99 protein-coding genes, 1 tRNA gene and 1 pseudogene (2 of these 101 only partly in view) are annotated in these 114740 nt (G+C 71.1%); 52 read left to right on the top strand and 49 right to left on the bottom strand.

The window, feature by feature from the left end:
- From J7W19_RS17130 to J7W19_RS17175, 10 genes are all read left to right on the top strand, one after another.
- Positions 1 to 61, top strand: the 3' portion of a protein-coding gene (locus J7W19_RS17130; RefSeq protein WP_004939551.1) for a DNA polymerase III subunit gamma and tau. Its footprint begins 2375 nt before the window's first position; only the last 61 of its 2436 coding nucleotides appear in the window; its start codon lies off the left edge, out of view; its stop codon occupies positions 59 to 61.
- Between the two features lie 370 nt (positions 62 to 431).
- Positions 432 to 770, top strand: coding sequence for a YbaB/EbfC family nucleoid-associated protein (locus J7W19_RS17135; protein WP_004939552.1), 339 nt, complete (start codon positions 432 to 434; stop codon positions 768 to 770).
- A 99-nt stretch (positions 771 to 869) separates the two neighbouring features.
- Entirely contained in the window at positions 870 to 1469 is a 600-nt protein-coding gene (gene recR / locus J7W19_RS17140) for a recombination mediator RecR (protein WP_004939553.1), read from the top strand.
- The gene (locus J7W19_RS17145; RefSeq protein ID WP_004939554.1) at positions 1462 to 2118 is read left to right on the top strand and encodes a DUF5063 domain-containing protein; all 657 of its coding nucleotides are present in this window, start codon (positions 1462 to 1464) and stop codon (positions 2116 to 2118) included. Before recR ends, J7W19_RS17145 begins: the two co-directional genes overlap by 8 nt.
- A gap of 82 nt (positions 2119 to 2200) precedes the next feature.
- The gene (locus J7W19_RS17150) at positions 2201 to 2569 is read left to right on the top strand and encodes a hypothetical protein (protein WP_004939558.1); all 369 of its coding nucleotides are present in this window, start codon (positions 2201 to 2203) and stop codon (positions 2567 to 2569) included.
- 1739 nt (positions 2570 to 4308) lie between these two features.
- Positions 4309 to 4887, top strand: a complete 579-nt coding sequence (locus tag J7W19_RS17155; RefSeq protein ID WP_004939561.1) for a Uma2 family endonuclease — start codon at positions 4309 to 4311, stop codon at positions 4885 to 4887.
- Between the two features lie 214 nt (positions 4888 to 5101).
- Positions 5102 to 6373: an aspartate kinase gene (locus J7W19_RS17160; RefSeq protein ID WP_004939564.1), complete on the top strand. Its 1272-nt coding sequence runs from the start codon at positions 5102 to 5104 to the stop codon at positions 6371 to 6373.
- A 1028-nt stretch (positions 6374 to 7401) separates the two neighbouring features.
- Positions 7402 to 7947 (top strand): SigE family RNA polymerase sigma factor, encoded by a 546-nt coding sequence (locus J7W19_RS17165; RefSeq protein ID WP_152263169.1) that lies wholly within the window; start codon positions 7402 to 7404, stop codon positions 7945 to 7947.
- Positions 7944 to 9473: a DUF4232 domain-containing protein gene (locus tag J7W19_RS17170; protein ID WP_004939569.1), complete on the top strand. Its 1530-nt coding sequence runs from the start codon at positions 7944 to 7946 to the stop codon at positions 9471 to 9473. The genes J7W19_RS17165 and J7W19_RS17170 overlap by 4 nt, the downstream gene beginning before the upstream one ends.
- A gap of 80 nt (positions 9474 to 9553) precedes the next feature.
- Positions 9554 to 10441, top strand: coding sequence for an SURF1 family protein (locus tag J7W19_RS17175; RefSeq protein ID WP_004939571.1), 888 nt, complete (start codon positions 9554 to 9556; stop codon positions 10439 to 10441).
- Between the two features lie 163 nt (positions 10442 to 10604).
- Here J7W19_RS17175 and J7W19_RS17180 read toward each other — a convergent pair whose 3' ends face one another.
- Positions 10605 to 12425: a S9 family peptidase gene (locus tag J7W19_RS17180; protein ID WP_004939575.1), complete on the bottom strand. Its 1821-nt coding sequence runs from the start codon at positions 12423 to 12425 to the stop codon at positions 10605 to 10607.
- A gap of 210 nt (positions 12426 to 12635) precedes the next feature.
- On the opposite strand from J7W19_RS17180, the gene J7W19_RS17185 reads away from it, so the two are divergent.
- Entirely contained in the window at positions 12636 to 13139 is a 504-nt protein-coding gene (locus tag J7W19_RS17185; protein WP_004939577.1) for a pyridoxamine 5'-phosphate oxidase family protein, read from the top strand.
- Positions 13140 to 13242: 103 nt separating this feature from the next.
- On the opposite strand, the gene J7W19_RS17190 is transcribed toward J7W19_RS17185, so the two are convergent.
- The gene (locus J7W19_RS17190; protein ID WP_004939580.1) at positions 13243 to 13761 is read right to left on the bottom strand and encodes a phenolic acid decarboxylase; all 519 of its coding nucleotides are present in this window, start codon (positions 13759 to 13761) and stop codon (positions 13243 to 13245) included.
- A gap of 93 nt (positions 13762 to 13854) precedes the next feature.
- Here J7W19_RS17190 and J7W19_RS17195 point away from each other — a divergent pair, with 93 nt between their 5' ends.
- On the top strand, positions 13855 to 14310 hold the full coding sequence (locus tag J7W19_RS17195; protein ID WP_004939585.1) for a MarR family winged helix-turn-helix transcriptional regulator: 456 nt from the start codon (positions 13855 to 13857) through the stop codon (positions 14308 to 14310).
- A gap of 31 nt (positions 14311 to 14341) precedes the next feature.
- Here the strand turns inward: J7W19_RS17195 and J7W19_RS17200 are convergent, their stop codons facing one another.
- From J7W19_RS17200 to J7W19_RS17220, 5 genes are all read right to left on the bottom strand, one after another.
- Complete coding sequence (locus tag J7W19_RS17200) at positions 14342 to 15127, bottom strand: response regulator transcription factor (protein ID WP_004939587.1); 786 nt, start codon at positions 15125 to 15127, stop codon at positions 14342 to 14344.
- Positions 15124 to 16284 (bottom strand): sensor histidine kinase, encoded by a 1161-nt coding sequence (locus J7W19_RS17205; RefSeq protein ID WP_004939590.1) that lies wholly within the window; start codon positions 16282 to 16284, stop codon positions 15124 to 15126. The genes J7W19_RS17200 and J7W19_RS17205 overlap by 4 nt, the downstream gene beginning before the upstream one ends.
- 161 nt (positions 16285 to 16445) lie before the next feature.
- The gene (locus J7W19_RS17210; protein WP_004939591.1) at positions 16446 to 16964 is read right to left on the bottom strand and encodes a hypothetical protein; all 519 of its coding nucleotides are present in this window, start codon (positions 16962 to 16964) and stop codon (positions 16446 to 16448) included.
- 549 nt (positions 16965 to 17513) lie between these two features.
- Positions 17514 to 18749: a DNA-binding transcriptional response regulator gene (locus tag J7W19_RS17215; RefSeq protein ID WP_004939595.1), complete on the bottom strand. Its 1236-nt coding sequence runs from the start codon at positions 18747 to 18749 to the stop codon at positions 17514 to 17516.
- Positions 18746 to 20986, bottom strand: coding sequence for a sensor histidine kinase (locus tag J7W19_RS17220; protein ID WP_004939599.1), 2241 nt, complete (start codon positions 20984 to 20986; stop codon positions 18746 to 18748). The genes J7W19_RS17215 and J7W19_RS17220 overlap by 4 nt, the downstream gene beginning before the upstream one ends.
- Before the next feature lie 421 nt (positions 20987 to 21407).
- On the opposite strand from J7W19_RS17220, the gene dcm reads away from it, so the two are divergent.
- Positions 21408 to 23375: a DNA (cytosine-5-)-methyltransferase gene (dcm, locus tag J7W19_RS17225; RefSeq protein WP_004939602.1), complete on the top strand. Its 1968-nt coding sequence runs from the start codon at positions 21408 to 21410 to the stop codon at positions 23373 to 23375.
- Here the strand turns inward: dcm and J7W19_RS17230 are convergent.
- Positions 23314 to 23868, bottom strand: coding sequence for a very short patch repair endonuclease (locus J7W19_RS17230; RefSeq protein ID WP_308437798.1), 555 nt, complete (start codon positions 23866 to 23868; stop codon positions 23314 to 23316). The two genes, dcm and J7W19_RS17230, sit on opposite strands and share 62 nt — an antisense overlap.
- On the opposite strand from J7W19_RS17230, the gene J7W19_RS17235 reads away from it, so the two are divergent.
- The gene (locus J7W19_RS17235; RefSeq protein ID WP_004939606.1) at positions 23867 to 24055 is read left to right on the top strand and encodes an AbrB/MazE/SpoVT family DNA-binding domain-containing protein; all 189 of its coding nucleotides are present in this window, start codon (positions 23867 to 23869) and stop codon (positions 24053 to 24055) included. The two genes, J7W19_RS17230 and J7W19_RS17235, sit on opposite strands and share 2 nt — an antisense overlap.
- Before the next feature lie 28 nt (positions 24056 to 24083).
- On the opposite strand, the gene J7W19_RS17240 is transcribed toward J7W19_RS17235, so the two are convergent.
- The 4 genes from J7W19_RS17240 to J7W19_RS17255 all read right to left on the bottom strand — a co-directional run bounded on the left by J7W19_RS17240 (position 24084) and on the right by J7W19_RS17255 (position 31403).
- A complete protein-coding gene (locus J7W19_RS17240) occupies positions 24084 to 26093 on the bottom strand; it encodes an AIPR family protein (RefSeq protein ID WP_004939607.1) in 2010 nt (669 codons plus the stop codon).
- Entirely contained in the window at positions 26086 to 27096 is a 1011-nt protein-coding gene (locus J7W19_RS17245; protein WP_004939610.1) for a PD-(D/E)XK motif protein, read from the bottom strand. Before J7W19_RS17245 ends, J7W19_RS17240 begins: the two co-directional genes overlap by 8 nt.
- Positions 27093 to 29864 carry a Z1 domain-containing protein gene (locus J7W19_RS17250; protein ID WP_040887765.1) on the bottom strand — a complete coding sequence of 924 codons (2772 nt, stop codon included), beginning with the start codon at positions 29862 to 29864 and terminating at the stop codon, positions 27093 to 27095. The genes J7W19_RS17245 and J7W19_RS17250 overlap by 4 nt, the downstream gene beginning before the upstream one ends.
- A 63-nt stretch (positions 29865 to 29927) precedes the next feature.
- Positions 29928 to 31403, bottom strand: a complete 1476-nt coding sequence (locus J7W19_RS17255; protein WP_004939615.1) for an ATP-binding protein — start codon at positions 31401 to 31403, stop codon at positions 29928 to 29930.
- A gap of 498 nt (positions 31404 to 31901) precedes the next feature.
- Between J7W19_RS17255 and J7W19_RS17260 the strand changes: the two genes are divergently transcribed.
- On the top strand, positions 31902 to 32552 hold the full coding sequence (locus J7W19_RS17260) for a hypothetical protein (RefSeq protein ID WP_158688727.1): 651 nt from the start codon (positions 31902 to 31904) through the stop codon (positions 32550 to 32552).
- A 10-nt stretch (positions 32553 to 32562) separates the two neighbouring features.
- Here the strand turns inward: J7W19_RS17260 and J7W19_RS17265 are convergent, their stop codons facing one another.
- Both J7W19_RS17265 and J7W19_RS17270 read right to left on the bottom strand, forming a co-directional pair.
- Positions 32563 to 33744, bottom strand: coding sequence for a serine hydrolase domain-containing protein (locus J7W19_RS17265; protein WP_040887771.1), 1182 nt, complete (start codon positions 33742 to 33744; stop codon positions 32563 to 32565).
- 72 nt (positions 33745 to 33816) lie between these two features.
- The gene (locus tag J7W19_RS17270; RefSeq protein ID WP_004939624.1) at positions 33817 to 35160 is read right to left on the bottom strand and encodes a hypothetical protein; all 1344 of its coding nucleotides are present in this window, start codon (positions 35158 to 35160) and stop codon (positions 33817 to 33819) included.
- A 253-nt stretch (positions 35161 to 35413) separates the two neighbouring features.
- Here J7W19_RS17270 and J7W19_RS33000 point away from each other — a divergent pair, with 253 nt between their 5' ends.
- The 4 genes from J7W19_RS33000 to J7W19_RS17295 all read left to right on the top strand — a co-directional run bounded on the left by J7W19_RS33000 (position 35414) and on the right by J7W19_RS17295 (position 38612).
- Entirely contained in the window at positions 35414 to 36235 is an 822-nt protein-coding gene (locus J7W19_RS33000) for an ATP-binding protein (protein ID WP_004939625.1), read from the top strand.
- Positions 36236 to 36367: 132 nt separating this feature from the next.
- Complete coding sequence (locus tag J7W19_RS17285) at positions 36368 to 36535, top strand: hypothetical protein (RefSeq protein WP_004939628.1); 168 nt, start codon at positions 36368 to 36370, stop codon at positions 36533 to 36535.
- Positions 36536 to 36624: 89 nt separating this feature from the next.
- On the top strand, positions 36625 to 37821 hold the full coding sequence (locus J7W19_RS17290; RefSeq protein WP_004939630.1) for a JmjC domain-containing protein: 1197 nt from the start codon (positions 36625 to 36627) through the stop codon (positions 37819 to 37821).
- Positions 37755 to 38612, top strand: a complete 858-nt coding sequence (locus J7W19_RS17295) for an aldo/keto reductase (RefSeq protein ID WP_004939632.1) — start codon at positions 37755 to 37757, stop codon at positions 38610 to 38612. The genes J7W19_RS17290 and J7W19_RS17295 overlap by 67 nt, the downstream gene beginning before the upstream one ends.
- On the opposite strand, the gene J7W19_RS17300 is transcribed toward J7W19_RS17295, so the two are convergent.
- Positions 38600 to 39457: a hypothetical protein gene (locus J7W19_RS17300; RefSeq protein WP_040887777.1), complete on the bottom strand. Its 858-nt coding sequence runs from the start codon at positions 39455 to 39457 to the stop codon at positions 38600 to 38602. The genes J7W19_RS17295 and J7W19_RS17300 overlap by 13 nt on opposite strands.
- Positions 39458 to 39590: 133 nt before the next feature.
- Between J7W19_RS17300 and J7W19_RS17305 the strand changes: the two are divergent.
- Both J7W19_RS17305 and istB read left to right on the top strand, forming a co-directional pair.
- A pseudogene (locus tag J7W19_RS17305) lies at positions 39591 to 40151 on the top strand (Mu transposase domain-containing protein); the annotation flags it as partial.
- Positions 40151 to 40942: an IS21-like element helper ATPase IstB gene (gene istB / locus J7W19_RS17310; RefSeq protein ID WP_004939643.1), complete on the top strand. Its 792-nt coding sequence runs from the start codon at positions 40151 to 40153 to the stop codon at positions 40940 to 40942. The pseudogene J7W19_RS17305 and the gene istB, both read left to right, overlap by 1 nt.
- A gap of 375 nt (positions 40943 to 41317) precedes the next feature.
- Here the strand turns inward: istB and J7W19_RS17315 are convergent, their stop codons facing one another.
- The 5 genes from J7W19_RS17315 to J7W19_RS17335 form a co-directional block, all read right to left on the bottom strand.
- Positions 41318 to 43054, bottom strand: coding sequence for a relaxase/mobilization nuclease domain-containing protein (locus J7W19_RS17315; RefSeq protein WP_004939645.1), 1737 nt, complete (start codon positions 43052 to 43054; stop codon positions 41318 to 41320).
- The gene (locus J7W19_RS17320) at positions 43051 to 43539 is read right to left on the bottom strand and encodes a hypothetical protein (RefSeq protein WP_004939647.1); all 489 of its coding nucleotides are present in this window, start codon (positions 43537 to 43539) and stop codon (positions 43051 to 43053) included. The genes J7W19_RS17315 and J7W19_RS17320 overlap by 4 nt, the downstream gene beginning before the upstream one ends.
- Positions 43540 to 43722: 183 nt before the next feature.
- Complete coding sequence (locus J7W19_RS17325; RefSeq protein ID WP_004939649.1) at positions 43723 to 45036, bottom strand: hypothetical protein; 1314 nt, start codon at positions 45034 to 45036, stop codon at positions 43723 to 43725.
- Between the two features lie 198 nt (positions 45037 to 45234).
- A complete protein-coding gene (locus tag J7W19_RS17330; RefSeq protein ID WP_078587687.1) occupies positions 45235 to 45936 on the bottom strand; it encodes an ATP-binding protein in 702 nt (233 codons plus the stop codon).
- Positions 45933 to 46865 (bottom strand): hypothetical protein, encoded by a 933-nt coding sequence (locus J7W19_RS17335; RefSeq protein ID WP_004939655.1) that lies wholly within the window; start codon positions 46863 to 46865, stop codon positions 45933 to 45935. Before J7W19_RS17335 ends, J7W19_RS17330 begins: the two co-directional genes overlap by 4 nt.
- A gap of 512 nt (positions 46866 to 47377) precedes the next feature.
- On the opposite strand from J7W19_RS17335, the gene J7W19_RS17340 reads away from it, so the two are divergent.
- From J7W19_RS17340 to J7W19_RS17355, 4 genes are all read left to right on the top strand, one after another.
- Complete coding sequence (locus J7W19_RS17340) at positions 47378 to 47635, top strand: helix-turn-helix domain-containing protein (RefSeq protein ID WP_040887781.1); 258 nt, start codon at positions 47378 to 47380, stop codon at positions 47633 to 47635.
- A gap of 46 nt (positions 47636 to 47681) precedes the next feature.
- Complete coding sequence (locus tag J7W19_RS17345; protein WP_004939659.1) at positions 47682 to 48062, top strand: helix-turn-helix domain-containing protein; 381 nt, start codon at positions 47682 to 47684, stop codon at positions 48060 to 48062.
- Positions 48063 to 48113: 51 nt separating this feature from the next.
- Positions 48114 to 49643, top strand: coding sequence for a LacI family DNA-binding transcriptional regulator (locus J7W19_RS17350; protein WP_004939661.1), 1530 nt, complete (start codon positions 48114 to 48116; stop codon positions 49641 to 49643).
- A gap of 156 nt (positions 49644 to 49799) precedes the next feature.
- Entirely contained in the window at positions 49800 to 50642 is an 843-nt protein-coding gene (locus J7W19_RS17355; protein ID WP_004939662.1) for a hypothetical protein, read from the top strand.
- Here J7W19_RS17355 and J7W19_RS17360 read toward each other — a convergent pair.
- The 3 genes from J7W19_RS17360 to J7W19_RS17370 form a co-directional block, all read right to left on the bottom strand.
- Positions 50572 to 52218 (bottom strand): hypothetical protein, encoded by a 1647-nt coding sequence (locus J7W19_RS17360; protein ID WP_040887784.1) that lies wholly within the window; start codon positions 52216 to 52218, stop codon positions 50572 to 50574. The two genes, J7W19_RS17355 and J7W19_RS17360, sit on opposite strands and share 71 nt — an antisense overlap.
- A 225-nt stretch (positions 52219 to 52443) precedes the next feature.
- Positions 52444 to 52517: transfer RNA gene (locus tag J7W19_RS17365), tRNA-Pro, on the bottom strand.
- 136 nt (positions 52518 to 52653) lie between these two features.
- Positions 52654 to 53583, bottom strand: a complete 930-nt coding sequence (locus tag J7W19_RS17370) for a metallophosphoesterase (RefSeq protein WP_004939673.1) — start codon at positions 53581 to 53583, stop codon at positions 52654 to 52656.
- A gap of 174 nt (positions 53584 to 53757) precedes the next feature.
- Here J7W19_RS17370 and J7W19_RS17375 point away from each other — a divergent pair, with 174 nt between their 5' ends.
- Complete coding sequence (locus J7W19_RS17375) at positions 53758 to 54219, top strand: GatB/YqeY domain-containing protein (protein ID WP_004939674.1); 462 nt, start codon at positions 53758 to 53760, stop codon at positions 54217 to 54219.
- 120 nt (positions 54220 to 54339) lie between these two features.
- On the opposite strand, the gene J7W19_RS17380 is transcribed toward J7W19_RS17375, so the two are convergent.
- A complete protein-coding gene (locus J7W19_RS17380) occupies positions 54340 to 56532 on the bottom strand; it encodes a transglycosylase domain-containing protein (protein WP_040887787.1) in 2193 nt (730 codons plus the stop codon).
- A 384-nt stretch (positions 56533 to 56916) separates the two neighbouring features.
- Between J7W19_RS17380 and J7W19_RS17385 the strand changes: the two genes are divergently transcribed.
- On the top strand, positions 56917 to 57252 hold the full coding sequence (locus J7W19_RS17385) for a WhiB family transcriptional regulator (protein WP_004939680.1): 336 nt from the start codon (positions 56917 to 56919) through the stop codon (positions 57250 to 57252).
- Positions 57253 to 57385: 133 nt separating this feature from the next.
- Here J7W19_RS17385 and J7W19_RS17390 read toward each other — a convergent pair whose 3' ends face one another.
- On the bottom strand, positions 57386 to 59119 hold the full coding sequence (locus tag J7W19_RS17390) for an ArsA family ATPase (protein ID WP_004939683.1): 1734 nt from the start codon (positions 59117 to 59119) through the stop codon (positions 57386 to 57388).
- A complete protein-coding gene (locus J7W19_RS17395) occupies positions 59116 to 60240 on the bottom strand; it encodes an ArsA family ATPase (RefSeq protein WP_004939684.1) in 1125 nt (374 codons plus the stop codon). The genes J7W19_RS17390 and J7W19_RS17395 overlap by 4 nt, the downstream gene beginning before the upstream one ends.
- A gap of 71 nt (positions 60241 to 60311) precedes the next feature.
- On the opposite strand from J7W19_RS17395, the gene J7W19_RS17400 reads away from it, so the two are divergent.
- From J7W19_RS17400 to J7W19_RS17415, 4 genes are all read left to right on the top strand, one after another.
- Positions 60312 to 60470, top strand: a complete 159-nt coding sequence (locus J7W19_RS17400; RefSeq protein ID WP_003967454.1) for a DUF4177 domain-containing protein — start codon at positions 60312 to 60314, stop codon at positions 60468 to 60470.
- Entirely contained in the window at positions 60467 to 60931 is a 465-nt protein-coding gene (locus tag J7W19_RS17405) for a RidA family protein (protein ID WP_004939706.1), read from the top strand. The genes J7W19_RS17400 and J7W19_RS17405 overlap by 4 nt, the downstream gene beginning before the upstream one ends.
- A 241-nt stretch (positions 60932 to 61172) precedes the next feature.
- Positions 61173 to 62129 carry an NUDIX hydrolase gene (locus tag J7W19_RS17410; protein WP_004939709.1) on the top strand — a complete coding sequence of 319 codons (957 nt, stop codon included), beginning with the start codon at positions 61173 to 61175 and terminating at the stop codon, positions 62127 to 62129.
- Entirely contained in the window at positions 62126 to 62965 is an 840-nt protein-coding gene (locus tag J7W19_RS17415) for an MBL fold metallo-hydrolase (RefSeq protein WP_004939711.1), read from the top strand. Before J7W19_RS17410 ends, J7W19_RS17415 begins: the two co-directional genes overlap by 4 nt.
- A 107-nt stretch (positions 62966 to 63072) precedes the next feature.
- Here the strand turns inward: J7W19_RS17415 and J7W19_RS17420 are convergent, their stop codons facing one another.
- Positions 63073 to 63747, bottom strand: a complete 675-nt coding sequence (locus tag J7W19_RS17420; RefSeq protein ID WP_004939715.1) for a Crp/Fnr family transcriptional regulator — start codon at positions 63745 to 63747, stop codon at positions 63073 to 63075.
- A 475-nt stretch (positions 63748 to 64222) separates the two neighbouring features.
- Here J7W19_RS17420 and nth point away from each other — a divergent pair, with 475 nt between their 5' ends.
- From nth to J7W19_RS17435, 3 genes are all read left to right on the top strand, one after another.
- A complete protein-coding gene (gene nth, locus J7W19_RS17425; RefSeq protein ID WP_078587697.1) occupies positions 64223 to 65206 on the top strand; it encodes an endonuclease III in 984 nt (327 codons plus the stop codon).
- A gap of 97 nt (positions 65207 to 65303) precedes the next feature.
- On the top strand, positions 65304 to 65996 hold the full coding sequence (locus tag J7W19_RS17430) for an NUDIX hydrolase (RefSeq protein WP_004939722.1): 693 nt from the start codon (positions 65304 to 65306) through the stop codon (positions 65994 to 65996).
- A gap of 109 nt (positions 65997 to 66105) precedes the next feature.
- Positions 66106 to 67305 (top strand): MarP family serine protease, encoded by a 1200-nt coding sequence (locus tag J7W19_RS17435; RefSeq protein ID WP_004939724.1) that lies wholly within the window; start codon positions 66106 to 66108, stop codon positions 67303 to 67305.
- A gap of 108 nt (positions 67306 to 67413) precedes the next feature.
- Here J7W19_RS17435 and J7W19_RS17440 read toward each other — a convergent pair whose 3' ends face one another.
- The 6 genes from J7W19_RS17440 to J7W19_RS17465 all read right to left on the bottom strand — a co-directional run bounded on the left by J7W19_RS17440 (position 67414) and on the right by J7W19_RS17465 (position 75244).
- On the bottom strand, positions 67414 to 67635 hold the full coding sequence (locus J7W19_RS17440; protein WP_004939728.1) for a hypothetical protein: 222 nt from the start codon (positions 67633 to 67635) through the stop codon (positions 67414 to 67416).
- 129 nt (positions 67636 to 67764) lie between these two features.
- On the bottom strand, positions 67765 to 68763 hold the full coding sequence (locus J7W19_RS17445) for an alpha/beta fold hydrolase (RefSeq protein ID WP_078587691.1): 999 nt from the start codon (positions 68761 to 68763) through the stop codon (positions 67765 to 67767).
- On the bottom strand, positions 68760 to 69218 hold the full coding sequence (locus tag J7W19_RS17450; RefSeq protein WP_004939734.1) for a phage holin family protein: 459 nt from the start codon (positions 69216 to 69218) through the stop codon (positions 68760 to 68762). Before J7W19_RS17450 ends, J7W19_RS17445 begins: the two co-directional genes overlap by 4 nt.
- A 108-nt stretch (positions 69219 to 69326) precedes the next feature.
- Positions 69327 to 70724 (bottom strand): Na+/H+ antiporter NhaA, encoded by a 1398-nt coding sequence (nhaA, locus tag J7W19_RS17455; protein ID WP_004939736.1) that lies wholly within the window; start codon positions 70722 to 70724, stop codon positions 69327 to 69329.
- A 189-nt stretch (positions 70725 to 70913) separates the two neighbouring features.
- The gene (gene acs / locus J7W19_RS17460) at positions 70914 to 72890 is read right to left on the bottom strand and encodes an acetate--CoA ligase (RefSeq protein WP_004939739.1); all 1977 of its coding nucleotides are present in this window, start codon (positions 72888 to 72890) and stop codon (positions 70914 to 70916) included.
- A 134-nt stretch (positions 72891 to 73024) separates the two neighbouring features.
- Complete coding sequence (locus J7W19_RS17465) at positions 73025 to 75244, bottom strand: SulP family inorganic anion transporter (RefSeq protein WP_004939741.1); 2220 nt, start codon at positions 75242 to 75244, stop codon at positions 73025 to 73027.
- A 275-nt stretch (positions 75245 to 75519) separates the two neighbouring features.
- Between J7W19_RS17465 and J7W19_RS17470 the strand changes: the two genes are divergently transcribed.
- On the top strand, positions 75520 to 76899 hold the full coding sequence (locus J7W19_RS17470) for a polysaccharide deacetylase family protein (protein ID WP_051072467.1): 1380 nt from the start codon (positions 75520 to 75522) through the stop codon (positions 76897 to 76899).
- Here J7W19_RS17470 and J7W19_RS17475 read toward each other — a convergent pair.
- Entirely contained in the window at positions 76880 to 77872 is a 993-nt protein-coding gene (locus J7W19_RS17475) for an ATP-binding protein (protein ID WP_004939749.1), read from the bottom strand. The two genes, J7W19_RS17470 and J7W19_RS17475, sit on opposite strands and share 20 nt — an antisense overlap.
- Positions 77873 to 77973: 101 nt before the next feature.
- Between J7W19_RS17475 and J7W19_RS17480 the strand changes: the two genes are divergently transcribed.
- Positions 77974 to 78795 carry a Fic family protein gene (locus J7W19_RS17480; RefSeq protein WP_004939753.1) on the top strand — a complete coding sequence of 274 codons (822 nt, stop codon included), beginning with the start codon at positions 77974 to 77976 and terminating at the stop codon, positions 78793 to 78795.
- Between the two features lie 345 nt (positions 78796 to 79140).
- Here J7W19_RS17480 and J7W19_RS17485 read toward each other — a convergent pair whose 3' ends face one another.
- Positions 79141 to 79989: an HAD family hydrolase gene (locus J7W19_RS17485; RefSeq protein WP_004939755.1), complete on the bottom strand. Its 849-nt coding sequence runs from the start codon at positions 79987 to 79989 to the stop codon at positions 79141 to 79143.
- Between the two features lie 495 nt (positions 79990 to 80484).
- On the opposite strand from J7W19_RS17485, the gene ssd reads away from it, so the two are divergent.
- From ssd to J7W19_RS17520, 7 genes are all read left to right on the top strand, one after another.
- On the top strand, positions 80485 to 81591 hold the full coding sequence (gene ssd, locus J7W19_RS17490; RefSeq protein ID WP_051072468.1) for a septum site-determining protein Ssd: 1107 nt from the start codon (positions 80485 to 80487) through the stop codon (positions 81589 to 81591).
- A complete protein-coding gene (locus J7W19_RS17495) occupies positions 81588 to 82787 on the top strand; it encodes a TadA family conjugal transfer-associated ATPase (RefSeq protein ID WP_004939763.1) in 1200 nt (399 codons plus the stop codon). The genes ssd and J7W19_RS17495 overlap by 4 nt, the downstream gene beginning before the upstream one ends.
- Positions 82784 to 83680, top strand: coding sequence for a type II secretion system F family protein (locus J7W19_RS17500; protein ID WP_004939765.1), 897 nt, complete (start codon positions 82784 to 82786; stop codon positions 83678 to 83680). Before J7W19_RS17495 ends, J7W19_RS17500 begins: the two co-directional genes overlap by 4 nt.
- Complete coding sequence (locus tag J7W19_RS17505; RefSeq protein WP_004939766.1) at positions 83677 to 84504, top strand: type II secretion system F family protein; 828 nt, start codon at positions 83677 to 83679, stop codon at positions 84502 to 84504. The genes J7W19_RS17500 and J7W19_RS17505 overlap by 4 nt, the downstream gene beginning before the upstream one ends.
- 121 nt (positions 84505 to 84625) lie before the next feature.
- The gene (locus J7W19_RS17510; RefSeq protein WP_040887860.1) at positions 84626 to 84823 is read left to right on the top strand and encodes a DUF4244 domain-containing protein; all 198 of its coding nucleotides are present in this window, start codon (positions 84626 to 84628) and stop codon (positions 84821 to 84823) included.
- Positions 84810 to 85154 carry a TadE family type IV pilus minor pilin gene (locus J7W19_RS17515; protein ID WP_004939771.1) on the top strand — a complete coding sequence of 115 codons (345 nt, stop codon included), beginning with the start codon at positions 84810 to 84812 and terminating at the stop codon, positions 85152 to 85154. Before J7W19_RS17510 ends, J7W19_RS17515 begins: the two co-directional genes overlap by 14 nt.
- Complete coding sequence (locus tag J7W19_RS17520) at positions 85132 to 85554, top strand: Rv3654c family TadE-like protein (RefSeq protein WP_004939773.1); 423 nt, start codon at positions 85132 to 85134, stop codon at positions 85552 to 85554. Before J7W19_RS17515 ends, J7W19_RS17520 begins: the two co-directional genes overlap by 23 nt.
- Positions 85555 to 85566: 12 nt before the next feature.
- On the opposite strand, the gene J7W19_RS17525 is transcribed toward J7W19_RS17520, so the two are convergent.
- Positions 85567 to 88038, bottom strand: coding sequence for a DEAD/DEAH box helicase (locus tag J7W19_RS17525; protein ID WP_078587695.1), 2472 nt, complete (start codon positions 88036 to 88038; stop codon positions 85567 to 85569).
- Between the two features lie 54 nt (positions 88039 to 88092).
- On the opposite strand from J7W19_RS17525, the gene bldG reads away from it, so the two are divergent.
- The 3 genes from bldG (at position 88093) to J7W19_RS17540 (ending at position 91819) form a co-directional block, all read left to right on the top strand.
- Positions 88093 to 88434 (top strand): anti-sigma factor antagonist BldG, encoded by a 342-nt coding sequence (gene bldG / locus J7W19_RS17530; protein WP_004939779.1) that lies wholly within the window; start codon positions 88093 to 88095, stop codon positions 88432 to 88434.
- A 113-nt stretch (positions 88435 to 88547) separates the two neighbouring features.
- Positions 88548 to 89000 (top strand): ATP-binding protein, encoded by a 453-nt coding sequence (locus J7W19_RS17535; protein WP_004939782.1) that lies wholly within the window; start codon positions 88548 to 88550, stop codon positions 88998 to 89000.
- Between the two features lie 383 nt (positions 89001 to 89383).
- The gene (locus tag J7W19_RS17540; RefSeq protein ID WP_004939785.1) at positions 89384 to 91819 is read left to right on the top strand and encodes a sodium-translocating pyrophosphatase; all 2436 of its coding nucleotides are present in this window, start codon (positions 89384 to 89386) and stop codon (positions 91817 to 91819) included.
- 58 nt (positions 91820 to 91877) lie between these two features.
- Here J7W19_RS17540 and J7W19_RS17545 read toward each other — a convergent pair whose 3' ends face one another.
- Positions 91878 to 92033 carry a hypothetical protein gene (locus tag J7W19_RS17545; RefSeq protein WP_154080460.1) on the bottom strand — a complete coding sequence of 52 codons (156 nt, stop codon included), beginning with the start codon at positions 92031 to 92033 and terminating at the stop codon, positions 91878 to 91880.
- A gap of 78 nt (positions 92034 to 92111) precedes the next feature.
- Here J7W19_RS17545 and J7W19_RS17550 point away from each other — a divergent pair, with 78 nt between their 5' ends.
- The gene (locus J7W19_RS17550; RefSeq protein WP_004939790.1) at positions 92112 to 92684 is read left to right on the top strand and encodes a hypothetical protein; all 573 of its coding nucleotides are present in this window, start codon (positions 92112 to 92114) and stop codon (positions 92682 to 92684) included.
- 73 nt (positions 92685 to 92757) lie between these two features.
- Entirely contained in the window at positions 92758 to 94290 is a 1533-nt protein-coding gene (locus J7W19_RS17555) for a DUF7059 domain-containing protein (RefSeq protein ID WP_004939794.1), read from the top strand.
- A 90-nt stretch (positions 94291 to 94380) separates the two neighbouring features.
- Here J7W19_RS17555 and J7W19_RS17560 read toward each other — a convergent pair whose 3' ends face one another.
- The 3 genes from J7W19_RS17560 to J7W19_RS17570 all read right to left on the bottom strand — a co-directional run bounded on the left by J7W19_RS17560 (position 94381) and on the right by J7W19_RS17570 (position 95743).
- Complete coding sequence (locus tag J7W19_RS17560; RefSeq protein ID WP_004939796.1) at positions 94381 to 94662, bottom strand: TM2 domain-containing protein; 282 nt, start codon at positions 94660 to 94662, stop codon at positions 94381 to 94383.
- A 249-nt stretch (positions 94663 to 94911) separates the two neighbouring features.
- The gene (locus tag J7W19_RS17565) at positions 94912 to 95340 is read right to left on the bottom strand and encodes a DUF2752 domain-containing protein (protein ID WP_152263196.1); all 429 of its coding nucleotides are present in this window, start codon (positions 95338 to 95340) and stop codon (positions 94912 to 94914) included.
- On the bottom strand, positions 95333 to 95743 hold the full coding sequence (locus J7W19_RS17570; RefSeq protein ID WP_004952684.1) for a TM2 domain-containing protein: 411 nt from the start codon (positions 95741 to 95743) through the stop codon (positions 95333 to 95335). Before J7W19_RS17570 ends, J7W19_RS17565 begins: the two co-directional genes overlap by 8 nt.
- 346 nt (positions 95744 to 96089) lie before the next feature.
- On the opposite strand from J7W19_RS17570, the gene topA reads away from it, so the two are divergent.
- From topA to J7W19_RS17585, 3 genes are all read left to right on the top strand, one after another.
- The gene (gene topA, locus J7W19_RS17575) at positions 96090 to 98939 is read left to right on the top strand and encodes a type I DNA topoisomerase (RefSeq protein ID WP_004952687.1); all 2850 of its coding nucleotides are present in this window, start codon (positions 96090 to 96092) and stop codon (positions 98937 to 98939) included.
- Between the two features lie 152 nt (positions 98940 to 99091).
- Positions 99092 to 102913, top strand: a complete 3822-nt coding sequence (gene tmk / locus J7W19_RS17580; RefSeq protein WP_233478120.1) for a dTMP kinase — start codon at positions 99092 to 99094, stop codon at positions 102911 to 102913.
- Between the two features lie 128 nt (positions 102914 to 103041).
- Positions 103042 to 104280, top strand: coding sequence for a DNA polymerase III subunit delta' (locus J7W19_RS17585; RefSeq protein ID WP_004952695.1), 1239 nt, complete (start codon positions 103042 to 103044; stop codon positions 104278 to 104280).
- 19 nt (positions 104281 to 104299) lie between these two features.
- Here the strand turns inward: J7W19_RS17585 and J7W19_RS17590 are convergent, their stop codons facing one another.
- The 7 genes from J7W19_RS17590 to J7W19_RS17620 form a co-directional block, all read right to left on the bottom strand.
- Entirely contained in the window at positions 104300 to 104728 is a 429-nt protein-coding gene (locus J7W19_RS17590; RefSeq protein WP_004952698.1) for a hypothetical protein, read from the bottom strand.
- 94 nt (positions 104729 to 104822) lie between these two features.
- Complete coding sequence (locus J7W19_RS17595; protein WP_004952700.1) at positions 104823 to 105797, bottom strand: NAD-dependent epimerase/dehydratase family protein; 975 nt, start codon at positions 105795 to 105797, stop codon at positions 104823 to 104825.
- Positions 105787 to 106797 carry a Gfo/Idh/MocA family protein gene (locus J7W19_RS17600; RefSeq protein WP_004952702.1) on the bottom strand — a complete coding sequence of 337 codons (1011 nt, stop codon included), beginning with the start codon at positions 106795 to 106797 and terminating at the stop codon, positions 105787 to 105789. Before J7W19_RS17600 ends, J7W19_RS17595 begins: the two co-directional genes overlap by 11 nt.
- A gap of 4 nt (positions 106798 to 106801) precedes the next feature.
- Positions 106802 to 108202 carry an NDP-hexose 2,3-dehydratase family protein gene (locus J7W19_RS17605; protein WP_004952705.1) on the bottom strand — a complete coding sequence of 467 codons (1401 nt, stop codon included), beginning with the start codon at positions 108200 to 108202 and terminating at the stop codon, positions 106802 to 106804.
- The gene (locus J7W19_RS17610; RefSeq protein ID WP_201768259.1) at positions 108196 to 109236 is read right to left on the bottom strand and encodes a GDP-mannose 4,6-dehydratase; all 1041 of its coding nucleotides are present in this window, start codon (positions 109234 to 109236) and stop codon (positions 108196 to 108198) included. The genes J7W19_RS17605 and J7W19_RS17610 overlap by 7 nt, the downstream gene beginning before the upstream one ends.
- Positions 109237 to 109462: 226 nt before the next feature.
- Positions 109463 to 110509: a methyltransferase gene (locus J7W19_RS17615; RefSeq protein WP_004952711.1), complete on the bottom strand. Its 1047-nt coding sequence runs from the start codon at positions 110507 to 110509 to the stop codon at positions 109463 to 109465.
- 1 nt (position 110510) lies between these two features.
- Positions 110511 to 111362 (bottom strand): phytanoyl-CoA dioxygenase family protein, encoded by an 852-nt coding sequence (locus tag J7W19_RS17620; RefSeq protein ID WP_004952714.1) that lies wholly within the window; start codon positions 111360 to 111362, stop codon positions 110511 to 110513.
- 203 nt (positions 111363 to 111565) lie between these two features.
- Here J7W19_RS17620 and J7W19_RS17625 point away from each other — a divergent pair, with 203 nt between their 5' ends.
- Positions 111566 to 113023 (top strand): NAD(P)/FAD-dependent oxidoreductase, encoded by a 1458-nt coding sequence (locus J7W19_RS17625; protein WP_040892142.1) that lies wholly within the window; start codon positions 111566 to 111568, stop codon positions 113021 to 113023.
- 176 nt (positions 113024 to 113199) lie between these two features.
- Here J7W19_RS17625 and J7W19_RS17630 read toward each other — a convergent pair whose 3' ends face one another.
- Positions 113200 to 114144, bottom strand: a complete 945-nt coding sequence (locus J7W19_RS17630; RefSeq protein WP_004940239.1) for an NAD-dependent epimerase/dehydratase family protein — start codon at positions 114142 to 114144, stop codon at positions 113200 to 113202.
- On the bottom strand, positions 114141 to 114740 hold the 3' portion of the coding sequence (locus tag J7W19_RS17635) for an HAD family hydrolase (RefSeq protein WP_233478121.1). 126 nt of this gene lie beyond the right edge of the window; 600 of the gene's 726 nt are visible here — the last part of the coding sequence; its start codon lies off the right edge, out of view — the gene reads right to left on this strand; its stop codon occupies positions 114141 to 114143. Before J7W19_RS17635 ends, J7W19_RS17630 begins: the two co-directional genes overlap by 4 nt.

Genomic DNA, 114740 nt, shown 5'->3' on the forward strand with positions numbered 1-114740 from the left:
TGACCTGATCATCCGCGAACTCGGCGCGACCGTGATCGAAGAGATCGCCAACGAGGGGTGAGCAGCGGAAGGGGGCGGTAGCGGCCGGAGCGGGCGGCAGAGGGGCGTTAGGCGGTCGTAGGCGGTCGTAGCGGGCCGTAGGGGGCGCGGCAGGACGCCCCGGCGGCAGCCGGTCCGCGCCCGCGGCCCGCCCCTGGCCCGCACGCGGCCCGCCCCAGCCCACGTGAGCCGTCCGCCCCCCGGCACGTCTCTGACCCGCCTCTGCCCCCGCGAGCCGTCCGCCCCCCGGACTTCTTCCCCTCGCATGGCGCGCCGCGCCCGGCGAGCACGTAGGCTCGGGCTACCGACCCCGCGTCGGACCGGTGCGGCGCTCAACCGCGCCGCACGGCGCGCCGTCGTACCCGTAGTCGCGAGAGCACAGGAGCGAAGCCGTGATCCCCGGTGGTGGCCAGCCCAACATGCAGCAGCTGCTTCAGCAGGCTCAGAAGATGCAGCAGGACCTCGCCGCAGCTCAGCAGGAGCTGGCGGAGACCCCGGTCGAGGGTTCGGCCGGCGGCGGCCTCGTGAAGGTCACCGTCAGCGGTGCCGGGGAGCTCCAGGGCCTGGTCATCGACCCGAAGGCCGTCGATCCCGAGGACACCGAGACCCTCGCCGACCTGATCCTCGCCGCCGTCCGCGACGCCAACAACGCCGCCCAGCAGCTGCAGCAGCAGAAGCTCGGCCCGCTCGCCCAGGGTCTCGGCGGCGGCATCCCCGGGCTGCCGTTCTGACCGCCTGACCGCCCGGTCGTCCGGCCACCTGGTCGTCCGGCCGCCCGGCCGTCCGAATCCCGGCCCGGCCGCCCGAATCCCAGAAGGAGAACCCGATCCGTGTACGAAGGCGTGGTCCAGGACCTCATCGACGAGCTGGGCAGGCTGCCCGGCATCGGTCCGAAGAGCGCGCAGCGGATCGCCTTCCACATCCTCCAGGCCGAGCCGACCGACGTCCGTCGGCTCGCCCAGGCCCTGACCGAGGTCAAGGCCAAGGTCCGGTTCTGTGCCGTCTGCGGCAACGTGGCGCAGGAGGAGCGGTGCCGGGTCTGCCAGGACCCGCGCCGCGACCCGGCCGTCATCTGCGTCGTGGAGGAGCCCAAGGACGTCGTCGCCATCGAGCGGACGCGTGAGTTCCGCGGCCGCTACCACGTCCTCGGCGGGGCCATCAGCCCCATCGAGGGCGTCGGCCCCGACGATCTGCGCATCCGCGAGCTGCTGGCCCGGCTCGCGGACGGTGCCGTCACCGAGCTGATCCTCGCCACCGACCCCAACCTCGAGGGCGAGGCCACGGCCACGTACCTGGCGCGCATGGTGAAGCCGATGGGACTCAAAGTCACCCGGCTCGCCAGCGGGCTGCCTGTGGGCGGAGACTTGGAATATGCCGACGAGGTCACGCTCGGGCGTGCCTTCGAAGGGAGACGACTTCTCGATGTCTGACGCAACGCTTCACGACGCCAAGCGCGAACCGGACGACTTCGTCGTCTCCGTCGCCGACTCGATCGAGAGCTTCATCGTCGCCGTCACCGAGGTGTCCCGCGGCGACGAACCGGACAGCGCGGTTCCGTTCCTGCTGCTGGAGATCTCCCAGCTCATCCTCACCGGCGGCCGGCTCGGCGCGCACGAGGACTTCCTGCCCGACGAGCGTTACGAGCCCGACGTGGGGCCGGAGCCGGACGTCGACGAGCTCCGCGAACGGTTCGCCAGGCTCCTCGACCCGGTCGACGTCTACTCCGAGGTCTTCGACCCGTACGTCCCGCGCAGCGCCCCCGTCGCCTGCCGGATCTCCGACGACCTCGCCGACATCATCACCGACCTCCGGCACGGCATGGCCCACTACCGGAACGGCCGCGTCAGCGAGGCGCTGTGGTGGTGGCAGTTCTCGTACCTCTCCAACTGGGGCCCCACCGCCTCCGCTTGCCTCCGCGCCCTCCAGTCGCTCGTCGCCCACGTCCGTCTCGACCAGCCCCTCGACGAACTCGACGGGCTCGACACGGACACCGTCGGCACGGAGGAGCAGCTGGAGGAGGAGGCCGGACGCGTCATGGCCGCGGAAATCGGCGGAACGGCGCGGCTGCGCTCGCTCTGACGAACGCCTGCCGATAGTGATGCGGGCGCACGGAACGGATACTCCGTGGCCGTGCGCCGTCCCAGGCGGAACGATCCTCCTCATGGACCGGACCATCGATCTCGACCAGGCGGCCGCCACGATCGCGGAGGGTCTTCCCCGCTGGCAGGCGCTGGGGCTCGTGGCGCAGCCCCTGACGTGGCGTGACGAGGCCGCGGCCTGGCCTCGGCCCCTCCTCACCGAACGGTCGTCGGTCCACGACCCCGACTCCGTCGGCATCGTGCTCACCGGCCCGAACGACACCGAATTCCACGTCGTCCTGTTCCGCGGCGGCTGGGCCGACATCGACTTCTGCGCGGACCTCGACCGGGGCGACTACGGTTCGCTCCCCACTCCGCGTCTCACCTCGGCCGCGGAATTTTCGGATCACCTGGACCGATGGGTACGCCGCGTGTGGCTGTCGACGGCGTGAACGGTGCGGGCAGTCCCGTGAGTCCAGGCGGCCTCGAAGCTCGGGACCCGGAGCTCGGAGCTCGGAGCGGGACGAGTCGGTGAAGGCCGGATTCCCCAACTCCCGCCCTGAGGCTCAAGCTTCGGGGCTTCGAGCTCCGAGACCCGAGCCCTCTTTGCATGGAATGGGTGGTGGGTTGATGTCTTCCCGCCCACCCACCCCTCGCGCGGGCAACGCGCGTATACCACAAGGGAGATGGCATTCGGTGATCGGCTTGCGACGGTCAGTGGTGAACCTCTAGCGTTCGCGACAAGAAGCGACCCCGGCCGGTGCGAGCAACACCGGGTCCGGGGCCTGGCCTACGAGATCGAGAAGAGATCGATCTGTGGTTACCAACCATGCTAGTCCTGTCATGCCCACCCCCGCTTACCCCATGGCGAAGCCAGGCTTCGGGAAGCGCGAGGCCCCGGGCCAACGCCCGCCCGGGCGTGGCGACTTCGCTCACCTGCCCGCCCGCGAGGCGTCGATCGCGGCGTTCGTCGACCACCTGCCCGAAGGCGCGGCGATGGACGCGAAGACCCTGGCCAAGCTGCTGCCGAACTACGGCCAGGCCGCATGTCGCACGGCACTGAGGAACCTCGCCGCAGCCGGGCACTTGATCAGCAAACGCATGCAGGTGATCGGGGAACACGGTTCCCGCTGGGTCACCCGCACTTTCTTCTCCCGGACACCGCGCCCGAGGGAGTGGTGGGAGAGCGTGGCGGAGGGCATGTTGCTCGACGGGGGCGCACGGGAGGCCGCGCACCACCTGGACGTACTTCGAGAGCCGGTACGGGGTCGGGGGGCCTTGCCGGATGAGGAGCCTGTGCCGGATGCCGGGCCTGTGCCGGATGCCGGGCCTGTGCCGGGTGGGGGGCCCGTAGGGGAAGCCGAGCCCGTAGGGGGCGACCCCGGCCCCGTACGGGAGGGCCCTGACCCCGGCCCCGGACGGGATGACCCTCACCCAGGCACCGTACGCGAGGACCCTGACCCCGGCCCCGTACACGAGGATCCCGGCCCCGTACGGGGCCACCCCGATCCTGTAGCCCCCGCAAACGCGCCCGCCCCTTCCCGCCCCACCCCCGCGTACCGCGCCCTCGCCCTCCTCGGGAGCCGGGACCCCCGCTTGACCCTGTCCGCCGCCGACTGCTCTGCCCTCGAACCCCTCGCCGCCGAGTGGCTGGCGCGGCAGGTGAGCCGGGAGCAACTGCTGGCGGCCCTGTCGAGCGGGCTGCCGCCGCAGGTCCACAACCCGGCCGCGTTCCTCCGGAAGCGGTTGGAGACCAAGATGCCGCCCATCCCCTTCCGGCTGTCCCTGCCTCTGCCGCCACCTCCACCCCCACAGCCGGAGCGCACGGACGAAATCGTCGTCCGGAGTCACGTCGCCTGCATCGGCTGCCACGGCACCGACGCGGCCCCCCGTAAGGGTTCGGCCTTCTGCACGACCTGCGACGCCCCGGAGGGAGCGGAGGGCGCCTCGGAGGAAGCGGAACCCGAGCCGCTGCCCGGCGACTTCGACGAGTTGATGGCCCACGTACGCCGTGGCGTGGCGCACGCGCGGGCCGAGTTCCGCTCCCGGTGGGAGTACAAACCGCGCCCCGCCCGCGCCGCCGACCACCGGCGGCCCGGGCGCCGGCCGGTCGAAACGGAGGAGGCCGCGACGAGTGACCGTCACACAGGACGCTCCCGTAGGGGCACCATGGGGGCGAGGAGGCGACACCATGACACGCAGCGCCGCCGGACGGCCCCAGATGAGCGTCGAGGAATTCGAAGAGCTCGCGCACGCGGCACCAGAGACCGTGCGCCTGGAATTCATCAACGGAAAGCTAGAGGTCAAGCCGGTGCCGGACGGGGATCACGGAGCGATCGTCATGTGGCTCCTCAAGCAGTGCATGCAACAGCGGCCGGAGCTCGCGCTCTACCCCGAACAAGGGCTGAAGGCCGAGGGGTACCGCACCGGCCGGGCCCGGCCGGACGGAGCGCTCGTACCGGAGGACCACTTCGTCGGACAAGGGGAGTGGGCGGACCCGGACGGCGTGCTGATGACGGTCGAGGTGACCTCGTACGACGACGACACCGACCGTCGGGACCGCAGGGAGAAGCGCGACGGGTACGCCGCCGCAGGCGTCCCCGTCTATCTGCTCATCGACCGTGACACGCGTGAGGTGGCCGTCTACAGCGAGCCGATGAAGGGGAAGTACCGGACCCGGAATTCGTACCCGTACGGGACGGTCGTGGAGATTCCCGATCCGGTCGGTATCACCCTGGACACGGGCCAGTTGAAAAAGTACGTCCGCTAGGGAGCCCCGCCGCAAGAACTCCCGTTTCTCCCGGAGGAAGCGCCCCGGAGTTCCCGTAAGGGGCTCGCCGGGGCTTTTCCGCGCCCCTTACGGGCGCACCCGGAAGCCCCGGGGAAACGGGCGACGACGTCTCAGCATGCGGCTACCCCGGGGCGCGTTCCCGCCGCTCGTTAGACTGAGCCGACCGCATTACACAGAGCTGCGAGGAGCGCACGTGGGCCTTGTCGTGCAGAAGTACGGAGGCTCCTCCGTTGCCGATGCCGAAGGCATCAAGCGGGTTGCCAAGCGAATCGTGGAAGCCAAGAAGAACGGCCACCAGGTCGTCGTCGTGGTTTCCGCGATGGGTGACACGACGGATGAGCTGATCGACCTCGCCGAGCAGGTATCGCCGATCCCTGCCGGGCGAGAGTTCGACATGCTGCTGACCGCCGGAGAGCGAATCTCCATGGCACTGCTGGCCATGGCGATCAAAACGCTCGGTCACGAAGCACAGTCGTTCACGGGCAGCCAGGCCGGAGTCATCACGGACTCGGTCCACAACAAGGCGCGCATCATCGATGTCACGCCCGGGCGCATCCAGCAGTCGGTCGACGCGGGCAACATCGCGATCGTGGCCGGCTTCCAGGGCGTGTCCCAGGACAAGAAGGACATCACGACGCTGGGCCGGGGCGGGTCGGACACCACCGCCGTCGCCCTCGCCGCCGCGCTGGACGCTGAGGTCTGCGAGATCTACACGGACGTCGACGGCGTCTTCACCGCCGACCCGCGCGTGGTGAAGAAGGCGCAGAAGATCGAGTGGATCTCGTTCGAGGACATGCTGGAGCTGGCGAGCTCCGGTTCCAAGGTGCTGCTGCACCGCTGCGTCGAGTACGCGCGCCGTTACAACATCCCGATCCATGTGCGGTCGTCCTTCTCGGGGCTCAAGGGCACATGGGTGAGCAACGAGCCTCCAGGAGGTCAGCCGGTGGAGCAGGCGATCATCTCGGGTGTCGCGCACGACACGTCCGAGGCGAAGGTCACGGTCGTCGGGGTGCCCGACAAGCCGGGCGAGGCCGCGACGATCTTCCGTGCCATCGCGGACGCCGAGATCAACATCGACATGGTGGTGCAGAACGTCTCGGCGGCGGCCACCGGTCTGACGGACATCTCCTTCACCCTGCCGAAGGCCGAGGGCCGCAAGGCGATCGAGGCGCTGGAGAAGACCAAGGGCCGCGTCGGCTTCGAGCACCTGCGCTACGACGACCAGATCGCCAAGATCTCCCTGGTCGGCGCGGGTATGAAGACCAACCCGGGCGTCACGGCGGCCTTCTTCGAGGCGCTGTCCAACGCGGGTGTGAACATCGAGCTGATCTCGACGTCCGAGATCCGCATCTCGGTCGTGACGCGCGCCGACGACGTGAACGAGGCCGTCCGCGCCGTCCACACCGCGTTCGGCCTGGACAGTGACACGGACGAGGCGGTCGTGTACGGCGGCACTGGTCGCTGACCCGGTCGCTGACCTGACCTCTGACCTGGTCGCTGATCCGGGTGCTGAGCCGGGCGCGGCTGTTGGCGGGCTCTGCGCTCGCTGTCCGCGGTAGTGGGACGAGCGGTGCCGTCGTCGTGACGACCTCGGCGCCGCCCGTTCGCCAAGGGGCTTTCGGGGCGGGCTGGTTGGCTTCGGCCTCCGCTGTGTCGCCGCCGTGTCCCCGTCGCGCCTCACGCCGTGCCCCTGCCGCGCCGCAGTCCGTCCGGCATCCGACCGGTGGCTCCGCGTCCGCATCCCACCGCCTCCGGATCGTCGAACTCGTGGCGGCGGGGACGGATGCTCCGCAATACTGGGGAACGTGTGAAGGTTCTGTGATCAAGCCATTGGTCCGAGCCCCTTGAACTGCGCGGACGCTCCGTCCGAGCAGGCGCTTCCCGTTTCGCGCGCTCCTCGCCGCCCCTGACCGGCGGCGGTACGGGCGCGGCAGGGCCGCGGTGCCGGAACCGGCGCCAGGGTCGGCCGCCCGGCGGGTGCCTGCTCGCCGCCTTCGCTCAAGGCGGCCGGGGATCAGGGCGTTTCGCGGTATGAGGAGGGCTGGTACGCATGGCGGCACACGGCGCGGCGGTCCGTGACACGTCGGCGGCCGGGGTGTCGAGCGCGTACAACCCTGCCGGGGGGAAGCGTGTCCAACAGGCGTGGCAGAGGTCATCAGCATCGCAACGGTCCCGAGGCGCGGAAGCGTCGCCGCGCGCTCGCGTACGCGGGCTGTGGGCGGTATGCCGGTGATCGCCCCTTGGCCCCCGCCTTCCGCTCCGGGCTCCGAGTCCGGTACGACGTCTGCCGCCGCCTCGTCCGCCTCGTCTGCCCCTTCCACCTCCCCCGCCACGTCGGAGCGGCCGGCGGCGCGCATCCCGACCCAGCCCACCCGGGGCCGGGCCGCCGACGCGCAGACCGGCGAAGCCCAGAGCGCCGTCACCCACGCTTCGGTGACCGCCCTGCCGCAGGCCGGGGCGCGTCAGGGCGCGGACGCTCGGCACGGCGCGGACGTGCGTCAGGGCGCCGACGTGGGGCCCGGAGTCGCTGACACGGCGATGGCCGTCGGCACCACGGTCGATCACCTCACCGAGACATACCGGGCGCACTACCGGTCGCTGCTCGGTCTGGCCGCGCTGCTCCTGGACGACACCGCATCGTGCGAGGACGTCGTGCAGGAAGCTTTCATCCGGGTGCACTCCGCCCGCAACCGGGTCCGCGACCCGGAGAAGACCCTGGCCTACCTGCGGCAGACTGTCGTCAACCTGTCCCGCTCCGCGCTGCGCCGCCGCATCCTGGGTCTCAAACTGCTCTCCAAGCCGATGCCCGACATGGCGAGCGCCGAGGAGGGGGCGTACGAACAGCTGGAGCGAGACCAATTGATCAAGGCGATGCGCGGCCTGCAGCGCCGACAGCGTGAGGTGCTCGTCCTGCGGTACTTCGCCGACATGACCGAGGCCCAGGTGGCCGAGGTGCTGGGACTCTCGCTCGGCTCGGTGAAGGCGTACGGCTCACGGGGCATCGCCGCGCTCCGTGTCGCCATGGAGGCTCCGGCATGAACCACCGCAATCCGGGCGACGGCCGCTTCCGCGGGCGCCACGGCGACCGATGGGCGTCCTCCCCGAGCGACCCGACGCCCGCCCACCCCGGACAGCCGCCCGCCGTACCGCCGCGCCCGGGCGAACAGCACCCGAACGAGCAGCACGTGAACGACCAGTTTCCGGACCGACGCCCGCACGACACCCGGCCGCACACCGAGCGGCCGCACGACGGGAAGCCGCACGCCGAGCGGCAGCACACCGAGCAGCCGTACGACGGGAAGCCGCTCACCGAGCAGCCGTACGACACGCAGCCGCTCACCGAGCAGCCGCTCACCGAGCGGTCGAATGACACGCAGCCGCACGCCGGGCGACCGCATGGCACCCTGCCGCACGGCGCGCAGCCCCGCGGGAACCCCCGGGGCGACCGCCCCCTGAACGGATCCCCGAACAACCGGGCCGTGAACGACCGCCCCCTCGACGAGCAGGCGCTGCGCCGCATGCTCCAGGGCGCCGTCGAGAACCTCGAACCCTCCGACGACGCGCTGGAACACCTGCGTCGCGCCGTACCCGCCCGGCGCACCCGCCGGCGCCAGGCCCTGGGCGGCGCGGTGGCCGCGGTGGTGCTGGTGGGGGCGGCGGTACCGGCCCTGATGCACGTCGCCGACACCGTCGGGGTCCTCGGTTCCGACGATCGCCCCGCCAACGCCGCGAACAGCCACCGGCACGCCGAGAAGACGGCCGACGGGGAGGAGCACGGCGACGGTCCGGCCGACACCGCACGGCCCGGCGGCGGAACGGCCGCCCGCGGCGAGCACCGCGTCGAACAGCCGGGAGGCGAGACCGGCACCCCAGAGACGAGCCGGGAACCGAGCCGCCCCCGCGGCACCGCCGACAGCACCTCCCCGAGCCCCGGCGTCACCTACACCGCCGCCGCTCCGACCTGCGACCGCGCCCAGCTCGGCAAGGGCTCGGGAACGGTCGGCGCCGCCGACGCCACGGGCCGTGTCTACGGCGCCTTCCGCATCGTCAACGTCTCGCACGCCCCCTGTGCCGTGACAGGCCCCGGAGAACTCGTCGCCCAGACCAGAGGCGGCGCGCAGAAGTCGCACGTCTCCGTCGTGGACCACACCGCCGGCGACCCGGCGGCCGGCCTCCCCGACCCGGAGCGGGCGCCCCGCACGGTGGTCCTCCGGCCGGGGCAGGCGTACGAGGTGAAGTTCGCCTGGGTCCCGGCCGCGGACAGCGGAGCGACGGCCTGTACCAAGGCCGGCGGCACCGCCACCCCGCCCCCTGCCGCGGGTGCCCCCACCAAATCGGTCGGCCGAGGCGCCGAAGCCCCCGCCACCTCACCCACGCCCTCCTCCCCTCCCGCCGTCGTGCCGCCCGAGACGACGCCCGCCCCGCCGGCGCCGACGGGCAGCGTCACCCTCACCAACACCCCGGTGGCCGGTGAACCGGCCGCAGCCGAGGCCCGCATCCCCGACGCGTGCGCCGGGACCGTCTACCACACGGGCGCCCTCCCGGCCGCAGCCCCGCCCGCGTAGGCCGCGAACCGGCCCCGCGGGGCGCCCCCAACCCCAGGGCCGCCTGCCGTCACGCTCCGCGTTCCCCGTACCGTGGAGGGGTGTACCGGTTCCTGCTGACTCCTCGCTGGTGGGGGATCAACGTCTTCGCCGTGCTCGCCATCCCCTTCTGCCTCTTCATGGGCAGCTGGCAGCTCGGCCGCTTCGAGACCCGCGTCGACTCGCACCACGAACAGCAGACCCAGGCCGACGAGGCGCGCCGTGCCGCCGCCACGCCGCTGCGCGAACTGCTGCCGGTGACGACGGAGACCTCGGGACGCAAGGCCAGCGCCACCGGCCGCTACGACGCCGAGCACCAGCTCCTCGTGCCCGACCGCGACCTCGACGAGCGCAAAGGCTTCTACGTCCTGACGCCGCTGCGCACCGACGACGGCAAGGCACTGCCCGTGGTCCGCGGCTGGGTGCCCGGCGACGCCGACTCCAAGGCGGACACGGCCAAGGTGCCGGCCCCGCCGTCCGGCCGGGTCACCGTCGCCGGCGCGCTCCAGTCGTCGGAGAGCGCCACGTCCAAGGGCGTGCGCACCGGCGGCCTGCCCACCGGCCAGCTGGGCGTCATCAGTGCCGCTTCACTGGTCAACCTCCTTCCCTATCAGGTGTACGACGCCTGGATCACGGCGACGGACGCGCCCGCCCCCCTGACCCCGGTTCCGCCGGCCGCTCCGCCCAACACCGGCCTGGACCTCAAGGCGTTCCAGAACCTCGGTTACACCGGTGAGTGGTTCGTCTTCGTCGGCTTCGTGCTCTTCATGTGGTTCCGGCTGTTCCGACGCGAGGTCGAGGCCGCGCGGGACGCGGCCCTGGGCCTCGCCCCGGACCAGGGCCCGGCCGTCGCGTCCACCGCACCCGCCGCACCTTCCGCACCCGCCGCGGCGGGCAAGGCGCCGGCGGCCGGCCAGGCCACGGCGACCGACCAGACCCCGGTGGCCTGACGGGCCTGACGGGACCCGGTTCCCGGCCGACCCCGCCCGCCGCGGGACGCGGAGCCCCGACTCGGACCGAGGCTCTGCACCCGCACCGGGTGCTCGGACACCTGGGCACCCGCGCATTCGGGCCCCGAATACCCAGGCGCTCGGCCGCTCGGCCGCTCGGGCGTCACGCCGGAGCGGCGCTCCGGTGCTCCGGACGGTCGTCCCGGAGGCCCAGGTGACGCTCCGCGAAAGCGATCTCCAGCCGGAGCTGCTTGATCCGCTCCTCCACGACCAGCGAGCCGTGCCCGGCGTCGTACCGGTAGACCTCGTGCGGGTGGCCGCGCTCCTCCAGCCGCCGCACGTAGTTCTCCACCTGGCGTATGGGGCAGCGGGGGTCGTTCACCCCGGCCGAGATGTAGACCGGCGCCCGGACCTCGTCCACGTAAGTGATCGGTGACGAGGCGGCGAAGCGCTCCGGCACTTCCTCCGGGGTGCCCCCGAGCAGGGTGCGATCGAGGGCCTTCAGCGCCTCCATCTCGTCGTGGTACGCCGTGACGTAGTCGGCGACGGGCACGGCGGCCAGGCCCACCGTCCAGGCGCCGGGCTGGGTGCCCACTCCCAGCAGCGTCAGGTATCCGCCCCACGAGCCGCCCGCCAGCACCAGCTTCTCGGGATCGGCGAGCCCGGAGGCGACGACGTGCTCCCGGACCGCCGCGATGTCCTCCAACTCGATCAGCCCGACCCGGTGCTTGAGCGCGTCCGTCCACGCCCGGCCGTAGCCGGTGGAGCCGCGGTAGTTCACCCGGACGACCGCGAAGCCGTGGTCCACCCAGGCCGCCGGGCCCGCGGCGAAGGCGTCGCTGTCGTGCCAGGTCGGGCCGCCGTGGATCTCGAAGACCGTCGGGAAGGGGCCCTGGCCCGCCGGCTTCTGCAGCAGGGCGTGGACCCGGCCGCCGGGCCCGTCCACCCATATGTCCTCGACCGGGACCGACTCGGGCGCCCGGACCACACCATCCGCCCCGACCGGCGCCTCCAGCACCACGTGCCCCGCCGTGGAGCGGACCACGGGCGGCTTCTGCGCCGAGGACCAGAGGAACTCCACCGACCCGTCGGGGCGCGCCAGGGCGCCGGACACCGTCCCCGAGGGGGTGTCCAGACGGCTCAGGGAGCCGTCCGCCAGGTCGTAGCGCCACAGCTCGCTGCGGGCGTGGTGGCTGTGCTCGACGAGCAGGGCCGAACCGTCCGGGTACCAGTCGGCTTCCAGGTCGCCCGGGAGGTCGAGGGCTATCACGGTCTCCGCACCGGTGACCGCGTCCCATAGCAGGGGCTCCCACCGGCCGCGTCGCTGGTGCCCGAGGAGCAGCCGGGAGTCGCCGGGGACGGGGGAGAAGGCCGTCACCGACAGCCCGAGCTCCTGGGTGCCGCCCTGCGTGTCGTCCAGCTCCGCCACGGTCGTGCCGTCCAGCCGGAGGATCCGCACCGCCGAGTGCATGGCGTCGCCGTGCTCGGTGTGCTCTATCGCGATCAGGGAGCTGTCGTGCGAGAGCCCGGCCACCACGGCCGACTCGTCGTGCCGATAGATCTCCACCGGCTCCGCGCCCGGGCGGGCCACGTGGACCGACGAGCCGGACTTGTCAGTGGACCGGCCGATGACCGCCGTGCCGTCCCGGCCGAGGGCGAGCCCGCTCGGGTAGGAGGGTTTCAGTCCGGGCACCGCCGGCTCGTCCGTCCCGCCGTGGAAGGGCTGCCGCATCCAGACGCCGAACTCGTCGCCGTCCGTGTCCGAGAACCACCAGATCCACTCGCCGTCCGGCGTCAGCACCCCGCCCGTGGTGCCGTTGGGGCGGTCCGTCACCTGCCGCCGCTCACCGCTCGCCCGGTCCCACGCGTACACCTCGTAGGTGCCCGTCGCGTTGGAGGTGAACAGCGAGCGGTCCGGCGCCTCCTCCGCCCATCCGGGCAGCCCCGTGCGGGGCGCCCGGAAGCGCTTTTCCCAGTCGGGCATGGACTCATCGCCCCGCAGGGCCCCGTTGCTCTCAGTCATGTCCCCATTCTGCGCCGAACCACCGACATCCGGTCCGGACGGCGCCGAGTCTGTGGACAACCAGTCGCTTGTGGATAACTCCGTGACCCGCAGGGGTGGTTGTCGTCCCGGCCCGGCCGAACGCCGGGCATTTCGCCGTCCGCTGTCAGTGGCGCGACTCATAGTGGGGGCATGTACGAGACGCCGGAAGACATGAAAGCTCTCCAGTGCCTGCTCGACGACAGCTACGCCGGGGCGGGCCCGCATCTGCGCAGGATCATCGACGAGGACCGCCGGTTGGACGCGGCCGGGGTCGTGGCCGCGCTCGACGGCATCAAGATCATGGCGCTGGCCACCGCCGGCCCCTCGGGCGACCCCCGGGTCGGATCCGTCGACGGGCACTTCTACCGCGGCCGCTTCTACTTCGGATCCGGCCCGGATTCCGTCCGTGTCCGGCATGTCCGCGCCCGCCCGGAGGTCAGCGCCACCTTTTTCGACGGCCTGCGGCTCCAGGTCACCGTGCACGGCAAGGCGGTTCGGGTGTCACCGGTGGAGGACCCCGCTCTGGAAAACTGCCTGATAGAGCTGCACGGAAGGGCGCTGTGGGGCGAATGGCTCAAGGACATGGCGTGGTTCCGGATCGATCCCCGGAAGATGTTCACCTTCCACAACCCCGAGCCGGAGAAGGAACCGTGAGGGCCGAGCCCGAGCGGGCTTCCGGGGCGGGCTTCCCGAGTCGGGCCCCCGACCGGGCTTCCCGAGCAGGCTTCCTCACCGGGCGCGTCGGGGTGCCGTCCGCTCAGCCGACGCGCTCGGCCCAGCCCTCCGGAAGCTCTCCGGGAGCGACGGAGATGGCCGAGTCGTCGTCCACGCCGACGTACTCGTCGAGCGTGATCCGGGCGAACTCCGGGACGACGTAGATGGGGTAGGTCGGCCCGGCGTCGCGGTAGGCGCGCATCTTGTCCAGGTGGTCGTTCTGGAAGCAGACGGTCCGCTCGCCGTGCTGCCGAATCCAGTCCGGGAAGAAGATCACGCCGTGCAGGCGCCGCTTGCCCGGCATGATGTTGACGGCGACCGAAGTGCCGGTGGGTTCGGTCCAGGACACCTTGAAGCTGTCCTCGTCGAGCTGGACCAGATCGACCTCCTGGTCCTTGACCCAGCGACCGCCGACGTGACCGCTGTGGATGCGGTAGTCGATGGTGTGGTCGTTCTTCACGTACATCTCGTACTGCCAGCCGTTGGCGTACGTGTAGATGAACCGGTGGCCGACGATTCCGGAGAGATCCTGCGCCGGGATGAGGTCGCTGAGCGCGCCCATGATCTACCTCCAAAGAGCTGTTGAAGTGCAGGCAACTTCATTTTGCACCAAAACATGTTTGAAGCAAAACAACCTCACCGGCACAATGGAGGCATGGACACAGCGACAGAACTCGGACGGCTTCTCGGCCCCCTGCGCCGCGCCGTGCTGCGCACCCGCCGTTCGGAGGGGCTCCCCGACCTCCCGGAAGCGCAGATCGAGCTGCTGCGCGTACTCGCCGAGACCGGGAGCATCACCCCTCGCGAAGCCGCGATACGCCTGCGCGCCGCTCCCTCCACGATCAGCAACCTCGTCCGCGCCATGACCGCGGCGGAGCTGGTCGAGCGCACCCCCTCCGCCACCGACCTGCGCACGGTGAACCTGTCCGCCACCCCGCGCGCCCTCGACATGCTGGACCGCTACGACCGCACCAGCACCGCGGCCCTCCGCCGAGCCCTTGACGCTCTCCCTCCGGCCGACCGCCTGGCCATCGACGAGGCCCTGCCCGCCCTGGCGGACCTGCTGGTCACCCTGGAACGGCAGGACACGACGGACCGCCGCCGCGCCTGACGAGCGGGCGGGGGGCGCCGGACGCCGGGTGTCAGCCGACCAGCCCGGAGCGGTAGGCGTAGCGGACGGCCTGCGCGCGATCACGCGCGCCGGTCTTGGCGAAAACACGGTTGACGTGCGTCTTGACCGTGGCGCGGCTCAGAAAGAGGCGTTCACTGATCTCGGCGTTGGACAGGCCCTCGGCGATCAGCGTGAGGATCTCCGTCTCCCGCGCGGTCAGCCGCTCAGCCGAAGGCGCGGAGACGTCCCACGCCGGCTGGGATGCCTGCGACGGTGGCAGAGCCTGAGCGGCCTGCGACGGCTGGGTCGGATGGGACACGGCTGCCGGGGAACCCTGCGTGGAACCGCCCGGAACCGTTCCGCCCATGGACTGCGGATCCGCGGCCGTGACGACCGCGATCAGACGTTCCTGCACCACGGGATCCATCCAGATCCGCCCCCCGTGCACGGCCCGGATCGCCCGTTCGATCTCGTCCGCGCCCGCGTCCTTGGTGAGATACCCCTTCGCGCCCGCTCGCAGAGCGGGAAAGACCGACGAGTCGTCCGCGTAGGTCGTCAGCACCAGGACGGCGACCCCCGGGGCCTCCTCGCGGAGCGTCCGGGTCGCTGCGACGCCGTCCGTACCCGGCATCGCCAGGTCCATCAACACGACGTCCGGGCGGTGCTCGTGAGCCAGGGCCACCGCCTCCGCGCCGTCGGCCGCCCCGCCCACGACCTCCATGCCCTCGTTCAGGCCGATCAACAGCATCAGGCCCTCGCGGGTCACCCGCTGGTCATCGGCGACCAGCACCTTGATCGAAGCCGCGGAATCGCTCATGCCGGTATCTCCATCTCCACGGTCCACCCCTCTCCGGCGGGTCCCGCGTGGATGTGCCCGCCGACACGTTCGATGCGTTCGCGCATGCCGCGCAGACCGTTCCCGCCGCCCGTCCACGCTTCGGCGGGGGGTGCCGGAACGCCGTCTCCGCCGCCGTCGCCCCGCGCGCCCGCGGCCCGGCCCTCGTCCGAGACGGTCAGCGTGGTGGCCTGCGGCGTGTAGCGCAGCACGACGGTGGTGGCCGAACCGGGGGCGTACCGTGCGGCGTTGGTCAGCGCCTCCTGCGCTCCCCGGTAGAGCGCGAGATTCGCTTCCGGAGCCAGCGTCCGGGGCTCTCCGGAGACCGACAGCGTGATGGGCAGCGCGAGATCGCGGCGGCACCGGCCGACCAGTGCGGTCAACTGGTCCGCCACAGGCGCGTCGTCCCCCCGCAGGGCTGCGACGGCCTGCCGCGCGTCGGAAAGGCCCTCCCGGGTCAGTTCGCCACTGCGCACGATCAGTTGCCGCAGGAGCGGGTCGACTCCGTCCCGCTCGGCGAGCTTGCGTGCCCCTTCCAACTGCACGGCGAGCGCGGACAGGGACTGCGCGAGGACGTCGTGCAGCTCCCGGGCGATGCGCGTGCGCTCGGCGACGGCGGCGGCCCGCGCCTGTGCCTCGCGGGAGTCCGTCAACTCGGCGAGCAGCAGCTCGGCCTGGTCGTGCCGCAGCCGTGCCTGGCGGGCGAACATGCAGACGGCACCGAGCACCGCGCACAGCAGGGCGGCGGCCACGCCTTCCTGAAACGCGTTGCCGGACGTACTGACGCACGCGGTGACGACGGTAATCGCCACGGTCAGCGGTACCGCCGGCAGAAGGGCGAGCCCGGGCCGCAGACGCGCGAAGGCCAGCGCGACAGCGGCAGACACGGGGACGACCGTCAGCGCACCCGACTGAAGGAACCCCAGCACACAGCCGCCGCCCCCCAGGACCAGCGACAGCGCGATGGTGGTGGCCTCGGGCCGCCGCCGGCGGTTCAATGCCGCGAGGGCCAGGGGCAGGACACATGCCGCCAACGCCAGGCTTATGACGAGGCGTTCACCGGTGACCCCCGGACGGGGACGGCCCTGGGCGGCGGACAGCGCGGTGGAAACCATGACCACCCAGAGCGCCAGGTGCATGCGTGCGCCCTGCCGCAGAGCGCGCACCGTCGCGCGTGACCGCGCCTCCGCGACCCTCGGACTGTCCCCCATACGATCGCCGGGCGGCGTCGAAACCATGTCGGACAGCATAGGTGCGGCCGGACCCGCGAAACGCGAGCCCGGCCTCTGACGTGCGGTGATCACACCGACACCGAGGGGACCGCGGACACGACGGACGACAGCCGGTAGCCCCGGAACCGGATCACCACCAGGCGGGCCACCGCCTCGGACAGCGCCATCAGGACGAAGGCCGCCACCCACGCCTGGGACGAGGTGATCTCGTGCGACCGGCTGAAGTCCGCTATGGCGTCCCCCGCGCCGTGATCGGCGGCGAAGACGAAGCCCATCCGGAACGCCATCCCGAAGACCCAGAACGCGGCGGCGGCGAGCCCCGCCTTGGCGTAGACGCCATCGGCCCGGTGCCAGAGCCGCGTCGTGATCCCACACAGCACTCCCAGCACGGTCCCCGCGCCGGCCAGCGCCAGCTCCAGCACGAGATCGTTCCCGCCGGTCGGCACATCCCGCAGGTAGTACGCGGCCGTGGCGCCGACCAGCACGACCGGCAGCACCAGGTTGGACAGGTCGAGACGGCCGCCGCGCACCTGCCGCAGGACGATCAGGACGAGGACGCCGTTGACGATGTAATCGGTGGTGTTCACAACTCCAAGCCTGCTGCGAACGCCCCTCCCAATCGTCGGCCCCCGGGTTGACCCCGGGTGGAAACCGGGTGGAGCCCCACCTCAACCCACGGGTTGACGCCCCCCGGGCGCCCCGCCCGACTAAGCCGAACGCGACGTGACTCGCGTCACAGCGCACCACATCGCAGCCAAGCGGGCCCCAGCCGACGGCACGAAAAAGCCGGAGCCCCGATCCACTCTGTGGATCGGGGCTCCGGCCTGTGCAACCAAGTCGGGGTGGCGGGATTTGAACCCACGACCTCTTCGTCCCGAATGAGGTTCGGTTGGTGAGGCTGCCAGCCTTGATGGCGTTTCCGCAGGTCAGATGGGTGGGCTCGGTTGGTGTCGCGGGGCCTGGAAGGGGTTCGGGGAGCAGGTCGGCTCCCAGATGGCTCCCCGGGCGTGGTGCCCACCGGCTGCGTGTAGGTCTATGCCAAGGCATCCCTGTGTCGACCACAACGAGGGCCAAGGCTTCCGCGCCCGGCGTACCCTCCGCTGGTGATCGCGCACGCTGTCCGAATGCCTGGAAGCTCAGTCCTTCACAATCTCGCCGTTCGCTGATGACGTTGAAGCCTGCGTCGGCACGTGCCTGGCCTTCGGCTTCTCGAGTTCCAACCGCACTTTCACGTCCTCGAAGCTGAGGTCCGGGGTTCCGATACGCCCCACCGAGCGGCTGTAGGCGATGAGCATCGCCTCTGAGAACGGGCTGTCGAGGGTTGCGACACGTCGCCAGGTTCGTGCCTCGGCGAGCGGGACCGATACCACGTTCTCGAAGTCGACCAAGAGGTCGGGGATGTCGAGGTAGCCAGGAAGAGCGCGGTACCGGTTCTGCTTGTCCCCGAAGACCTGTTTGGCCTGGTCCTTGTGGCTGTTGCTCTTCGAGCTGGCCAGCCATGTGGCGATCGCTGGCGACTCCGACTCCTCGCCGTCCTCGGTGAAGATGCGGTCAGCCTTGGCCAGGCGAACGTACTGTGCCTTGGCCTTACGAGGTCTCGCCACGTTGGCGTCCGGGTGGTCCTCATACAGGTCGCAAGCAGGGGTGAGGACGATCCACCAATCGCCCTCGGGGCTGACCACGAGGTCCGTGGCGGTGAGGTGATGGGTCACGAACGGCTTCAAGTAGACCCGCGCAGCGGAGGGTTGACCAGCAGTGGCGACCGCCTCGCCGTCCCCGGCGTATCCCAGTTCGCTGGGGCCGTTCTCCCGGAGCTCGGCCGCGAGGCGGTTGACGATGATCGGGGTGATCTCATGGGGATCAGCGCCCGCCATCTCGTGCCAGTGCGGGGCCACGACGTCACGGAGGAAAACGCGGACCTTGCGTTCGACGAGATCGGAGATACGGCGTCTCAACTCCGACACTCCCGAGAGCAACCCGTCCCGGACTGCGGGAGCGACCTCGTCCCAGGCGTTCTTGGTCACCACACGGATGAGGGGAGGCTTCTCCAGGTCACGCACCTGCTGGGGGACAGCTGTGAAGAAGACCACGGGCAGCCACCGAGCGCCGGCGATGGCGTCGTACAGTTCGTGTCCGCGTCCTTCGACGGCAGCGGAGGGTATGCCATCGGCGGCGTCGCGGACGTCGAGGATGACCAGGTCGAAGTCCTCGTCAATCAACCGCTGCTCGGCTGCGGAGAAGTCCTGCTCGGACTCGAAGTGGATCTCCCCGAGGTCTGTGAGCTCCTCGGACAGCACTTCGCGAAGGTCCGCGATCATCTGGGCGTCGTCATCGACTATGAGCACCCGATACGCAACGTCGGTCGACGTCACCCAACTCTCCTTCGCAGTCGTGCCCGGAAACTCGCACCCGAGAGGGTGCCGGGGCTCACCAGCCCCAATTCGCCGTCGTAGAAGTCCTTCACGACGCTGCCTGCGATGCTGAGACCGAGGCCGACGCCATCCGGCTTTTCACTGAAGTAGGTATCGAAGATCAGGTCCTTGATCTTCTCGCGCACCCCAGGGCCGTTGTCGCTGACCGTGATGTCGACCACGTCCAGTTCGCCCTCGTGATTGCGCTCCGTCTCGATCAGGATCTCGCGGGGAGTGCCCTTGGGCATTGTGGAGAGCCAGTACACGGCGTTGCTCACGAGGTTGACCACAAGGGTCCTGATGTCACCCGGCTCGGCGGTGACGATCACGTCCTCCCCGCTGATCTGTACATCTACACCGTGCTTGGTGATCTCCGACTCCAGCACGTCAACGGCTTCGGAAATGCTCTGGTGTAGAGAGAGCCGGCGGGGCCGTCCACGCTTCCGTCCGCTGAGGGGCTCGATGCGAGTGAAGAGCCGGTCGAGAGCCCTTTCTTGTGCGGTGAAGTCCGTCCGCAGCTTGTCCAGCGCAGCTGACAACTCCACATCGTGTGTTTCGACCTTTGTGGTGATCTTGCCGAGACGACGAAGGCCCACGCCGATGCGGGAAAGGGCGGTACGTCCGTCGTGGAGGACGACGTCGACCAGGGTGCCCAGCGTCGCGAGGCGGGAGAACTGGGCGATGACCTCCTGTACCTTGCGTACGCCTTCGTTGATCGTCTCCGTGGCATCCTCGATGGCGCGACTGAGGATGATGTCCTCTGGGTGCCGCTCGGCAGCCACCTGTCGCAGCGGGTCCAGGTTGAAGTTCTGGAAGAGCCCGTGGCCCCTGCCTTCGGACGGCCCGGCAAGGAGCGGGGCTTCCGTCGGAGCAGTGGGTTCCCGACGCAGCCGATAGCGTTGCGTCTCCAACCTGGCAATCGCCTGGAGTATGACTGCCTTCAGTTCCTCGTACTCAGGGGTGTCGATCAGTCCTTCGCGGTGCGAGCGGTCCAGGAGGCCGGGGTTGTCATCGGCCGAGATGTAGACGAATCCCGCCACTTGCCGGTTGGAGAGACGCAGCGTCGGGTTGTTGATGCGTCGCTGGTCGAAACCAAGCCAGTCGAACCCGGGTTCCCCGAACGGCTGCACACGGAACCCGTCCCGGTACAGGGCCACACCGCTGTTGTTCCGGATGAGTTCCCGTACGTCGTTGGTGTTCCTCGCGCTGGTGTCGAGTGCCAGGAGCGGCTTGATGGCCGACGACTCAAGGTCCCAGACTCGGAAGTCCAGTTTCAGAGGGCCACATGAGGGCCTCTTCGAGTCCTTCCGGAGGTTGTCCTGGACGACCTCCACCGGTTCTTCGTCGCCGGCGTAAATGGCCAGGCTCGCGTCCCCGTCGGCATCCACGGCGCCGACGAGGCGATAGCGGGGATGGGCCAGTGTCTCACTCGCAGAAACGAACCCGCTGTGGTGGCGGAGCGGCCCCTCCGGAGTGTCGATGTAGATCGAGAACTCAGGCTGGTCCGGCACAGAGAGCTCGGCGGGAGGCGGCGGGGGGAGGAGCCTGGACAGGGAACGCTTGAGGGCCTCGATCTCGTTCGTGCCCCAAGCCGTGCGAAGCCTCTCGAGTCGGACCACGGTGCCATGCGCCGTGCCGACGGCTGTAGCAGGCGCTGACTGAAATTCCCGGAGGACCTCGGAAAAGGTCTGCGCTGCTATGCCTCCGTCTACGAAGATGCTCGGAGTGGTCGTGGACAGGGAGACCGGAACTTCATCCAGGTACGCGTCACCATCCGTGAAGTCCCCCCAGTCGATGCGAAGGGTGACCTCCTGCTCATCGACCCGCCGAGTCGTGATTGTGGCGGTATGGCCAAGTCGAGCCGAGGCGAACCGGCCGATGCCCTTGGCGCCCAGCACGCGACGCCCACCTGACTCACTGCGTGGGTTCCGGTGCCTGTGCGGGGTGGCGATCTCCATCCACGTGCCGCGCACTGTGGCCGGCGACATGCCGTGCCCGTTGTCCCAGACCTCGATCGAGCCCTCACCCTCTTCGAGGGGAGGGTTGAAGCGGATCAGGACGAGGCTGGCGTCCGCGTCGTAGGCGTTCTTCACCAGCTCGGTGAGGGCGACGCGTTCGTTGCTGATCAGTTCTTCGCCGAGCGTGCTCATGAGCCTGGCCCGCGGCCGGAGATACGCCTTCGCGTTCTCGGAGTCCACCCATGCCCCCGCTCGTCAACTGTCAGCCATGTTCTGCAGTGTGTGGCGGGCAAGATTCTACTAACTACCCATCAGCGAGCTAGGTGGGCGGCTCTCGTAAGTGGCCGAAACCGTGCACAGGTTCAGGCCGACTCGAACGTGTCTTCAGCCCCGCCGGATCGTTGACTAGCTTGTCCGGCCAATCCGGGCCCCGGGAGCGACGCTGTCACTGCTGTCCTCTACGATTGCCTCTGGTAACGCACCAGAACGTCGGTTCGAAGCCGAGGACTGGGGGGCCGCGCGGACTCGCGCCGGTACCCGGCAGAGCGCAGCATCGGTCTCACGGGATTTCCGGAGGTCAGCGTGGTGGAATCCTTGCCTCCACCAGCGCGTCTGTGATCTCCTGGTGCTCGTTGTTCTCGCTGGTGTGGAGGTGCGTGCTGTGCAGGAGTCGCACTATGGCGTACCCCTGGAACGGAGCGACTATCTCAAGCTCCCGCGGCACCGGCACAGCTGCAGGCCCGAGCGGTTCGCAAAGTGGCTCGAAGGGTACGGCAAGGGGCGTCGCCTCGCCGTGGACCTCTTCTCCGGAGCAGGCGGTCTGAGTCTTGGGCTTCAGCGAGCTGGCTGGACCACTGCAGCCGCTGTCGACTTCGACGAGCGTGCCCTTGAGACCCATGCGGCCAACTTCCCCGGCATGAGTCTGCACATGGACCTGGGGAACCCAGCCGAGCGTGACAGGCTCGAGGAGCTGCTGGAGCCGGCGAAGGGGGAGATCGATCTGGTGGCGGGGGGCCCGCCGTGCCAGCCGTTCAGCAGGGCTGGGCGGAGCAAGATCCGCCACCTCGTAGAGCACCATGGCCGCGACCCTCACGACCTCCGTAAAGAGCTGTGGAGCGCGTACCTGGACGTCATAAAGAGGATCAGGCCGCGCGCCGTCCTCATGGAGAACGTCCCGGACATGGGCCTCGGCGACGACTTCTTCGTGGTCCGCGTGATCGAGCAGCAGCTCGAGGAGCTCGGCTACGCAACCCAGGTACGCCTTGTCGACGCATGGCGCTACGGAGTACCCCAGCACCGGAAGCGGCTCATCCTTCTGGCCAGGAACGACATCGAGAGGTTCGAGTGGCAGCAGGAGGTCGCCGAGGACGAACGCACCACCCTGCGCCACGCCATTGGTGACCTCCCTCCCCTCACCGTGGTGCCCACGGAGCGTGTCGGCGAGCGTGAGATGGCCTACGGCACCCCCTCCGAAGATCTGTCCGACTTTGCCAGGGAGATGCGCAAGCGCGCGAAGCGTGAGGTCGTCTTCGACCACATGACCCGGAGGGTCAGGCCGGACGACTGGGTGATCTTCGACAGCATGGACTCCGACACCCTGTACTCGGACATCGACCCGGAGCTCCAGCGGTACAGCGCCGAGCACTTCACCGACAAGTACAAGAAGCTTGACTGGGACGACCTGAGCAGGTCGATCACCGCCCACATCGCCAAGGACGGCTACTGGTACATCCATCCGGACCAGAACCGCACCCTGACCGTTCGGGAGGCGGCACGGGTACAGACCTTCCCGGACCGGTTCAGGTTCGCTGGGACGCGTAGTGACGCCTTCCGGCAGATCGGCAACGCGGTGCCACCCCTCCTGGGCAAGGCCGCCGCGGAAGTGCTGTTGCCTGTCGAGGGGTGCCAGGCCGGGGAAGGCGGACTCCAGCCCCGCTGGCGCACGGCCCGCGAGGACCTGACTGCCTGGGCGGAACGGCAGCGCAACGGGGAGAACTGGTACCAGTTGCCCAAGCTGTCGTCAGTGCACGCGGCGGTCGTGGCGGTGTTGGCGGGAACCCGGGTGCAGCCTGGTCAGATGCACGAGATGCTCGAGACGATCCGGGAGCACGCGACTCTGACCAAGTCTGCTCTGCGCACTCTCCTTGAATCAGCCCCCACGGCAGCCGTTCGGGCGCGGCTCGACAGGCTGACCGCCGTGGCCGGCAAGTCAAGTGTCTGGTCCGAGGACGAGGAGAAGCAGAAGGAGCTGCCCAAGCGCCTGGGGATGAAGCCAGCCGAGGGCGCGCTCTACCGGCTGCTGATCGATGACGACCTTCTGTGGGTGGGACAGAGTGCGCTGCGCGTCGCTGCCCGGCTGCACGACAGCGACTCTGACCGCACCAACCGGCTCAGTGACGGCCGGGTGCACTTGGTGAAGCTCGTCGGTGCAGGAGAAAAGGCCCCCCTGCGCATGGCTGCGCTACGACTCATCGGAAGCACCCTGTGCAACGCGAAGAATCCTCTCTGTGACCAGTGTCCTCTCAGTAGCTACTGCGCGGGCAGGGAAAGTGCTGCGGGTGACCTGGTCACGGATGCTCTGAGTGGGACGCACGGTCGGCAGCCTGTTCCTGCCCAGTCACGCGAGTAGGAGCCGGACACCGCTCGGCAACCATGAGTGCTGCCGCCGCTGGACTGGCCTTGACCTCGCACTCCCAGACCCGGAGCACGGTCCATCCGGCGGCCTCCGCTGCTTCCGTGTTGCGTCTGTCTCGGGCCCTGTTGGTCTCGATCTTGTCCGTCCAACGCTCGGCGTTCGGTCCGCGGAACACCTTGGGGCCGTGCTTCGGGCAGCCGTGCCAGAAGCAGCCGTCAACAAAGACGGCCACGTGGTATCTGGGAAGCACGAAGTCGGCCGTGCACCTGGGAGCCACCCTCTGGTGAAGGCGGAACCTGAGGCCCAGCCGGTGCACCGCCTTCCTGAGGGCTACCTCCGGCCTGGTGTCCCTCACGCGCCGGCCGCGAAGGTGCTCACCCTCCGGAGTGGCGACCCACCCACGGTCCGGCGTCAGCCCTCCTCCACTCATGACCACATTCCCAGTCTGTAGACGTCCTCGACTCGGAGGGTGCCACACTCTTCCCATGCTCCGGGAACCAGCCGAACTCCATGTCGATGATCAGGGTCGGGTCGAGCTGCCGCTCGGCCTGCTGGCGGAGGCCGGCATCGCACCGGGCTCCGATCTCGTCGCCTTCAGTGACGGTGACGGACGGATTGTCCTGAGGCGGGCCGAGGACGCTGTCAGGGACCTGGTCGAGAAGGGCATGCTCTGACCGAGGACTCAGGATCTGCGTGGTCCCATCACTGAGCAGGAGTGAACCCCAGGCGCAGAGCCTCGCTACGCGCGTGAAGGGCCTGGAGTGCTTGTGTCTCGGGCACCTCTTGGCCGTTCTCCATCCGTCTCCCGACGGACTGGGCCAGCTGCCTCTGCCAGGGTTCGAGGTTGTGCGTCTCCTTGGCCCACCGCTCCAGTGCGTACCACTCGCCGGTTGGCACAACCAGGAGTTCCTCGACCGCCCCCTCGGCGTCCGGGCTGCCGCCGGCCAGTGCTGCTTCGTCCAGGGGCAGGTCCAGGAGCTCGGCCGCCAAGGCATCGGGGACCGTCCAGCGCACTCGTGAAACGGCGTCCCAACACCCCGCCTTCTTGGCCCACTCGCCCACGTGGTTGCCCTCCAGCGGGCTCGTCACCGCCTCCATGACGCGGGGGCACAGATCGTCCACCGCGGCTTCCAGGGCGGCGGAGATCCCCTGCTCACGCCAGATCCGGTCAAGGTCGATCCGCTGCTCGGTGGCCAGGGACAGTCTCGCCATGGTGTACGTCGTCACAAGGCTCTTGTGACTGCCCGCCCCATGGCCGGCGGCAACCTGGTCCACGGCCTTGAACAGGATCGCCATTGCGATCACCCGCTGGCAGTACTGGATGTCGACACGCGGTGGCGCCTCGTCGATACGCAGCATGAACTCGACAAAGTTCTTTTGTGCGCCCCGACTCACCAGGTGGGGCAGCTGGATCCACGAGTGGACGAACTTCGCCAGATCGGCCTTGGTGAACCTCTTCTTCGTCGGATTGATCCTCTTGAACTGGCGTTGCCGGGCAGGCGTACGGGCTTTGGCAAGCTCGTCCGTGTACTGGCCGCGTGCCCGCTCGTAGAACCAGTGCGTCTCCTGACCACTGCCGTCGGCCGCGGGAGCCCAGAGGGAACGGGTGATCCGCTGGATCGCCACGTGATACTCGTGGTTCGAGCTGAAGTCGACCTGCGTCACCCGGTTCTGCGTGTTCGAGTACTCCGAGATCTTGGGAACAATCTCGGTGAGACGCTCGGGCGAGACCTCCGTCAACTTCATCTGGACCCGGACCTGGGACAAGTCGGCCTTGTCCCGTGACCGGGCATAGTGGAGTGACGCCGTGGTCTGCCCGCCGTTGACGATCTGGAGGCCGTGTACGCGGGAGATGTGGGTCGGCTCTCCGTCCGGGCCCGTCACGAAGTCGACCTGGGAGGCCGTTGCCGTGATCCCGTTGTTGTAGGCCAGGAAGCGGCCGGGCGCGTGCAACAGGGTCTCCCGGATGCCTCGGTTCACGGAACCACGGGCCTGCAGGAACGAACGCACATTGAGTTCGAGAAGCCGTGTCCCGTGCTCCGCGTACAGCTCCGCCAGCAACTCTCCGGGTATCACAGCGAGCACGACGGAATGGTCCCGCTCCGAACTCGGAGCGGAAACGCAGGGCAGCGGAGGCGTGAAGGGAACCACGATGGGCTCGCTGAGCGATCCCGACGTCTCGTGACGGTGCAGCCGCGCCAGGTCCCACACCTCGTGGACGACCGGGAGGCCGTCGAAGTGGGTGGGCGGGACCTCCACGGTCGTGGCGACACGGTTGCTGAGGAGGAAGAGCCTGATCCTCTGCACCTCGGTCAGGGCCTTCTCGACCGCCTCGCACATGTCGTACACGTCGAAGGACTCGTCAATATGTTGCTGCAGGCCCTCCTGGCAACGACGCGCGAAGGTCAACAGCCGTTTGAACGAGGTGTCGGCCTGGGCCTTGGTGAGTTTCGTCTCCAGCGGTGCTAGGTGGAAGTCGGTGAGGAAGAGGTCCAAGGACTCACCCGCCTCTCCAATGCCGTACGCATGGACCTCGTGACCGTGGGCCTTGTGGTACGCGCTGAAGGTGTTGGAGACGACGCCGGCCTTCTCCAGGTCGAACAGGACCCTGTGTGTGAACGCCTCCGGAGTTGTCGTTCCCTCGGCGTCCGCGGTCGCCTGAACGTCAGCGACGAGGCTCCGGGAGTACTCGGCCAGGTCCTGCTCACTCATGGGCTCCCCCGATCAACATGCTCACATCGTCGACTGACGCCAGGTAGCTGTCCAACCCCGAGACGGTCACGTGGTAGGTGCAGTCGCTGACGCCCTCGGGAAGGTCCGACTCGACAAGCCTGGGAAAGCCATCCCGAACGTGCCAGAAGCGCAGGTCACGAACGGTGTAACGAGGTTCGTCATAGAGATCGTGATGCCCGGGCAGGTAACCTGCCTGGATCAGCAGGCCGTCGAATCGGGCCCTGGCAGCAGCGCTGGCAAGGTGCCCCCGGACGCTCTCCACACGACGGTTAAGGCTCTCGCCGGACCCACCCCGTCGTTCGTCGAGCACCATCATGCACAGCAGCAGGTGCGGGACACCGGTGTCGTCCAGCTGTCGCTCACTCGCTATGCGGACGCTGCGGGGGTGTTTCGCGGCACTGGCCTTGACCTCGATCGCGACCCCAGGGAGCTGGAAGTCTTGGTTGGCGCCTGTCGGTCCCGTCCAGGACTCCACAGCCTCGATCTCGGACAGGGTGCTCAGGAGGTGGTCACCAAGCACCAGAAGTTCCCCGTAGAGTCCCCTCCGCGCCTCCGCTCCCAGCCCGTCCGTGCCAACCGTGCGCAGGAGATCCTGCCAGCGCTCGAACCTGCTCACGGTGGCTGTCAGAGCGTCGGCAGCGGCCGGCGCTGAACGCGCGGTGTCGGCCACGTCGGTCACGAGTGGGTTGAACACTTCCCGGAGGTCGTTCGCCGTGAGGACCAACTGGAGTTCGTACTCGAGACGGGACACCGCACTCAGCTGCATCTCGATGCCGGCCGCCCGGGGCAGTCGCCCAACCGAACGCACGATGTGGTCTGCCGAGCGGGCGTCGGCCCTGAGTACCAGCATGCGCTGTCCCCCCGGATGGGCGACGGAGAGGAACACGTCCAGCGGGGAGTCCGGATGCAACCGACGGCTGGAGCGTCCTGGCGAGTCGTGAGGGCGCTCAAGCTCGTGCCAGTCCTCCTCGGTGACCGTCACGCCTCGTCCTCCTCGTCGAGGGCGTAGATGTCCTCCTGCAGGTAGATGCTGTTCGCCACGTACTCGGTCTTCGACTGGTTACGGGAGTAGGGAAAGCTCACCTGGAAGCCCACCAGCGGCAGCTCCGGGGAGTCGTCCTCGGGTCCTGGTACTTCGATGGGATAGATGAGTAGCAGCGCTTGGTCGGGACGTCGCTGACGACGGAGGTACGGACCCGACGGGTGCTTCGGGACCGAGGTCTTCTCCTTCTGCTTCGCTGCTTTCCCAGCGGCCTCCCGTGCCGCCTCAAGCTGTGCTTCGTTGAGGTCGAGGCCCTCGTCGCGCGGGCTGAGCACACGACGGATCGTGTACCGCCCCTCTGTTCTGAACTCCGGGTTGAGCGGGGCACGCGTAACTGGTCCGACCGAGTGCCCGGCGACGTCCACGGGAGTGGCCGCCGACTTGCCTACCAGGCAGACGGTCCAGTTACCCAGCTCACCCACCTTGGCACACTGTTCGATGTACTTTGCGATGAGTCGGGGACGGACCCTCTGGGCCATGCGGTCGGTCTCGTAGGAGGCCACGAACTCGGAGACCACTTCCGGCGGTACCCCCCGCCACATCACCGTGCCGCCGCTGACAGCTGTTTCGGGTTCCGTGATGCCGTCGAGGTGCCGCACCAGGTCCTCGAGCGACTTGAAGTTACGCTTCACAGCTCGGTCGGCAAGGTTGAAGATCACCGTCTCCGGCCCCTCGCCGGAGTAACTGAGCAGGATCCTCTCACTCTGCCTCATCTTGTTCGCCGCAGTGACCATGAGCCCCAGCGACGACGAGCGGACCTTCAGACCGAACTGCCGGGGTGTAAGACCGAGCGTGGCCATCTCCTCGACCTCGCGGCGCAGTTCGTCGGTCGCAGCCGTGACCTCCACGTAGGCGTCCTCGACGGCAGGCGTGGTGTACAGCCTGCACAGGTCCTCGTACCCGGGTCGGTACCCGAACCACCTGCCCATCTGGAGCAGCGTGTCGTACGTGTTGGCCCAGCGCAGGTAGTAACTGACCGTGAGCCCTGAAAGCGTGAGGCCCCGGGACAGCTTCTGGCCGCCGATGGCGATGACAGAGAGGCCGTCCTTGCGGTTGTCGTAGTAGTCGAGAGCGTCCCGGGAAGTGCCGTTCACCGCCTTGACCTGGATCTTCCTGATCGCGTCCAGAAGCTCCGTCGACACCTGCTCCCAGGTCAGAGGTTCAGCCTCGTCAGCCGGGAAGTGCGCGGTGGTGGTAACGAAGTCGCGCTCCCAGAGTTCCTGGAACTCCGCAAGAAGTTTCGGCCCTTTCCCGTACCGGTCACGCAGCGAGTCCACAAGGAAGTGCAGGTGGTCCTCCACCTGTTCGCGAACAAGGCTCTGCACAGCCGTGAACCGGGTCACGTGCACCAACATGGAGTTGTGCACCCTTACCTGGCCCCTGGCCCGGCGAGCCGCGCACGAGAGCACGAACGACGCAACAGCCTCACGTAGAGACCGAGGGAGATCCCCACGGGGCCTGTCGCCGGCCTTGTGCCGGCTCGGCAACCAGCTGTCGGAGTCGTTCACGTGACGCACCAGCGGCAACGGATGCACGTCCTCCTCATCCTCGTCATCCACCTGGAGTCCGAACACCCGCTCCGGGCCGAGATAGTTCGAGGGCGAGGGGAGGCTGCGGATGAAGCTCTCCGGGAAGAGATCTCCGCCCACCTCGTCGTGGTCTGCATCGGGGTCGATGTAGATGTTGGCGAACGGGGTGGCCGTGTACCCGACGTACGCCACCCTGTCGAAACTGTTGATGAGGTCTCGGATCGCCCTGTTTGTCCTGGTGGGGTCGTCGTCAGGATCGCGGACCGTGTTGATCGACGCGTTGTCGGCCTCGTCGTCGATGACCAGGAGCGGAACGTCGCGCACGATCTTGCGGCCGTTCTCGCCCTCGGTGCCCTGCACGTCGGTCACCCACCTGCGCAGGTACTCGAGAATCTTCCAGTGCTTCTTGACGACGAGCACGACAGGAAAGCTGCCGAGCGGAAAGTTGATCGTGGCTGCGGCCTGGCGTCCGAAGTCCCCCTTCTCGGAGCTGTTCGTCGGAGACGCGATGTCGAGCTTCTTGCCCTGCAGCGGCATGAGTCCAGCACCGATGGTGCGGGAGTCCCCGTTCTCGTTGGAGCGCATCTGGTGCTGGGTGTCGAAGCCCAGCAGGCCCTCGTCTATGCGCAGTTGCGTCTGGCTCCGGAGGTCGTTGTGGATGCCGGCGAGAACAACGACGAGCTTGTAGCCCGCGTCAACCGCCTTGGAAGCGAGTCCGATGTACTGTCCAGTCTTGCCTGACTGCACCTGGCCGATCACGAGCCCCTTGCGGCGCCAGGGGCCAGGCCGCCGCGGATCCTCCAGTTGGCTCAAGACCTCGTCCGAGGTCTGGTCCAGCCGTCGCACGACCGAAAGCGGCAGGTCCTCGACATCCTCGAGGAACCAGCGGTATCGCTCCCAGAAATCCCAGGAACGGTTGTTCTTCGCCTCAGGCAGCCAGGGCTCGTGCCCCTTGGGGTCAACAAGTCCCAGGGAACGCTCCTGGAACACCGTGATCATGGCCTCGATCTCCTTGGCCAGCTGGTCCCGGTCCAGAGTTTCCCCCTGTGCGGCCAGCATGCCGAAGATCGCGTTGACCGCGATCTGCACCTCGTCCGGGCTGGGCTGCCGGTCCTGTGGCAGGAAGCTGCGTACCAACCGCATTGCCTTTGCGAGGGGTTCGTCGGGGGTGGAGCTCACGGGGAACCTCCAACTGGTCTGAGACGGTATGGAGCAGAGTATGTGGGACCACCGACAACAGGCTCAGGTACTCCAGAACCCCTGTAGCTGGTCGAAGGGAGACATGGTGCGCAGCCGTTCGCGCGCTGCAGCAGGCGAACGGCCACCCGAGACAAGGGACTCGTAGATGCGCTGTGCGACCTCGGTCGCAGTCTCGTCAGCGGGACCCGCCCCGCCGAAGGGATCGGGATCGTCGCTGGTGTCGGTCTCGTGCATCACACGGAGTGTGGCGACGGGTACCGTCTCCTCCAGGAGACGGATCAGAGCACGGACGTCAGCGGGGTTCGCGCCTCCCTGCCTCAGCGTGGCCTGGACCAGCGGATGACTGCGGTTGATCCGGCAGGTGAGCCGGCCGTCCGCACGACGTACGTTCCAGACGTACACCAGGGGATCGCCGTGTGTACGTGCGGCGACCTGGCCGCGGTGTCGCAGCACCTCTGCGGCCCTCGTGCGGGCCTGACGTGCGATGCGATGAAGGTGGGGTCGTAGGCTGACAGGCGGGACGACGCTGGACTTTCGCACGTCTACTCCCCACTCGGCATCTGATCCAGCCGGGATGTCGACAGAGATGCGAGCGAGGTTGTACTTCTCCTCGCGACGCATCCCGCGCTGCCCCAACCAGTCCCCCGCAAGAATCAGACGGTTGCGCCGGTACACGTAGAAGCCCTGCTGATCAAGCCATCCCTGCGGTCCTGCCGCTTGGCTGAACTCATCAGGGGTCAGGCGGTGGGCGCTCGGGAGGACGAACGCTTCGACCCTCACTGATCCGTTACCCAGGGGAAGTTCCTCGGCAGGCAGCCGCTGGACCGAGGGATGAGCAGTCATGAAGGGGTCCCAGGGCTGTACGGCGGTTCCTGAAACCCTTAGAGCGCGTCGCCGGGTTCCCACGAGGAACCGTGCGAAGACCATGCCGAGATGCGCCTCGGTGCGTGTCGCCTCGGCGTAGAACTGCTTCTGGGTACGCTCGTCGTCCTCGGTGACAGCGGCGGTGTGATAGCCGTTGAGCCGACGCCACAGCACCACCGTGCCATGGCCGCCGCAAGGCCGGACTCTCTGGAGAATGGCGGCGGTGTCCTGGTCGGCCCCGTGGAGCAACCGCCACTCGCCGTACTTCTCGACCACGTCGAGGTCCCACGTGCGCGTGTGCCACTGGCCGTCGCAGGCTGTCGCCACGGTGAGCTGTCTCGCCTGCGAGAACGACGCGGACTTCAGACCGACCCCGAACCGCCCCAGATCAGTGGGCGAGCGAGGCGTTGCCGGTCCTCGCGCCGCCACGGTCATGGCCGTGACGAGTTCCTCCTGGCTCATGCCGTCGCCATCGTCCACGACCGCGATCCAGGAGTCGCTTCCCGCCCAGGCGAACTCGACGTCGATGTTCTGTGCCTTCGCGGAGATGCTGTTGTCGACGAGATCGGCAATCGCTGCCGGCAGCGAGTAGCCCAGCGAGCTCAGCGAGGCGACCATCCCGGCGGGCTCGGGAGCGGCGATGTCGTACGTCATGTGTGGTCCCAGTCCCACTTCTCCCCGGGACCCTTGGTCGGTGCACAGCTGTCCCGGAGAGCCAGAGGCACCAGGCGGACAGAGACCGCAACTGGAACACGCCTGCCAGGCCGGTCACGCAGGGCTCCCCCACCCGCCGCTAATGGTACTGGCACGGAGGAACAGGACCTCCGTATGTCCGCAGCCAGGAGCAGTCGTTGTGCTGCAGCTTGGGAGCGGCATGGTGCAGGCGCCCCGAGGCTGGCTTCGCGTCCGCTTCAGCTACTCCCGCGTCCCGGCCATCGCTCGGAAGTACCAGAGCGCGTTCGGGCTGTGTTTCTAGACCCGCGCCTCGGCGGTCCGCCGGATACCTGTGCCATGGGGCGGCCAGACCGGAACGAGACGAGAGCGGCGATGGCAATCGTCAGCGCAGCCAGGCGTGCAAGCGACTGATGTGAATGGGCCAAGGGCAGGGTTACGGTGGGGTAGTAGGTCGCTGACAACTACTTGGAGCCGCCCGTGATTCCGGTCGTGGACATAGAGGTTGATCCCAGCTTTCCTGCCAATGTGGCGTTAGGTCTGCCACCTGAGGACGAGATTGATGAAGAGGGATACGGGTTCTTTCGGGGAGTGTGGGACATCGGCGATGTGAGCCACGAGGAAGCCGTCGCCATGGTCAAGGAGGAGCGACACCTCTCCAACCTGGGCGACCGTGCCGCGCTGACCCACGTTGACTTCGAGGCAATCGCGAACGCGTTGGAGTCAAACGACCCGGACAGCCTGCCAGCAGGCTTTGTCGCCGAGCATCCCGAGAGTGAGATCGTCGAACTCGTCGGGGACGGCTATACCGCCGAACCACTTCTCGGCTCCCTTGAACTCGGCGTGGCGGGCCTCTCGTATGCCCTTACATCGATTGGCTGCTTCACTGCAGCAAGCTGCCGGAGCCACCTGTCCGATCAGTCATGGTCTCCGCGGCCGGTTGTCTACTTCGCAGCGGAGCGCCCGACCGTCCACTGGCTGACACCGTTGGTCCGCGACACAGGATGCGGTTTCGGCGACGGCAGTAGCCACGGACGGTTGTTGATCGTGGAAGCGCCGTCGATCACGAACTTCATGGACTTGGCCAGCCACATACTGAGGCAGGTGGAGCGGCAGTCCCCGCGTGCGTAGTTTGCACTATTTACGCGAGAGCCCCCAGGGACTTCTGAACCGCGTTAACCAGTGACACTGCACGGGTATCGTCACCGCCTGCAATGACGCGGTTCATCGCGTAGGCAAAAGCAACGCCGTGCTCCGGATCGGCGAAGGCGAGCGAGCCTCCTCGGCCGGTGTGACCGAAGGAGCTTGGCCCGATCATCGGGTTGCTCTCGGTTGGCAACATGTATCCGGTGCTGAAGCGGCTAGGGATCAGCATGACCTGGTCCTTCCCGCTCGCCTGCTCCTCGGTCGCTGACGCCAGGGCGTCCAGGGAGAGCAGGCGCACGCCGTCCACCTCGCCGATCAGCGCGGCGTACATGCGGGCAAGCGCCCGTGCGGTGCCGATGCCGTTGGAGGCCGGGAGCTCCGCAGCCTGCACCTCTGGCGAGTCGAAGTCGATCTCGTGCGGGTCGGTGACGGCGTACGCCCTGTTGCTGAATGAGTTCGGGTCCCGCCAAGCGGCGACCTGCTCGCGGAGTTCCTCGGGGACCGACTCGGTGGGCAGGGCAGTGAGGTCGACGTCCGGCCGCTGGTACACCATGCGGCTGACTCGATCGCGCTCGCCGGCGGGCAGGCCGATGAAGAAGTCCAAGCCCAGTGGGGCCGCGATCTCGTCGGCGAAGAAGCGGCCCGGTGACCGGCCGGACACCCGTCGGATCACCTCGCCGACCAGCCAGCCCCAGGTCCGCCCGTGGTAGCCGTGCGCTGTGCCCGGAGTCCAGAGGGGGCGTTGAGCGGCCAGTGCCGCCACCATCGGGTGCCAGGCCAGTGCCTCCTTCAACGGCACCGGCTGATCCAACGCGACCAGCCCGGCCTGGTGGGCCAGGAGCCAGCGCACCGGGATGTCAGCCTTGCCGTTCGCGGCGAACTCCGGCCAGTACTTCGAGACGGGCGCGTCCAGGTCGAGCTCTCCGCGCTCGACCAGCATGTGCGCCATGGTCGCCGTCGAGCCTTTGGTTGCTGAGTAGACCAGCTGCAGCGTGTCCCGCGTCCAAGGGCGACCGGTTTCGGCGTCGGCCACGCCACCCCACAGGTCCACCACTGGTCGGCCGTTCCGGTACACACACACCGCCGCGCCGAGGTCTCCGTGCCGGGTGAAGTTCTCCATGAACGCCGCCCGCACTGGCTCGAACCCGGGTGCCACCTCACCGTAGATCGTCGTCATGTCGGCCATCCTGGCAGTCTTGCAGCCCTCTTCACCGAGATCGGCTCGTCCGCGGTGGTCAGGCGGTTGACATCAAACGGCGACGGACAGTTCCTGCAGGCGCTCCCGGAACTCGCGGACGGAGGGAACGGACTTGTGCGGCTCCAGCCGTATGGAGAACTCCTTGAGGCGGTTCAGGGCCCTAATGGAGCTGACGCTGTCCTTCAGGAGTTCGGCGCCGTAGTTCGCGGCGTCCAACGCACCTTCCAGGTCGCCGCCGGCGAGCCGCGCCTCAGCCAGACGGCTTGACCGTACCGCCTTGTCTCGGGGGGCGGCTCTCGTCACGGAAGTCTCCAGCAAACTGGTCGCGCGTTCCACCTGCCCCGAGCGCAACAAAACCTTTCCCTCGGTCGACCGCAGTTGTGCCTCGCCGAACCAATCGAGCCAGTCGGGGTTGTCGTCCGTCACGTGGCGCTCCCACAGGGAGGTGGCACGGTTGAGGGCCGTTCCTGCCTCGCGGTGGTCGCCGTCGCGTGAGAGGGCCTCTGCCTTGTGCAGGTAGAGAAAGGACTGGGTGCAGGGTGATAGAGAGCGTGGCGCGTTGTCGATGGCGGTCGAGATGAGGTCGACACGCTCGGGGGTGCGCCCCGCCTCGGAGACGTGCACCCCCATCTCCGCGAGGATGAAAGCGCCGAAGGCGTCGTCGTCGGCGGTGCGGGCGCTGCGCAGGGCACCGACGTAATAGCGCTGGCCTGCGGACCGTAGGCCAGCGTCGTAGGCCATCCATCCGGTCAGGTGTGACACGCGGGCCGCCAGCGCGTACAGCAGGAGCCTGACTTTGTCCGTGTAGCGGCCACCGCCGAGGAGGCCGGTGACCAGAGCCAGGTCGCCTCGGGCCTGTTCCAGTAGTCGAGCACCCCCAAGCTGGTCGTCGAGCGTACGGAGAGTGCTGATGCGCTGCTCGATCGTCGAGACCATCGTGTCCGTGACCCGGTCGCCGTTGAGCGCCGCGGCCATGGCGGAGGGCGCGTCCACCCAGCTCGCCGCGAGACCGGTCAGGGCGGCTCCTGTGATGGTGAGGAAGCCTCTATGGTCCATCCGTCCACTCCCCACCAGATCGGACAATGCCTCGACGGTACCGGCCTCGGTCCAGGGAGCGGTGAGTCCGGTCACCTCCCAGACAGGGAGCCAGCGGGGCCATCCCTCCGCACGCGCCTGCTCGTACGGGACGCCCAGCAGGTCGGCGAGGACGCGCTGGGCGTCCGCGTCCGGCTCCTGGCCCTGTGCCCACTTCCATACAGTCGTCCGGTTGGTCGCGAGCGGGATCCCGAGCTTCCTCCCGTGGTCTTGCATGAGCCGGGCGAACTCGGCCTTGCCCCATCCACGCGTCTGGAGGAGGAAGGCCAGCGGGTGGACTGCTAACGGCTCGGTAGGCACGTCATCACTCCTGTCGTCCGCTCAAGACGTAGTTGGAAGGCTACTTTGCGTGTCCGAGTACGGGGAGGGCGTCCCCAGGAGAAACCCCCTAGAAACGTTCCGGTGGGCCCGGGTAGCGCCGTTGACTGAGTATCAGCCGCCGGCGAGCGAGTTCAGTTGAACGCTCGCGGAGCGGTTCCTCAGATCGGCGGCTCCATTCCTGTGCCCCCCGTCGGGGATGGAGCCGCTCTCCAGCTCTTCGGAGGCGTCCGCCATGCCCACGCTCGTCCATCGGTTCGTCCTCGCGGGTATCGAATCCGAGGTGTCCCCGGCTCGGCGCCAGATCGTCGACAAGGTACGCGCATGGGGTGTGCCGTTGGGCGAGGAGACTGCCGACGCCATCCGACTCGTCGCCTCGGAGCTCATCACCAACGCCGTGGTCCACGGGGCAGGGCCGATCACCGTCACCCTGTTCAACCGGCCCGGTCGCTTGGTGATCGATGTCCTGGATGGCGACCCGTCGGTTCCGCGGACCGGGTGTGCCCAAGCGGACGACGAGAACGGGCGCGGCCTGGAGCTGGTCCGGCTACTCGCGGCGCACTGTACCTGGGAGCCCGCCGGCCCCGGTAAGGGTATGGGCCGAGATGGCGCTGCCCATGGTGGCGGAGGCGAGCACTGGTGCCGGTCCGCGCGGCTTATTCGCGATGTGGGCCAAGCGCCGGGTCGGAGCCAAGCCCGAGTCGCTGGCTTTGGCAGTCGCGTGACGGGGAGGCACGCGGCACGAGTGGCCCGGTCTCCGGACCGAGATGTGGTCTTCCGCCCCACCCGGCGCGACATCGACCCCGTCACCGGGGAGCCGACGGCCTATGCGCTGTGGGACCGGCATGAGTGGCAGGCGCATGGCGAGTGCTGGCTGTGGTGTGGCCGTGACGACGTCGGGGTGATGTGGATCGGGCCCGTCCGGTCGAGCGGCATGCACGCGGCTCTCTTCGCGTGCCGCGCGTGCCTGTACGAACTGGACCAGCGCGTCCTGGAGGCGAACATGCGCCAGGACGCGGCCGTCCTGCCTATGAGTGGCCGTTCCGCGTGGCCGTAGACGCAGAGCCGCAGCTCACCGTGCCGCCCAATGACCGCCGCCTCACGGAAATCCATCTCTCCCACGGCCGTGAGGCGGCCATGACCTCCCGCCGGGACCCCGGCGGGAGACCCGAAAAGGAAGGAGCACGAGGTGGAAGAGCGCACGGCACCGCCTCCGGCCCGTAGCGGCCTGCTGATGGCGGTCGAGGAGCTGACCGCCGTCCACGACCGGTACGACAGCCTCCGGTCCGACAACGCCGGAAGCTCCGGCGACGCGCCGTGGCCGGGCGGCGACGGCAACCTGCACGACAGCGAGTAGGCACGCACCAAGCGGCTGGGGTCGGCACGACTGCTCGTGTCGGCCCCGCCGTGTCGGCATCAGGTGACCACCCTCTTGGAGGCACAGCGATGGAACATCAGTTGATCAGTGCGATCGAGACGGCACTCGGGTGGAGCGGAGCCGAGGAGCTGGGCAAGGGCTTCGCGCGGGGCGGTCTGGACGACCCCGCGCTCCTCTCCCGCCTCCTGACGCCCAACCGGCTGCTCGACATCGCCATGCGCAGGAGCCTGAACCGCCCGCAGTTCCGGTGCTTCCAGAAGGGTGTGGAGGTGCACCCGGCCGTCTACTACACCGACAGCGTCAGCCCTCGGGGCCAGAGCATCCCCATGGTCAACATGCGAAGCCTCGGAAACCTCCTGCGAGAAGGCGTGACGCTCATCCTCGACCAGGCCAACGTCTTCGACCCGACGATGGAGGTCGCGTGCCGGGCGTTGCAGTGGTGGTCCCATGAGCGCGTGCAGGTCAACGCGTACCTGACGACGAACGACGCCGCCGGCTTCCCCCTGCACTGGGACGACCACGACGTCTTGATCGTGCAGCTCGCGGGCGAGAAGGAGTGGGAGGTGCGCGCGGCTTCCCGCAAGGTCCCCATGTACCGGGACTCCGACCCCAACAACACCCCGAGCGACGAGATCATCTGGTCCGGCGTGATGCGGACCGGCGACGTCATGCACATCCCCCGAGGCCACTGGCACCAGGCGAGCAGGACCGGCAGCGGCTCGGGGAAGAGCCTCCACGTCACGTTCGGCATCACCAAACGCACCGGCGCAAGCTGGCTCACCTGGCTTGCCGACTGGAGCCGCGAGCACGAGATCTTCAGGCACGATCTGGACCGCTGGCACGGCCCCGACAGCGCGGCTCTGACCGAGGCCGCCACGGCACTGCTCGGCGAGCGCTCCCCGGCCGACTACCTGACCGCGTACGAGCAGGAGACAACCCTGCCCAGGCATGTGCCGTTCCTCGACATCCTCGGGCCGCTCGACGCCGTCGTGTGCACCACCCACTTCCCTCCCCGGATCCAGGAGAGCGGAGAGACCGTCGATGTTCTGGCCTCGGGGAAGAAGCTGACCCTCGCGGCCAAGGCCCTGCCGGCGCTGCGTCTGCTCCTGAGCGGTAGGCCGGTCGTGCTGGAACAGGCCGCGGCCGTCGTCGGGGCCGAGGTGGCAGAGGTCGCCGAGATCCTGGTGGAGGAGGAGCTGTGCGCGGTACTGACCCCCGAGTTGTCCTCGGGCTACACCGGTCTCGTCACGAACGCCGGCTCCTGACCGCAGCGCTGGATCTGGGCGTCACCACGCTCGACACCAGCACCAACTACCTCGGCTTCCGCTCGCACCAGGTCCTGGGTCGGACAGCCGGTGATCTGCTGCCGAAGTTCACGGTCTCCACGAAGGTCGGCTACTTCCCGGCGGCCGACGGGGCGGAGCACTCCCTGGATCCCACGCGGCTGATCTCAGCCGTGGAAAAGGCGGCCAAGGACCTCGGGCGGGAGCCGGACGTAGTGTTCCTGCACAACCCGGAACACTCACTACGGAAAGCCGGCCCGCAGCACAGGGATCTGCTTGCAGCGGCATGCGCCGTCCTGGATGACGCCGAAGAGAAGGGGCTGTGCGGCGCCTGGGGGGTCGCGTCGTGGGATCCGTCCCCGCTGCTGAGTCTGGTTGACGTGACCGTGCCGAGGCCATCAATTCTCATGGTGCGCGCCGGTTTGCTGGTCGGCGCCAGGACGCTGAACGCGGCGGACACCCTCATCGATGCGTGGGGTCTGGGTGGTGGCGAGGTCTGGGGGATGAGCCCCTTTGGGGGCAGCACGAGTGCCTCGGTGTGGGACAGGCTGGACCCGCGCCTTTTCCTCCAGGACGGCGGCCGGCTCTCCCGCATTCAGGCAGCGTTCAGAGCTGCCTACCACCTCCCGCGGGTCGACTCCATCGCCGTGGGCACCGACGAGCCGACCCACCTGGGGGAACTCGTCGTAGCCCTGGCAGGCCAGGTGGAGGAGCGGACCGTCCAGGAGTATCGGAAGCTCCTCCGTGACCGCTCGCGTGATCAGTCCGCCTGAAGCTCCTCGATGACCTGCTGGGCCATGCGCTGTGCGGGCTCCAACCGAGGATCCTCAGGGTGCGCGTGAGGTCCGAGGATCTTCGAGGAGACGAACAGTGTCATCAGCTTGCCGTCCCGTCTCTCGAAGTCCCGACGACGCTCCTGCCGTACACGATCGGCCAGAGACGGGACGGCAAGCGAGCTCCCCCACAGGGAGGCGGAGTCCAGCCCCTGCGGGGCGTTCCCCCAGTCCTCCCAGTCGAACAGACTGAACACCGGGGCCGTGACGTTGGCCCAGTTCAGGTCGGCGTGGGCAGGCACCCAACGCTGGACGGTCGTGTCGAAACCGCCGGGAAAGACGGCTCGGATGGCCTCGGTGACCGACGCTTGGGTGATGGTTTCGGTGTCGGGTGTGGCGACCCGCCTCGTTTGGTGTGCTGCCAGCGCGTCCAGAGAGGCGTTCAATCCGTCCCACCACTCGTCGGAAAGTTCGGGGGCCTCACTCAGAACGGCGTTTCCGACCGGAGCGGCCGGCAGGAGGTCAGTCTCGTCGGCCCGCCACAGCACCGGTTCGTTGGCGTCCCGCCAGACCACGCATCCCTGCCATGCCGGCTGGGCGACGCCATCCAAGCGGGCGGCGCACTCCGCGCCGTTCCATCCTTGATCGGTGATCCTGGCGAGCGGGCGTCGCTCGATGCGGACCCAGGTCTCGCGGTTTGTCCGTGCTCCTACGGACCGGCGCTTGCGCACCACCTTATCTGGTAGGAAACGCACATGCAGAGACCGCGCTACGCGATCCAGAATCTCGTCAACCGGCTGTACGCGTAGGTCAACAGCCTGACTCGTGGCGACCGAGAGCGTCATACACGCGACCGTAGCAGCGGGGCAGCGAGAGGTAGCCCAACACGAGAAACCAGCGGCTACGTTTGGTGCTTAGGGTCGGGTTCATGACCGCAGGGGAGCGCGTTGTCGTTGTCGGGGCTGGGGTGTCGCGAACGACGCGACGATCTCGGTGGACTCGGTGCGGTATTCGGTCCCGCACCAGCTGGCCGGCGAGACGGTCTGGGCCCGCTTCCACGGCGACGAACTCGTCGTCACCGCGGTGACGACGGATGGCGCGGTCGAGGCCGCCCGCCATCACCGGTCCACCCCGGGCAACCCGTCGATCAAAGACGAGCACTACCCGCCCCGCGAGGACAAGGAAGGCGACCGCACCCCGAAGGCCACCAGCTCGGAGGAAGCCGCGTTTCTCGCTCTCGGTCCCGGGGCGGCGTCCTGGCTGACCGAGGCCGCGGCCGCGGGAGCGAGGAGGATGCGGCCGAAGATGGCCGAAGCCGTCCAGCTCGCCAAGCTCCACGGCATCGCGGAGGTCGACCGGGTGCTCGGGACGGCGGCGATCGCCGGCCGGTTCGCCGAGAACGACCTCATCTCGATTCTTGACCACCACATCGGACGCACGGTCGCCGAGCCGACCCGGGCGTCGGAGGACCACAGCCTCCAGCCGGGCACGTCCGCCTGGTCCCGCTTCGGCGTCGCCCCTGAAAGAGACGAACACTGATGGCCACCCCTCTTCGCACCGTCTCGGGTTCCCACGGCGACCCGCTCGCCGAGGCCATCGAACTGACCAGGCGCCTCAAACTCCCGCACATCCGCCGGGCGTTGACCGACCTGATCCCCACCGCCAAGGCCCAACGCTGGGACCCTGCCGAGGTGGTCCGTGTCCTGCTGGCCGAGGAAGCGGCCGGCCGGGATGCCGCGAACCTGCGGACCCGCCGCAAGAGGGCCGGGTTCCCCGCCGGGAAGACCTTCGGCGACTGGGACGAAACCGCGTCCTCCATATCCCGGCAGGTCCAGGACTCGCTGAAGACCCTGGAATGGATCTCCCGCAAGGAGAACCTCTGCGTCTGCGGGCCCTCGGGCACCGGGAAGAGCCACTTCACCGAGGCTCTCGGCCAGGCCGCGGTCGAGGCCGGGATGACGGTCGCCTGGTTCGCGGTCGAAGACCTCGGAGCCCTGGTCCGCCGGCACCGCGTTGACGACTCGCTCGCCCGGGCGATGACCCGGCTGATCCGCTCGGACCTCATCATCGTCGACGACATCGGCCTGCTGCCCGTCTCCGCGGACGCCGCCGAAGGCTTCTTCCGCCTGGTCGATGCCGCCTACGAACGACGTGCGATGGCCGTGAGTTCGAATCTTCATCCATCTGGATTCGACGAGATCATGCCCAAGACCCTCGCCACTGCGACCGTCGACCGGCTCCTCCACCACGCTCACGTCGTCGTGACGCAGGGTGACAGCTTCCGGCTCACCGAGGCCACCTCCGGAAAGGGGGTCAGGCCGATGAACTGACCCACGGCCCAAGAAGGATCACGCGGACCCAGTGGGGAAAACCCGTGTCCGCGGGGAGTTCTCGTGTCCGCCAGTGCGTGGGTCACCAAGTCCGCCACCGGGGCAGTCGCCCTGACCGTTGACAGCCGGGCCTCCCCTCGGGGAGGCCCGGCTTCGTGCTGCTGTGCCTTGGCCGGCGTCTTCGTGGCGTCACGGTCTGGGGTTGCTGGGAGCGGTCCATCCGCGCGCCCGGTGTTTCGTTCAACGTGACGTGTCGTACCGGCTAAAGCTTGGAACGCCCACCCCTCTGTGTCAGATGCCGGCTCTGTCCTGGGAGCTGGTCACCACCACGTCGGTCCTGCTGTGACTCGGGCCATGTTTCGCCGTTTCGGCTGGTCAGCGCCGACGGCTGGCGTCGTTCACTGCGCTCGGGGGCGACTGCCTGGTGGGCGCAGAGAGCCCTTGGCGGCGACTGCCTCGGGCGGGTGTGTCGTGGGGGCTTTCGGGCAGGGCGGACAGGTGCGCGCTGCGTCGCAGCCGCCAGACGAGGACGTCGCTGATGGAGGCTGCGGAGTCGAGTTCGCGCCGTCGGGCAGCGTCAGTCAGCAGGGCGGCCGGGTCGTGGCCGGCTCTGCGGGCGTCGTCGAGGGTAGCAGCCAGGGCGGGCCACCCTGCCTCGGCCCGGATCCGTTCGGCCAGCTCCGGCAGCACCTGATGGAGAAGACCGGCTTGCCGCTGCCGAACACGCGGGGCCATACGGCGGCCCCGCTGGCCGAGTGCGGCCATAGGCTCACCTGCGGCGGCCTGGTAAGCGGCGCGCAGGTGTTCGGCGGCTTGCCGGGCGGCCTGGGCCTGCTGGCTGTGGTGCTTCTTCGCGTGCCAGTTCGCCGCGGCGATGGCGAAGAAGAACGCCATATCGATGAGCATGGCGGTGGTGGCGCCATCTTCCCCTCGGCCCAGGGCGGGCCCGCTGCGGACGAGATCGCGAGCGGCCTGGCGCAGGGCACGGTCGCGCCCGCGTACAGCCTTCACGTGGGAACGGCTCGCCCGCTCGAACACGAAGGCGACCTCGCGGAGTTCAGCGCGTGTATGGGCGGCGGAGGTCTTGGCCAGCGCGTCCAGGACCTCGCCCGCAGCGGCGATCTGCGCCGCTGCCGCGCCGTCGTCACCGTTATCGATGATCAGCAGCGCCTGCCAGGTAGCGGCGGTGGCCCGGCGCCGCGCGAACGCGGGACCTGTCACGTCCGGCAGGACCGGCTGCTCCGGCCGCGAACCGTCCGCCGAGGCTGCGGCCTCCGCGGGCAGGGTCCAGCGTTCGCGGATGCGGGGCAGGGACAGATCGGGTGCGAGCGTGGAGCCCGCGTAGTACACCGGCTCTTTCTCACCGTTGCGGTCATCGGGCAGCGCGACCTTGTAACCGAGCAGGTCACCGGAGGGCACGACGCGCTTGCGGATCAGCAGGCCGGCGGCGGCCAGCCGGTCGAAGAACTCTTCTTCGCTACCGGCGCCGGCGACCGCTCGCCGTACTGTCTCCCGCAGCTCCTCGCGTGCAGGACGCTGCCTGCCCGTGCGTTCGGCCTTGTGCCGCTCGGCGCTGGTGGCCCGCTTGGCGGCGGTGCCGTCCCCGGGCGCGATCTGGTGCAGGCCGAGTCCCTTTTCGATCAGGCGGCACTCGGCCTGGGCGCGTTTGCCGGAGCGGTGGTGGTTGGGGCGGCGGCCGTCCTCGCGGACGAGGGTGGCGATGATGTGGATGTGGTCGTCGGCGTGCCGGACGGCTGCCCAGCGGCAGCCGGCCCCCTCGCCAGGGTCGATACCGGTGGCAGCGACCATACGGCGGGCGATATCGCCCCACTGCTCGTCGGACAGGATCGGGTCGTCTGGAGCGGCGCGCACCGAGCAGTGCCAGACGTGCTTGTCGGGACGCTGGTCAAGGTCGAGCAGTGACAGGGGCTGGTCGAGGAGATGCTGGAGGTCCCTCTTCGTGACCGAGGGGTCGCGGCCGGGGTCGGGGGCCATGCCGTCGAAGGAAGCGACCAGGTGCGGGTCGATGTGCTCCTCGTGGGTGCCCTTGCCGTACAGGTAGTGCAGGAGCCCGACGGTGTTGCTGCCCTGCTGGTGGATCCGGGGGATCAAGCCGCTTGGCCCTCCTGCCCGCTGGCGACCCTGTCGGCTGCCCGTTGGACAGCCTGCGCGGCGCGTCGCAGGTCGGCGAGGGCGGCGGAGAAGTGGGGTGCGTCGGCCCCAGAGTTGAGTGCCTTGACCGCCTGGTTGACGTTGCTGCCCGCCCAGCCGAGCTGACGGCGCACACCGAACAGGGCAGTCAGGATGTCCCGCTCGGAGGCGATGGCCGCTGCGGTGCAGGACTGGTCGCGGGCAGCGGCCAGGGCGGAGTGGGCCAGGAACCCGGCCACGCTCATGCCGACGTGGTCGGCGCCGGACTGGATGACGGTGAGTTCCTGGTCGTTGAGGCGGACGCTGTGGGCGGGGCGCTGCTTCTTGTCACGCGGGCGCGACCTTCCCCTTCTGGCCAGGCCCTTCGGGCTGGCCTTGGGTTGCGGTCCGCCCTCGGTCGCAGCCTTCCCGTCCGGTGCCCCCTGGTGCCGGACGGGCCCTGCCACCCCCGGGGCGGGTTCGGGATCGGGCGCTCCCCCTGCGGGGGAGTGTCCGAACCTCCAACTTGCTCCGGTTGGGGCAGGGGTGATCGGCAGGGAGTCCCCGTGGGTGGTGGGGTCGTGGTGGTGCGGAGTGCGCATGGGGCCTTTCGGGTCGGGGTCTGGTTGAGAACTCTGCTGCTGTCGGGATCAGCGGGGTGGAACGCCGGCGGCGGCTTTGAGCTGGGCCTTGAACTCACGGACGACTCGTCCGACGTCGTCGCTGGAGACGGTGTAGCCGGCGGAGCGCAGGGCGTCCTCGACCCGGTCGCGGCCGACACTGCCGGTCTCCTCGTAGATGCGACGGGTGTGCTTGAGGATGACCTCATCGGAGGCGCGGGATCTGCCCCCGTCGCGTTTCCTTCGGGCAGCCGGTTTCCGTTCACGCCTGCCCGGAGTGCTGCCCGAGGTCTTGCCCGTGAGCGCCGGGCCGTCTTCGGTCTCTGCCCGTGCGGGCAGTCCGGGCAGCCCGGATGCCGGGCGGGCAGGTGGGGGCACCTCGCCGTCCGGGTCTTCTGGGTGTGGGCGGGCAGCGTCCTCTGCCCGCGGCAGCTGTGCCGGGCGGCCGGAGCGCGGGCGGCTGTGCCCGTACTCACGGGCGGGATACGAGGCCGGGACCTCCCAGCGCGGCGGCAGTGTGATGGAGGCGAGGCCGAGGGCCTGCTTGCGGGTGGCGAGCTTGCGCAGCAGCAGCTCGTCCTGGAGCGGATTCCCGTCGACGTCAGCCCGCTCCAGAGCCTCGTGCAGGCGCTCCGTCAGGCGTCGTTGCCGTCGCGTGCCGCGCTGTCGGTCGGTCATCGACTCGACGCGCAGGATGAGGGCGACGGCTTCGCTCAGCGCGCGCTCGCGGATGAGGCGGGCGGCATCGGCGTCCTGGTCGGCGATGCCGAGCTGGGCCAGGAGGCGTTCGCGTGCCTGGCGGACGAGGACGGCGGCCAAACCGCGTGAGGCGGCGTCGGGGGTGCGGTGGCGCAGCTCGATGCCCATGGCCAAGTGCCACAGCATCGCGGCCATGACCGGGCCGACGAAGGCTCGCACGGTGCCGCCGACCAGCCCGGACTCGGCGTAGGCGGGCAGAACCTGGACGGCGGTGATGACCCAGGTGAGGGTGCCGGGCAGGCCGGGAGCCTGCTTCGGGCCGTTGAGGTTCTGCCGGGCCATCAGGGCGGTGGCGAACAGGGCCAGCTCGGCGGCGGCGAACATTGCGACGCGCTCGGCGGTGCCGCCCATGTCGAGGTAGTCGGCGGCGAACCGCCAGCTGGTGTCCGCGCTGTAGGCGGTGCAGCCGAGCGCCGCCACGGCCGCGACGGGTACTGCGACAGTCCCGCGCCAACGGTTGGTGTGATGCGGCCGGCGGCGCTGCTGGCGAATCAGCCGTCCGGCGAGCAGGCCGAGCAGCACGGGCGGGATGAGGAGCGCCACGGTCATCACCGGGGAGGTGGCCCAGTCAGGGAGGAGCGGCATGCCGCTGTTCCGCATGGCGAGGGGGACAGGGCTGAGAGGAGGCAGGAGGGGGCTCCAAGGCGTCGAGGAATGAGGGCGAGGGGCGTAACGACCGAGCGCTGAGTAACCGCCTGCGCGCGTGGCTGGCGCGGGCAGGGCTGGTGTGAGCGCGGGTGATGCGGCGGGGCCGACCAGGAGGGCGGGCGCTGAGGCGGCCAGTCAGGCGGCGGGCGCTGTGCGGCGGCGTCGGTCGGGGCCGTCGAGGATGACGCGCTTCGTCATCTCGGCGAGGCGGGAAGCGACGCGGTCACCGAGGGTGACGCGCAGCTGCTCGATCGGAAGGTTGGTGCTGATGAGGGTCGGGAGCACTTGCTCGTACCGGTGATTGATGAGCCGGTAGGTCAGCTCCTCGGTCCACTCGCTGGCCTTGGCCGCGCCGAGGTCGTCCAGGGACAGCAGCGGGCAGCGCGCCAGGGTCTGCAGCTCCCGTTCGGCGTCGTGCCCGGCGCGCGGGCGCAGGCGCGCGTGGAAGTCGGCGGTGGTGGTCGCTTCCCAGCGCAGACGGACCCCTCGGCCGAGCAGGGTGCGGATGGCGCCGTACGCCTGGTACGTCTTGCCCGTGCCCGTGGGGCCGGCGATCAGCAGCGACGGGCCTTCGGCGATGCCCGGCCCGCTGGGACCGGGGCGTCCGGCGCGGGCGATCTCGTCGGCCCAGGCGGTGACCTTCGGGTGGTCGGCCAGGGCTCGGCGGTAGCGGGCGGGGATCCTCGCGTCAGCGAGTTCCAGCGCGGTGACGGGCTCGACGTGCCCTTCCTCGACGGCGGCGGTGGCGAGGTCGATGCCGCGACTGGCAAGGATGCCGTTGAGCCGGTCGGCGAGCGGGCCGACCCGGTGGGGCTCGCGGGTGAGGGTGGCGGTCAGAGGTCACCTCCGTAGGCGGCTTCGACGTCAGCGGGGTTTGTCCACGCCCTGTGGACAACCGGCGCGGCGGGGGCCGCGTTCATGGCCTCGTGCACGAGGCTCGGCAGAGTGCTGGGATGCAGGCCCTTGGCGCGATGCAGGTCGAGCCCGGCCCGGACGTGAGCGGGTGCGATGCCCTCCAGGAGCAGCTTTCGCACCTCCCGGCCGAGATGGCCCAGGACGTTCTCGGGCGGACGGTGTGCGCAAGCGGCGGCGTACTCGGCGATGAGCTGGTTGGCCGAGACGGTGCCGGGTGCGGGGGCGCTCGCGCCCCCCGAAGGGGTATCTCCTAGATCCATGATCCTAGGTCCTAGATCCGGACCGTGAGGTGTCACCGCTCCCTCACTGAGCCCTCCCCGCTGCCTCACGGAGGGCTCACGGAAATCGCTCTGACCTGCTACTTCCTCATCGGTGCCCGGATTCACCGCAGGCTCGCGTATTCGCCCGGAGCTCTCACGGAGGACTCCGTGAGGCTGTGGTGGGGGCTCCGTGATCCCGACTCCCGCAGTCGGGGCGCCGACGCCGGGCGCGGTGCGAACCGGTGTGTCGTGGTGCGGGCAGGCGGGAAGGCGGCTCGCGCTGGGGCGGTTGATCTTCTGGTGCTGCCGCCAGGTGACGATGTGCAGGTAGCGCTTGTCGTCCGAGCCCTTGTAGCGGCATATCAGCCCCGTGTCGGCGAGCTGGGCGAGGTCCTTCTCGACGTCGGCGGGCGTGTGTTCGGGGCGCAGGACCCACAGCTGCCCGGCGATGATCGCGGCGTGGTCGCGGTGGCGGCCTTGGTCGTCGGCCTGGGTGAGCAGGCCGAAGAAGGTGCGCTCGGCGGTCAGGGTGACGGCGGCCAGGGACTCGGAGACGAAGGCTTCGGGCTTGATGGTGCGGATTCGTGCCAAGAGGGGCGGTCCTCACTCGGTGACCGGTGGGCTGGGTGCCCACGGTTCACCGTCGGTCGGGGGCGGGACGGGCGTGAAGGGCGGGGGATGTCCGGCCGCTGAGGCGCGGTGCATTGATGGCCGCTCGCGCTTTCCGGGGGTGTCGTCAACATAGCCACACCCAGGTCGCGCAAGTCCAGCCCTATCCGGCGCAATCTCTCACGGCAGAAATGCCGCTGGAAATCGAGTCGGCGAGGGCGGTGCGAAAACGGTAGGGCACGATCGGCGGTTGACCAAATAGTTGCCCCGTATCCCGAGCCAGAAGGATCACATCGGCAAGCCGTTGACGTCCCGCGAGCGACGAAGCTACAACACAACACCCCACGTCAGAGAGGCTCTCTGGTGTCGGGGCCCGTTCGGGGATCCGGCCTTGCGCAGCACCCCGATCGCCTCGCTCACCGATTGAGCGCGGCGCAACATAGCCGACAATCGCCGGTTAACCAAACCGGCGAATGCACGCTACAACTGGAGCCATGGCAGCACGATCTCTGGAAATAGGGCCCGCAGGAATGCTGGCTGCTCGCACCATCGAAATCCTTCGCACGGAACGCGGCCTTGGGCAGCGCCAACCCGCCGCGCGGTGTACCGCTTTGGGCCGTCCTATGTCCAACACGATGCTGTCCCGCATCGAACTCGCCAAGCGGCGATGCGATATCGACGACCTCGTCGCCATCGCCGCAGCCCTGCAAGTGTCACCCGCCGCCCTCCTCCAGGGGCCGGGTGCCGCCTGAGCTGCCCACGCAGCCCTCCCCGACTTCCCGACCAGGAGCCGCCCCCTTGCACCGATCCACGCCCGCGCCCGTCCCCCACAGGCCGTCCGACGCCCCTCCGCCCCGCCTCTACCGCCCCGAGGAGATCGCCGACACCCTCGGATGCTCGGCCTGGTGGGTCAAGGACCGCGCACGACGGCACCTGATACCGCACACCCGGGTCGGCCGTGCCTACCGCTTCACCGCCGAGCATCTCGCCGAGATCATCCGCCTCTACGAGCAGCGGCCGGCCCAGCCCGCGCCGGCAGCCGCACGGGCGACCGAGCCGCTCTCCGAGCCCGGTACGCAGACCGGCTCCGCGCAACCTCGCCGCCCTATCGTTGCTCCGTCCACCCGGCTACGAGCCCGCCCGCCGCGTCGACAGCAGCAGTACGGCACTGCCGCCTGACCCGATCCAATCTGCCGTAGCCGACGACAACGAAGAGGGGGGCAGCGGAACTTGGGTTTCGCGGAGAAGCGCGGAAACTACTGGCGCGGCCGGTACAAAGTCGCGCCCGGCAAGCACAACACGGTCGTCGACGACAACGGCAAGGCGATCAGGTTCGCCACCAAGGGCGAGGCCCAACGGGCAGCGGCCGAGGCCGAGAACAAGTACCGCCGCGGCGACTGGCGCGACCCGGCCCTCGGCCAGGAGACCTTCGGCGAGTACGCGAACCGCTGGTACGAGGCCCAGGACCTGGCCGCCTCGACCATGCAGAACTACAAGCGCCACATCGAGGAGCATCTCCTCCCCGAGTTCGAGGACAAGGCGCTCGCTGGCATCCTGCGCACGGACGTCGACCTGTGGGAGAAGAAGGAGAAGGCCCTTTACGCGGCCTCCAGCGTCAAGACCTGGCGCTCGACGCTCCACCTGATCTTCGAGGACGCGATCGACGAGGGCCTCATCACGTCCAACCCAGCCGCTAGGCGACGCGGACGCGGCAAACGCGCCGGCCGCTCCCGAGACCGTGGCCCGGAGAAGGTGGTCACCGACGCGCTCGGCATCCTGCTGACCGCCGAGCGCGCCGCCCTGCTCTCCGGCCGCGATGACGAGTTCGTCGCCGTGGTCCTCAAGGGGTACACCGGCATGCGCTGGGGCGAGATCGTCGGCTTGGAGACTGCATTCGTCCGCCCTGGAGCCGTCCGGGTCGAGTGGCAGCTGTACGAGCTCGACACGGGCGAGCTGGTGCGCTGCCCACCGAAGGACGACAGCTACCGCACCATCGACTCGATGGACTGGCTGTCCGCGCTGGTCGCCGACCACATCGCCCGCACGAAGCCCAAGCCGTGCCCCTGCCACGGCAAGACCTACGCCTTCCGAGGGCAGGGCGCGGCCCGCACAGGCGGCCACCAGGGCGCGAAGCTCGTCGACGTCGCCCGCCGTGCCGGCGTCTCGACCGGCACGGTGTCCAACGTCCTCAACCACCCAGAACGCGTCACCGAGGCCACGCGAGAGAAGGTCGGGCAGGCCATCGCGAACCTCCGGTTCGTGCGGGGCGGCGTCGTGCCGGAGCATGCCGCCCACTGGCGCAGGAACGGTTTCGCGACCTGGCTGTTCACGCCGGCAGTCTCCGGCTGGTACCCGAAGAAGGCACCGCAGGAGCCACGGCCGGTGCCCCTACTCGGCGAGCCGTGGCCCGGCGTCCCGGCACGAGGTCGGGGTGCCAGCGACCGGGCCGACGCCTGCTGGCTCCCGATAGCCAAGGGGCTCACGCCTCACGGCCTTCGCCACACCCACCGGACGATGATGGAGGACCTGGGAACCGAAAAGGTGCTCATGGACGAACGCATGGGCCACATCGACGGCTCGGTCTCGGCGCGCTACGCCCACGTCACCCCAGGCATGCGCAAGCGCCTCATGCAGGGGCTGACCGAGCAGTGGGAGGCAGCACTCGACGCACGTTTGACCATGAGTGCCACGTCACCAGTGCGCGTACTGAGTGATCTCCTGCGGGCACGCGAGGTGTCACGGGTGCCCGCCAAGTCGTAACAAGCAAAGTGCTGTGCCCTCCGGCGACCACTGCCGGAGGGCGCAGCCATGTCCCGATGCCTCCGCGAGGCCGCATCAACTCGGTGTGATTGCCACACTCCAGCAGTTACGACGATTGCCCCGTAACGGGGCCAACGGACCTGGCTCAATAGGTACATGGAGATTGGCGAGCACTGGGCATACCGAGCGAGGTCGAAGGAGCTGGGCAGCCCTGTCAGGCAGGTGGAGATCGTCCGGGTGGGCGGCCGTGGCAGGTCTGACTGGATCCATGTCCGGTTCCTGGAAGGCGATGACGCCGGCCTGCAGGAATGGGTCAGTCCCGGCTGCCTGGTAGCACCGTGGCCAGACGTCGACGCGTTCCGCGCGGATGACGACGCAGAGCTCAGACTGGCCGAGGCGTCACGCCACGTACGCGGCAGCACGGATTTCGAGGCCGCGCGCCTGATACTCGGGTTCGTCCGGCCGAAGAACAGGCTGCGCCTCCGCCGAGGGGTGGCGGACGCAGGAGTTCTGGAACTGAGCCGACTCGACGAGACAGCGCCGCTCATCGGAATGGACGCCACCGCGCTCGTCAGTGACCCGATGGTGCACGAGAACCGCGCCGGCATGTGTCTGGCCGGCTGGCCGGTCACCGAGCGCATCGCCCGTCAGGTGGCGGGCCGCCTCGCCGACGAGATCCTCCCGGAGGTGGACCGCAAGCAGCAGGACATCGAGCAGGAGCGCGCACAGCCCTCCTGGTACTCGTACCGTCGTCGGGACGACCGCAAGTTGGATGCGGAGGCGGCCGTCCTGCGGACCGTCCGGGCGTGGTGCGGCGAGGACAAGGCTGAGCGCTACGACGAGCTGGTCGCACTGCGCGAAGAGGTCATCCGGCTCGGCCAGCTGGTGGAGAAGGCGGTCAAGGCTCTACGTGACCGTGGGCACGGCGTCATCGCCTCCACCATTGAGCGCGACCTTGGCGTCCATATCGCCAGCCTTGATCCTGACGTGCGTCGATAGAGCCGCGCCACGGCTCCGGGTCCGGTTTCGGCGGCTCGGGCCGTGCCGAAGGCTTCTCCTTCTCCGGCCGGTGCGGGTGCCAGCCGCCGAGGAAGGGCCGTAGTTGATCTCTAGTCGGCTCCGCGTGGAAGTCGAGAGCGGCCAGGCCCTTGCCGTTCATGGTGGGGTCCAGCCGGTCGGCCTCCGTCTTCCCCCAGGCCGACCATTCTCGCAGCCTCTCGGCTTCGACGGCGTTGTCCGATGTCGCGGCGGCTTCGTCCAGAGCGCCGCAGAACACTCGGATCTCTCCGGCCACCTTCCACTGCTCAAGGGCTGTGCCGAAGTGCTCCGCCCGTACGGCGTGCACCGCCTTGATCGACGCGGCGCTGACTGCCGACTCCCACTCCCGCCGCTGGCGCTCCTCTCGCTCCGCTTCCAGACGCCGACGCTCCGCCTCCTGCCGCTCCCGCTCCTCTCGCAGGCGCCGCTGCTCCGCCTCCCGTTCCAGCCGAGCCCTCTCCTGCTCTTCCGCGCGCGCCTTCAGCGCCCGGAAGACCGAACCGACCTGCTCCTCCAACGGCTTCTTGGCTGTGTCGGCCCATTCCTTCTTCCAGCCGTAGCTGTGGCCGTAGCCGTAGCCCGAGTGCTGGCTGATCAGCAGTTCCAGCTCGCCCGACGGCTCGAACCTGTGCGCCGGCGTCACCCGCTGCCAGTCGTATGTACGTCGGCCCGGCTGCTTGGGCACATACCGGACCTGCTTCTGCCGTTCGCGGAAGCCGACCTCGTACGTCCTGCCGTGAACCGTGAGCAGGGGCCTCGGCTGCTTGCGCTTCTTGGAGACCGTGATCTCGCCGTGGCGGGCGAGTGCCTGCTCGGCGAGGAGCCGGAGAAGCGAGAGGACTCGCGGCAGGACCTCCTCCGAGACCTCGAAGGCGCTGTGGTCCGCAGTGACAGCGGCGATCACGTCCTCGACATCGGTGATCACCCGGCTGCGCGCCAGCCGGATCCGGTTCCACTCGGTGTCGTCCTCCCCGGACACCCTGAGCAGACCGAGGAAGAAGTCTCCCTTCGCCCGGCCGCTGTACTTCAGGTGGTACCCCTCGGGCGCACACTGCCGGGCTGCGTCGAAGGCCCTGCGGTAGCGGGCTCGCTCCTGGTCGCTGGGGTTCGGGATCCGGAGGAACCGCCCAGCCTGCTGTACCTCCGCGATCAAGGCGGCTCCGATTTCGGCCGGCGATGCCTGTGGGGGCTTGGCGGCGCGTTGCGGCGCCGGCTTCGTCGTGGACGGAGCTGTGTCTTGCTTCTGCGGAGGAGGGGCAGGACGTGTGCGTTGCTCGGAAACCGCCGACCGCTGCTTGCGCGGTGCCGGTTCCGGCCGGTCCGGGTGATGGCCGTGTTCCAGGTAGAAGCGCCCCGCGTCAGTGATCTCCGCCTGCCACTTCCCATCCTGCTTGGGCATGGTGATCAGACGCCGCTCCTTGAGCGCGCGGGCGGTGAGAGCGAGCTCTGGGCTGTCCGACGTGACGGGGTCGGTTCCTTCCCCGATGCGGGTGAGGAGTGCGAGCTGCCGGTCATTTAACGGAGACCATCGGTGCATGGCGATCGTCGTACCGCCTGTGATCGGCCTCGCACAACCGTAGGGATGACCCTTTCCCAGCGTGAGCGGCAAAGAGCGGGCTGGACAGCGGGCGGCCGCTCGCTGGGAGCCGCCGGGAGCCGGATTCTGGAAGTTGGCTCCCAAACGGCTCCCAAAACGGGGTCACAGAGCAAATCAGGCCCGGTGCTGATCTCTCAGCACCGGGCCTGACCTGGTGTTTCACTGTCGGGGTGGCGGGATTTGAACCCACGACCTCTTCGTCCCGAACGAAGCGCGCTGCCAAGCTGCGCTACACCCCGCTGCAACGAGCTCTACTTTAGCGGACTGGAGCCGGGAGGCGAAATCCGGTTCCTGGGGAGGGGGCAGGTGGGGGAGCGGCAGGGGCCGCCCTCGTTTCCGAAGGCGGCCCCTGTGGAGCTCCGGAGGAGGCGCGGGTCAGGCGTCGCGCGGGGTGAGGGCGAGGAGGGTGGCCTCGGGGGGGCAGGCGAAGCGGACGGGGGTGTAGCGGTTGGTGCCGCAGCCGGCCGAGACGTGGAGGTACGAGCGGTGGCCGCCGGCGCGGTGGGTGGAGAGGCCCTTGACCCGGTCGGTGTCGATGTCGCAGTTGGTGACCAGTGCCCCGTAGAAGGGGATGCAGAGCTGCCCGCCATGGGTGTGGCCGGCGAGGATCAGGGGATAGCCGTCGGCCGTGAAGGCGTCGAGGACCCGCAGGTAGGGGGCGTGGACGACGGCGAGGGAGAAGTCGGCGTCCTCGACCGGGCCGCCCTGGACGGCGTCGTACCGGTCCCGCTTGATGTGCGGGTCGTCGAGCCCGGTGAGGGCGATCTCGTTACTGCCGATCTTGAGGTGGCCTCTGGTGTTGGTGAGGTTGACCCAGCCGGCCTTGTCGAAGGCGTCCCGCAGCCCCTCCCAGGGGTTGTGGATCACGCCGACGGCCGGCGCGTTGCCGTTGAGCCCGTGCCGTCCGCTGGCCCGCTCGAAGAGGTAGCGGGCCGGGTTCCGCAGCTTGGGCCCGTAGTAGTCGTTCGAGCCGAAGACGTAGGCGCCGGGGAACTCCATGAGCGGACCCAGCGCGTCCAGGGTCTCGGGGACGCCCTCCGGGTCGGAGAGGTTGTCACCGGTGTTGATCACGAAGTCGGGGCGCAGGCCGGCGAGGGACTGCAGCCAGCGCTGCTTCTTGCGCTGCCCGCTCACCATGTGGATGTCCGAGACCTGCAGCACCCGCAGCGGCCGCATTCCGGGCGGCAGGACGGGAACGGTCACCCGCCGGAGCCGGAAGGAGCGGACTTCGAAGCCGGCGGCGTAGGCGATGCCCGCCGCGCCGACTGCTGTGATTCCCAGGGGTACTGCGTATCGCGCGCGCATACGGCCATGGTCGCAGACGGCGGGGGCCGGCCGTGCCACGGGCCGGGTGCCCAAGGGGAGTTGTGGGCCGCGAGCGGCCGGCAGGCGGCGGGCGAGCGACCGGCGAGTGGCCGCAAGGGCCGGTGCCCTCGTTAATGCGGGGCACGGGCGGGGGCGGGATGCGAAGATTGCGGCATGACCACGCTCAAGGCAAAGCTCCAGGACGACCTCACGGCCGCCATCAAGGCGCGCGACGAGCTGCGCTCCGCCACCCTCCGTCTCACCCTCTCCGCGATCGGTTACGAGGAGACCGCGGGCAAGCAGGCCCGTGAGCTCTCCGACGACGAGGTCCTGAAGGTGATCACGCGCGAGGCGAAGAAGCGCCGGGAGGCCGCGGACGCGTTCGCGAAGGGCGGTCGGGCCGACTCCGCCGAGCGGGAGCGGGCGGAGGGCGAGGTCCTCGCCGGATATCTGCCGCAGCAGCTGTCGGACGAGGAGCTCACCGTGCTCGTCGCCGAGGCCGTGGCGGAGGCGAAGAGCGGCGGGGTCGAGGGGCCGAAGGCCATGGGCGCCGTCATGAAGATCGTCAAGCCCAAGGTCGGCAACCGCGCCGAGGGCGGCCGGGTCTCCGCCGAGGTCAAGCGGCAGCTCTCCTAGCGAGCGGCGGCTTTCCCAAGGCGCCGACAACGGGCCCACATCAGGACCCCATAAACAAGAGGGAGGGGCCTGCCGGACCGTTCGCGGTCCGGCAGGCCCCTCCCTTGTGCTCCTGGCGCCTCAGTGATCCCGGCCTGGCTTGTCGTTCCCGCCAGGCTTCCCGGGCTTCCCGTTCTTCGCGGGCTTGTTGCCTTGCCGGCCCGAGCCGCCGCCCTTCTTGCCCTTCCCCTTCTTGTCCCCCTTGTCCTTGTCGGAGTCCCCGGTGTCGATGCCGGGCACCGTGTCGAAGGTGGGGGCGGACCTGCTCTCCAGGGCGCCGCTCATGGCGTCGCGCCAGATGGGGCCGGGGGTGTCACCGCCGTAGACCTGGGCGTGGTAGACGCCGCCGATGGTGATGTCCTCCATCTGCACCTCGTCGCCCGCGCCGCCGACCCAGACGGCACCGGCCATGTTCGGGGTGTAGCCGACGAACCAGGCCGCCTTCCGGCCGTCCGTCGTACCCGTCTTGCCCGCGCTGTCGCGGCCGCTGAGGCCCGCCTCCTTGCCCGTGCCGTCCTCGACGACGCCCTTGAGCAGGGTGTTGATCGTCTCGGCCGTCTGCTCCGACATCGCGCGCGAGCACTGCGACTTGGGGATGTTCAGCGGCTTGCCGTTCGGGCCCAGCGCGGAGGTGATGACGACGGGGGTGCAGTACGTGCCGCGGTTGGCGAACGCCGCGTAGGCGGCGGCCATGTTCAGCGGGGCCATGCCCTGGGAACCGCCGATGGCCATGGAGGGGACCTGGTTCTTCGGGGTGAGCGTGAGGCCCAGCTTGTCCGCCATCTTCACCGCCGGGCAGAGCCCGACGTCCTCCAGCAGCTGGATGAAGTAGGTGTTGACCGACTTCGCGGTCGCCTCCGCCATCCCGTACGGGCCGACCTCGCTCCGGTTCTCGTTGCTGACCGTGTCCCCGCCGTTCTTCCAGGTGCTCTTGCAGCCCTCGATCTCGGAGGGGTACGACATGCTGTACGGCGAGGGGTACACCTGGTTCGCCGACTTGCCCTCCTCCAGCGCCGCCGCCGCGATGATCGGCTTGAAGGTGGAACCGGGCTGGAAGCCGTAGGTCGAGCCGCCCATGTCGTGGTTGGCCGACAGGTTGATCTGGGTCTGGTTCTTGCCGAAGCCGTACGGCTTCGACTGGCCCATGCCCAGCACCTTGCCCGACCCCGGCTCCACGATGGAGATCGCGGTGGCCACCTGGTCGCCCTGGTAGACGTGGTCGGTGATCGACTTCTGCACCGACTTCTGCGTCTGCGGATCGAGGGTGGTGCGGATCGTCATGCCGCCCTCGTTCCACCGCTTGGCGCGGGCCTCCTTCGTCTTGCCGAAGGCGGGGTCCTGGAGGAAGGTCTGGCGGACGTAGTCGCAGAAGAAGCCGGCGCCGTTGACGGCGGTGATGCAGCCGCTCTTGGGGCGGCTCACATTGAGCTTGATCGGCTTCGCCTTCTCGGCGGCCAGCTGCGCGGGGGTGATGTTCTTCAGGTCCGCCATCCGCTGGAGGACCAGGTTCCGCCGCTTGGTGGCCTCCTTGGGCGCGTTGACCGGGTCGAAGCGGCTGGGCGACTGGACGATGCCGGCCAGCAGCGCGGACTCGCCCAGGCTGAGGTCCTTGGCGTGCTTGCTGAAGTAGCGCTGTGAGGCGGCCTCGACGCCGTACGCCTGCTGCCCGAAGAAGGTGATGTTCAGGTAGTTGGCGAGGATGCGCTGCTTCCCCAGCTCCTTCTCCACCTGGATGGCGTACTTCAGCTCCTTGACCTTGCGGCCGATGGTCTGCTGCGTGGCGACGGCGACCTTCTCCGGGTCGTCGCCGGCCTCCTCGATGAAGACGTTCTTGACGTACTGCTGGGTGAGGGTGGACGCGCCCTCGGAGACACCGCCGCTCTGGGCGTTGCGGTTGAGGGCGCGGAGCACGCCCTTGAGGTCGACCGCGCCGTGCTCGTAGAAGCGCGCGTCCTCGATGGCGACGATCGCCTTCTGCATGTACGGCGAGATCCGGCTCAGCGGGACGACCGTGCGGTCGCGGGAGTAGACCTTGGCTATCTCCCCGCCTTCGGAGTCGAGGATGATCGTGCGCTGGCTGAGCGGGGGAGTCTTGAGGTTGGCGGGGAGTTCGTCGAACCCCTCCACCGTCCCCTTGGCCGCCAGGCCGAACGCGCCGACGGCCGGCAGGGCCAGACCGGCCAGCAGAACTCCGGAGAGGACGCTGACGCCGAGGAACTTGGCGGCCTGCTGGGCCCCTGAAGAGGCCCCCCCGCCCGAGCGCTTCATAGCCATGAAGGAAAGCCTACGTTCTCATTCGGCGGACAGACGCCCGTGTGTTCGCCTACGCTGTTTTACGCCAGCCACTGCGGCTTCTTCAGCATCACCTGTGCCTTCACTCCTGTAGGTGATGAGGTGTGTCCGTATTGCCGCAAGTGTTACTGGGTGTCCAGTGCGAGAAGGGTGAAGTGTCCCTGTCTGCACAGGAAAGTCTCTGATGTCGTCAGGTCACTCCGTTGGGTGATCTGCCGCGTACGCATAGTCCGTTCGGGCCATTCAAGATTGGGCCCGAAGGGGGTGTTGCCCCCTGTCCTGCTTCCGTAACGTCCTCAACTGGCAACGGTGAATATGCCGCTGCCGCCGTGGGGGAGCCTCAATTCGGGAGAGGACGGCGCCAGCATGGGCTGGGTAACCGACTGGAGTGCGCAGGCCGCCTGCCGCACTACCGATCCGGATGAACTGTTCGTTCAGGGCGCAGCGCAGAACAGGGCCAAGGCGGTCTGCACCGGGTGTCCGGTCCGCACCGAGTGCCTGGCCGACGCGCTCGACAACCGCGTCGAGTTCGGCGTCTGGGGCGGGATGACCGAGCGCGAGCGGCGGGCACTGCTCCGCCGCAGGCCGACGGTCACGTCCTGGCGCAGGCTGCTGGAGACCGCCCGTACCGAGTACGAGCGCGGCGCCGGCCTCCTGCCGCTGGGCGAGGAGGAGTACGACGCGTACGCGGCGGCCGGGTAGACCGGCCGACGTACGCGGGCCGACTCAGGGTCTGCCGCTCCCTCCGGTCTCCCGGCCCCTCCGTTTCACCACGCCGCCCGGCCCGTGCCTCGTCGGACCTTCCTCCGTCAGGCGCCACGGTTCGCGGCCGCGGCTACTCCGCCCGGTCCGGCCCCGGCTGGGACGGCACCGAGCCATCGGCAGCCTCGCCGTCCGGCCCGTCGGCCGCGACCGGCTGTCCGGCCAGCCGGTCGCCGATGGCCCGCAGCCCGGCCAGGTCGTGCACGTCACCGGGGAGCGCCGGCACCTCGGCCACCGGGACGTCCGGGTGCAGCGCGGTGAAGCGGTCCCGGGTGCGCCGCTCGCGCGCGAGCACCCGCATGCGCTCCGCGTGCAGACGCAGAAGCCCGGCGGCGAGCTTCTCGGTGGAGAGCGTGGTGTCCACTCCCGCGGAACCCCCCGCTCCTGCCGTGCCCGCCGCTCCTGCCGAACCCACTGCTCCTGCTGAACCCACTGCTCCTGCTGAACCCGGGGCCTCCGCGACGGTGGACTCCTCGTCGGAACCCGCCCGCCCGGCACCGACGGAATCCGCGTCCGCGGTCGATGACGCCGCTGTCGCCGATGGCGTGGACGACATCGACGACGAGGACGATGACACGGATGCGGATCCCGATGGTGCCGGCGCTGCCGGAGCTGCTGTTCCTGACGGTGCCGCGGAGTCTGCCGACATCGTGGGCACTCCGGGTGACACGGGCTGGGGGAAGCCGCTCTCGGGAGAGGATGTGTCGAGGGGAGTGACGGTGCCAGGGTCGTCAGCGGTACGTGTCCCAGCTTGCCCGCTGCCACGATCCACAATGCCGGAACCGGCAAGATTTTCTGCGTAATCCGCCGTCGTGGTGCCACCCGCGTGCGCCGGGGACCGCACGGGCTCGTCCGGCCCACCGGTCTCGTCGGCCAACGCCTCGGCCGCCGCCAGCGCCCGCTCGGCGGAGAGCCGCGCGGCACCGCTGCCGTGCACCCGGTTCAGCACCAGCCCTGCCAGCGGCATTCGTTCGGCGGCCAGTCGCTGGACGAAGTAGGCGGCCTCCCGCAGCGCGTCCCGTTCGGGGGCGGCGACGACGAGGAACGCCGTTCCCGGAGCCTGGAGCAGGCGGTACGTGGCATCGGCGCGGGTACGGAATCCGCCGAACATGGTGTCCATCGCCGCCACGAAGGTCTGTACGTCACGCAGCAGTTGAGCGCCCATCAGTTTGTTCAGGGGCCCGCTCATCACCGACATCCCGACGCCCAGGAACTTCATCCCGGCGCGCCCGCCGATCTTCGCCGGCGCCATCAGCAGCTTGATGAGCTTGCCGTCCAGGAACGACCCCAGCCGGCTCGGCGCGTCCAGGAAGTCCAGCGCCGAACGGCTCGGCGGGGTGTCGACGACGATCAGGTCCCACTCGTCGCGGGAGCGGAGCTGGCCGAGCTTCTCCATGGCCATGTACTCCTGCGTCCCGGCGAAGCCGGCCGACAGCGACTGGTAGAAGGGGTTCTCCAGGATCGCCCGGGCGCGCTCCTTGTCGGCGTGCGCCTCGACGATCTCGTCGAAGGTCCGCTTCATGTCGAGCATCATGGCGTGCAGTTCACCGCCGGCGGCCGCGTCGACGCCGGGCACCCGGCGCGGCACGTTGTCCAGCTCCTCGATCCCCATCGACTGCGCGAGCCGCCGCGCCGGGTCGATGGTGAGCACGACCACCCGCCGGCCGCGCTCCGCGGCCCGCAGGCCCAGCGCCGCGGCGGTCGTCGTCTTGCCGACCCCGCCGGATCCGCAGCAGACCACGATCCGGGTGCGGCGGTCGTCCAGGATGGGGTCGATGTCGAGCGCGGTCGTCCTGTCCAGGCTCACTGGGCCCCCTCCTCGGCCGTTCGGCTCGTGACGTCGTGGGAGGTGACGTCGTGCGGTGTGACGTCACGCGGCGTCCCGTCGTGCGACGTGGTGGTCCGCCGCGCCGCGCGCTCCCGCTCGCCGGCGTCCCGCCGGACGATGTCCTGCTCCCGCAGCGCACGGGCCATGCGGTACAGGCCGGCCAGGTCCACCCCGTCCCCCAGCAGCCGCAATTCGCTGGTCGGAAGCGACAGTTCCGCCAGCCGGGAGCGGCCGAGGCGTTCGAGCGCCAGCCGTCCGGTGTGCTCGCGCGCCTCGTCGAGCAGCGGCCCGACCAGGGCGCCCGTCGCACCCGCCCGGCTCCCGCCGCCGGACGACGTCCGGGCCAGGGCCTCGGCGAGGGCCGCGGCGACGGCGTCGCGCCGACCGTTCGCGGCCTCCTCTACGGCGGCCTCGTCGAGCACCTCCGGACGCACCATGTTGATGACCACGCCCCCGACCGGCAGCCCCGCGGCACGCAGCTCGGCGACGCCGTCCACCGTCTCCTGGACCGGCATCTCCTCCAGCAGCGTCACCAGGTGCACCGCCGTCTGCGGCGACTTGAGGACGCGCATCACGGCCTGCGCCTGGTTGTGGATGGGACCGATCCGGGCCAGTCCCGCCACCTCGTCGTTGACGTTGAGGAAGCGGGTGATGCGGCCGGTCGGCGGGGCGTCCATCACGACGTGGTCGTAGACGAAGCGGCCGGCGCGGTCCTTCCGGCGTACGGCCTCGCACGCCTTGCCGGTCAGCAGGACGTCCCGCAGCCCCGGGGCGATGGTCGTCGCGAAGTCGATCGCGCCGAGCTTCTTCAGGGCCCGGCCCGCGCTGCCGAGCTTGTAGAACATGTGGAGGTAGTCGAGGAGGGCACGCTCGGCGTCGATGGCCAGCGCGTACACCTCGCCGCCCCCGGGAGCGACCGCGATCTTGCGTTCCTCGTAGGGGAGTGCCTCCGTCTCGAAGAGCTGGGCGATGCCCTGCCGGCCCTCGACCTCGACCAGCAGTGCGCGTTTCCCCTCGGCCGCGAGGGCGAGGGCGAGAGCGGCGGCGACGGTGGTCTTGCCGGTACCGCCCTTGCCACTGACGACATGGAGCCTGCTCATGGTGCGGAGCCTAACCAGTCGCCGCGCGGGCTACGCACGAGGCTGTCAGTGTGAGGCATTACAGTCGGGCCATGACCAAGTGGGAATACGCGACCGTGCCGCTTCTGGTGCACGCGACCAAGCAGATTCTGGACACCTGGGGCGAGGACGGCTGGGAGCTCGTCCAGGTCGTTCCCGGGCCGAACAACCCCGAGCAGCTCGTGGCCTACCTGAAGCGGGAAAAGGCGTGAGTGCCGTCGAGGGCAAGCTCGCGGAGCTCGGGCTGACCCTGCCGGACGTCGTCCCTCCGCTGGCCGCCTACCAGCCGGCCGTGCGCAGTGGCGCGTACGTCTTCACCGCGGGCCAACTGCCCATGGTGAAGGGGTCCATTCCCGTCACGGGCAAGGTCGGCGCCGAGGTCAGCCCCGAGCAGGCCAAGGAGCTGGCGGGCGTCTGCGCGCTCAACGCCCTGGCCGCCGTGAAGTCGGTCGTCGGCGATCTGGACCGGATCGTCCGGGTGGTGAAGGTGGTGGGCTTCGTCGCCTCCGCACCCGACTTCACCGGCCAGCCCGGCGTGCTGAACGGTGCCAGTGAGCTGCTGGGCGAAGTCCTCGGCGACAAGGGCGTGCACGCGCGGTCCGCGGTGGGCGTCGCGGTGCTGCCGCTCGACGCGCCGGTCGAGGTCGAGCTCCAGGTGGAGGTCGCGGACTGAGGTCCGGTTCGTTGCGAGGGCGGTCGGGGTCTCCCGGTCACGGCCGACCGGAACCGCCCCGCTGTCGGGCCGGGTTCGGTGAGGGTGCGCGGTGAGGACCGGCCGAGTGCCGTCACGCCCCGACGGGTTCCGAGTTCCGTCGCGCCGTGACGAGTTCGGGGCGCGGAGATCGGTGGCGCCGAGCGTCCCGGGCCTCCCGCGCCCCCTCGAACATCCGCGCACCAGCGCATAGCATCCGGCCATGGTGACGACGAACGGCCGGACGGGCGGCGGCGGAGCGGACGACCGTGCGAGCGGTCGTGAGAACGGCCAGTGGTATCCGCCCGAGTGGCCCGACCGGATCCGGCGGCTCGCGCACGGCGAGCTCGAGCCCGTACCGCCCCGGCGCGCCTCCACCGTCCTGCTGCTGCGGACCGGCGCCGACGGCGCCCTGGCCGTGCACATGCTGCGCAGACGCACCTCCATGGCCTTCGCCGGGGGCGCGTACGCGTATCCGGGCGGCGCGGTAGATCCCCGCGACGAACGCGACGTGCCCTGGGCCGGCCCCTCGCCGGGGGAGTGGGCCGCCCGGCTCGGCGTCGAGCCGGAGGTGGCGCAGGCCGTCGTCTGCGCGGCCGTCCGCGAGACCTTCGAGGAGGCGGGCGTGCTGCTCGCCGGGCCGGACCCGGCCACGGTCGTCGCGGACACCACCGGCGCGGAGTGGGAGGCCGACCGGGCCGCGCTCGCCGGCCACGAGCTGTCGTTCGGCGACTTCCTGGAACGGCGCGGACTGCTGCTCCGCAGTGACCTGCTGGGCGGCTGGGCCCGTTGGATCACCCCGGAGTTCGAACCCCGGCGGTACGACACCTGGTTCTTCGTGGCGGCCCTGCCCGACGGCCAGCGCACCGCCGGCGTCTCCACCGAGGCCGACCGGGCCGTCTGGATCCGCCCGGCCGAGGCCGTCGCCGGATACGACCGCGGCGAGCTGCTGATGATGCCGCCCACCGTCTCGACGCTGCGCGCGCTGCTGCCGTACGAGGACGTGCCCGCGGTGTTGGCGTCGGCGGGTGAGCGGGATCTCACTCCGGTGCTCGCACGCGCCCGGCTCGTCGGGGAAGAGATCGTGCTGAGCTGGCCCGGGCACGAGGAGTTCACCAAGCACCTCTCGTCCGGTCCTCCGCACACCCCAGCGACCGCGACTCCGGGAGCCGACGCATGACGTACGCAGCCGTACCCGCCGAACCGCCGGGGCGCCCCCGCGCGGGCAGCCCGGCCGGTCCCGCCACTCCGCGCGCGACCTGCGTCCTCGCGCCCAATCCGTCCGCGATGACGCTCGACGGCACCAACACCTGGCTGCTGGCCGAGCCCGGGTCCGCCGAGGCGGTGGTCGTCGACCCCGGCCCGCTGGACGAGTCCCACCTGCGGGCCGTCATCGCCGCGGCCGAGGAGTCGGGCCGGCGGATCGTGCTGGCCCTGCTCACCCACGGGCACCTCGACCACTCCGGCGGCGCCGAGCGCTTCGCCGAGCTGACGGGCGCGCCGGTGCGGGCGGTGGACCCGGCCCTGCGGGTCGGCGGCGGGGGGCTCGCCGCGGGCGACGTGATCACCGTCGGGGGGCTGGAGCTGCGGGTCGTCCCCGCGCCCGGCCACACGGCGGACTCCGTCTGCCTCCACCTGCCGGCGGACCGTGCCGTGATCACCGGGGACACCGTCCTCGGCCGGGGCACCACCGTCGTCGCCCACCCCGACGGGCGGCTCGGCGACTACCTCGACTCACTGCGCCGACTGCGGTCGCTCGCCGTCGAGGAGGACGTACGGACGGTCCTGCCCGCCCACGGCCCCGTACTGGACGACGCGCGCGGGGTCCTGGAGTACTACCTGGCCCACCGGGCCAAGCGCCTCGCCCAGGTGGAGACCGCCGTCGAGGCGGGGCACCGCACTCCGGCCGAGGTGGTGGCGCACGTGTACGCGGACGTGGACCGCGCGGTGTGGCCGGCGGCGGAGCTGTCGGTCAGGGCGCAGCTGGACTACCTGAGCGAGCACGGGCTGATCTAGCCGGTCCGGCGGGCGCGTCAGCCTGTTCGACGTCCGGAGCACGCCGTAGGAGGGCCCCGTCGGAACGGGACCCTCCTACGGGCGGGCGCGGCTCGGCTCCCGCGGGGTCAGCGCGAGCGCTTGGCCAGCCGCTCGACGTCCAGCAGGATCACGGCGCGGGCCTCCAGGCGCAGCCAGCCGCGGCCGGCGAAGTCGGCGAGGGCCTTGTTGACCGTCTCCCGGGAGGCGCCCACGAGCTGGGCCAGCTCTTCCTGGGTGAGGTCGTGCACCACGTGGATGCCCTCCTCGGACTGCACGCCGAAGCGGCGCGACAGGTCGAGCAGCGCCTTGGCGACACGGCCGGGGACGTCCGAGAAGACGAGGTCCGACATGGAGTCGTTGGTGCGGCGCAGCCGGCGCGCGACCGCGCGCAGCAGGGCGGTGGCCACCTCCGGGCGGGCGTTCAGCCACGGCTGGAGGTCGCCGTGGCCCAGGCCGAGGAGCTTGACCTCGGTGAGGGCGGTCGCGGTGGCGGTGCGCGGCCCGGGGTCGAAGAGGGACAGTTCGCCGATCAGCTCGCCGGGTCCCAGGACGGCGAGCATGTTCTCGCGGCCGTCGGGGGAGGTGCGGTGAAGCTTCACCTTGCCCTCGGTCACCACGTAGAGGCGGTCGCCCGGGTCGCCTTCGTGGAACAGGGCGTCGCCCCTCGCGAGAGTGACCTCGCCCATGGAGGCGCGCAGCTCAGCGGCCTGCTCGTCATCGAGCGCCGCGAAGAGCGGGGCGCGCCGCAGAACGTCGTCCACGAGTTCTCTCCTTGTCGACATGCACAGAGGACCGTGGTCCCCATGATGCCCGTCGGTAAAACTGTGTGATCAAACACAAGTGTGGCGCATCGTCGCCGGAAGCCCTACGGCAGGGGTCCGATTGGGCTGTGCTTTTCCCGCGCTCGGGGCGGATGTCAGTGCCGGGCTTTAGTCTGGCCGGGTGTCCAATACGCCGGTGAGAGCACAGGGCAAGGGGGCCGGGAGGGTGACCTCGACCCGCGATTCCGCTGTGGGCGAACAGCCCGCGGTGAAAACCGCAAAAGACGCAGATACCACCAAATCGTCGGCCCGGGGAGAGGGCGGCCGGACGTCGGGCGGGAAGACGGAGGCCACGTCGTCGGCCGAACGGGGGGCGCGGCCGGCCGACGGTGGCGACTCGGCCGCGGGCGCCGCCCCGACGACGGGCTCCGCCGGCCGCGCCGCCGCCGGGAGAACGGCGGCGAAGAAGGCCGCGGTGAAGAAGGCCCCCGCCGAGAAGGCTCCGGCGAAGAAGGTCGCGGCCGAGAAGGCCGGGGCCAAGAAGGCCACAGCCGGGAAGACCCCGGCCGGGAAGCCGGTGTCCGCCAAGAAGACAGCGGCCACCAAGAAGGGCGTGGCCACCAAGAAGGCCGCGACGGCCAAGAACGCCGCCGGGAAGAGCTCGGCGCCGACCGCGAGCGGCGGCGGAGCCCCCGCGGAGTCGCGGACCGCGCTCGTCCGGCGCGCCCGGCGGATCAACCGCGAGCTCGCCGAGGTGTACCCCTACGCCCACCCCGAGCTGGACTTCGAGAACCCCTTCCAGCTCCTCGTGGCGACGGTCCTCTCCGCCCAGACCACCGACCTGCGCGTCAACCAGACCACCCCGGCCCTCTTCGAGGCGTACCCCACGCCCGAGGACATGGCGGCGGCCGACCCGGAGCGGCTGGAGCAGCTGATCCGCCCGACGGGCTTCTTCCGCGCCAAGGCCCGCTCCCTGCTCGGGCTCTCCGCCGCCCTCCGTGACGACTTCGGCGGCGAGGTGCCCGGCCGGCTCCAGGACCTCGTCAGGCTCCCGGGTGTCGGGCGCAAGACGGCCAACGTCGTATTGGGCAACGCCTTCGGCGTCCCCGGGATAACGGTCGACACGCACTTCCAGCGGCTCGTCCGGCGCTGGAGATGGACGGCGGAGACCGACCCGGAGAAGATCGAGGCCGAGGTCTGCGCGCTCTTCCCCAAGAGCGACTGGACGATGCTCTCGCACCGCGTCATCTTCCACGGCCGCCGCATCTGCCACTCCCGCAAGCCCGCCTGCGGCGCCTGCCCGATCGCCCCGCTCTGCCCCGCCTACGGCGAGGGCGAGACGGACCCGGAGAAAGCGCGGAAACTGCTCAAGTACGAGAAGGGCGGCCTGCCGGGCCAGCGCCTGAAGCCTCCGCCGGACTTCCCGGGCCCGCCCGCGCCCCCGCTGGGAGCCGAGTGAGGGTGCCACCGCGCGGAGGCACGGCGCGGATTCCGCCGGAAGACCAGGGAACGCCCGGCAGCCGCCGGGAAGATCGTCGGGAACATTGGGGAAGCGCATGAGGAGCACGTACGGCCGCGACAGCCGTGAGATCACCGTGACCGCCGAGGGGCTGCCCGAGTGGCTGGAACCGGTGGCGCGCTTCCTGACGACCGTCGAGCCGCACCAGCTGAGCCGCTTCCTGCCGCCGGAGACCGGAGGGCGCCTCTCCGCGGTGCTGGTCCTCTTCGGCGAGGGCCAGGACGGTCCCGAGCTGCTGCTTCTCGAACGGTCCGGCACCCTGCGCTCGCACGCCGGCCAGGCGTCCTTCCCCGGCGGCGCCCTCGACCCGGAGGACGGCGATCCGGCCGACGGCGGCCTGGTCCGCGCCGCGCTGCGCGAGGCCGAGGAGGAGACCGGCCTCGACCCCTCGGGCGTCCAGGTCTTCGGCGTGCTGCCGGACCTCTACATTCCGGTGAGCGGCTTCGTCGTGACACCGGTCCTCGGCTGGTGGCGCGAGCCCAGCCCGGTCGGGCCGGTCGACCCCGCGGAGACGGCCCGCGTCTTCACCGTCCCCGTCGCCGAGCTCACCGATCCGGCCAACCGGGCGACCGCCGTCCACCCCAGCGGTCACCGAGGCCCCGTCTTCCACGTGGGTTCCGCGACGGTCTGGGGCTTCACCGCCGGGGTGATCGACCGCATCCTGCACTTCGCGGGCTGGGAGCGGCCCTGGGACGCCGGCCGGGAGGTGCTGCTCGACCGGACCGCCTGACCACGGCGGCGGCACGGCCCGCACCCCGTCGCACCCGCACCGCACAACACCCACCGGCACACCCCGCCCCGTCACCACCGTCGACAACCGCAATGCGAGGCACCCTTCGGTGAACGTTCTGGACATCGTGCTGCTGCTGGCCGCCGCCTGGTTCGCGGTCATCGGCTACCGCCAGGGGTTCGTGGTGGGCGTGCTCTCGGTGATCGGCTTCCTCGGCGGCGGGCTGGCCGCCCTCTACGCGCTGCCCGTGATCTGGGACAGCGCGACCGGGGACCGCACCCCGGGCACCCCGGCGGCCGTCGCGGCGGTGGTCATCGTGATCGTCTGCGCCTCGGTGGGCCAGGCCGCCACCACCCACCTGGGCAACCGGCTCCGCGGCCACATCACCTGGTCCCCGGCCCGCGCCCTGGACGCGACGGGCGGCGCGCTGGTCAACGTGGTGGCCATGCTGCTGGTCGCCTGGGTGATCGGCTCCGCCCTGGCGGGTACCTCGCTGCCGACGCTCGGCAAGCAGGTCCGTACCTCGAAGGTGCTGCTCGGCGTCGCCCGGGTGGTGCCCGCGGAGGCCAACACCTGGTTCGCGGACTTCAGCACGGCCCTGGCCCAGAACGGCTTCCCGCAGGTCTTCGCCCCCTTCTCGACGGAGCCGATCACTTCCGTCCCGGCCCCCGACCCCGCGCTGTCGGGCAGCACCGTCGCCGCCGAGGCGCAGCGGAGCGTCGTGAAGGTGGTCGGCAACGCGCCGGGCTGCGGCAAGGTGCTGGAAGGCAGCGGCTTCGTGTTCGCCCCGCAGCGGGTGATGACCAACGCCCACGTCGTCGGCGGGGTGACGGACCCGACGGTGCAGGTCGGCGGGCGCGGCCGGCTGCTCGACGCCAAGGTGGTGCTCTACGACTGGAAGCGCGACATCGCCGTCCTCCAGGTCCCCGGCCTGCGCGCCCCCGAGCTGCGCTTCGCCCGCGCGGAGGCGGAGAGCGGGATGAGCGCCATCGTCGCGGGCTTCCCGGAGAACGGCGCCTACGACGTCCGGTCCGCCCGGGTCCGCAGCCGCGTGGACGCCAATGGCCCCGACATCTACCACCGCGGTTACGTCCGGCGTGACGTCTACTCGCTGTACGCGACCGTGCGGCAGGGCAATTCCGGTGGCCCGCTGCTCACACCGGACGGACGGGTGTACGGCGTGGTCTTCGCCAAGTCACTCGACGACGCGGACACGGGGTACGCGCTGACGGCGGACGAGGTCCACGACGACGTCGTGGACGGGCGTACGGCCGTGGAGCGGGCCGACACCCAGGGGTGCGCCCTCTGACGCGTGCCGTGGACGGCCGGTCCCGGGGGTGCCGCGGGGCGTGAAGGGAGCCGTGCGACCGCCGCGAGCCCCGTGACACGGGTGGTGGGCCGGGCGTAGGCCCGGCGGTCAGCGCCCGCGAGGATGGCGCAGCCGCGCCGACACCCAGCGCGCGCGGCGCCGGATGATGCGCGGGATGCCGAGCTGGGGGTCCGTACCGTCCCCAGGCCGGAGGAGGCCGCCGTGCGGTCCCTCCACCCTCTCGGATGCTTCGGTCACCACAGTCACCGCGGCATCGTCATCGGCGCCGCGCTGCTGAGTCAGGTCGCGATGGTCGTGCGTCCAGCCCATACCCGGTCCTGTGCCCGGGGTGGAAGGTCGGTAATCGCCGTCGGGGGAGGCATTTGGCCTATGCACGAGGCAATGACCGATCCTCGGCCACCTGTTCGATCCTCCGTTTCGGCGACCGCGGGCCCGTCCCTACCGGTCCGGCTCCGGGTCCTTCAGCCAGCCGATCAGTTCCGCCGAGAACGCGGCCGGGTCCTCCTCGTGCGGGAAGTGCCCGAGCCCGTCGAAGAGGCGCCAGCGGTACGGAGCCTCCACATACTCGCCCGAGCCCGCCGCGCTCCGGGTCCGCATCACCGGATCGAGCGACCCGTGGACGTGCAGCGTCGGAACGCGCACCGGTCGCTTCATCCGCCGGTTGAACTGGATGCCGTCCGGCCGCGCCATCGACCGCACCATCCACCGGTAGGGCTCGACCGAGCAGTGCGCCGTCGACGGGATCGTCATCGCGCGCCGGTACACGTCGACCGCCGCGTCCTCCGGCTGCCGCGGCCCGGACCAGTCCCGGATCAGCCGGCCGACCAGCGTCGCGTCGTCCGCGACCAGCCGGCGCTCCGGGATCCACGGCCGCTGGAAGCCCCAGACGTACGACCCGGCGGCGGTCTGCTGCGGGTCGGTGAGCATCGCCGAGCGCCACCGCCTCGGGTGCGGCATCGACGACACCACCAGCCGCCGCACCAACTGCGGCCGCATCACGGCCGCCGTCCACGCCAGATAGCCGCCGAGGTCGTGGCCCACCAGGGCCGCGTCCGGCTCGCCGAGCGAGCGGACCACCCCGGTGATGTCCAGGGCGAGATTGGCCGGATCGTAGCCCCGGGGGGTGCGGTCGCTGCCGCCCACACCGCGCAGGTCCATCGCGACCGCCCGGAACCCGGCCTCCGCCAGTGCGGGGAGCTGGTTCCGCCACGTCCACCAGAACTGCGGGAAACCGTGCAGCAGCAGCACCAGCGGCCCCTCGCCCATCTCGGCGATATGGAACCGCGCCCCGTTCGCCGCGACATCCCGGTGCGTCCACGGCCCGTCCGGGCGCACCACCACCGTCGGCGACGCGGCGGAGACCGCCGGCGCGGACGGGTCCGGGCCCTTGGCGGGTTCGGGAGACACGGGCGCTGCGGAGGTATCGGGCACCGTCATACGGACGAGCGTGTCACAGATGCGTCCGCAGGGCGCGTGTCCGTCACGGGACGGGGGTGCGGCTTGACCGTGCTCAGGACGGCGGCCGTCTCCTTGGCCGACGCCATGGTCCGCTCCGGCTTGCTGATCTTCTTCAGCTTGTTGACGGCCAGCAGCCCCAGCAGCCCCGCGAGCACCAGGAACGCACCGCCCGTGATCAGGAACGACCAGGCGAGGCCGAGGCCCAGGTTGTGGATGCCGTACGCCGCCGCGAAGCTCAGCACCGGCAGCGAGAAGAGCGCCAGGGTCCCCGCCGCGGCGATCGCGCCGCCGCCCACGCCGACCCGCTTGGCGTCCTCCCGCAGTTCGGCCTTGGCCAGCGCGATCTCGTCGTGCACCAGCGCGGACAGCTCCGCGGTGGCCGTCGCCACCAGCTGGCCGAGGCTGCGTTCGGCACCGTCGTCGGCTGCGCTCATCGCTGCTCCCTCATCGTCGTCGCTCCCTCGTCTGCGCGTCCTCGGCGGCCCGAAACGGGTCCGCCTTGGGTGTTCCGCCCGTCTTCGGCGGTGGTGAGGACACTCAGATCATGCCGGACCATCGTCGCCGGTGGTGCGCCCGGAGGCGACTTCCGCCCGGCGGCGGTGCTCCGCGGCCTTCGCTTCGAGGATCGCCGCCATGCGCAGGTGGTACGCCGGGTCGTCCTGTTCGTAGATGTCCGGGATGCCGTCCTGGTCCTCGTCGCGGTCCTCCTCGGCGCAGAGCTTCTTGTACTTGTTGTCCCGGAGCTTCAGCAGAATGCTCGCGAGGACCGCGGCGATCAGCGAGCCCACCAGGACCGCCGCCTTGATCTCACCGCTCAGGACCGGATCGTCGCCGAAGGCCAGCTCACCGATGAGCAGGGAGACGGTGAAGCCGATGCCGGCCAGCGAGGCGACCGCGAGGACGTCGGGCCACTTCAGGTCCGGGTTCAGCTCGGCCCGGGTGAAGCGGGCCGCGAGCCAGGTGCCGCCGAAGACCCCGACGGCCTTGCCGAGCACGAGACCGAGTACGACACCCAGCGTCTCGGGCCTGCGGAAGATGTCGGAGAGCGCGCCGCCGGAGAGCGAGACGCCAGCGGAGAACAGGGCGAAGAGGGGTACGGCGAGTCCGGCCGACAACGGGCGTACGAGGTGCTCGATGTGCTCCCCCGGGGAGACCCGCTCGCCGTCGTGCCGGTGGCAGCGGAGCATCAGCCCCATGGCGACACCGGCGATCGTCGCGTGGACCCCGCTGTTGTACATCAGCGCCCAGTTGACGACGGCCAGCGGGACGTAGACGTACCAGCCGCGCACGCCCTTCCACAGCAGCAGCCGGAAGACCGCGAGGCCGAGTACAGCGAAGCCGAGGGCGACGAAGTTCAGCTGCGAGGTGAAGAAGACGGCAATGATCAGGATCGCGAAGAGGTCGTCGACGACCGCGAGGGTGAGCAGGAAGGCGCGCAGCGCGGACGGCAGGGCCGTGCCGATGACGGCGAGGACGGCGAGCGCGAAGGCGATGTCCGTGGCGGTGGGGACGGCCCAGCCCTGGAAGGAGCCGCCGCCGCTGCTCGCGACCGTGGTGTAGACGACGGCGGGGATCGCCATGCCGCAGAGGGCGGCGACCACCGGGAGGATGGCCGCCTTGGGGTCGCGGAGCTCTCCGGCGACCAGCTCGCGTTTGAGTTCGATGCCGGCGACGAAGAAGAAGACGGCCAGCAGTCCGTCCGCCGCCCAGTGCTGGACGGAGAGGTTCAGTCCGAGCGCGCCGGGCCCCAGGTGGAAGGTGCTTATGGACTCGTAGCTGTCCTTGATCGGGGTGTTCGCCCAGATCAGGGCCGCGACGGCGGCGGCGAGCAGGAGGACGCCGCCGACGGTCTCGGTGCGCAGCGCGTCCGCGAGGTGGTTCCGCTCGGGCAGCGGCAGCCGGCCGAGGAGGACGGAACGGTTCTTCTGGGGCGCGGCCACGGTGGAGACCTCCTGGGGTCGATCGACGGACACACGTGGGGCCACGTGTGCCGAGTGCCGACCAGACTTCCCGGCGCGCCTGTGATTCTTGTCGAGATTTCTACGCGATGTGTCTTTACTTTAGCCCGAACAGGTGAAGGGCGCCCGGTTGTGTACCGAGCGCCCTTACACCGTGGATTTCCGGACGGATCAGTCCTCGCTGGGCGCCGCCGGGAGCTTCGCCTGGATGAGCTCCATGACCGAGGAGTCGGTCAGCGTGGTGACGTCACCGAGGGTGCGGTTTTCCGCGACGTCGCGGAGCAGCCGGCGCATGATCTTCCCGGAGCGGGTCTTGGGCAGCTCGGCCACCGGCAGGATCCGCTTGGGCTTGGCGATCGGGCCGAGCTGCTTGCCCACGTGTGCCCGCAGCTCCTCGACCAGCGCGGCGCTCTCCTCCTCGCCGAGGTCGGCGTCGCCCCGCAGGATCACGAAGGCGCAGATCGCCTGAGTGGTCTGGGGGTCGGTCGCCCCGACGACCGCCGCCTCGGCGACCTTGGGGTGCGAGACGAGCGCCGACTCCACCTCGGTGGTGGAGATGTTGTGCCCGGACACCAGCATCACGTCGTCCACCCGGCCGAGCAGCCAGATGTCGCCGTCCTCGTCCTTCTTGGCGCCGTCCCCAGCGAAGTAGCGGCCCTCGAAACGGGACCAGTAGGTGTCGAGGTAGCGCTGGTCGTCGCCCCAGACGGTGCGGAGCATCGACGGCCACGGCTCGGTGAGGACGAGGTAGCCGCCGGAGCCGTTCGGCACCTCGTTGGCGTCGTCGTCCACCACGGTCGCGGAGATGCCGGGGAGGGGCACCTGGGCCGAGCCGGGCTTGGTCTCGGTGACGCCGGGCAGCGGGCTGATCATGATGCCGCCGGTCTCGGTCTGCCACCAGGTGTCGACGACGGGCGTGGTGCCGGCGCCGATGTGCTCGCGGTACCAGACCCACGCCTCGGGGTTGATGGGCTCGCCCACCGAACCGAGGACACGCAGGCTGCTGAGGTCGAACTTGGCCGGGATGTCGTCGCCCCACTTCATGGCGGCGCGGATCGCGGTCGGCGCGGTGTAGAGGATGGTGACGCCGTACTTCTGGACGATCTCCCACCAGCGGCCCCGGTGCGGGGTGTCGGGCGTGCCCTCGTACAGCACCTCCGTGGCGCCGTTGCTGAGCGGGCCGTAGACGATGTACGAGTGGCCGGTCACCCAGCCGACGTCCGCGGTGCACCAGAAGACGTCCGACTCGGGCTTGAGGTCGAAGACCGCGTGGTGGGTGTACGAGATCTGGGTGAGGTAGCCACCGGTGGTGTGCAGGATGCCCTTCGGCTTACCGGTGGTGCCGGAGGTGTAGAGGATGAACAGCGGGTGCTCGGCGTCGAACGCCTCGGGCGTGTGCCGGTCGGACTGGCGCTCGACCAGGTCGTGCCACCAGACGTCGCGGCCCTCGGTCCAGGCGACGTCCTCCTGGCCGGTGCGGCGGACGACGAGGACGCTGCGGACGTTCTCCGTGCCCGGGCGGGTGAGGGCCTCGTCGACGGCCGGCTTGAGCGCCGAGGGCTTGCCGCGGCGGTAGCCGCCGTCGGCGGTGATGACGACGCGGGCGTCGGCGTCCTCGATGCGGGTGGCGAGGGCGTCGGCGGAGAAACCGCCGAAGACGAGCGAGTGCGGGGCGCCGATGCGGGCGCAGGCGAGCATCGAGACGACCGCTTCGGGGATCATCGGCAGGTAGATGGCGACCCGGTCGCCGGCCTGGACGCCCAGCTCCGTCAGGGCGTTGGCGGCCTTCGAGACCTCGCGCTGCAGCTCGGCGTAGGTGATCGAGCGGGTGTCACCCGGCTCGCCCTCGAAGTGCAGGGCCACCCGGTCGCCGAGCCCGTTCTCGACGTGGCGGTCCACGCAGTTGTACGCCACATTGAGCTTGCCGTCGGCGAACCACTTGGCGAACGGCGGGTTCGACCAGTCCAGGGTCTGGGTCGGCTCGGTGTGCCAGCTCAGACGGCGTGCCTGCGCGGCCCAGAAGCCCAGCCGGTCGGCCCGCGCCTGCTCGTAGGCCTCCGCGGTGACGTTGGCCCGCGCGGCCAGGTCGGCAGGCGGTGCGAAGCGGCGCTCCTCCTTCAGAAGGTTGGCCAGGCTTTCGTTGCTCACGACATCTCCCTTTCCCAGGGGGCTCGTTGCGTCCCGGGCATAGCTCACCAGCCCGGGGCACACCCTGACAAGGGGTGTTGGCGATTGATTGGTGTAGACCTGTACCCGTCCGGGTGGCCGGCGGTCGTCCGAGGTCAGACGGCATCGAGCACCTCCGGGCGGACGGCGGCGAACGTGCGGGACCGCTGGTCCAGGACGTACGCCTGGGCCTCGCCCACATGGAAGTACATGCCCTGGAGGTGGAGCGTGCCTTCCGCCACCCGGCGGGCGACACAGGAGTGCGCCCGCAGGTGGTCGAGCTGCTGCATCACATTGACGAGGGCGAGCCGCTCGATGTCGTCCGCCACGGGCCGGTCGGCGAGCGCCACCTCGCCGCGCCCGAGCCGCCCGATCCGCTGCATCCGGGCCAGACTCGGCCGTCCGTGCCGCAGCCAGCGGGCGAGCGGGGTCTCCGGACCCGCGACCGCGCCGGAACCGCCGGCCGGTGCCGGGCGGGCCGCCGGTGGACGAGGGTCGGTCTCCAGCAGCGCCTGCATCGCTCCGCAGCCCGAGTGCCCGCAGACGGTGATGCTCCCGACCCGCAGCACCTCGACGGCGTACTCCACCGCGGCGGCCACCGAGTCGCAGGAGGTGTCGGCACCCGGTGGGGGCATGAGGTTGCCGACGTTCCGCACGGTGAAGAGGTCGCCGGGGCCGCTCGATGTGATCATGCTCGTCACCAGGCGGGAGTCGGCGCAGGTCAGGAAGAGCTGGCTGGGGCTCTGCCCCTCCCGGGCGAGCCGCGCCAGCTCGTCGCGGACCAGTGGCGCGGTCTCCCGCTGGAACGCGCTCACCCCGCCGATCAGCTGCCGCCCGCCGGGACCCCCGACGGGCCCCGAGCCCGGCCGGGTGAAGCGGTGGTGGCGCCAGGACGTCCACGGCCGGAAGGCGGGGGACGCGATACCGGGTGGGGAAGCGAGGGCGGGACGGCGGCCGGCCCGCTCGGAGGGCTCCGACCGGTGCCGGTGCTCCGTCAGAACCCCTCGAGCGGTGGGCTCATGGCCTTCGGGCCGGTCCGGGCATCCGGATCCCTCGGCGTGGTCGCGTCGTCCCCCCGCCGTCGCACCGCTTGCGCGAGCGGACTTCCGCACCGCCATGACGACGGGCACCACGGCCGCGACCGCCAGCCCCGGCACCACGCCGAACAGCGCGACGGCCGCGAAGGCGACTAGGTAGCCGATGCGGGCCGCGCGGTCGCGGGGGCGGTGGGCGTGCGCGTGCCGGGCCAGCCGCACACCGGCCGCCATGACCAGCGCCGAGAGCGCGACCAGGGGGACGCGCTCCAGAGCGGTCGCGAAGAGCACCGCCCCCAGGGGCACCCAGAGCCCGTACAGCGCCAACGAGGTGCGGGACACCGCCGGACGATCCCCGTCCGCCGGGCCGCCGGACGGGAGCGTGCCCCCTGTGACCGGCAGACCTCCCAGCAGCCCGGAGACGGCGGTGGCCGCTCCTTGGCAGATCAGCTCCCGGTCCGGGCGCTCCGGCCGTCGGCCGCCGTCCTCCGGAGCGAGCGTCGCCATGCCGGCCACGAGCGCCACGCCCAACACGGCGGAGGCCACCGCGAGGACCGAACCGGATGGCAGCCCGGGCAGGGCCTGCGTCTCCCACCCGGACAACTCCACCCGTGGCAGCGGCAGCCCCATGCTCGCGACAGTGACGACGGCGACCGCCGCGAGCGGCGCCGGTACGGCTTTCGCCCAGCGGCCGGCACGGCTCGGCAGCCTCCGCCACACGAGGAGGACGGCGACCGTGGCCGCCCCGACCAGCGCTCCCCTGAGCCAGGGGTGCGCCATATCCCCGGGCAGCGCCGCCAGATTCCGCAACGTGGACGCTTCGGTGCCCTCCACGCCCAGGACGCGGCGCAGTTGCCCCAGCGCGACCGTCACCCCGAGGCCGGCCAGCGCGCCGTGGACGAGTCCGGGGGCGACGACGGGTACGGCCCGCGCCACCCGCAGGGCGCCCAGGGCGACTTGCGCCAGACCGGCCAGCACGGTGATCGCGCAGGTCGCGCGCCAGCCGTACCGCTGGGTCAGCTCCGCCGTGACCGCCACCAAGGCGACGGCCGGACCGCTGGCCCGGAAGGGCGCCCGCCCCAGACCGGCCACCACGAGACCGGCGACGGCCGCCGCGACCAGCCCTGCCCGCAGCGGTGCGCCCGCCGCCAGGGCGGTCCCCAGACAGAGCGGCGCGGCGGCCAGGGCCAAGGCGAGGGAACGGACCAGGTCCCACTGCCAGGCGGTGCGGCGTGGCCCGTCCGTGGCGTCGGTGGCCGGGCCCTGGGCGGGCCGGGGCGGATGGCTCGGCTGAACGTGCATGTCGGTCCCGTCTTCATCGTCGGTGGCCGGCGGGAGCGCTCGGGCGGGAGGAGCGCAATGGCAACTCTCGGTAAACGAATCGTAATGCTGAGTAAAGGCCCGGGGGAAGGGGCAGACGGGGGTCAAGGAGGAGCTTCCTCCCATCAGGTGAATATTCACTTTTATCGGCTTGTCATACTTTTCTCTGTCCTTCGTCCATGCGAGGTTGACGGCGGCTCAGGGCGGCCGAACGCCCGTGAGGGGCCGGCCGAGCGGGTCGAAAGGTGAGGTGCCTGATGGCGGCTGCATGGAGATACACGTTGGGCGCGCTCGCCGCGCTGTCGCTGGCGACCGGGACCGCGGCCTGCTCCGGCACCGGCCCCCCGGAGCCGAGCGGCCCGCAGGCCGCCCCCGGGCCCAACACGGTCGAGCGCCCGGTCCGCCTCCTCGGCGACGGCTCCACCGCCGACACCGGCCCCCAGCCCCGGCAGCCGAAGCCCCGGCGGATGGCGTCCGGCGAGAAGCCGCCGCAGTTCGTCGTCTTCTCGTGGGACGGCGCGGGCGAGGACAGCCAGCGGTTGTTCTCGCACTTCCGCAAGGTCGGCAAGAAGTACCACGCGACGATGACGTACTTCCTCAGCGGCGTGTACATGCTCCCCGAGGACAAACGCGCCCTCTACGAGCCGCCCCAACACGCCGCCGGGGCATCGGACATCGGCTTCAACGACGTCCGGGGTGTCCGCGACACCGTGGAGCAGCTCCGCGGGGCCTGGCTGGACGGCAGCGAGATCGGCACCCACTTCAACGGCCACTTCTGCGGCCGGGACAGGGGAGTGGGCACCTGGTCGCCGGCGGAGTGGAAGAGCGAGATCCGGCAGGCCGTGTCGTTCGTCCGCAACTGGAAGACCAACACCGGGCTGAAGAACGAGCCCCCGCTGCCCTTCGATTACGCCAAGGAGCTGGTCGGCGGGCGCGCGCCCTGCCTGGAGGGGCAGCACAACCTCATCACCGCCGCGCGGTCGCTGGGCTTCCGCTACGACGCCAGCTCGGCCGGCGGCCGGCAGGTCTGGCCGTCGAAGCTCGGCGGCCTGTGGGACTTCCCGCTCCAGGACGTGCCCGTCCCCGGCCGGGGCTTCGAAACGCTGTCGATGGACTACAACTTCCTGGCGAACCAGTCGGGGACGACCAAGGGCGACCCCTCACGGCGCGAAGCCTGGGGGCGTCAGATGCGCGACGGGCTGCTGGCGGGCTTCGAGCGGGCGTATCACGGCAACCGCGCCCCCCTGTTCATCGGCGACCACTTCGAGTCCTGGAACGGCGGCATCTATATGAAGGCCGTCGAGAGCGTCATGGCCCGGATCTGCACCAAGGAGGGCGTGCGCTGCGTGTCCTTCAAACAGCTCGCCGACTGGCTGGACGCCCAGGACCCCGAAGTACTCGCCAAGCTGAGGCGGTTGGAGGTCGGTGAGGCGCCGAGGGGCGGCTGGGCCCACCTCGGTGACGCGCGGTCGTCCGGGCCCCGGCAGCCCACCCCGCACCTGCCCTCGTGGCACGCGCCGTCCTCGCAGGAGCCCTCGACGCACGAGCCGTACGAGAGCTCCCAGGGCGATGACGAGGAGGAGGACGACAAGCCGATGCGGATCAGGCCGGTCCTGGTCAGGCCGGCTGCGGGGTAGCCGGCAGCCGCTCACCGAGTACGAAGGCGGGGTCGACCTGGGCCGCCAGGTCGGCGCCCGTCTTCGCGTTGCCCCAGCTCTCGGCGTTCTTGAGGTGGAAGTGCACCATCTGACGGGTGTACCGGTGCCAGTCGCGCCGCTCGTAGGACGCGTCCGCCGCCTCGTGAAGGGCGGCCAGCGCCTGGTGGTTGGCCCCCTCGAGCAGCTCGAAGAGCGGCGGCCGGCCCTTCTCCATCGCCCGCACCCAGTCGGAGTGGCCGAAGGTGGTCAGCAGGTCGTCCCCGACCTCGTCCCGGAGGAAGTCCAAGTCGTCCTGGCCCTGCACCTTGTTCCCCACCACCCTCAGGCAGATGCCGAAGTCCCGGGCGTACTCCTTGTACTGGCGGTAGACCGAGACCCCCTTGCGCGTGGGTTCCGCCACCAGGAACGTCATGTCGAAGCGGGTGAACATCCCCGAGGCGAAGGAGTCGCTGCCCGCCGTCATGTCGACCACGACGTACTCGCCCGGCCCGTCGACCAGGTGGTTGAGGCACAGCTCCACGGCTCCCACCTTGGAGTGGTAGCAGGCGACGCCCAGATCCGACTCGGTGAACGGGCCGGTGGCCATGAGACGTACGGACGTCCCCTCGTCGAGGCCGACCGTCCGCGCGCAGGCCGCGTAGACGGGGTTGTCCTCGTCGACGCGCAGCAGCCGGGAGCCCTCCCCGGGCGGGGTGGTCTTGATCATGGTGTCGGCGGAGGCGATCCGCGGGTTGGTGCCGCGGAGGTAGTCCTTGATCAGCGGCAGGTGCGCACCCATCGCGGGCAGGACGGCGGCCTCCGTCTCGTCCAGCCCGAGCGCAGCCCCCAAGTGCTGGTTGATGTCGGCGTCCACGGCGATGACCGGGACCCGGTGGGCGGCGAGCCGGCGGATGAACAACGAGGACAGCGTGGTCTTCCCGCTGCCGCCCTTGCCTACGAAAGCGATCTTCATGTTCACCAAGAGTAGGTGCGAGGGTGCGTGGAGTGAGAGCGGTGAGTGAAGAAGACCACTCCTTCGGGGGGTGTAAGGCGGAAGTGCGTAGTGTCGTACTCATGAGTACGACTGCCGATCCCCTGGCCGCTCTGGGTTCCCTGCCGGGCGTCGCCGCATCCGTGGAGTCCGTGCGCAAGGCGGTGGACCGCGTGTACGGCCACCGTGTGATGCGCCGCCGCAGCAACGAGGTGACGTCCGAGGCGGCTCTCCGGGGCGCACGCGGGTCGGCCGCGCTCTCCGGTGCCGACTGGGCGCTGGAGGAGGTGCGCCGCCGCACCGACTTCGGCGGCGAGGGCGAACCGCGCACGGTCGGGGCGGCCCTGCGCCTGACCGCCGAGGCGGGGCAGCTGCTGAGCGTATGGCGGCAGTCGCCGCTGCGGGTCCTCGCCCGGCTGCACCTGGTCGCCGCCGGTGGTGCGCAGGCCGACGACACGGTGGGCCGGCCGCGGCTGCGGGGCGAGTCCGTCGACGAACCGCTCGTCGACCTTCCGCTGCCCGACGCGGACGAGGTGTCGGGCCGCCTGGAGGGCCTGGCGGCCCTGCTGATCGCGGGGACCGAGGCGCCCGCCCTGGTGACGGCGGCCGTGGTGCACGGCGAACTCCTGGCCCTGCGGCCGTTCGGCTCGTGCAACGGCCTGGTGGCCCGGGCGGCCGAACGCATCGTGCTGGTCGGCAGTGGACTCGACCCCAAGTCGATCTGCCCGGCGGAGGTGGGCCACGCCGAGCAGGGGCGGGATGCCTACGCGGCCGCCCTCGAGGGCTATGTCTCCGGTACGCCCGACGGGCTGGCGGCCTGGATCACCCACTGCGGCCGGGCTGCGGAACTCGGGGTGCGGGAGTCGACCGCCGTGTGCGAGGCCCTGCAGCGCGGCGCGGCCTGAGCCTTACGGGCACGCCGTCGACGGGCGGTAGACACCCTGGCGTGAACAGGGTTGCGGCGGTACCGATGATGCCTTGGTACCGCCGCTGGCATGTTCGCCGGGTTACCAGTGCGTGCACGAAATGGCGTCCATCAGGCGGGGGTACTTTGCTCCGCCTGGTGCGACAGGCCCGTATTCGACGGGTCGGCGTCGCGTGGGTGCCCGGCGTTCATGCATTCGGTCCGTGGGGCCGTGGTGCGTGAAGGGCGTCCTCTCGGATGTCCCTGGTCTCGCGGGCCGTTGACTCCTTTTTACTCCGCTCTCCGCTCAAGCGGAAGGCGAAGGCGCACTTCTTTACTTTTAGCTTCAAAGACGGGTATTCCGGACGCCCGTCCCGGGAGTGCGGCGGCTCGCCAGCCAGAACAGGCCCGCTGCGGTGAGCGCGGCGCCGACCGTCGCCGCCGCCACCAGGGCGGGACGGGACGGCATGCGCAGCGCGGCGACGCGCTGCTTGAGCCGGACGGGGCGGTCGAAGGTGAGCACCGGCCACTCCCGTGCCGCGGCCTCGCGGCGCAGGGCCCGGTCCGGATTGACGGCGTGCGGGTGGCCTACGGCCTCCAGCATGGGCAGGTCGGTCGCCGAGTCGCTGTACGCGTAGCAGCCCGCGAGGTCGTACCCCTCCGACGCGGCGAGCTCCCGGACGGCTTCGGCTTTCGTCGGGCCGTACGCGTAGTACTCCACCTCGCCGGTGAAGACGCCGTCCTCGACGACCATCCGGGTGGCGACGACGCGGTCCGCGCCGAGCATCCGTCCGATGGGTTCGACGACCTCGGCTCCCGAGGTGCTGACGATCACCACGTCCCGGCCGGCGGCATGGTGTTCCTCGATGAGCGAGGCGGCCTCGTCGTAAATGATCGGGTCGATGAGTTGGTGGAGCGTCTCCGCGACGATCTCGCGGACCTGGTGGACATTCCAGCCGCGGCAGAGCTCGGAGAGGTACTTCCTCATCCGCTCCATCTGCTCGTGGTCGGCCCCGCCCAGGAGGAAGACGAACTGGATGTATGCCGTGCGCAGTGCGGCGCGCCGGTTGATCAAACCACCTTGGTAGAAGGACTTGCCGAAGGTGAGCGTGCTCGACTTGGCAATGACCGTCTTGTCCAGATCAAAGAAGGCGGCCGTTCGGCGAGAGGAGTGGTTTTCCACGTCGCCGAGCATAGGGGCCCTCCATTCGGCGTAAGCTGAGGCGTGTGGGTTTGCCTGAGAAGCCTCTCGGGTACACCATGGAAGTCACGGATCGTTCGCGACCGTGTCTAACCCGGTCCGACTCCTCCCCCCCCGAGTCGGCCGTGGGGACGACCCCCGCTCTCCCCCCCGGCGGGGGTCGTCGCATGTCCGGACACGTTTCGTGGGTCATCCCGGGCCTCCCTCGCCCTCCGCGGGCCCCGATCGGCGCCCGTCCTCTCCCCTTCATACACGTGACTGTGTGTAATCGCCGCGCTGCGCTGGGGAAGTCACCGGTATAGGTGAGCGGGATATCCACAACCGGTGAGTTGTCCACAGTTTTTCACCAAGATCCACACGATTTCCCGCGCTGTCGCACGGTGATTCCCCACGCGTTCCGCGATGACCGCGGATGCGCGAGCGCGCCATGGTGCGCGTCGACAAGCACCGGAGAAGCACCGGGGAAGCACAGGAGAAGGGGGAGGGGCCGTGACCGGACCCCAGACATCCGATTGGGCGCGGACCGCCGCCGCAACGCGGGGCGGGCCTTTGATTGCCACCGAGGACGAGGACCTGCTCGACGATCTGCTGCGATTGTGCGCGGCGGCGGGGGCGCTGCCGGAGGTCTGCCACGGCACACCCGCCCGGCGCGGTACCTGGGACCGGGCCTCCCTGGTCCTGGTAGGCGGTGACTGCGCCGGCCGGCTCGCCGGCCTGCCGCACCGCGAGAACGTGGTGCTCGTCGGCCGCGAGCCCGCCGATCCGGACCTGTGGCGGCGAGCCGTCCTCGTCGGCGCCCGGAACGTCGCGCTGCTGCCCGACGAGGAGGGCTGGCTCGTCGACCGGATCGCCGACACGGTCGAGGACGTGGACGGGCCGGCGCTCACTGTCGGCGTGATCGGCGGCCGGGGCGGCGCCGGGGCGAGCACGCTGGCGTGCGCCCTGGCGATCGGCGCGGCCCGGACCGGCCGGCGGACGATGCTGGTCGACGCCGATCCGCTGGGCGGCGGCCTCGACGTCCTGTTGGGGGCCGAGCGGGTCGACGGGCTGAGATGGCCCGCGTTCGCCGGGTCCCGGGGCCGGATGGCGGGCCGGGCCCTGGAGGAGGTGCTGCCCGAGCCGCACGGACTGCGCCTGCTCAGCTGGGATCGCGGCGACGCGGAGGTGCCGCCCGAGGCCGTGCGGGCCGTCCTCGCGGCCGCTCGCAGACGTGGTGGCGTGGTGGTCGTGGACCTTCCGCGCGGAACCGACGGCTCCGCGGTCGAGGTCCTCAGGCAACTGGACCTGGGCCTGCTGGTGGTCCCTTCCGAACTGCGCGCCGTGGCCGCCGCCCACCGCGTCGCGTCGGCGATCGGCATGATGATGGGCGACCTCCGGCTGGTCGTCCGGGGCCCGTGCGGGCCCGGGCTCGACGGCGAGGAGATCGCACGGCTCCTTGGCATCCCGCTCGCGGGCGAGGTGCCACAGGAGCCCGGCCTGGCCCAGGCGCTGGCCACCGGACGCCCGCCCGGCGGAGCCGAACGCAGCCCACTGGCGGCCTTCAGCACGGAGTTCTGGGCCCGTGCCCTGCCCGAGGGGCCGGAGGTGCCGGCATGAACACCGCGCTGCTGGACGCCGTACGGCTGCGCCTGGCCGGCACGGGGGCCGAGCCCACGCCCGCGCGGGTCGCCGAGGCCCTGCGGAAGGAAGGCCGGCTCCTCGGCGACACGGAAGTGCTGGGCATCGCCACTCGACTGCGCTCCGAACTCGTCGGCACCGGACCGCTGGAGCCGCTCCTCGCCGAACCGGACGTCACCGACGTCCTCGTCACCGCCCCCGACCGGGTCTGGGTGGACCGCGGCGCCGGACTGCGCCGGGTCGACGTCTCCTTCCCCGACGCCGCCGCCGTCCGACGGCTCGCGCAGCGCCTCGCCGCCGTCGCCGGCCGACGGCTGGACGACGCCCACCCGTGGGTGGACGCGCGGCTCCCCGACGGCACCCGGCTGCACGCCGTCCTTCCCCCGGTGGCCGTCGGCTCGACCTGCCTCTCCCTGCGCGTCGTGCGCCCCCGGGCCTTCACCCTGGACGAACTGGCCGCGGCCGGCACGCTGCCGCCCAGTGGCCAGTGGCTCCTCCGGGCCGTACTCGACGCGCGCCTCTCCTTCGTGATCAGTGGCGGCACGGGCTCGGGGAAGACCACCTTGCTCTCGAGCCTGCTGGGTCTCGTCGCCCCGGACGAACGGATCGTCCTCGCCGAGGACTCGGCCGAACTGCGGCCCGACCACCCGCACGTGGTGCGGCTGGAGAGCCGGCCCGCCAACCAGGAAGGAACCGGGCGGGTGACCTTGCGGGACCTGGTCCGGCAGGCGCTGCGCATGCGGCCGGACCGGCTCGTCGTCGGCGAGGTGCGCGGCCCGGAGGTCACCGATCTCCTGGCGGCGCTCAACACGGGCCACGAAGGCGGGTGCGGCACGGTGCACGCCAACGCCGCCGCGGACGTTCCCGCCCGGCTGGAGGCCCTCGGGTCGACCGCGGGGCTGGACCGGGCGGCGCTGCACAGTCAGTTGGCGGCGGCGCTGGCGGTGGTGATCCATCTGGTGCGGGGCCGCGACGGCCGCCGCAGGGTCGCCGAGGTGCACGTCCTGGACCGGGATCCGGCCGGATTCGTGACGACCGTACCGGCCGCGCTCTGGGGGCGTGATGGATTCCAACGCGCGCCGGGATGGGACCGGTTGATGGCACTGTGCGGGCGCGGCGGGTACGCGGCGGATCACGCCGCGGCCCGTCCGGAAGCGGATGGGGGGCCGTCATGACGGCGCCGGGCGCGGTCACCCCACCGGTGTTCGCCGCCGTGCTGCTCCTCTGCGCGGCCCTGACGGCCTGGCAACTGGCGCAGCGCGGCCGGGATGTCCGGCGCGCGAGGCTCATCCTCGCCGGGAGCGGGCCGTCGGGGCCTTGGGGGCCCGCCCTGCCGGCGAGGATCCGCGCGGGAGCCGACCGGGTCGCGGAAGCGGCCGGCCGTCGACGGGAGTTGCTCTGCCTCCCGGTGGGGTGCCTGATCGGCTGGTGGGGTGACTCGCCCCTTCCGCCGCTCGTCGCGGTGGTGGCCGTGCCCCTGGTGAGACGCCGGCTGGACGCCCGGGAGCGTCGCCGCGCCCGCGAACGGCGCTCCGAGGCGGTGATCGAGCTGTGCGGGACCGTCGCGGGCGAGCTGCGGGCGGGGCGCCAGCCCGGTGAGGCGGTGCGGGCCTTCGACGGTGAGGCGTTCGGCCCGGCCTGGGCCGCGGTGCCGGCCGCCGCGCGGTTCGGCGGTGATGTCCCCGAGGCGCTGCGGAAGGCGGGGCGGCGGGAGGGAGCCGAGGGGCTGACCGGGGTGGCCGCCTGCTGGCAGGTGGCGGTGGACGGCGGGGCGGGGCTCGCGGCCGGCCTCGAACGGGTCGGACAGGCCCTCTCCGTCGAGCGCGACCAGCGGGAGGAGCTCGCGGCGCAGTTGGCGGGCACCAGATCCACCGCCGTGATGCTCGCCCTGCTACCCGCCGTCGCCCTGGCCATGGGAACGGCAATCGGCGCCGAGCCCCTGCGGGTTCTGCTGCACACCCCGGCCGGCCTCGGCTGCCTCGCCCTCGGCGGGCTCTTGGAAGGCGCGGGCCTGGCCTGGACGCGGCGCATCGTGTGCGCCGCGGCCGGGGGAGGGGAGGGCGCATGACCGGGGCGGGTGGGGGAGGAGTCGCGGCGCTTGTTCCGGGGATCGCGCTGGCCGCCGTCCTGGCGGTCGTCGCGGCGGGTGCGGTGGTGGCGCTGCGTACGGCCCACCGGCGGAGTACCGCCCGTCGGCGCCCGGCACGGCTCTTCGCGACGCGTGCCCGGGCCGGTGACCCCCGTGGGCCTGCCCGGCTGCGGTCGTGGCCGGCGGGGTCCGCAGTCACGCGGCGGGTGCTGCCGGCGATCGGGGCGGGTGGCGCCGGGCTCGTCCTGGTGGACGGTGCCGGGGGCTGGGCCCTCGGCGTGGCCGCCGCCGGTGCGGCCTGGTGGTGGCGCGGGAGGGCGGCACGGGCCGCCGCGGCGCGCGCGGTTCTCCCGGTGGACGACGTGGCGCGTCAACTGCCGATCGCGGCGGACCTGCTGGCGGCGTGCCTCGCCGCCGGTGCCGGGCCGGGTGAGGCGGCCGAAGCGGTCGGCGGCTCGCTCGGCGGACCGGTCGGCGAACGGCTGGCCCGCTCCGCCGCCGAGGTCCGGCTGGGCGGGGATCCGGCGGTCGCCTGGGGGCGGCTCGGTGAACTGCCGGGTGCCCGGGGGCTGGCCCTCGGCTTGGAGCGGGCGCAGGCGACGGGAGTGCCGGCGGTGGACACGATGGCGCGGCTGGCCGGCCGGCTGCGGGCCGCGCGCGGCCGCACGGCGGCGGCCCGGGCGAGACGCGCGGGCGTGCTGGCCACGGCCCCCCTGGGGCTGTGCTTCCTGCCGGCCTTTCTGGCGGTCGGAGTCGTGCCCATGGTGATCGGCCTGGCGAGCGGGCTGCTGAGGGGCCGGTGAGCGAACGGGCGAGCGAGCGGCAGGCCCGGGCGCCGCGCCGACGGGCCGGTGAGGGAACGGAAACACGAGGACGTCCGGGCGATGTGCCCGGTGAGGAAGAACGGCGAACGAAGGGGTGGAGATGGACATGCGGTGGTGGACGAGGGTCCGGTGCCGGGCCGGGGCGGCGGGGGAGGCCGGTATGACGACGGCCGAGTACGCGGTGGGAACGCTCGCGGCCTGCGCGCTGGCGGCGGTGCTGTACAAGGTGGTCACCAGCGGCGCCGTGAGCGCGGCGCTGCAGGCCCTGATCGAGAAGGGGCTCCATGCGGCGTTCTGACGGGGGTCAGGTCACCGCGGAGGCCGCGCTGGTCCTGCCGGCGCTGGTGCTGGTCGGCACGGCCCTCATGTGGGGGCTCGTGGCCGCCTCGGCGCAGCTCCAGTGTGTGGACGCCGCGCGGTCCGGGGCCCGCGCGGCTGCCCGGTCGGAACCCGGACCCGCAGTGGTCGCCGCCGCCCGGTCGGCGGCGCCCGCCGGCGCCCGGGTGGTGCTGACGCGGGAAGGAGACCTGGTGAGAGTGCGGGTGGAGGCCCAGGCGGCCGGTCCGGGACCGCTCGCCGTCCGGCTCGACGGAGAGGCGGTGGCCCTTGCGGAGGAGACGGTGGGCTGACCGGCGGGCCGGGGGTGACCGGGGTTCCGCCTCGGTCTGGACGGCGGTCGCCGCCGCGGCGCTCTGCGCGGTCTTCCTGGCCCTGCTGGCCATGAGCCAGGCGGTGCTGGCCCGGCATCGCGCGGGCGGGGCCGCCGACCTGGCGGCCCTGGCCGCCGCCGACCACGCCCTGCTGGGCCCGGAGGCGGCCTGCGGCTTCGCCCGCAGGGTCGCCGACGCCCAGCGGGCGGCGGTGGTCGCCTGCGAGGTGACGGGCGGGACCGCCGAGGTGGCGGCCGAGGCGGGAGCGGGGCCTTATACGGTCCGGGTCCGCTCGCGGGCGGGCCCCGCCTCGACCGCGGGCACTCCGGCGGGCGCGGAGTCCGGGCCGCCGGGTGGGGTGGCGGGAAGGGGGACCTGAGAGCGGACCGGGTTACCGATCCTCGGTGGTCGTCGAGCCTTCCGTCGGCTGGGGTGCGTCGGCCAGTAGGCGGGTGAGGAGGCGGATCGCGGCCCGTTTGTCGAGGGGGTCGTTGCCGTTGCCGCACTTGGGCGACTGGATGCAGGACGGACAGCCGGTGTCGCACTCGCAGGAGGCGATGGCCTCGCGGGTCGCGGTGAGCCAGCGGGCGGCCGTGTGGAAGGCGCGTTCGGCGAAGCCGGCGCCTCCCGGGTGGCCGTCGTAGACGAAGACGGTGGGCAGGAGCGTGTCCGGGTGGAGGGGGACGGAGACGCCCCCGATGTCCCAGCGGTCGCAGGTGGCGAAGAGCGGCAGCATGCCGATCGAGGCGTGCTCCGCGGCGTGCAGGGCCCCGCCGAGGGCCTCCTGCGGGATTCGGGCCTCGTCGAGCTGGTCCTCGGTGACCGTCCACCACACGGCCCGGGTGCGCAGGGTGCGCGGCGGCAGGTCCAGCTTGGACTCGCCGAGGACCTCGCCGGTGATGAGCCGGCGCCGGAGGAAGGAGACGACCTGGTTGGTGACCTCGACCGAGCCGAAGCAGAGGCGTGCGTCCCCCCAAGGGATCTCCCTGACGGTTTCCAGGATGGAGATGGAGGTGGTGTCGCGGGCGGTCGTCGAGTAGGGCGGGTCGGCCTCCTCGACCAGGGCGACGGAGTCGTCGAGGTCCAGGTGGCGGACGAGATAGCTGCGGCCCTGGTGGAGGTGGACCGCGCCCTCGTGGACGGTGGTGTGCGCGGCGGAGGCGTCCACGGTGCCCAGCAGCCGTCCGGTGCCCTCCTCGACGACCTGGACGGGGCGCCCGTCCTCGCCGCGGATGCCGGTGAGGTCGGCGGCGCGTTCCCGGCGGGTCCAGTGCCAGGCGGAGCCGCGGCGGCGGAGCAGCTTGCGGAGTTCCAGCCGGGTGAGCAGGCTCCGCGTCTCCGGGCCGAAGAGTGACAGGTCGGCCTCGGTGAGCGGCAGTTCCTCGGCCGCCGCGCACAGGTGCGGCGTCAGGACGTAGGGGTTGTCCGGGTCGAGGACGGTGGCCTCCACGGGCTGCCGGAACAGGGCGTCCGGGTGGTGCACGAGGTAGGTGTCCAGCGGGTCGTCGCGGGCGACGAGCACGGCGAGGGCGCCCTGCCCCCGGCGGCCCGCGCGGCCGGCCTGCTGCCATAGCGAGGCCCGGGTGCCCGGGTAGCCGGTCAGCACGACGGCGTCGAGCCCGGCCACGTCCACGCCGAGTTCCAGGGCGGTGGTGGCGGACAGGGCGAGCAGTTCGCCGGTGTGGAGGGCGCGCTCGATGGCGCGGCGTTCCTCGGGGAGGTAGCCGCCGCGGTAGGCGGCGACGCGGGAGGGGAGGGAGCGGTCGACGGCCGCCAGGCGTTCCTGGGCTATCAGGGCGATCAGCTCGGCGCCGCGCCGGGAGCGGACGAAGGCGACGGTGCGGACGCCCTGCACGGCGAGGTCGGTGAGCAGGTCGGCGGTCTCGGCGGTGGCGGTGCGGCGGACGGGTGCGCCCCGTTCGCCGTGGAGTTCGGTGAGCGGAGGCTCCCAGAGGGCGAAGACGAGTTCGCCGCGCGGGGAGGCGTCGTCGGTGATCTCCACCACCGGCACCCCCGTGAGGCGGGAGGCCGCGGCGGCCGGCTCGGAGGCGGTGGCGGAGGCGAGCAGGAAGACGGGCTCGGAGCCGTAGCGGGCGCAGAGCCGGCGCAGCCGGCGCAGCACCTGGGCGACGTGGGAGCCGAAGACGCCGCGGTAGGTGTGGCACTCGTCGACGACGACATAGCGCAGGGCGCGCAGGAAGGAGGCCCATCGGGGGTGCGAGGGCAGGATCGAGCGGTGGAGCATGTCGGGGTTGGTGAGCGCGTAGTTGGCGTACTGCCGCACCCACTCCCGTTCCTCGAAGGGCGTGTCCCCGTCGTAGACGGCGGGCCGGACGGCCTTGCCGAGTGGCGCGGCGAGCTCGCTCACGGCCCGCCGCTGGTCGGCGGCGAGCGCCTTGGTGGGGGCCAAATAGAGGGCGGTGGCGCCACGGCCGTTGGGGGCCTCGGAGCCGTCCAGCAGGGTGCTCAGGACGGGCGCCAGGTACGCGAGGGACTTCCCGGAGGCGGTGCCGGTGGCCACCACGGCGGATTCGCCGCGCAGCGCGTGCTCGGCCATGAGCGCCTGGTGCGCCCACGGCCGGGCGATGCCGACGGCCCGGATGGCGTCGGTCACTTCCGGCCGGATCTTCTCGGGCCAGGGGGCATGACGTCCGGGACGAGGGGGCAAGTGCTCCGTATGAGTGATGCGTGCAGCCCGGCCTGCCCCGGCGGCGAGTCGGTCGAGGACCGCCCGGGGAGCGGGATGTACGCCCGCCTCCGGCGGGAGTTGATCGTGGGCCATCGACATCGAGTGTGTCACTGGCGTGACGGACAATGGCGTCAAGGCGTCGTGCGCGCCTGCCGGTAAGTGATTGAATGCCATCGCGGCTGCCGATCCATGGGGGGCGACCGCTCGATGCAAGGTGCTGGAGGATCCGTGGACCTGTCCCTGTCGACCCGGACCGTTGGCGACCGTACGGTTGTCGAGGTGGGTGGCGAGATTGATGTGTACACCGCGCCCAAGCTGCGTGAGCAGCTGGTCGAGCTTGTCAACGACGGCAGCTACCACCTCGTCGTGGACATGGAACGGGTCGACTTCCTCGACTCGACCGGTCTCGGCGTGCTGGTCGGTGGCCTGAAGCGGGTGCGGGCGCACGAGGGCTCGCTGCGCCTGGTCTGCAACCAGGAGCGCATTCTCAAGATTTTCCGTATCACCGGTCTGACCAAGGTGTTCCCGATCCACACCTCGGTCGATGACGCGGTGCAGGCGACCGACTGACGGTCGTCTGCAGGACTGGTACGCGGGGGTTCCGGGCGGATCGCTCGGTTCCTCCGTGATGTCGCCCTGCCCCGGAGGCGAGGGGGAGGGCACGTACGACTGAGGGGGATGGGATGGCCACCGTCGAACTGCTCTTCAGTGCCCTTCCCGAGCACGTCCGCACCGCCCGCCTGGTGGCGGCGGCGGTGGCGCGTCGGGCGGGTGTCGACGAGGCCGTGCTGGACGAGGTGCGGCTGGCCGTGGGCGAAGCGTGCTCACGCGCCGTCGGCCTGCACAGGAACGGCGGCATTTCCTCCCCGGTCCGGGTCCGGCTCACGGAGGACGAGAAGAAGTTCTCCATCGAGGTGGGCGACGACGCGCCGCACCCGGTGGTCACCGAGGTCGTGGTGGGCGGCACCACGGTGACGACGGCCGCCGAGCACGACGACGCGGGCGCCGAGGGCGAGGACGACATGGGCCTCGCCGTCATCAGCGGCCTGGTCGACGACGTCGAGGTGTCCGCCGACGAGAACGGCGGCGTCATCCGGATGAGCTGGCCGACGACCTCGGCGGCCATCCTGCCGTAGCCCCGCGTCCGCCGTTCGGTCCAGTGGCGGCTGCCGGATCCGCCGTAGCCGTGGGCGATGGCGGAATTCGCTTGTCTACCCCGGCTTTTCTGTCGGCTTTTCGCTCCCTCGGGTAACCGGTTCCGCCGGTCCCGTCAGGAAAGGGCCGCCCGGCCGGAAACGGGTGAAAGGCATTTCCCGATCTTCACGGGCGGCCCGTCGAGTGTACGGATCATCCACGGATTCTCCACCGGAGAAGACTCATTCCGTTTGTGGCGCCCTGTTGGGACCTCGTCATGCTCCCTACAATCCGTCCATCTTGAGCTCAGGACGCCTGAGCGTGGCGGCCGTCTCGTGTACACGGTCCGGCCGCGCGCCCATGTGCCAAACGTCAAGGAGGACGAATGGCGGGGCCCTTCACCCCTGAACAGGTGGTCTTCACTCAGAATCTCGCGGTCGAGCTCACCGGCGGCAACCGCGTCCTCGTGATCGTCATCGCGGCCGTGGCCCTCGCGGCTCTCGTGGTGGCCGTGGTCTTGGTGCGGCAGGTGCTGGCGGCCGGAGAAGGCACCGAGAACATGAAGAGAATCGCCGCGGCTGTACAGGAAGGCGCGAACGCCTATCTGGCGCGGCAGTTGCGGACGCTCGGCGCGTTCGCCGTGGTCGTGTTCTTCCTCCTCATGCTTCTTCCGGCCGACAACTGGTCGCAGCGTCTGGGGCGTTCGGCGTTCTTTCTGGTCGGTGCGCTTTTCTCCGCGGCCACCGGCTATATCGGTATGTGGCTCGCGGTGCGCAGTAATGTGCGCGTGGCCGCCGCGGCGCGGGAGGCGGCGCTTTCCGCGGCCGAATCCCCAGCGGGTTCCTCCGCCGTCCCGGGACCGGGGAACACGCCGGCCGTCGGGGCGGTGGATGCCACGGCCGCCTCGCACCGGGCCATGAAGATCGCGTTCCGTACGGGCGGCGTCGTCGGCATGTTCACCGTCGGCCTCGGCCTGCTCGGCGCGTCCTGCGTGGTGCTCGTCTACGCGGCCGACGCGCCCAAGGTGCTGGAGGGTTTCGGCTTCGGGGCGGCGCTGCTGGCCATGTTCATGCGGGTCGGCGGCGGCATCTTCACCAAGGCGGCCGACGTCGGCGCCGACCTGGTGGGCAAGGTGGAGCAGGGCATCCCCGAGGACGATCCGCGCAACGCCGCCACCATCGCCGACAACGTGGGCGACAACGTCGGCGACTGCGCGGGCATGGCGGCCGACCTCTTCGAGTCGTACGCCGTGACCCTGGTCGCCGCGCTGATCCTCGGCAAGGCGGCCTTCGGCGACTCCGGGCTCGCCTTCCCCCTCCTCGTGCCCGCGATCGGCGTGATCACCGCCATGATCGGCATCTTCGCGGTGGCGCCGCGCCGGGCCGACCGGAGCGGGATGACGGCCATCAACCGGGGTTTCTTCGTCTCGGCCGTCATCTCCCTCGCGTTCGTGGCGGTGGCCGTCTACGCCTACCTGCCGTCCAGCTACGCGGATCTGAACGGCCTCGGCGACCCCTCCATCAGCGGCCATGACGGCGATCCGCGGGTGCTGGCGCTGGTCGCCGTCGCCATCGGGATCGTCCTGGCGGCGCTCATCCAGCAGCTCACGGGCTACTTCACGGAGACCGGCCGGCGGCCCGTGCGCGACATCGGCAAGACCTCGCTGACCGGCCCGGCGACCGTCGTCCTCGCGGGCATCTCGGTGGGGCTGGAGTCGGCCGTCTACTCCGCCGTGCTGATCGCCCTCGGCGTCTACGGGGCGTTTCTGCTGGGCGGCACGTCCATCATGCTCGCGCTCTTCGCCGTCGCCCTGGCCGGGACCGGCCTGCTGACCACGGTGGGCGTCATCGTGGCGATGGACACCTTCGGTCCGGTCTCCGACAACGCCCAGGGCATCGCCGAGATGTCCGGGGACGTCGAGGGTGCCGGGGCGCAGGTGCTGACCGAGCTCGACGCGGTGGGCAACACCACCAAGGCCATCACCAAGGGCATCGCCATCGCCACGGCCGTCCTCGCCGCGTCCGCGCTCTTCGGCTCGTACCGGGACGCGATCGGGACGGCGGTCCAGGACGTGGGCGCGAAGCCGACCGAGATGAACCTGAGCCTGGACATCTCGCAGCCCAACAACCTGGTGGGCCTGATCCTGGGCGCGGCCGTCGTCTTCCTCTTCTCCGGACTGGCCATCAACGCCGTGTCGCGGTCGGCGGGTTCGGTGGTGTACGAGGTGCGTCGGCAGTTCCGTGAGCACCCCGGGATCATGGATTACACCGAGAAACCGGAGTACGGCCGCGTCGTCGACATCTGCACCAAGGACGCGCTGCGGGAACTGGCCACTCCGGGGCTGCTCGCGGTCATGGCGCCCATCGCGGTCGGCTTCGCCCTGGGCGTCGGCGCGCTCGGTTCGTACCTGGCGGGCGCGATCGGCGCCGGCACGCTGATGGCCGTGTTCCTGGCCAACTCCGGTGGCGCCTGGGACAACGCCAAGAAGCTGGTGGAAGACGGCCACCACGGCGGCAAGGGCGGCGAGGCACACGCCGCCACGGTCATCGGCGACACGGTCGGCGATCCGTTCAAGGACACCGCGGGACCGGCCATCAACCCGCTGCTCAAGGTGATGAACCTGGTGGCGCTGCTCATCGCGCCGGCGGTGGTGAAGTTCTCGTACGGCGCCGACGCGAGCAGGCCGCTGCGGATCGGCGTGGCGGTGCTGGCCGCGTTGGTGATCGTCGCCGCCGTGTACGTGTCCAAGCGGCGGAGCGTCACCGTCGACGCCGGCGCCGACCGGTCGACGCAGCCGACCGATCCGGCGGTGGTGTCCTGACGGCGGACGCCGGCGGAAGCGCGGGCGGGACGGCGTGGGGCCGTCGCCGGACGGTGTGTCACCCGCCGTTCCGGCCGGGAGCCGTCCCGCTCGCGCGGGTCCGCCCGATCCGGTGGTCGGGCGTGCCGGTGTTGCGTCCGATCGTCCGGACGGCGTGTCGCGGCGCGGCGAACGCCACATCGAGATTGCCGTAAATGGCGAGGTAGGAGGTCATATGGGATGCTCGGCTCGCGGGCCGTGCCGGTGGGACGTGTAAGTTCCGGGGCCGAGAGCCATTGAAGGGACCGATCCGGTGAACAAGAAGCTTTTGGCCGCACTGTCCGGCGGTGCGGCGCTCGTCCTGGCGCTGACGGGATGCGGTGGCGGCGGCGAGGACAAGGGCAAGAAGCTCGACGACTGGGCCAAGAAGGTCTGCGACACGATGCAGCCCCAGGTCAAGAAGATCCAGCAGGCCAACGCCTCGATCACCTCCGTGCGGACGGAGGAGGACTCGAAGAAGGTCCAGCGGACGGACTCGGCCGCCTTCCAGGCCAACGTCGACGCGTACAACGCCCTCGCGCAGTCCGTGCAGAACGCGGGCGCGCCGCCCGTCGACGACGGCAAGGCCAACCAGGAGGACGCCGTCAAGGCGCTCAAGGACCTCTCCGCGTCGTACAAGAACCTGAAGACGAAGGTCGACGCGCTCGACACGTCCGACCGGGCCAAGTTCTCCGAGGGCCTGAAGAACATGGCCGCGGACCTCGGGCAGCTGAGCGGCAAGAGCGGTGACGCGCTCAAGAAGTTCCAGTCGGGCGACGCCGGTCAGGCGATGGCCAAGCAGGAGTCCTGCAAGATCCCGGCGTCCATGCCGCCCGCGCAGGTCTGATCCTCCGGGCGCCGGCGCGGGAGGCCGCGGCGGGCTGTCACGGATTGTCAGTGGTGCCCCCGACAATGGTTCCGTGAGTACGCTGCCTTCCGCCGACGCACCTGTCCCGTCCGCGCGCACCGCCCGGCTGCGCGACGCCCTGCTCGCCGCCGCCTTCACGGCCGACGGTCTGCTCGAACTGCTCGGCGCCCCCGCCTACGCCGCGCTCGCGCGCAGCGAGACCGTCCCCGCCCTGCGCGCCACCCGGGGGGACGGTCCGCTGGAGACCCTGGTCCGGCTCTTCCTGCTGCAGCGGTCCGTCCCCGCCGCGCGGGCCGCCGCCGCGCTCCCCCTGGAGGACTGCCTCGCCGACGGCTGGCTGGTCCGCGACGGCGACGCGGTCCGCGCGAGCGTCGACGTGCGCCCCTACGGCGGTCCCGAGGGGCAGGACTGGTGGATCGTCTCCGACCTCGGCTGCGCGGTCGGCGGCGCGGGCGGCATCGCCGGGGGCGGTGCGGGCCCGGCCGGCATCGACCGCTCGGAGCTCGTCCTCGGCGTCGGCGGCGCCTCCACCACGCTCGCCGGCATCACGGTCCGTACGCCGGTCGGGAGCGCCCTCGACCTCGGCACCGGTTCCGGCATCCAGGCGCTGCACGCGGCCCAGCACGCCGGCCGCGTCACCGCGACCGACCTGAACCCGCGCGCCCTGCGCTTCGCCCGGCTCACGCTGGCGCTCTCCGGCGCGCCCGAGGCGGATCTGCGCCAGGGTTCGCTGTTCGAGCCGGTGGCCGGTGAGACGTACGACCTGATCGTCTCGAACCCGCCGTTCGTCATCTCGCCGGGGGCCCGGCTCACCTACCGGGACGGCGGCATGGGCGGGGACGACCTCTGCCGCACGCTGGTGTCCCAGGCGGCGGACCGGCTCAACGACGGCGGCTACTGCCAGTTGCTCGCCAACTGGCAGCACGTGGAGGGGGAGGACTGGCGGGAGCGGCTGTCGTCCTGGGTCCCGGCCGGCTGCGACGCCTGGATCGTCCAGCGGGAGGTCCAGGACGTGGCCCAGTACGCCGAGCTGTGGCTGCGGGACGCGGGGGACCACCGCGCCTCCCCCGAGGAGTACGCCGCGCGGTACGACGCGTGGCTCGCGGAGTTCGAGGATCGGCGGACGAAGGGGGTCGGGTTCGGCTGGATCACGCTGCGCAAGTCGGGGGCCGAGCGGCCTTCGGTGATCGCCGAGGAGTGGCCGCACCCGGTGGAGCAGCCGCTGGGCGAGAGCATCCGCGCCCATTTCGAACGGCAGGAGTTCCTGCGCACGCACGACGACGCGGCGCTGCTGGAAGCCCGCTTCCGGCTCGCCCCCGAGGTCGTCCAGGAGCAGGTCGGGCTGCCGGGCGCGGAGGATCCGGAGCATGTGGTGCTGCGGCAGAACCGGGGCATGCGCCGCGCCACCAAGGTGGACACGGTGGGAGCGGGGTTCGCCGGGGTCTGTGACGGGACTCTCAGCGCGGGCCGCATCCTCGACGCGATCGCCCAGCTCGTCGGCGAGGATCCGGTCCTGCTGCGCGACCGGACGCCCGAGGCGATCAGGCTGCTGGTGGAGCAGGGGTTCCTGACCCCGGAGGGCTGAGGGGCCCGCCGGACGCGGGGCTTCGCCCGCGAGCGCTGGGAGCGGCCCCGTGGCGGGGCCGCTTCCGGGGACGGCCGCGTTCGCGGGGTGTCAGCCGCGGAGCACGTGGCCGTTCTTGTCGGTGCGGGTGTTGCTGACGAGGAAGATGATTCCGTCGATCAGGGCCCAGAAGCCGAGGCCGCCGCAGGTGAGGAGCTGGGCGATGCCCATGCCCACGTGGCCGGTGTAGAAGCGGCCGATGCCGAGGCCGCCCAGGAAGAGCTGGAGGATTCCGGCCACGATCTTGGACTTCTCGGAGTACGGCTGCCCGTTGGGGGCGTAGCCGAAGGGCGCCGGCGGACCCTGGTAGGGCGGCGGGGCGGGGTACGACATGGGTGGACTCCTAAGCGGTCGGAGGTAGCCGTCGGCCCGTCGAAGGGGGAAGGGCCGGTACGGCGGCGATCAACCAGACCGGAGGGTCACGCGGGAGGTTGTGCCGGATCGGTAATCGTGATCATTCGGTGACAGGGCGGACGGCAGGGCGCGGGCCGGGCCGGGCGAGGCGGATTGACGGCGTGTGAGGTCGGTCGGCACGTGTCCGGTTGGCCGAAACCGGTCGGTCGGCGCGGCCGGTCGGCGGCGTCATCCGGTGATATTGCGCACCAGCGTCCAGGCCACCGCGGTCCCCAGGACGGCGGCCGTCCCGCCCCGGCCGAGCCGCGGCCGGTAGCGGCGGCCCCGCAGCCCTTCGGCGAGCCAGCGGCCGCAGAGGTACGTGGCCGCGGGCAGGCCGAGGAGCAGCAGCAGCGCGTTGTCGTGGAACGCGGCGCCGAGATCCCCGTGCAGCAGGTCGTACGCCATGCGCGTGCCGCCGCAGGCCGGGCAGAGCAGTCCCGTCGCCCAGTGGAACGGGCAGCGGGGAAGCCACTGCCCGGGGCGGTGCGGATCGGTGCCCCACAGGTAGGCGGCCCCGGCCGCCCCGGCCGCGAGGGCCCCGAGCGGTGCCGCGGCCGGGTGGCGGACGGCGCGCGCGAGTCCGGCACGCGCCCCGCGGGGTGGCTTCTCAGCCACGGAGCGGGCGCCCCGCGGAGTCGGTGCTGCTGCCGGTCAGCAGCATGATTCCGTCGATCAGCGCCCAGATGCCCAGGCCGCCGCAGGTGAAGAGCTGGCCGAGCGCCATGCCCGTGTGCCCCGTGTAGAAGCGGCCGATGCCGAAGCTGCCCAGGAAGAGCTGGAGGACGCCCGCCACGATCTTGGACTTCTCGGAGTAGGGCCGCCCGTAGGGGTCGTAACCGTAGGGCGCGTTCGGGTCTCCCATGTACATCCCCGGGGCGCCCGGCGCCATCGGCGGCGGGTAGGCGTAGCCGGGCTGCTGAGCGTAAGGGGACGACCCCTGCGGGTAACCTGGCTGCTGCCCTTGCGGGGGCCGGCCGTACGGGTCCTGCGGGTATCCGTACGGGGTCTGGTCGGACATGGGCGGAAAGCTCCTGCCGTGTGAGGTTTGGCGGAAATCAGTCGCACGATCGGATGGGATGACGTGCGGTGGTCATCCTGCCAGCAGGCTCCGACACGGCGCTCCGGGCTTTCGGCGCGGTTTCCCCGCGCCGTGTTCCCGGCTCCGCCGCCGGCTCGTACGGTGCGGAGGCCGGGGCGCGGCGGATGTGGCGTCCGACGCTCCGGCGGCAGACAGGACGCTTGTCGGGTTACCGTTCGAGTGGCGTTGCGGGCTTTCCCCGTTTGACACGGGGGCGGGATGTACCGTCACACTCCGCAGCGTCACCGCAACTCCCATGCCGATTGCGACCGGAAGAAGAGCGAAGTTGTCCCCGACCAGCGAGACCGCACAGGGCGGCCGCCGACTCGTCATCGTCGAGTCGCCTGCCAAGGCGAAGACGATCAAGGGCTACCTCGGCCCCGGATACGTCGTCGAGGCGAGCGTCGGGCACATCCGTGACCTGCCGAACGGGGCCGCCGAGGTCCCGGCGAAGTACAAGGGCGAGCCGTGGGCCCGCCTGGGCGTGAACGTGGACGCGGACTTCCAGCCCGTCTACGTCGTCAACGCCGACAAGAAGGACCAGGTCAAGAAGCTCAAGGAACTGCTGGCCGAGTCGGACGAGCTCTTCCTGGCCACCGATGAGGACCGCGAGGGCGAGGCCATCGCCTGGCACCTCCAGGAGGTCCTCAAGCCCAAGGTCCCGGTCCGCCGGATGGTCTTCCACGAGATCACCAAGGACGCGATCCAGGCCGCCGTCGCCCACCCGCGCGAGCTGAACAAGAAGCTGGTCGACGCCCAGGAGACCCGGCGCATCCTCGACCGCCTCTACGGCTACGAGGTCTCGCCGGTCCTGTGGAAGAAGGTCATGCCCCGGCTGTCCGCCGGACGGGTGCAGTCCGTGGCCACCCGGCTCGTCGTGGAGCGGGAGCGCGAGCGGATCGCGTTCCGTTCCGCCGAGTACTGGGACCTCACCGGCACTTTCGCCACCGGCCGCGGTGGTGACGCCGCCGAGCCCGGCACCTTCGCCGCGCGGCTGTCCTCGGTGGACGGCCGGCGGGTCGCCCAGGGCCGGGACTTCGGCGCGAACGGGCAGCTCAAGGACGCCGCCCAGGTGCTGCACCTGGACGAGGCGAACGCCCGCGCGCTGGCCGCCGCGCTCGCCGACACCTCGTTCGCCGTGCGCTCGGTCGAGTCCAAGCCGTACCGCCGCTCCCCGTACGCCCCCTTCCGCACCACGACCCTCCAGCAGGAGGCGTCGCGCAAGCTGGGCTTCGGTGCGAAGGCGACCATGCAGGTGGCCCAGAAGCTGTACGAGAACGGCTTCATCACCTATATGCGTACGGACTCCACGACGCTGTCCGACACCGCCGTCGCCGCCGCCCGGGCGCAGGTCACCCAGCTCTACGGGGCCGACTACCTGCCGGAGAAGCCGCGCACCTACGCGGGGAAGGTCAAGAACGCCCAGGAGGCGCACGAGGCCATCCGTCCTTCGGGTGATCGTTTCCGCACCCCCGCGGAGACCGGTCTGACCGGCGACCAGTTCCGGCTGTACGAGCTCATCTGGAAGCGGACCGTCGCCTCCCAGATGAAGGACGCGGTGGGCAACTCGGTCACCGTGAAGATCGCGGGCCGGGCCTCCGACGGCCGGGACGCCGAGTTCAGCGCCTCCGGCAAGACGATCACCTTCCACGGCTTCATGAAGGCGTACGTCGAGGGCGCGGACGACCCGAACGCCGAGCTCGACGACCGCGAGCGCCGGCTGCCGCAGGTCACCGAGGGCGACGCGCTGACCGCCGAGGAGATCACCGCCGACGGCCACGCCACCAAGCCCCCGGCCCGCTACACCGAGGCGTCGCTGGTCAAGGAGCTGGAAGAGCGCGAGATCGGCCGCCCGTCGACCTACGCGTCCATCCTGGGCACGATCCTCGACCGCGGCTACGTCTTCAAGAAGGGCACCGCGCTCGTCCCGTCCTTCCTGAGCTTCGCCGTGGTCAACCTGCTGGAGAAGCACTTCGGCCGGCTCGTCGACTACGACTTCACCGCCGCCATGGAGGAGGACCTCGACCGCATCGCCCGCGGTGAGGCCCAGGCCGTGCCGTGGCTGCGCCGCTTCTACTTCGGCGAGGGCTCGGGGGAGGTCACCGGCCGGGCCGCGGAGGCGGGCAACGGCGACGGCGACCACCTCGGCGGCCTCAAGGAGCTGGTGACCGACCTCGGCGCGATCGACGCCCGGGAGATCTCCTCGTTCCCCGTCGGCGAGGGCATCGTGCTGCGCGTCGGCCGCTACGGCCCGTACGTCGAGCGGGGCGAGAAGGACACCGAGGGCCACCAGCGCGCGGACGTCCCCGAGGACCTGGCGCCGGACGAACTCACCGTGGAGTACGCGGAGGAGCTGTTCGCCCGGCCCAGCGGCGAGTACGAGCTGGGCACGGACCCGGAGTCGGGCCACCCGATCGTCGCCAAGGACGGCCGCTACGGCCCGTACGTCACCGAGGTGCTGCCCGAGGGCACGCCGAAGACCGGCAAGAACGCGGTCAAGCCGCGGACGGCGTCGCTCTTCAAGTCGATGTCCCTCGACACGGTCACCCTGGAGGACGCGCTGAAGCTGATGTCGCTGCCGCGCGTGGTCGGCACCGACGCCGAGGGCGTGGAGATCACCGCGCAGAACGGCCGCTACGGCCCGTACCTGAAGAAGGGCACGGACTCGCGCTCCCTGGAGACCGAGGGCCAGATCTTCGACATCACGTTGGAGGAGGCCCTCGCGATCTACGCGCAGCCCAAGCAGCGCGGGCGGGCCGCGGCCAAGCCGCCGTTGAAGGAGCTGGGCACGGACCCGGTCAGCGAGCGCCCGGTGGTCGTCAAGGACGGCCGCTTCGGCCCGTACGTCACGGACGGCGAGACCAACGCCACGCTGCGCCGCGACGACGACGTGGAGACCATCACGCCGGAGCGCGGGTACGAGCTGCTCGCGGAGAAGCGGGCCAAGGGGCCGGCCAAGAAGACCGCGAAGAAGGCGGCCAAGAAGGCTCCGGCCAAGAAGACCGCCGCGAAGAAGACGACGACCGCCAAGAAGACGGCGGCGAAGAAGACGACGACCGCCAAGGCGGCCACCGCGAAGAAGACCACGGCCAAGAAGACGGCGGCCAAGACGGCCGCCGCGGCCAAGGCCGAGTAAGCGGGGCCGTCAGACGGCCATGGGCGGCGGGCCGGATTCCGGTTCCGCCGCCCGGTCGTTTTCCGGGGCCCGGCGCGCTTGTCCGGCCTCAGCGTTCGATCAGACGTTCGATCGGACGGTTGGTATTCAGGCGCTCCGGATAGGCTGGCAGGATGACGCGAGCCGAGCAGCCAACAGTGGTGACCTCTCCCTCAGGGGCACTGGCCGCGGACTCCCGCGAGCGTGCCGTCCGCGCCCTGCTGCGCATCCCCTCGTTGCGCCGACTGTGGAGCGCCCAGGCCGCGGGGGGCGTCGGCGACGCCCTCGGCCTGCTGGTCCTGCTCCTGCTGGCGCTCCAGGCGGCCGTCACCGCCGGATCGTTCGGCGGCGGGTACCGGGGCGCCGCCTTCGCCGTGGCCGCCGTCCTCGGCGCGCGGCTGCTCGCGACGCTGCTGCTGGGCACGGTCCTGCTCGGCCCCTTCAACGCGCTGCTGGCGCCCTCGGGGCCGCTCGACCGGCGCTGGACGATGATCGGCGCCGACGCCGTCCGGGCGCTGCTGCTGGCCGTCGCCCCGGTGTGGATCGACTTCACCGAGAGCAAGGCGCTGGCGTCCCTGCTGGTCACGGCCTTCCTCCTGGGCGTCGCCGAGCGGGTGTGGACCGTGGCCAAGGACGGCGTGGCGCCCACGCTGCTGCCGCGGCCGCCCCTTGAGGGCGCGGCCGTCCGGCCCGTCCCGGACCACGGCGACGCGCTGCGGCGGCTGACGCTGCGCACGTCGTTCGTCGCCCTGCCGGCCGCCGCGGCGGCCCTCGTCGCCGTCACCCTGGTGAGTAATCTGCTGGGCTCCGGCATCGACTGGTTCCACCAGCACCAGCCGGCGCTCGGCTCGTACCTCGCGGCGGCCCTGTTCAACGCCTCCGGCGTGATCGTCTACTTCCTGGCCCTGCCCGCCGCGCGGGAGGTGACGGCGCGCTCCCCGCTGGAGGGCCTGCGCCGGCCGAAGCGCGACCAGGCGCCCGACAAGGGCCGGACCGGCGGCATCCCCGTCTTCGTGCTGTCCTGCGCGGCCGTCGCCGGGGCGGTCGCCGCCGCGTTCGGCGTCGCCGTCCTCCAGGCGTACGACCTGGGCGGCGGCCCGGTGGCCTTCGGGCTGCTGGCCCTGGCCCTCACCGGCGGACCGGTGCTCGGCATCCGGAGCGCGGGCCGCGTCCTGCCCGGGTTCTCCCGCCGCAGGCTGCTGGCCCTCTCCCTGGCCGTCACGGGCGTCGCGCTGCTGGCCGCCGGGCTGGTGCCCGACGCCACGACCGTGCTGCTGCTGATCCTGGTCGCCGGCGTCTCCGCGGGCGTCGTGGCGAACACCGGGCACGCCCTCCTCGACCAGGAGGCCGAGGAGGAGCGCCGCCCGGGCGTCACGGAGCACCTGCACGCGGTCGTCCGGGTGACCGTGGCGCCGGCCGCGGTCGTCGCCCCCGTCCTCGCCGCACTCATCGGCCCGCACCGGGCCGAGAGCGGCAACTTCGTCTTCGACCACGGCGGCGCGGCCTTCACCCTGATGCTGATCGGCGCGCTGCTGCTGCCGGTGGGCGCGCTCGTCCTGGGCAAGACCGACGATCGGCACGGGGTGCCGTTCCACCGCGACCTGCTCGACGCCGTCCGCGACGGCGACCCGGTCGAGGCGACCGCCGCCGACGGCTTCTTCCTGGTGTTCGACGGCGGCGACGGCGCCGGCAAGTCCACCCAGGTGCAGGCCATCGCCGAGTGGATCCGCTCCAAGGGCCACGAGGTCGTCGTCACCCGCGAACCCGGCGCCACGGCCATCGGCAAGCGGCTGCGGGCCATCCTGCTGGACGTCGCGTCGGCCGGGCTCTCGGACCGCGCGGAGGCGCTGCTGTACGCCGCCGACCGCGCGGAGCACATCAACGCCGTCGTCCGGCCCGCCCTGGAGCGCGGCGCGGTCGTCATCTCCGACCGCTACATCGACTCGTCCGTCGCCTACCAGGGCGCCGGCCGCGACCTGTCCCCGACCGAGATCGCCCGGATCAACCGCTGGGCGACGGAGGGGCTCGTCCCGCACCTGACGGTGCTGCTGGACGTCTCGCCGGAGACCGCGCGGGAACGCTTCACCGAGGCGCCCGACCGGCTGGAGTCCGAGCCCGCCGAGTTCCACGAGCGGGTGCGGAAGGGCTTCCTCGCCCTGGCCGCCGCCGACCCGGCGCGCTACCTGGTCGTCGACGCCGGGCAGGAGCCCGAGGCCGTCACCACCGTGGTGCGCCACCGCCTCGACGAGGTCCTGCCGCTGTCCGCGCAGGAGATCGAGGCCCGTGAGGCGGCCCGCAGGGCCGCCGAGGCCGAGGCCCGCCGCAAGGCGGAGGAGGAGGCGGCGCGCAAGGCCGAGGAGGAGCGGCTGGAGCGCGAACGGCAGGAGCGGCTGGCCAAGCTGCGCGCGGAGGAAGAGGAGCGCAAGCGGCGGGAGGCCGAGGAGGCCCGGCGCCTGGAGGCCGAACGGCAGGCGGAGGAGGCGCGGCAGCGCGCCGAGGAGGCGCGCCGGCTCGCGGACGAGGAGCGCAGGCGCCGTGAGGCGGAGGACCGCGCCCGGGCCGCCGAGCAGGAGCGGCTGCGCAAGCAGGCCGAGGAGGAGGCGCGGCTGCGCGCCGAGGCCGAGGAGCGGCGGCGCGAGAAGCAGCGCAAGGCCGAGGAGGCGCTGCTGCGCGCGGAGGCGGCGCGGACGGCGGGCGACGGCGCTGCCGCGGACGGTGCCGCGGGGGATGGTGTGGCCGCCGCGGAGGGCGCGTCCGCGGACGGTGCGCCGGGGATCGGCGCCGGGGCGCGGGCCGCCGCCGGGGCCGACGAGGCGCCCACGGTCGAGCGGTCGGCGCTGCGGGAGAGCGGCGCCGAGGGCGCGGCCGGTGCGGGTGCGGCCGGGAAGGCCGCCGATCTGACGAAGCGGGCGACGGCGTCCGACGCCGGGTCCGCCGCTCCCCGGGCGGGGGCGCGGGCCGCCGACGCGGAGCGGACCGAGCAGCTCCGGGTCCCGCCGGTGCACCGTCCCGACCCGCGCGAGTCGCTGCTCATGCGGGACGCCGACGAGACGGTGACCGTCCAGTCGCCGCTGGTGCACCGCAAGGATCCGCACGAGGCGGACAGGGCGGCCGGCGGGGAGGCCGTTTCCGGCGAGGCCGGTGCGGAGGATGAGACGGCGGTGCTGCCGACCACCGGTCCGGCCGGGGCCGGGAAGGCGAAGGCGGTCGGCGGGAAGGGCGCCTCCGGTGAGGCTGCTGCGGAGGACGAGACCGCCGTGCTGCCGACCACCGGTCCGGCCGGGGCCGGGAAGGCGAAGGCGGTCGGCGGGAAGGGCGCCTCCGGTGAGGCTGCTGCGGAGGACGAGACCGCCGTGCTGCCGACCACCGGCTCGACCCGGTCCGGGAAGGCGTCCGTCGGCGCGGAGGACGAGACCGCGTACCTGCCGCCGGTGCGCTCGGACGGGCCGGCGTCGGCCGGTGCGCCGGAAGCGGCCGAGGACGAGACGACGGTGCTGCCTCCCGTGCCGACGCTTCCGCCGCCGGTGCAGCGGGTCACCTGGGGACTGCGCTCCGGGAAGAACGACGCGGACGGTGCCGAGACCGCGGGGCCGACGGACGCCGGGCGGGCCGAGGACCCGGTGGAGCGGGTTCCGGACTGGCTGTTCCGCCCGGAGGAGTCCGCCGGCACCGACCGGCCGGGCGGCGCCGAGGGGGAGCGCACTCCGGCGGACGACGCGGACGGCATGCGCACGCGTGAGATGCCGCGCCCCGGCGCGGAAGCGGACGCGGCGGGCGCGGCGGAGCGGGCACGCAAGGCCCGGCGGCGCCCGGAGTGGGCCGAGGGCGACCGGGAGGGCGACGACGCCGAGGCGCCGACGCTCGCGGACGACCTCTTCGGCCGGCGGGCCGGCGGCAGCGGCGACGGTCCGGACGGCGGCGCTTCCGGCGCCCCCGGCCGACGCGGAGGCCGCTGAGCGGCCGAGGGCGCCCGGAGCGGGCGCCCGCACTGCGGCGGGGCCCCCGCCCGGGCCCCGTTGTCAGTGGTCTGCCCCACAATGGGTGACCGGGGAGACCGCAGGACCAACGGGCGCGGAGGACAGTCATGGCGGTATGGGACGACCTGGTCGGACAGGACCGGGTCACGGAGCAGCTCTCCGCTGCCGCCCGTGACGCGGACGCGCTGGTCACGGCCGTGGAGGCGGACCGCACGGCGGGGCAGGGGGAGGCGCCCGCAGAGATGTCCGGCTCCCGGATGACGCACGCGTGGCTGTTCACCGGCCCGCCCGGCTCCGGCCGGGCCACCGCGGCCCGCGCCTTCGCGGCGGCCCTGCAGTGCGTGAGCCCGGACCGGGCGCTCCCCGGCGGCGCCCCCGGCTGCGGCTTCTGCGACGGCTGCCACACGACGCTCGTGGGCACGCACGCCGACGTCGAGATCGTCCGCACGGACCTGCTCTCGATCGGCGTCAAGGAGACCCGCGAGCTCGTCCGGCGCGCCCAGCTCTCACCGGCCGGCGGCCGGTGGCAGGTGATCGTGCTGGAGGACGCCGACCGCCTCACCGAAGGCGCCGGGAACGTGCTGCTCAAGGCCGTGGAGGAGCCCGCTCCGCGGACCGTGTGGCTGCTGTGCGCCCCCTCGCTGGAGGACGTCCTGCCGACGATCCGCTCCCGCTGCCGGTCCCTGACCCTGCGCACGCCGTCCACCGCCGCCGTCGCGGACGTCCTCGTCCGCCGGGACGGCATCGAGCCGGAGCTCGCCGCCCGGGTGGCCCGCGCCACCCAGGGCCACATCGGCCGCGCCCGCCGCCTGGCCACGGACGAACGCGCCCGGACGCGCCGCGCCGCGGTGCTCAGGCTGCCGCTCCGGGTCGACGACGTGGGCGGCTGCCTGAAGGCGGCCCAGGAGCTGATCGACGCGGCGGCCGAGGACGCCAAGCAGGTCGCCGAGGAGGTCGACGCCAAGGAGACCGAGGAGCTGCGCGCCGCGCTCGGTGCCGCGGCCGGCACCGGCGGCCGGCTCCCGCGCGGCACGGCCGGTGCCATGAAGGAGCTCCAGGACCGGCAGAAGCGCCGGTCCACCCGGACGCAGCGCGACAGCCTGGACCTGGCCCTGACCGAGCTCACCGGCTTCTACCGCGACGTCCTCGCCCTCCAGCTCGGCTCCCGCGTCGAACTGGCCAACGCCGACGACCGCGACACCCTCCAGCGGATCGCCTCCGCCTCCCGCCCCGAGCACACCCTGCGCCGCATAGAAGCCATCGGCGCCTGCCGCGAGGCCCTCGACCGCAATGTGGCGCCCCTGCTCGCCGTGGAGGCCATGACGATGGCCCTGCGGGCGGGCTGAGGGGCGGGCGGCCGGGGGCTCACCAGACCGGCGGGACGACCCCGGTGTGCAGGCCGACCGAGACGACGCAGTCGCCGAAGCGGCGGATCAGTTCGGCGTCCGCCCCGCCGTCCGCCCCGCCGTCCGGTTCCGCCGCGGTGCCGTCCGGCGCCCCCGGCCTGCTCCCCGTCGGCCCAGTCAGCCCGATCGGCCCCGGCAGCCCCGGCTTCTCCTGCGGCCTCGGCCCGCCCGGCGTCCGCGCCGACCGCTCGGACCGCGCCGACCGCTCGGGCCGCTCGTTCCGCTCCGTCCACTCGGCCCGTCCGGCTCTCCCGGCCCGCTCGCTCTTCGTCGGAGTGCGCGCGGCGAAGTCGCCGACCAGCCGCGCGATCGTGGTCCCCCGCTCCGCCGCCAGGACCGCCAAGCGGTCCCGGACCGTCTCCGCCACTTCGATCGACACGTGTCTCATGTCCCGGCAGCCGCTCCTTCCGGCTCGAGGTCTTCCGGTTCAAGGTCCAGGGTTCGGGTCTTCCGGGTTCAAGGCCGCGAGGCGACGGCTCCCGTCACCGCCGCGCCCCCGCGGGGTCGTGGATCCCGTGGGCCCGCAGCGTCTCGTCCCACAGTCCGCTCACCGACTCGCGCAGCGAGCGGACGGCGGTCCAGCCGAGGAGCCGGCGGGCGGGCTCGGGGTCGACCTGGACCCAGTCGTCGCCGGCGGTTCCCGTGGTGGCGGCGGGGAGTTCCCGCACCTCGGCGGGCACGCCGCTGACCTCCACGAGGAGGTCCACCAGCCAGCGCACCGCCACGGCCTCGCCGCGTCCGATCGGGACGACGAGCCCCGGTATCCGGGCGCGGGTGGCGGCCAGCACCGCTTCCGACACGTCGCGCACGTCGACGTAGTCCCGGTGGGCGCGCAGCTGGGACAGCTCCACGACCGCCGGGAGGGTGTCCCGGGCGACGGCCTCGGCGAGCCGCCCGGCCACCCGGCCCAGCAGGCTGACCGCCGGGGTGCCCGGGCCCGCGACATTGCCGATCCGCAGCACGCCCGCCTCGACGACGCCCTCCGCGGCGGCCTCCAGCACGGCGCGGCTCGCCGCGAGCTTGGCCTTGCCGTAGGTGGTCGTCGGCCGGGCCGGCGTCGCGGTCCGGGTCGTCTCGCCGGGCGCGGTCGGGCCGTACTCCAGCACCGAGCCGAGGTGGACGACGTAGGGCCGGCAGGTGGTCCGCCGCAGGGCGGCCATCAGGCGCCGCGCGGGCACGGCGCAGTTGGCCTCCAGGTCCCGTTCGGCGATCCCCCAGTTGCTGCCGATGGCGTTGACCAGCGTGTGCGGGCGGAACGAGTCGATCAGGCCGGCCAGTTCGCCGGGCGAGGCCGTGGTGACGTCCAGGGTGAGGATGCGGCACGGCGGGGGGAGGTCCGGGGCCCGCCGGGCGACCGCGGCCACCTCGGCCCCGGCGGCGACGAGGTCCGCGCAGAGCCGGCGGCCCACGAACCCCGTTCCCCCGGCCACGAGAACCCGCTCGCGCTCATCGGCCATCTGCTCCTCCTGACCAGCCGTTGCCGAGCAGCCGTGCCCGGTCCTGCACCTGACTTACCAATCGGGCCCGCGCGACGACCTCGGCGCCGTGCGCCGCCGCCCCGCCGCCGGCGATGGCCCGGACGAAGCGCGCCAGGGTGCCGGCGAACTGGTCGTCGGCCGGCAGGACGCGCTCCCGTACCTCGTCGGCGCGTTCCAGCCGGACCCTGGGGCAGAAGTCGGGCGGCGGGGTGAAGGCGCGGTCGACGATGATCCGGCCCTCGCTCCCCCACAGGGTGTACGCGCAGCGGTAGGCGTGCTCGAAGCCGAAGGAGACGTGCGCCGTGCGGCCGTCCGGCGCGCTCAGCAGCGCGTCGCCGGCCACGTCCACGTCCGCTCCGGGGCCCTTCCGCAGCGTCGCCCCGACCACGTCGAGTTCCGGCCCGAGGAACATGCTCGCCGCGGCGAGCGGATACACCCCCGCGTCCAGCAGGCTGCCGCCGGCCAGGTCCGCCCGGTACCGGACGTTGCCGGGGGCCAGTGGCGGGAAGCCGAACTCGCTGGTCATCGAGCGCAGTTCGCCGATGTCGCCCTTCTCCACCATCCCGCGCACGGCTTCGTGCATCGAGTGCTGGGGGAAGGTGAGGTTCTCCATCAGCGTCAGGCCGAGGGAGTGCGCGAGGCGGACCGCCGCCGCGGTGTCCGGGTACCGGGCGGTCAGCGGCTTCTCCGCGAGCACGTGCTTTCCCGCCCGCAGCGCCCGCTCGGTCCAGTGGTGGTGCAGCCCGGTGGGCAGCGAGATGTAGACCGCTTCGACGTCCGGTCGCTCCAGCAGCGCCTCGTAGCCGGCGACGGCCTCGCCGCCGAACCGCGCCGCGACCGCGCGGGCGTTGTCCTCGGACCGGGAGGCGACGGCGGCCACCGTCACCTCCGGGACCTTCTGTACGGCCGGGAGGGTGCGGCGCCGGGCGATGTCGGAGCAGCCGAGAACACCCAGCCGCACGGGACGCTCGTTCTTCATGGGTTCACCAACTCTGCAGGCAGGCCAGCAGGCTGCGCGCCTCGACGTTGACGTAGTAGCCGTGCCGGAGGAGCAGGGTGAGCTGGTGCGCGGTCATCCAGCAGTAGTCCTCGGGGACGGCCGTGGGGAAGTCGTCGCCGGCTTCGACGAGGAGGTAGTTGTTCTGCGAGTGGTAGAAGCGGCCCCCCTCCTCGGCCAGGACGGCGTTGTAGAGGACGCGCTCCCGGGGGGCGTTCAGGACGTAGTCGAGGAACCGCGGCGGCCCGTCCGGGTAGTTCTCCGGGACGCACTGCACGGTCGGCCCCATCTCCATCCCGTCCAGCAGGCCGGGCTGGAACCGGGCGTGGACCAGCAGGTGCGCGACCCCTTCGATCACCTTGATGACGAACGCGACGACGCCGCGCCCTTCCGGGTACAGCAGGGGCTGGTCCCATGCGGCCACCTCGCGGTTGCCGACCTCGGCGGTCACCCCGATGATGCTGAAGTGCCGCCCGTCCTCGTGGGTGATCTGCTCCGGGGTGCTGCGCCACCCGGGCAGGTCGCGCAGGGGGATCCGGTGCGCCGACAGTTCGTGCCGGCTCTTGGCGCCGGTGAACCAGCGCAGCACGGTCGCCGTGTCGTTCAGGGCGCGGCCCCGGCCCGTCGTCGAGAGGACGAGCGCCGACGCGGCGTCCCCGGCCGGCACCGGCTGGGACGCGGGGAACGTGTCCGCCGGGAGGCAGGCCAGTACGGTCCGGGTGTCCATGTTGACCAGGCCGTCGATCCGCAGCAGCCGCCGCAGTTCGGGCAGCGGCAGCCAGTGGTGGTCCTCGCCGGCCGGGACGTCCTCGGTGACCTGCACGACCATGTTGCGGTTGCGCTTGCGCAGGAACCAGGAGCCCTGCTCGGACTGCAGGACGTCGACCAGGGTGCGGCCCGCGCCGGGGTCCGTGAAGTACTCGAGGTAGCGGGTGCTCCGGCCCTGGTGGATGCGGGTGTAGTTGCTGCGCGTGGCCTGGACGGTCGGCGACACCTGGATGCCGTTGTGGTTGCCGGGCTCGATCTTGGCCTGCACGAGGCAGTACGGGACGCCGTCGACCTCCTTGACCAGCATGCCGAGGATGCCGATCTCGGGCTGGTTGATGATGGGCTGGCTCCACTCGCGGACCGGTCCGTACCCGGTCCGCACCTGGAGGCCCTCGACGACGAAGAAGGCCCCGGAGTCGTGCCCGAGGTTCCCCGTGTCGGCGTCGAACCGCCAGCGCCGCAGCTCGGTCAGCGGCGTCCGGGTCACCCGGCACCGCGCGGCGGCGGAGCACCGGGCGAACCAGTCGATGAACTCGGCGCCGGCGAAGTCCGCGAGGTACGACTCCGGCGGGAGGGACCGTACGAGCCCGCCGGCCGGTCCGGCCGGGAGGCTTACCACAGACCGGCCTGTTCGAGGACGGCTTCACCGGCGGCGTTCTCGCTCTCGGTGAGCAGGCGCAGGTCGTTGTCGACCATCATGGCGATCAGTTCCTCGAACGACACCTCGGGCTTCCAGCCGAGCTTCTCCCGGGCGCGGCTGAGGTCGGCGCAGAGGAGTTCCACCTCCGCCGGGCGGAGCAGCCGGGGGTCGACCTCCACGTGGTCGCGCCAGTCGAGGCCGGCGTGCGCGAAGGCGAACTCCACCAGGTCGCGGACGCTGTGGGTGACGCCGGTGCCCAGGACGATGTCCTCCGGCTCGTCCTGGGCGAGCATCATCCGCATGCCGCGCACGTAGTCCCCGGCGAAGCCCCAGTCGCGCTCGGCGTCGAGGTTGCCCAGCCGGAGCTTGTCCACCAGGCCGAGCTTCACGGCGGCCACCCCGAGCGAGACCTTCCGGGTGACGAACTCGGGGCCGCGGATGGGGGACTCGTGGTTGAACAGGATGCCGCTGACCGCGAACATCCCGTAGGACTCGCGGTAGTTCTGCACCATGTAGTGCCCGAACGCCTTGGCCACGCCGTAGGGGCTGCGGGGGTGGAAGGGCGTGGACTCGCTCTGCGGGGTCTCGCGCACCTTTCCGAACATCTCGGAGGTGGACGCCTGGTAGAAGCGCGGGACGCCGCTGCCGGTGGTCCGGGACGCGTTGAGCCCCGCCACGCTGCGGATGGCCTCCAGCATCCGCAGCACGCCCTTCCCGGTCACCTCCGCGGCGACGGCGGGCTGCTTCCAGGAGACCGGGACGTACGACAGGGCGCCGAGGTTGTAGACCTCGGTGGGGCTCGCCTGCTCGACCGCGGCTATCAGGCTCGTCTGGTCCAGCAGGTCGCCGCTCACCACCCGGATGTCCGGGTGCAGGGGACTGCCGTCGCGCGCGTACGGCCGCCCCTGCCCGCGCACCATTCCGAACACCTCGTATCCGGACTCGAGGAGCTGACGCGCGAGATAAGTGCCATCCTGGCCTGTGATTCCCGTAATGAGCGCTCGCCTAGACAGAATCATCTCCCAGCCGTGAGGAACCCACAGAACGGCATCCGCATGGTTTTTTGGATTCCATGCGCCGCGGGGCAATGCGTATCACCGGTCACCGGAAACGGTACGGGAAGTGCACAGGTAATTCACGGTCCGCACCGGCAGTGTAGTGAATTCACTAGCGTATTCGCGGGCCGGTCCTGGCATTCCGTATCGGCCCGCGAAAAGGCGCCGAGGTGGAATTCCCGGTTCAGTCCGCCGGGGCGGCGGGGACGGCCTCGATCAGCCACAGGTCGGTGCCGTCCAGCGGGGTGAACGCGCCGGCCGTCAGGCCCGCCGCCGCGCAGAGCCGCCGGAAGTCGCCGCGGGTGCGCTCCAGCCCGTTGCCGTTGACCAGCAGGTTGAGGTCGTTGAGGTACGTCGTGGGCACCGCGTCGGCGGGGACGGTGTCGGGCAGCACGTGCTCGACCATGACGACCCGGCCGTGCGCGGGCAGCGCCCGGCGGCAGTGCGCGAGGATCGCCGCGGCCCGCTCGTCCTCCCAGCCGTGGACGACGCTCTTGAGCAGGTAGAGGTCGCCGCCCGGGGGCACGGCGGCGAAGAAGTCGCCGGTCTCCACCGTGGCGCGGTCCGCGACGCCCGCCGCCGCCAGCTCCTCGCCGGCCCGGGCGGCCCCGGTCGCCGTGTCGTACAGCACGCCGCGCAGCGCCGGGTGCGCGCGCAGCACCGCGGCGAGCAGCGTCCCGTCACCGCCCCCGACGTCCACGACGGTGCGGACGCCGGAGAAGTCCTGGCGCAGCGCGACCAGGTCGGCGATGCCGCGGGTGCCCTGGCTCATGGCGGCGTTGTAGAGCCCCGACAGGTCGGGGTCGTCCGCGAGGTGGGCGAAGAAGTCGCGGCCGAAGACCTGGTCGAAGGCCGGGCCGCCGGTGCGGACGCTGTGGTCCAGGTGCTGCCAGGCCGTGGAGACCGCCGGGTCGGTGAGCATGCGGGACAGCGCGTGGAAGGACGGCGAGCGGTCGGCGCGCAGCAGCTCGCCGACCGGCGTCAGGTCGAACACGCCCGGCTCGGGCTCGCGGAGCACCCCGAGCGCGGCGAGGCCGCGCAGCAGCCGGTTCATGGCGGCGGGTTCGCCGTCGAAGCGGGCGGCCAGGCCGTCGGCGGTCCGCTCGCCGGCGCCGATCGCGTCGGGCAGCCGGAGCCGTACCGCCAGGCCGACGACCTGGGTGGCCATGCCGCCGAACACCAGCCGGATCACGTCCGCCCAGGGGGCCGGCGCGTTGTGCTGCTCTTCCATCTCACCGGCTCTCTCGTCGGGGGGCGTCCTCGCCGAGGCCCCGGCGCACGGCCCGCTCGACGGGGGTGTACCGGCCGTCGGGCCGGTCGAGTTCGAGCTGCCCCACGGGCAGCAGGTTCGGCTGGGCCATGAAGCGCGGGCGGACGCCGGTGTTGGCGACCGGCGTGTGCACCAGGAAGGGGTGGCAGAGGTAGGCGTCCCCGGCCTTGCCCGTCGCGGACCTCAGCGGCCGGTCCCGTCCCACCTCCCCGGCCTCCAGGTAGGTGCCCTCGGCGCCGTACGGTGCCAGCAGCGGCGGTACGTCCAGGTGGGAGCCGACGCGGATCAGCGTGGGCGCGTCCTCCTCGCCGGTGTCGGAGAACAGCAGCAGGAGCAGCAGCGCCCGGCCGCGGGACCACACGTTGTACCGGAAGATCTTGTCGTAGTCCGGCGGGATCACGTCGAGCTCGCCGGACCAGTCGCGGTCGGCGTCGGCGCCCTCGGCGAGGAAGCTGGCGTCGATGTGCCAGCCGTAGTCCTCGGTCTCCTCCGGCCGCTTCGTCACGGGGAACCGCACCGGGAACGTGCCGACCTGGGTCAGCGGCTGCCAGCGGCCCTCCCCGGCGAGCTGGTCGTAGGCGGCGTGCAGCAGCGGGGTGTTGGCGGCACGGACGAACACGTCGTCGTCGCGCACCCCGAGCCGGACCACCTCCCGCGTCCAGGTGCCCGGGTCGTCCGGGTCCATGTCCAGCTGCCGCCACAGCAGGGCGCGCGCCTCCTCGGCGAGCTCCCCCGGGAACGCACCCGGCAGGTGGACGAAGCCGTCGGAGACGAAGCCCTCGACCTGCTCCTCGGTCAGTACGCGGGTTCCCATCACGCTCCTTTACAGGACGGCCGCCGAGCCCGGCACTAATCCCGAAGCGGATGCTACATAGCCGGGCCCGAAGAAGAACTAGAGATTCCACTAGAGCGTGGTCACTACACTCGGAGAAGTATTTCGCAATTGACCGTGCCTGGCGTTGACCACCTTTCCGTAACGCGCCGCCATGTGAAACCCGAATTGTCAGGGGGAGCTCGATGCCCAAAACAGTGCTCGTAATCGGTGGTGGGCCGGCAGGGTCCACTGCGGCCTCCTTGCTCAGCAAGGCCGGAATGTCCGTCAAGCTGCTGGAGCGGGAGACTTTCCCGCGGTACCACATCGGCGAGTCGATCGCCTCTTCCTGCCGCACCATCGTCGATCTCGTCGGCGCGCTGGACGAGGTCGACTCCCGCGGTTACACGGTCAAGAACGGTGTGCTGCTGCGCTGGGGCAAGGAGGACTGGGCCATCGACTGGCCGAAGATCTTCGGCCCGGACGTGCGGTCCTGGCAGGTCGACCGCGACGACTTCGACCACGTGCTCCTGAAGAACGCGGTCAAGCAGGGCGCCGACGTCACCGAGGGCGTCACGGTCAAGCGCGTGCTGTTCGACGGCGACCGCGCGGTCGGGGCCGAGTGGACGGACCCGGACTCCGGTGAGCTGGTCAGCGAGGAGTTCGACTACGTCATCGACGCCTCCGGCCGTACGGGCGTCATCTCCCGGCACCTGAAGAACCGCCAGCCGCACGAGATCTTCCGCAACGTCGCGATCTGGGGCTACTGGCAGGGCGGTTCCCTGCTGCCCACCTCGCCCACCGGCGGCATCAACGTCATCGGCGCCCCCGACGGCTGGTACTGGGTGATCCCGCTGCGCGGCGACCGGTACAGCGTCGGCTTCGTCTGCCACCAGGACCGCTTCCTGGAGCGCCGCAAGGAGCACGACGACCTGGAGGCGATGCTCGCCTCGCTGGTCCAGGAGAACCCGACCGTCCGCGACCTCATGGCGGAGGGCGAGTACCAGCCGGGCGTCCGGGTGGAGCAGGACTTCTCCTACGTCGCCGACAGCTTCCACGGCCCCGGCTACTACCTCGCCGGCGACGCCGCCTGCTTCCTCGACCCGCTGCTGTCCACCGGCGTCCACCTGGCGCTCTACAGCGGCATGCTGGCCGCGACGTCCGTGCTCGCCACGGTGAACGAGGACGTCACGGAGAAGGAGGCCGGCGCCTTCTACGAGTCGCTCTACCGCAACGCCTACCAGCGGCTGTTCACCCTGGTGTCCGGTGTGTACCAGCAGCAGGCCGGCAAGGCCGCCTACTTCGGCCTGGCCGACGCGATGGTCCCGGAGCGCGCCACGGAGGAGTACGAGCAGGTGGACGGCGCGGTGGCCTTCGCCGAGCTGGTCGCGGGGCTCGCCGACATCCACGACGCCGTCACCGGGACGCACGAGGACCACGCCCACCAGGCGCACACTCAGGCCGTCGCCCTGCCGGAGGACAACTCCGTCCGCCAGCTGCTCGCCGCGGCCGAGAACGCCCGCCTGATGGCGGAGGCCGGCACGCCGAGCGCGCCGGTCAGCGAGGCCCCCGGCAAGATGGACGCCCACGACCTCTACGACCCCGCCACGGGCCTGTACCTGCGGACCACCCCGACCCTGGGGATCGGCCGGTCCAGGGCCTGACCCCGCGACGGCTCCGGGCCGCGGGACTCGTGTCGCACGAGCCCGGGGCCCGGCCGCCACACCCGTGCGCCCCGGGCCCGGGGCGGAGAACGTGAACGGCCGCGCAGGCCGCCCGTTTCCCCGCCCCGGGCCCGGGGCGCACGCGGATCCGCCGCCGGAGCGCCGGAGCGGAACCGCTAGAGCGTCGAGACGGACGTCGAGACGGAAGCGGCCCGGCCGGCGTCGTCGAGCACCCGCTCCCAGCACGCGCGGACGCCCTCGGCCAGCGGGATCGCGGCCCGCCAGCCGAACTCGGCGTCGGCCCGCGCGACGTCCAGCCAGTTGCCCTGCCGGTCGAAGGAGCGGCCCCGCTCCCAGCGCACCGCGACGGAGCCGCCGGTCACCTCGGACACGATGTCCAGCAGGCCGCTCAGCGAAGTCGGCACGCCGGAGCCGATGTTGACCACGGAGGGCAGCCGGCCGCCGGCGATCCGGGTGCGCAGCGCGAGCAGGAACCGGGTGACGTCGTCGACGTGGACGTAGTCCCGGACCACGTGCGGATCGCCGAACACCCGCACGGGCTCGCCCCGGACGGCCGCCCGCAGCCAGTGCGGCAGCACGCCGAACCCGCGGACGGGCCGCTGGCCGGGGCCGTAGACGTTACTCAGCCGCGCCACCACGGCGCGGACCGCGTCCCGGCGCCGGAACAGCTCGTGTTCCAGGCGGAGTTTGGCGTGCCCGTAGGCGGAGTCGGGGCGGGTCGGGGTGGTCTCCCGGTACGGCGGCGCGACCTCGGGCGCGTAGACCGCGCCGCCCGAGCCGGCCAGCACGAACACCGGACGGCGGCCCGCCGCGGCCAGCGCGTCCAACACCTCGATCAGGAGGCGGCGTTCGGCCTCCACCAGGTCGGGCCGCCGTTCGGCCAGGATCGGGCTCAGCCCGGCGGCCAGGAAGTAGACGATGTCGGCCTCGGCCAGTCCCGGTGCCGCGCGGCCGTCGGCCACCGGCGGGACCGCCCGGTTGAAGGCGGCCGGGACGCGCGGGTCCCCGGCGGTGAGGGCGGCCGTCAGCCGGGATCCGATGAAGCCGGTCGCGCCGATCACCGCCGTACGGCCGCCGGGCAGCGGGTGTGCCGTGGTCACAGCGCACCGAGGCGCGCCAGGGGCGACGCGGCCAGCTCGGCGAGGGAGGCGACCCGCGGCACGTCGTCGTCCACCGGGGGCGCGGTGCGGACCGCGCGCAGGGCGCGGTAGGCCCGGACGATGTCCGGGTGGACGCCCGGCGGGACGCGGTAGCCGTCCTCCGGCAGCACGAACACCGCCGGGCAGCCCAGGGCGCGGGCCGGCGCCACGTCGTGGTCGGCGCGGTTGCCCACCACGAGCAGGTCGGCGGGCGACAGGCCCAGCCGGTCCAGGGCGATGCCCAGCAGTCGCGGATCGGGTTTGGCGACGCCTTCGAAGCAGTCGAGGACGACCGTCTCCAGGACGGCGGTCAGCCCCCACGCGGCGAGCACGCCGGCGCACTCGGGCGGCTGGTTGGCGACCACGGCCGTCGGTATTTCGCGGGCGAGCGCCTTCGTCGCCGCAATGGCGCCGGGAATCTCCTGGGCCAGTTCGCCCCAGGCACGCAGGATCCGGACCCAGCTCTCGTCGGCGGCCGCCGAACCGAGAATGTCAGGCCGGCCCGCGGGGACTTTCCCGCCCAGATAGAAACGCTCGGTGTCATCGATGAAATGTCG

This window comes from Streptomyces mobaraensis NBRC 13819 = DSM 40847 (assembly GCF_017916255.1).
Classification (GTDB): Bacteria; Actinomycetota; Actinomycetes; order Streptomycetales; family Streptomycetaceae; genus Streptomyces; species Streptomyces mobaraensis.

Bases quoted from the DNA above. Each gene is read 5' to 3' on its own strand.
- J7W19_RS17300 (WP_040887777.1), bottom strand. From the start codon at position 39,457: ATGACGCTCTCGGTCGCCACGAGTCAGGCTGTTGACCTACGCGTACAG.
- J7W19_RS17265 (WP_040887771.1), bottom strand. From the start codon at position 33,744: ATGACGACGATCTACGGTGAGGTGGCACCCGGGTTCGAGCCAGTGCGG.
- J7W19_RS17465 (WP_004939741.1), bottom strand. From the start codon at position 75,244: ATGCACGTTCAGCCGAGCCATCCGCCCCGGCCCGCCCAGGGCCCGGCC.
- J7W19_RS17600 (WP_004952702.1), bottom strand. From the start codon at position 106,797: ATGAAGAACGAGCGTCCCGTGCGGCTGGGTGTTCTCGGCTGCTCCGAC.
- J7W19_RS17235 (WP_004939606.1), top strand. From the start codon at position 23,867: ATGCTCCGGGAACCAGCCGAACTCCATGTCGATGATCAGGGTCGGGTC.
- J7W19_RS17470 (WP_051072467.1), top strand. From the start codon at position 75,520: ATGGCGGCTGCATGGAGATACACGTTGGGCGCGCTCGCCGCGCTGTCG.
- J7W19_RS17485 (WP_004939755.1), bottom strand. From the start codon at position 79,989: ATGCTCGGCGACGTGGAAAACCACTCCTCTCGCCGAACGGCCGCCTTC.
- J7W19_RS17500 (WP_004939765.1), top strand. From the start codon at position 82,784: ATGACGGCGCCGGGCGCGGTCACCCCACCGGTGTTCGCCGCCGTGCTG.
- J7W19_RS33000 (WP_004939625.1), top strand. From the start codon at position 35,414: ATGCCCACGCTCGTCCATCGGTTCGTCCTCGCGGGTATCGAATCCGAG.
- J7W19_RS17415 (WP_004939711.1), top strand. From the start codon at position 62,126: ATGACGTACGCAGCCGTACCCGCCGAACCGCCGGGGCGCCCCCGCGCG.
- J7W19_RS17540 (WP_004939785.1), top strand. From the start codon at position 89,384: ATGGCGGGGCCCTTCACCCCTGAACAGGTGGTCTTCACTCAGAATCTC.
- J7W19_RS17150 (WP_004939558.1), top strand. From the start codon at position 2,201: ATGGACCGGACCATCGATCTCGACCAGGCGGCCGCCACGATCGCGGAG.
- J7W19_RS17255 (WP_004939615.1), bottom strand. From the start codon at position 31,403: ATGACGTACGACATCGCCGCTCCCGAGCCCGCCGGGATGGTCGCCTCG.
- J7W19_RS17400 (WP_003967454.1), top strand. From the start codon at position 60,312: ATGACCAAGTGGGAATACGCGACCGTGCCGCTTCTGGTGCACGCGACC.
- J7W19_RS17525 (WP_078587695.1), bottom strand. From the start codon at position 88,038: ATGGCATTCAATCACTTACCGGCAGGCGCGCACGACGCCTTGACGCCA.
- J7W19_RS17410 (WP_004939709.1), top strand. From the start codon at position 61,173: ATGGTGACGACGAACGGCCGGACGGGCGGCGGCGGAGCGGACGACCGT.
- J7W19_RS17615 (WP_004952711.1), bottom strand. From the start codon at position 110,509: ATGGAAGAGCAGCACAACGCGCCGGCCCCCTGGGCGGACGTGATCCGG.
- J7W19_RS17370 (WP_004939673.1), bottom strand. From the start codon at position 53,583: ATGCGCGCGCGATACGCAGTACCCCTGGGAATCACAGCAGTCGGCGCG.
- J7W19_RS17240 (WP_004939607.1), bottom strand. From the start codon at position 26,093: ATGAGTGAGCAGGACCTGGCCGAGTACTCCCGGAGCCTCGTCGCTGAC.
- J7W19_RS17190 (WP_004939580.1), bottom strand. From the start codon at position 13,761: ATGGGCGCGCTCAGCGACCTCATCCCGGCGCAGGATCTCTCCGGAATC.
- J7W19_RS17535 (WP_004939782.1), top strand. From the start codon at position 88,548: ATGGCCACCGTCGAACTGCTCTTCAGTGCCCTTCCCGAGCACGTCCGC.
- J7W19_RS17380 (WP_040887787.1), bottom strand. From the start codon at position 56,532: ATGGCTATGAAGCGCTCGGGCGGGGGGGCCTCTTCAGGGGCCCAGCAG.
- J7W19_RS17290 (WP_004939630.1), top strand. From the start codon at position 36,625: ATGGAACATCAGTTGATCAGTGCGATCGAGACGGCACTCGGGTGGAGC.
- J7W19_RS17475 (WP_004939749.1), bottom strand. From the start codon at position 77,872: ATGAAGATCGCTTTCGTAGGCAAGGGCGGCAGCGGGAAGACCACGCTG.
- J7W19_RS17170 (WP_004939569.1), top strand. From the start codon at position 7,944: ATGAACCACCGCAATCCGGGCGACGGCCGCTTCCGCGGGCGCCACGGC.
- J7W19_RS17505 (WP_004939766.1), top strand. From the start codon at position 83,677: ATGACCGGGGCGGGTGGGGGAGGAGTCGCGGCGCTTGTTCCGGGGATC.
- J7W19_RS17340 (WP_040887781.1), top strand. From the start codon at position 47,378: ATGGCAGCACGATCTCTGGAAATAGGGCCCGCAGGAATGCTGGCTGCT.
- J7W19_RS17360 (WP_040887784.1), bottom strand. From the start codon at position 52,218: ATGCACCGATGGTCTCCGTTAAATGACCGGCAGCTCGCACTCCTCACC.
- J7W19_RS17355 (WP_004939662.1), top strand. From the start codon at position 49,800: ATGGAGATTGGCGAGCACTGGGCATACCGAGCGAGGTCGAAGGAGCTG.
- J7W19_RS17395 (WP_004939684.1), bottom strand. From the start codon at position 60,240: ATGAGCAGGCTCCATGTCGTCAGTGGCAAGGGCGGTACCGGCAAGACC.
- J7W19_RS17515 (WP_004939771.1), top strand. From the start codon at position 84,810: ATGCGGCGTTCTGACGGGGGTCAGGTCACCGCGGAGGCCGCGCTGGTC.
- J7W19_RS17230 (WP_308437798.1), bottom strand. From the start codon at position 23,868: ATGGGAAGAGTGTGGCACCCTCCGAGTCGAGGACGTCTACAGACTGGG.
- J7W19_RS17545 (WP_154080460.1), bottom strand. From the start codon at position 92,033: ATGACCTCCTACCTCGCCATTTACGGCAATCTCGATGTGGCGTTCGCC.
- J7W19_RS17480 (WP_004939753.1), top strand. From the start codon at position 77,974: ATGAGTACGACTGCCGATCCCCTGGCCGCTCTGGGTTCCCTGCCGGGC.
- J7W19_RS17185 (WP_004939577.1), top strand. From the start codon at position 12,636: ATGTACGAGACGCCGGAAGACATGAAAGCTCTCCAGTGCCTGCTCGAC.
- J7W19_RS17510 (WP_040887860.1), top strand. From the start codon at position 84,626: ATGGACATGCGGTGGTGGACGAGGGTCCGGTGCCGGGCCGGGGCGGCG.
- J7W19_RS17585 (WP_004952695.1), top strand. From the start codon at position 103,042: ATGGCGGTATGGGACGACCTGGTCGGACAGGACCGGGTCACGGAGCAG.
- tmk (WP_233478120.1), top strand. From the start codon at position 99,092: ATGACGCGAGCCGAGCAGCCAACAGTGGTGACCTCTCCCTCAGGGGCA.
- J7W19_RS17155 (WP_004939561.1), top strand. From the start codon at position 4,309: ATGACACGCAGCGCCGCCGGACGGCCCCAGATGAGCGTCGAGGAATTC.
- J7W19_RS17205 (WP_004939590.1), bottom strand. From the start codon at position 16,284: ATGCACCTGGCGCTCTGGGTGGTCATGGTTTCCACCGCGCTGTCCGCC.
- J7W19_RS17430 (WP_004939722.1), top strand. From the start codon at position 65,304: ATGAGGAGCACGTACGGCCGCGACAGCCGTGAGATCACCGTGACCGCC.
- J7W19_RS17385 (WP_004939680.1), top strand. From the start codon at position 56,917: ATGGGCTGGGTAACCGACTGGAGTGCGCAGGCCGCCTGCCGCACTACC.
- istB (WP_004939643.1), top strand. From the start codon at position 40,151: ATGGCCACCCCTCTTCGCACCGTCTCGGGTTCCCACGGCGACCCGCTC.
- J7W19_RS17375 (WP_004939674.1), top strand. From the start codon at position 53,758: ATGACCACGCTCAAGGCAAAGCTCCAGGACGACCTCACGGCCGCCATC.
- J7W19_RS17145 (WP_004939554.1), top strand. From the start codon at position 1,462: ATGTCTGACGCAACGCTTCACGACGCCAAGCGCGAACCGGACGACTTC.
- J7W19_RS17595 (WP_004952700.1), bottom strand. From the start codon at position 105,797: ATGGCCGATGAGCGCGAGCGGGTTCTCGTGGCCGGGGGAACGGGGTTC.
- J7W19_RS17625 (WP_040892142.1), top strand. From the start codon at position 111,566: ATGCCCAAAACAGTGCTCGTAATCGGTGGTGGGCCGGCAGGGTCCACT.
- J7W19_RS17440 (WP_004939728.1), bottom strand. From the start codon at position 67,635: ATGGGCTGGACGCACGACCATCGCGACCTGACTCAGCAGCGCGGCGCC.
- J7W19_RS17200 (WP_004939587.1), bottom strand. From the start codon at position 15,127: ATGAGCGATTCCGCGGCTTCGATCAAGGTGCTGGTCGCCGATGACCAG.
- J7W19_RS17590 (WP_004952698.1), bottom strand. From the start codon at position 104,728: ATGAGACACGTGTCGATCGAAGTGGCGGAGACGGTCCGGGACCGCTTG.
- J7W19_RS17325 (WP_004939649.1), bottom strand. From the start codon at position 45,036: ATGCCGCTCCTCCCTGACTGGGCCACCTCCCCGGTGATGACCGTGGCG.
- J7W19_RS17570 (WP_004952684.1), bottom strand. From the start codon at position 95,743: ATGTCCGACCAGACCCCGTACGGATACCCGCAGGACCCGTACGGCCGG.
- J7W19_RS17450 (WP_004939734.1), bottom strand. From the start codon at position 69,218: ATGAGCGCAGCCGACGACGGTGCCGAACGCAGCCTCGGCCAGCTGGTG.
- J7W19_RS17195 (WP_004939585.1), top strand. From the start codon at position 13,855: ATGGACACAGCGACAGAACTCGGACGGCTTCTCGGCCCCCTGCGCCGC.
- J7W19_RS17560 (WP_004939796.1), bottom strand. From the start codon at position 94,662: ATGTCGTACCCCGCCCCGCCGCCCTACCAGGGTCCGCCGGCGCCCTTC.
- J7W19_RS17180 (WP_004939575.1), bottom strand. From the start codon at position 12,425: ATGCCCGACTGGGAAAAGCGCTTCCGGGCGCCCCGCACGGGGCTGCCC.
- J7W19_RS17445 (WP_078587691.1), bottom strand. From the start codon at position 68,763: ATGACGGTGCCCGATACCTCCGCAGCGCCCGTGTCTCCCGAACCCGCC.
- J7W19_RS17620 (WP_004952714.1), bottom strand. From the start codon at position 111,362: ATGGGAACCCGCGTACTGACCGAGGAGCAGGTCGAGGGCTTCGTCTCC.
- J7W19_RS17495 (WP_004939763.1), top strand. From the start codon at position 81,588: ATGAACACCGCGCTGCTGGACGCCGTACGGCTGCGCCTGGCCGGCACG.